Genomic DNA, 114088 nt, shown 5'->3' on the forward strand with positions numbered 1-114088 from the left:
CCGGCACCGGCACGCTCGAGCGCGGCGATGAGCGACCCGTGCTCGTCGCTCGCGTCCGCGGTGGCGACGTCGTCCTCGGCCTCGTGCCAGCGCTCGCCGATCCAGGAGCGCTCGGGCAGCCGCACCAGGTCGCTGCCGATCGCGAGCGCGACGATCGCGGGGACCCCGACCTCGAGCGCGGCGAAGGCCCCGACCACCAGGGCGTCCGGTCCGACGGCGGCCAGGCGCCCCGGCCCGACCGACCCCGAGGCGAGGCCCGCGACCAGGCCCGTGAGGACGCCGGCGACCAGTCCGGTCGCGACCCCGCCGAGCGCCCGGTACAGCGCCGAGTCGGCCGGCCCGAGCGTCCGGACGAGCCGGGGACGCAGGAGCCCACCGGCGACGAAGCCCGCGACGACGGGCACCAGGATCCAGACCAGGCCGAACGTGTGCCCCGACGTCGGCAGCGCTCCGAGCAGCGGCACGGCCGGGAGCGGCCCGAGCGTCGTGCCGATGGGCGAGACCGTCGACCCGGTGCCGATCGCGAAGCCCGGGCCGACGAGCCACGCCGTCGCCCACGCGACCAGGTCCGGGACGAACGCGAGCTGGCCGACGGTCAGGGCGATGCCGCCGACGACGCCGGCGTGCGAGCGTTCGTAGAGCGTGATGACCTCGGCGAAGGAGCCGAGGAGTGCGAACCCGACCAGGACGCCGGCGACCGCCACGACGCACGCGGTGGCGACGGTGCCGGCGCGCAGGCCGAAGCCGACGACGGCACGCCACACCGCAGGGACCCGACCGACCAGGTCCACCACCCGGAGCGTCAGCGGGTCGGCCGCCAGGCCGCGCCGACGTCGGCACACCTCGGCGGTGACGACGGCGGGGACGCCGAACCAGAGCGCGGGCAGCACGACGGCCTGCCAGACGGCGGGGTGGGTGGTGCTCGTGGTGGCGGTGAGGGCGACCAGCAGGCCGAGTGCGGCGACGGCCGCGGTGCCGACCAGGACCCCGGTGATGCGGTGCTCCGTCTCGGCGAACCGACGTCCGGCCCGGCCGCCGAGCCACGCGGTGACGACGGCGAACCCGAGGGCCGCGAGCGTGACGACGATCGGCGCGGACGCCCCGGAGAGCCCGGTGGCCTTCGCGGCCGCGGACCCCAGCGTGAACGTGACGTCGACGCCGTGGCCGATGAGCCAGACGTTCCCGGCAGCGGTCCAGAAGACACTCCAGTCGACCTGGAGGCCGTACTCGAACGCCCACAGCAGGGTGAGCGGCACCAGGGCGATGCCCACGCCGACGCCCACCGTCACGATCGCTTCGATCACGGCGAGGAGGGCGGTTCCGAGGCGGTTCATCGCAGCGAGGATACGTGCCCGACCCCGCGCACGACGGGAGGCTCGGCGCGGGTCCCGCACCGAGCCTCCCGTCCGACAGGTGCCGCCGTCAGCGCGCGGCGATGACCTCGCGCAGCAGCGCGGCCGTCTCGGACGGCGTCTTGCCGACCTTGACGCCGGCCGCTTCGAGCGCCTGCTTCTTCGCCTCGGCGGTGCCGGCGGAGCCGGACACGATCGCGCCGGCGTGGCCCATCGTCTTGCCCTCGGGGGCGGTGAAGCCCGCGACGTACCCGACGACCGGCTTCGTGACGTTGGCCTTGATGAAGTCGGCCGCGCGCTCCTCGGCGTCGCCGCCGATCTCGCCGATCATCACGATGGCCTCGGTCTCCGGGTCGGCCTCGAACGCGGCGAGCGCGTCGATGTGCGTCGTGCCGATGACCGGGTCGCCGCCGATGCCGATGGCGGTCGAGAAGCCGAGGTCCCGCAGCTCGTACATCATCTGGTAGGTCAGGGTGCCCGACTTCGACACGAGGCCGATCGGGCCCTTGCCGGTGATCGTCGCGGGGGTGATGCCGACGAGCGACTCGCCCGGGGTGATGATGCCCGGGCAGTTCGGCCCGATGATGCGGGTCTTCCCGCCCAGGGCCTTGGCGTGCGCCCAGAACGCGGCGGCGTCCTGCACCGGGATGCCTTCGGTGATGACGACGACGAGGGGGATCTCGGCGTCGATCGCCTCCATCACGGCGTCCTTCGCGAACGCCGGCGGGACGAAGACGATCGAGACGTCGGCACCGGTGGTGTCGATGGCCTCGCGCACCGATCCGAACACGGGGAGTTCGACGTCGCCGTGGGTGACGGTCGTGCCGGCCTTGCGGGCGTTGACGCCGCCGACGACGTTCGTGCCGGCCTTGAGCATGAGTGCGGTGTGCTTCGTGCCCTCACCGCCGGTGATGCCCTGGACGATGACCTTGGAGTCCTTGTTGAGGAAGATCGACATTGCTCTGGTGCTCCTTACGCCGCGGCCGCGGCGAGCTCGGCGGCCTTCTCGGCCGCATCGTCCATGGTCTCGGCGACGGTGACGAGCGGGTGCGCTGCCTCCGCCAGGATCCGGCGACCTTCTTCCACGTTGTTGCCGTCGAGGCGGACGACGAGCGGCTTGGTGGCCGCGTCGCCGAGGATGCCGAGCGCGGCGACGATGCCGTTCGCGACGGCGTCGCAGGCGGTGATGCCGCCGAAGACGTTGACGAAGACGCTCTTCACCTGCGGGTCGCCGAGGATGACGTCGAGGCCGTTGGCCATGACCTCGGCCGAGGCGCCGCCGCCGATGTCGAGGAAGTTCGCGGGCTTGACCCCGTCGTGGCGCTCACCGGCGTAGGCGACGACGTCGAGCGTCGACATGACCAGGCCCGCGCCGTTGCCGATGACGCCGACCTCGCCGTCGAGCTTCACGTAGTTCAGGCCGTGGGCCTTCGCCTTGGCCTCGAGCGGGTCCTCGCTGGCGGTGTCCTCGAGCGCCTGGTGGCCCTCGTGGCGGAAGTCGGCGTTCTCGTCGAGGGAGACCTTGCCGTCGAGGGCCAGGATCTGACCGTCGCCCGTACGCACGAGGGGGTTGACCTCGACCAGGGTGGCGTCCTCGCCCGCGAAGACGTCGTAGAGCTTCACGAAGACGCCGGCGACCTGCTCGACGAGCTCCTCCGGGAACCCGGCCTGGCGTGCGATGGCCTCGCCGGCCTCCTGGTTGATGCCGGTCAGCGGGTTCACCTCGACCCGGGCCAGCGCTTCGGGCTTCTCCACCGCGAGCTGCTCGATCTCCATGCCGCCCTCGACGCTGGTGAGCGACAGGTAGGAGCGGTTCGCCCGGTCGAGCAGCACCGAGAAGTAGAACTCCTCGGCGATGTCCGCACCCTGCGCCACCATCACGCGCTGCACGGTGTGGCCCTTGATGTCGAGCCCGAGGATCGCCTGCGCGTGCGTGAAGGCCTCGTCCGGGGTCTTCGCGACCTTGACGCCCCCGGCCTTGCCACGGCCACCGACCTTCACCTGCGCCTTGACGACCACGACACCGCCGATCTGCTCGGCCGCCGCCTTCGCCTGCTCGGGGGTGTCGGCGATGATCCCCTGGAGGACGGGGACGCCGTAGGACTCGAAGAGGTCCCTGGCCTGGTACTCGAAAAGATCCACGCTGTTCTTCTTCCCGCACGGTTCGTGCGATCGGCATCGGTGTCCGGTCGCGCCTCCACATCGAGGGTCGCTCGATGTCGAGACAACGGCCGCGACCGAGCCTAGCGCTGGCAGGTGGACGCGCGGTGCCCCGGTGGAGAACGCGGACCACCCGCTCGGCCACCACCCCCGTCCTGTCGTCCGGGGTACGCGATCTCCGGGCGACCGACCAGGCCGTTCCGTGCACCGTCGATCGGGTGCAGAACGAACTCCGTACCCGTGCCGTCGAGGTCTTCGGCTGGCACCTCCGCGACGCCCAGGAGACCGTGGTCGACGCCGTCCTCGAGGGCCGCGACGCGCTCGCCCTCATGCCGACCGGCTCCGGCAAGTCCGCGATCTACCAGGTCGCCGCCCTCGCGCTCGACGGACCCGTCGTCGTGGTCTCGCCCCTCGTGGCCCTGCAGGAGGACCAGGTCGTCGGCATCGAGGACCACCCGGACGCGCCCAGGGCCGTGACCATCAACGCCACCCGGGCGCACCGCGAGCTCGAGGACGCGTGGGAGGCCGTCGCCGCCGGCCAGGCCCGTTACGTCTTCCTCGCCCCGGAGCAGCTCGCGAAGGACGAGGTCGTCGACCGGCTCCGCGAGGCCGGGGTCGCCCTCGTCACGGTCGACGAGGCGCACTGCGTGTCGAGCTGGGGCCACGACTTCCGCCCGGACTACCTGGTGCTCGGCGAGGTGATCGAACGGCTCGGACGTCCTCCGGTCCTCGCGATGACGGCGACCGGGTCGACGCCCGTCCGCAACGAGATCGTCGAGCGGCTCGGGATGCGCGACCCGCTCGTCGTCGCGACGGGTTTCGACCGACCGAACCTGCGCTTCGAGGTCCAGCGGCACAGCGATGCCGACGAGAAGCGCGACGCCGTCATCGCCCAGGTGGTCGGGCTCGAGGGCGCGGGGATCGTCTACGTCGCCACCCGCGCCGAGACCATGCTCTACGCCGACGAGCTCACGGAGCACGGCCGCCGCGCGAAGGGGTACCACGCGGGGCTCCGGGTGCGGGACCGCGAACACGTGCACCACGAGTTCCTCGAGGGGGACCTCGACGTCGTCGTCGCGACCAGCGCCTTCGGGATGGGCATCGACAAGCCCGACGTGCGGTTCGTCGTGCACGCCGACGTGCCGGAGTCGGTCGACGCGTACTACCAGGAGGTCGGCCGTGCCGGACGTGACGGCGACGTCGGCCTCGCGACCCTGCACTACCGCTCCGAAGACCTCGGGCTCCGCCGGTTCTTCGCCTCCGGGTCCCCCCGGCCCGCGTCGCTGCGCGCCGTGTTCGACGCCGTCCCCGCCGACGGCGTCCTCCCCCGATCCGAGGTCGCCGAGCGCTCCGGGCTCGCCGCCCGCACCGCCGCCCGGGTCGCGAACGCCCTGGTCGACGCCGGAGCACTGACCGACGATGCCGACGGACTCCGCCGAGCAGCGGACGGACCGGTGGACGCCGACGCCGCTGTCGAGCTCGCCAAGGCCCACGCGAAGGAACGGGAGCGGGTGGAGGAGTCCCGCATCGAGATGATGCGCCGCTTCGCCGAGACGAACGGCTGCCGTCGGCAGTTCCTGCTCGGCTACTTCGGCGACGAACTGCCCGAGCCGTGCGGCAACTGCGACACCTGCTCGTCGGGCACGGCCACCGACGCCGACGCGCACGGAGCGGACGGGTCGCACGACGCCGAGTGGCCGCCGGACGCCCCGGTGGAGCACGCCGAGTGGGGCCGCGGCACCGTGATGAGCACCGAGGACGACCGACTGACGGTGTTCTTCGAGTCCGCCGGGTACCGCACACTGGCCCTCGCCGACGTGACGGAGCGGCACCTGCTCGAGCGCGTCTGACCCGGTGCCCCGGGGGAAGGCGCGGTCGCTCGACCACCCGTCGGCGACCGCGCTCCACTCCCCCGAGCACAGGCAGTAGACACCGCGGGGATGACCTGACGGTGACCCGCAGGTGAACGGCGTGCGAACCGGCACGTCCGACCGTCACCCGTCCGGCCGCGTCACGCCGTCCCCCGGGCACCACGGACGTTCCCACCGGCATCCGGGTAGCAAGGAACCGTGGGCCGGTCCGGGCACGTACGACGCGACGGGCACCACGCACGAGCACGCAACACGATCGACAGGAGCGACACATGTCCGACCCCGGCATCACCCCAGGCGACGAGTTCAGCGACGGCGTCAGCGACTCCGACGACGAAGGCCGCGCCGACGACGTGGACCGCGAGTACGTGGGCGCCTACGAGACCGACGCCGCCGAGGAGGCGCTCGAGACCGTGACGAACGACGCCGTCGCCGGCGAGACCGCCGAGCCGCAGCTCGGCGACGGCACCGACGACGGCCCCACCGGTGGCGCCCCGCGCGAGGGCTCGCCGGACCTGTGGGAGCAGGGCGACGACCGTCCCGACCTCGGCGGCGACCTGGGCACGAAGCCGCTCTGACCGTGACCGGTCGACGGACGGGAGGTCCGGTGCACGACGTGTGCCGGGCCTCCCTCCGGCCGCGTGGTCACGACCGTGATCCGGCGCTCCGTCGGTTCCTCGCCGACAGCACGCCCGTCGTGGCGGGTGGCCGCGCGATCCTGCTGCAGATCGCCGACCCGGTCGTGGCGGCGGGGGTCCGGCGGCACTCGGACTTCGCGCGACGGCCGCAGCAGCGCCTCGCGCACACCCTGATGTACGTGTACGCGGTGGTGGTCGGGACCCCGCACGACGCCGCCGTCGCCGCCGCGTTCGTCCACCACGCGCACCGGCCCGTCGCGGGCGCGGACGACGTCGACCGTCAGCTCTGGGTGGCCGCGACCCTGTACGACTCCGCGCTCCTGACCCACCGGCTGCTCGGCGATCCCGTCGACGCCGAGCGCGCGGAAGCGGTCCTCCGTGCCTACGCCCCGATCGCCACCGCCCTCCGCGTGCCGCCGGAGCGGTGGCCGGGCTCGGTGGCCGCGTTCGAGACGTACTGGACCGACACGCTCGCCCGGCTGCAGGTCACCGACGAGGCTCGCGGGGTGGTCCGTGACCTGCTGCACCCGGTCGCCGCCCCGTGGTGGGTGCGTGCCGCGATGCCCGTCGAGCGGATCGTCACCGTCGGGATGCTGCCGGAGCCGGTCCGGACCGCGTACGGCTTCGCCTGGGGCCCGCGCGAGGAGCGTCGCTACCGGCGGACCCTGTCGGCGCTCCGGGCGCTCCGCACCGTCCTGCCCGGGGCCCTGCTGCGCCTGCCGGGGCCGCTGCTGCTCCGGGCGATGCACCGCACCGCGGCCCGGCACGCGCGGGCCTGAGCCGTCCGTCCCGGCGGCGCCGCGTCCCCCGCGATCCTGGACGTCGGGACGCGGACCGCGGTTGAGTGGGGCCATGTCCTCCTCCCTGTCCGGTGACGACTCCCTGCTCCTGCCCGAGTTCGACGCGCCGCCCGCGGACCCGCTCGACCTCGCCCGCACGTGGCTCGACCAGGCCGGCGAGCACGAGGTTTCCGAGCCGCTCTCGATGACGCTGGCCACCGCGGGTGCGGACGGCCGCGTCGGTGCCCGGACGGTCGACGTCAAGCGGATCGACGACCGCGGCCTGGTGTTCGGCACCTCGACGCTCAGCCCGAAGGGACGGCAGCTCGCGGAGAACCCGCACGCCGCCCTGCAGGTGTACTGGCGCGAGACGATGCAGCAGCTCCGCTTCGAGGGCCGCGCCGTGCAGCTCTCCGACGCGGAGTCCGACGCGCTCTTCGCCGACCGGTCGCCGAAGTCGCGCGCCGCCACGGCCGTCGCCGACCAGTCCGCGGTGCTCGAGCCCCGGACGCTGCAGGACCTCATCGACGACGCGAACGTGCTGCTCGACGAGTCCGACGACGACGTCCCGCGCCCGGCCGGCTGGGTCGCGTGGCGCCTCGAGCCCGACCTCGTCGAGTTCTGGCACGGCAGCCGCGACCGGATGCACCGCCGCCTGCAGTACGCACGCGCCCACGGCGACTGGTCGGCCACCCGCCTCCAGCCCTAGCGCCGCGCCCGCCAGAGGCGCCCCGCCCCGGCACCGCCGATCGGTCGCGCGGCGACGCGGCGGGTCAGCCCCGTCCGATGGGGTTCGGCATCACCCCCGCCCGGATGAGCGAGGACGACTGGTCCGCCAGGTCGACCATCGTCAGCGTGTTCCGCAGCTGCAGCCGGTTGAGGCACGAGTGCTCGAACGTGGACACCCGCAGGTCGAGCGGACGCCGACGGTCCGGGTGCTCCGCCGCGTGCCGGTCGACGCACTCGCCGGCGAGCCGCCAGAAGAGGTCCCCGGGCAGGACCCCGTCGTCGTCGAGGACCGCCGCCAGGAAGCGCAGCACCCCGTCGAACACGTCGGTGAACACGGCGAGCGCCGCCTCGTCGTCGTCGACCGGGTGCACGATGCGGCGGATGTCCTCGGGCACCGGGCGGTCGTCGTGCTCCCCGAGGACCACGACCTCCTCGCCGATGTCCTTCATGAACGCCCCGGTCACGGCACCGTCGCGGACGACGAGCACCAGGTTCTCGCCGTGCGGCATGAACGCCAGGTCGTGCACGGTCAGGCAGTGCACGACCGGCCGCAGGTACGCGTCGAGGAAGCGCCGCACCCACGTCGCCGCGTCCAGCCCGGAGGCCCGCACGAGCTCGGTTGCGACCGCACGCCCGTCGGCGTCCCGGTGCAGCAGTGCCGCCATCGTCATGAGCCGCTCCCCGGGAGCCGTCCGTGGCACCGGGCTCTCCCGCCACAGCGCCGCGAGCATCTTCCGCTGCGGCGATGCGACGTCCACGCGGTGGTACGCGTCGCCGGTGTACCCGATCGCCGCGTGTTCGCGCAGCACCCGGAACCCGGCGTCCCACAGGGTGGTGTCGGCCGCCACGAGCGACGCGACCCAGTCGTTCACCGCGGGGGTCGAGCGCATGTACGCCGGTGACATGCCCCGCAGGAACCCCATGTTCTGCACCGCAAGTGCCGTCTTGACGTACGAGCGCTCGGGGTGGCTGCGGTCGAAGGCGGTGCGGATGGACTGCTGCGGCTGGAACAGGTCCGGACCCTCACCGAGGTCGACGAGGTCCTGCCGTCCGAGGTCGGGCGCGAACGTCACGGCGATGCGGTGCTGCCACTGCCAGGGGTGGACCGGCAGCCAGACGTAGTCGTCGGGGTCCAGGCCGCGGCGGGCGAGCGTCCGGCGGTGTTCGGCGACCGTGTCGGCCCCGAGTTCCGCGGCCCAGTGCTCCGCCTCGGTCCGGTCCGCGGCGAGCGCCAGGTGCGTGTGCGCCCGACGGGCGGCGAGCCACCGGATGCGGAACCGGCCGCCGGACTCCGGTGCGTACGCCCGGTACTCGTCGAGGCCGAACCCGATCCGCCCGTTCGCCGCGACGAATGCCGGGTGCCCCTCGGTCATCGCCGCCTCGATGTCCTGGAATCCGGCGACGACGTCCCCGTCCCGTCGGCCGCGGGCGAGCTGCCGCGCCGACGGTCCCCCGCGGCGGTGCTTGGCGGCGGCGCTGGCGAGCGTCGAGGCGACCTCCTCCAGGTACGTTCCGAGCAGGGTGTCCGGTATCCCGAGCACGTCGCGGAGTTCGAGGACCAGCTCCTGCGCGTCGAGCGGCAGCGGCACGGGGTCGTCCGAGGCGGACTCCCGCGTCAGGGTGCGCTCGTCGACGGACCAGTGCTCGAGCTGGTGCTGCCGTGCCCGGAAGCGGTAGCGCGAGCCGCCGGTGTCGAGCAGCCACCCGTCGCCGTCCGGCCGCGGTGTGACGAGTCGTTCGTGCGTGAACTCCGCGACGGCCTTCGCCACCAGGTGTCGTTGCGCGACCACCAGGTGCTCAGGCCGGAGGTGCGCGGCCGGGCCGTCGTCGTCGGGGATGCCGATCGATGCGGTGTCGAGCACCGAGAGCAGCGCGCGCTTGCCGTCCACGTCGACCTCGCGGAGCGCACGGAACCCGACCTCGGCGTTCTTCGTCTGCACCGCGGTGTTCCGCACGTCCGGTTCGACGACGACGCGCCGGGCCCCGAGGGCGTCCCGGCAGTGCTCGACCACGGCGCGCATCACGGCGCTGGTGAGTCCGTGGACCCGGCCACCGACGGGAGGCGGGGCGACGAGCAGGTGCATGCCGACGTCACCGGGACGGGCGTCCCAGACGTCGACGAGCAGGACCGCTGCCGGGTCGTACGTCTCGACGTAGGCGCACGGGGCACCGTCGCGCAGCACGAGCCAGCCGTCCTGCGCCGGGTCGCTCTGCACCGCGCCGAGGTAGGTCGTGACGCCGCCGAGGTCGACGTGCTGCATGCCCCACCACGACGACGGCGGTGCCGCGAGCCAGGACTGCACGCGGGCGGCGTCCCGCTCCGGGTCCACCGGCACCACGGACAGGAGGCCCGGCAGCGCCTCCGCCACAACGGTCCGGTCGTGCTGGACCGCGCTCATGCGCGCACCTCCGCGCGCTCCCCGCGCACCGCATGCTCGCCGTGCCCCGCGCGCTCGGCGCGGACCGAGGCGGGCAGACCGAACTCCTGGAAGGCGATCCGGGCCTCCAGGCCGTAGACCTCGCGCCCGGTGACGGACCGGATGATCGACGCGTTCCGCCACGCCCCCATGCCGAGGTCCGGTGCGGTCAGGCCGTGGGTGTGCTCCTCGGCGTTCTGCACCCAGATCCGGCCCCCGAGGGTGTCGACGTGGTGGTCCCGGGCGACCGAGAACCGGCCGCGGGAGTCACGCGTCACGAGGTGCGCGACGGGATCGAGGAACCGCGGTGGCCGGGGCGCGTAACCGGTCGCGAGGACCAGCCGCTCGACCTCGTGCTCGTACGTCTCGCCGAGCTGCTCGTGTCGGAGGGTCAGCCGGTACACCGCGCGGTCGGGGTCCCACCTGGCGGCGGTGACGCTCGTCTCGGTGCGCAGCGTCGTCGGGACCGGACCCCTGGCGCTGATCCGGTACAGCGCGTCGTAGACCTCGCTGACCAGGTCCGCGCTGATGCCCTTGTACAGCCCGCGCTGCTCGCGGCCGAGACGGTCCCGGACGTGCTCGGGCAGCGCGTGGAAGTGGTCGGTGTACTCCGGACTCGTCATCTCGAGGGTGAGCTTGGTGTCCTCCATCGGGAAGAACCGCGGCGACCGGGTGATCCAGTCCAGGCGGTACCCGCCGTCGCGGATGCCCTCGAGGAGGTCGCGGTAGACCTCGGCGGCGGACTGGCCGCTGCCGATCACCGCGACGGACCCGGCGCTGCGGAGGGCGTCCCGGTTCGGCAGGTAGTCGGCCGAGTGCAGCACCGGGCCGTCCAGGTCGCGGAGTGCGGCGGGCACCGACGGCTCGGTGCCGACGCCGACCACGACGTGCCGGGCCCGGTACGTCTCCGGGCCGTCCGCCGTCTCGGCGTGCACGGTGAACAGGTCCTGCTCGGCGTCGTGCTCGACCGCGACCACCCGGCGTCCCCAGCGGAGGGAGTCGAGCCGGTCGGCAGCCCAGCGGCAGTAGGCGTCGTACTCGCGGCGCAGGGGGTGGAAGTCCTCGCGGATGTAGAAGGGGTAGAGCCGACCGGTCTCCTTGAGCCAGGCCAGGAACGAGAACGGCGAGGTCGGGTCCGCCATCGTGACGAGGTCGGCGAGGAACGGCACCTGGATCGTCGCGTCGTCGAGCATCATGCCGTGGTGCCAGGCGAAGCCGTCGCGCGCGTCGAGGAACACGGCGTCGAGGTCGGCGACCGGGTTCGTCAGGCAGGCGAGCCCGAGGTTGAACGGGCCGATGCCGATCCCGACGACGTCGTGCACGGGGGTCGTGGCGGCGGCGTCGACGGCGCTCATCGTGCGGCTCCGCCGGTCACGGTCGGCTGGGACGACGCGGCACGCAGGCGCTCCGCCGTGGCCACAACGTGGTCGAGGGAGGCGCGCATCTGCTCGGCCGTCGTCGCCGGGTTGAGCAGGGTCAGCTTGTTGCACGGCCGCCCGTCGATCACGGTCTTCGCGATGAGCACCCGCCCCTCCGCCAGCAGTGCCGCGCGGAGCGGCGCCACCATCGCGTCCGACTCCTCGTCGGAGACCCCCGCCGGCTGCCAGCGGAACAGGACCGTGCTCAGCTGTGTCGGCGCCACGAGGACGAGGTCCCGGTCGGCCTGCACGATCGCGTGCGTCTCCGCGGCCAGGTCGACGACGGCGTCGAACGCCCGCCCGATCGCGTCCGCACCGGAGGCCCGCAGCGTCGCCCAGAGCTTCAGCGCGTCGAACCGGCGGGTGGTCTGCAGCGACTTGTCGACCTGGTTCGGCTCGGTCGCGTCCTCCGGGTTGAGGTAGTCCGCATGCCAGGAGGCCCGGCGCAGGTCCGCCGGGTGCCGCACCACGAGCACGCTCGACGACACCGGCTGGAAGAAGGACTTGTGCAGGTCGGTCGTGACGCTGCGGGCACGCTCGATGCCGTCGAGCAGGTGCCGTCGCGACGGGGACACGAGCAGACCGCACCCGTAGGCGGCGTCGACGTGCAGCCACACGCCCTCGAGGTCGCACACGTCCGCGATCGGCGCCAGCGGGTCGATGACCCCGCGGTCGGTCGTGCCGGCGGTCGCGACGACGGCCATCGGGGTGCGGCCGTCGGCACGGGCGTCGGCGATCGCCAGGGCCAGTGCGGACGGGAGCACCCGGCCGGCCGTGTCGGTCTCGACGTCGACGACCGCGGAGTCGGGCAGGCCGAGCAGGCGGACGGACTTGCGGACGCTGAAGTGTGTCTCGGCGGTGGCGAACACGGCCAGGTCGGTGAGCGCGGGAGCGAGCGTCGTGGTCGCGGCCGTCGCGGTCGGTGCCGCCGTCGCGGTCGGTGCCGCCGTCGCGGTGTCGGCCGTCGCGGCCTCCCGCGCCAGGAGGAGGGCCTGCAGGTTGGACTGCGAGCCGCCCGACGTGAAGACGCCGTCGCCCGCCCGGAAGCCGATCCGCCGGGCGAGCCAGTCGACCACGTGCCGCTCGATGTCGGTGCCGATACGGGACTGGTCCCAGGTGTCGACCGACGGGTTCACGGCGGCGAGCACGGCCTCCGCGGCGACCGCGGGCAGGGCGACCGGGCAGTTGAGGTGTGCGAGGTACCCGGGCGTGTGGAACCAGACGGCCTCGCGGACGAACAGTTCGTCGAGTTCGGCGAGCGCACGCTCCGTGCCGAGTGCCGGTCCGTCGAGGTCGACCGCGGCCACGCGCTCGTGCAGGTCCGCCGCGGGGGTGTCGGTCGTCGGGAGCGCAGCGACGGCGATGCGGTCCGCGAGCCGGTCGACGGTCGCGCCGACGGCCTCCCGGTAGTGCTGCGCGGTCTCGGGGCTGATCATGTCGAGCGGAGTCGTGTCGAGCGAGGTCATGTTAGGTGAGGCTAACCTCACCTGCCTTCACTGTCACCCGTCCGGGGTACCGGGCGTGGCGGACGCGAGCGACCCTCGAGGAGAGGTCGGGCAGACGCTCCCGGTACGGTCGGGGCATGGGGCTCGTACCACCGGTCACCGTCCGGCCCGCCGTCGACGCGGATGCGCCGGGGATCGCCGCCGTGCACGTACAGGCCTGGCGCGAGGCGTATGCCCACCTGCTGCCGGCCGCGTTCCTCGCGTCGCTCGACCCCGTCGCGCGCACCACCCGCTGGCGACGCATCATCGCGGACCCCGACGTGACGGTCGTCACCGCGGAACAGGACGGGTCCGTCGTGGGCTGGGCGACCGCAGGCCCCGGGCGCGACGAGCACCCCGTCCGCGATCGCGAGCTCGAGGGCATCTACGTCCTGGCGGCCGTGTACGGCTCCGGCGCGGGCCAGTTGCTCCTCGACGCCGCACTCGGGAACGCGCCCGCGTACCTCTGGGTCGCCGACGACAACCCCCGGGCGCAGGCCTTCTACCGCCGGAACGGGTTCCGCCGCGACGGCACGACGAAGACCGAACGGCTGGGCGACCATGCACTCCTCGCCGCCCGGATGGTGCGCTGAGCCGTCGGCTAGAGCTTCTCGATCGGCGCGATCTTGATGAGCAGCTTCTTCCGCCCGGCGCTGTCGAACGCGATCTCGGCGATCCGCTTGGCGCCCTGACCGGTCACCGCCGAGACGGTCCCCTGCCCGAAGTCGACGTGCGAGATCCGGTCCCCCGGAGCCAGCTCCATGTCGCCGTTGTCCCGGACCTGCCCGGACACCCGGTTCGCCCACTCCGTCTTCGGCTTGGTCTTGGCCGCGGCGGCTGCCCGGTCGTAGGACCCGCCGCCCCAGCCGCCACCACCGCGGTAGCCGCCGCCACCGGTGCCACCGCCGCCGAAGCCGCCCTCGCGCTTGGCGTTGAGCGCGCGGGGCTGTGTGCCGCCGCGACTGTTCGCCATCCCCGGTGACTGCTTCCACTCGATGAGTCCCTCGGGGATCTCCTGCAGGAAGCGCGAGGGCATCGCCACGTTGACGTCGCCGAACTGGGCTCGGGTCATCGCGAGCGACAGGAACAGGACCTTCTTCGCGCGGGTGATGCCCACGTAGAACAGCCGGCGTTCCTCGGACGGGCCGCCCGGCTCGTTCGCGGACATCCGGTGCGGGAGCAGGTCCTCCTCCACGCCGGTCAGGAACACGGCGTCGTACTCCAGGCCCTTCGCGGTGTGCAGGGTCATGAGCGACACGGTTCCCGAGGAGTCGTCGAGCTCGTCCGCCGCGGCCACCAGGGAGACCTCGGTCAGGAAGTCCGAGAGCGTCCCCTCGGGGTTGTTCTTCTGGAACTCACGCGTCACGGCGACGAGTTCGTCGATGTTGTCCGCGCGGGCGGCGTCCTGCGCGTCCGGCGACTTGCGGAGCTGTTCGAGCAGACCCGAGCCGTCGAGCAGCTGCGTCAACGTGTCGACCACCGGCTGCTCCCCGGCCTTGGCGGCGACCTCGTCGAGCAACCCGGCGAACGAGGTGATCGCGGTGCGCACCTTCGGCCCGAAGCCGAGTTCGTCGGCGTGCCGCAGGGCCTCGCGCATCGAGACCTCGTGCTCGTCGGCGTACCGCTGCAGCGCGGTCTCGGTGACCGCACCGATCCCGCGCTTCGGCACGTTGAGGATGCGACGGAGCGACAGCGGGTCAGCGGGGTTCGCGACGGTGATGAGGTACGCCATCGCGTCCTTGATCTCGGCGCGCTCGTAGAACTTCGTGCCGCCGAGCACCCGGTACGGGATGGCGGCGCGGATGAAGATCTCCTCGAGTGCACGCGTCTGCGAGTTCGTCCGGTAGAACACCGCCATGTCGCGGTAGTCCATGCCGTCCTCGTGCAGACGCTGGATCTCGTCGGCGACGAACTGCGCCTCGTCGTGGCCGGTGTACCCGGTGAAGCCGACGATCTTCTCGCCCGCTCCGACGTCCGTGAACAGGTTCTTCGCCTGCCGGTCGAAGTTGTTCGCGATCACGGCGTTCGCGGCGTCGAGGATGTTCTGCGTCGAGCGGTAGTTCTGCTCGAGCAGGATCACCTTCGAGTTCGGGAAGTCCCGCTCGAACTCGACGATGTTGCGGATGTCCGCCCCGCGGAAGGCGTAGATGGACTGGTCGGAGTCACCCACGACCGTGAGCGACGCCGGCGCGATCGACCCGTCGGTCTCCCGCATCCGCTCGACGTGCTGACCGGCGTCCTCGAGCTTGTCCACCTGATCCACGGGCACCGGACGGGTGAGCTCGCGGATGAGGGCGTACTGCGCGTGGTTCGTGTCCTGGTACTCGTCCACCAGGACGTACCGGAAGCGGCGCTGGTAGAGCGCGGCGATCTCCGGGAAGGCCCGGAACAGGAACACGGTCTGCCCGATGAGGTCGTCGAAGTCGAAGGCGTTGGCCCGGCGGAGCTCGCTCGTGTACCGCCGGAACACCTCGGTGAACATGACCTCTTGCGGGTCGTCCGTGTTGATGTTGCGCGCGTAGGTGTCGATGTCCTGCAGCTCGTTCTTGAGCTTCGAGATCTTCGACGCCGCGGCACCGACGGTCAGCCCGAGGGAGTCCGCTTCGAGGTCCTTGATGATCCGCTTGAGCAGCGCACGCGAGTCGGCGGAGTCGTAGATCGTGAACGACTGCGGGAACCCGAACCGCTCGGCCTCGCGCCGGAGGATCCGCACGCACGCCGAGTGGAACGTCGAGATCCACATGCCCTCGGCCGCCTGCCCGACCAGGGCCTGCACCCGCTCACGCATCTCGGCGGCGGCCTTGTTCGTGAACGTGATCGCGAGGATCTGCGACGGCCAGGCTTCACGGTTCGCCAGGAGCAGCGCGATGCGCCGGGTGAGCACGCTGGTCTTGCCCGAACCGGCGCCCGCCACGATCAGCAGCGACTCACCGCGGTACTCGACGGCTTCCTTCTGCTGCGGGTTCAGACCCGCGGTGAACGGGTCCTCGTACGCGCGGTCACCGGCGCCGGGACCGTCGGTGCGGCCGGGCGTCGAGTCGAAGGGGTCGAGCACGATCGTCATGTCCGGGACAGTCTAGGCGCGACCCCCGACAGGGATCAGGCTCCGGAGGCTCGTTCCGCGACGAGCGATCGGGCGCGCACCGCGAGGTCCGCGTGGTCCGCGAACACGCCGTCGACACCGGTCCGGACGACCGATGTGAACCACCGCTCCCAGTCGCCGTACGCCGCCAGGTCGCCACCACGTCGGAGCACCGCCGGCAGGAAGCGGTTCTCCGGGCGGAGCGTCCACGTGTACACCGCCAGGCCGACGGCGTGGGCCCGCTCGACGACGTCGCTCCGCACGGGGCCGGGGTCGTCGAGGGCACGGGAGTCGACACCGGCCATCAGCGTCGGCAGGTCCACGCTGACGCCGTCGAACTCGGTCGCGAGTCGGGCCAGCGCGGCGTCAGACCGCTCGGCGGCGTACGTCGGGGCGGCGGACCCGACGGAGGCGACCTCGTCGGCGGCCGCACCACGGGCCTCCTGGAGGTACACCAGCCGCCCGCCCGTGCCGAGCGCGGCGACCTCGCGCAGGACGCCCTTCTCGAACGACTCGACCGTCAGCCGGTCGTCCCCGCGCCACCCGGCGGCGCCGAGCACGCCGTCGAGGAGCGGGGCCATCGGGAACCCCGCCGCGGCGAAGGCACTGGCGTGCTTGACCTCGGCGACCAGGCCGACCCGGCGAGGGGCGGCGTCCAGGATCGCGAGCAGGTCCTCCAGGCGCAGGACGGTGTCCTCGCCGTCGTGCTGACGGGAGGCCCGGCGCAGCTCCGGCAGGCGCTCACGGGTCCGCAGGGTGCGCAGCTCCTCCCACGTGAAGTCCTCGGTGAACCAGCCGGTCAGTCGTCGACCCTCGATCGTCTTCGTCGTCCGGCGGTCCCGGAACTCCGGGCGGTCCGCGACGTCCGTGGTGCCGGACACCTCGTTCTCGTGACGGAGCACCAGGACGCCGTCCTTCGTCGGCACGAGGTCCGGCTCGACGGCGTCCGCGCCGAACTCGATCGCGAGTTCGTAGGCGCTGCGGGAGTGCTCGGGGCGGTACCCGGAGGCGCCGCGGTGGGCGATGACGAGCGGCTGCATGCAGGCGACGATACGGAGTGCTGATGAACACCGTGGACGTTCAGCGAGCCTGCGGAGATCCCTCGGTGGACCGACAGCGAGCGCCAATAGGCTCCCCGGTAGGAGGACCCGGAGACGTTCCGCTTCCCGCGAATCCACAGCCATCGGGCCCGATCGGCCCGTACGCTGTGAGGACACGAAGGAACGGCTCCGCCGCACTCCTTCCCGAGCCCACGAGCCGATGCCATCCGGGTACCGGCTCCACGACTCCACACCAGAGGAATCAGAGGACACCATGGCCTTCAAGCCCGGTTTCGACCAGTCCCCCGCCTTCAACGACGCGGGCCGGAACGCATGGGGCGCCGGCTCGAACGCACAGCAGGGCTACCCGCAGCAGGGGTACCCCCAGCAGGGCGGCTACCCGCAGGCGCCGTACGGCCAGACCGGCTGGGGACAGGCGCCGCAGCAGCCCGGGCTGTCACCCGACCAGCTGCGTGACATGTACGACCGCCCGTCGGCGAACAAGGTCGACACGGACCGCATGTCGTACGAGGACACCATCGTCAAGACGCTCCTGGCGTTCGGCGTGCTCATCGTCGGTGCCGTCGCCGGGTGGAACCTCCCGCCGGTGGTCTGGATCGTCGGGGCGCTCGTCGGGTTCGTCCTCGCACTGGTGAACACCTTCAAGAAGAAGCCGTCGCCCGGCCTCGTGCTGGCGTACTCCTTCTTCGAAGGCCTCTTCGTCGGTGGCATCTCGGGCATGTACAACACCATGTGGGACGGCATCGTCACGCAGGCGGTGTTCGGCACACTCGGTGTCTTCGCGGTGACGCTCCTGCTCTTCTCGTCCGGCAAGGTCCGTGCCACGCCGAAGCTGACCCGGTTCTTCCTGGTCGCGATGGTCGGCTACATGGCGTTCTCGCTCGTCAACATCGTGCTGATGTTCACCGGTGTGACGCAGAGCGCCTTCGGCCTCCTCGGCGTCACGGTGTTCGGCATCCCGCTCGGCGTCCTGATCGGCATCTTCGTGGTGCTGATGGCGGCGTACTCGCTCATCCTCGACTTCGACCAGATCAAGACCGGTGTCGAGCGCGGCGCTCCCCGCATCTACGCCTGGACGGCGGCGTTCGGCCTCATCGTCACGCTCGTCTGGCTGTACCTCGAGATCCTGCGCATCCTGGCGATCATCGCCAGCAGCTCGCGCAACTAGCTCGCAGCACTCGGAGGGCCCCGGCAGTCGCCGGGGCCCTCCGTCGTTTCCCCCCCCAGAGGTTCCGTGATGACGGAACTTCGCGCGCCGAGATGCCACGATCCTGGAACCGGGGCGACCGCACGCGGTACGCCCTGGAACCTCGACGGGCGGCAACGGGTAGCTGGGCGAGCCACCGGCCAGGAGGCACAGCGCGGCCCCGGCGGCACCGGTTCCGCGATCGCGGAACCTCGCTCGTCGAGATGCCGCCCTTTCGGAACCAGGACGACCGCGGGCGGCGAGTCGTGGAACCACGGCGCGCCGGGGAACGTGGGCCGGGAGACGCGGGCCGGGAGCCGCGAGCCGCGCCCGGCAGAACGAGCGAGGGCCCGGTACGCAGTGCGTACCGGGCCCTCGGGCGTTCAGGGGAGACTCACTCCCACTCGATCGTCCCCGGCGGCTTCGACGTGACATCGAGCACGACCCGGTTGACGTCGCGCACCTCGTTCGTGATGCGGTTCGAGATCTTCGCGAGGACGTCGTACGGCAGGCGCGTCCAGTCCGCCGTCATGGCGTCCTCGGACGAGACCGGCCGGAGCACGATCGGGTGCCCGTACGTGCGACCGTCGCCCTGGACCCCGACCGAGCGGACGTCGGCGAGGAGGACGACCGGGCACTGCCAGATCTCGTCGTCCAGGCCGGCTGCGGTGAGCTCGGCGCGGGCGATCGCGTCGGCCGCGCGCAGGATCTCGAGGCGCTCGGCCGTGACCTCACCGACGATGCGGATGCCGAGCCCCGGGCCGGGGAACGGCTGGCGACCGACGATGACCTCGGGCAGCCCGAGCTCGCGGCCGACGGCACGGACCTCGTCCTTGAACAGGGTGCGCAGCGGCTCGACGAGCTGGAACGTCATGTCGTCGGGCAGTCCGCCGACGTTGTGGTGCGACTTGATGTTCGCGGTGCCCGATCCACCGCCGGACTCGACCACGTCGGGGTAGAGCGTGCCCTGCACGAGGAACTTCACCTCGGCGTCGCCGTCGGACGCGCGGGCTTCGAGCACGAGCGCCTCGGCCGCGGCCTCGAACGTGCGGATGAACTCGCGCCCGATGATCTTGCGCTTCTGCTCCGGGTCGCTGACGCCGGCCAGGGCGTCGAGGAACTGCTCGCGGGCGTCGACCGTGACGAGCCGGACGCCGGTGGAGGCGACGTAGTCCTCCTCCACCTGCTTGCGCTCGTCGGAGCGGAGGAGCCCGTGGTCGACGAACACGCACGTCAGCTGGTCGCCGACGGCCTTGTGCACGAGCGCCGCGGCGACGGCGGAGTCGACGCCACCGGAGAGCCCGGCGATGACGCGGGAGGACCCGACCTGCGCGCGGATGCGTTCGACCTGCTCCTCGATCACGTTCGCGGAGTTCCAGTCCCCCGGCAGCCCGGCGGCACGGTGCAGGAAGTTCTCGAGCACGGCCTGGCCGAACGCGGAGTGCTTGACCTCGGGGTGCCACTGCACGCCGTAGAGCTTGCGCTCGTCGGAGGCGAAGGCCGCGACCGGGGTCGAGTCGCTGGAGGCGAGGACCTCGAAGCCCTCCGGGGCCTTCGACACGGCGTCACCGTGCGACATCCAGGTGGTCTGCGCAGCCGGCTGTCCGCCGAGCAGGACGCTGTCGGTCCCGCTGACGGTCACGTCGGTGGCGCCGTACTCCCGGAGGCCGGTGTTCGCGACCTCGCCGCCGAGCGACTTCGCCATGGCCTGGAAGCCGTAGCAGATGCCGAGCACGGGGACGCCGAGGTCGAGGATCTCGCTGTCCAGGGACGGTGCGCCGTCCTCGTAGACGGAGGACGGGCCTCCCGACAGGACGATCGCGGCCGGGTCCTTCGCGCGGATCTCGTCCGCCGTGGCGGAGTGCGGGACGATCTCGCTGTAGACGTTGGCCTCGCGGACCCGTCGTGCGATCAACTGCGCGTACTGCGCACCGAAGTCGACGACGAGGACGGGACGCTGTTCGGTCTCGCTCACCGAGCGCTCTCCTTCTCCCGCGACTGCTGCGCGGTCAGCTCGTGGTAGGTGGTCATGGCGGCCTGCTGCATGCGGTGCTCGACCACGAAGGACATGAACGGGATGATCCCGCCGAGGGCGATGAGCAGGAAACGCGTCGGCCGCCAGCGCATGATGCTCCAGAGGCGGAAGTCGGCGAAGAGGTAGACGACGTACAGCCAGCCGTGGGCGATGAGGATCGCGACCGACAGGTTGAACGTGCCGGGTGCTTCGCCGGCGGTGCCGTTCGGGACGAAGAACGCTCCCCCGCCGAGCTGCATTTCACGCTGGATGGGCGTGTACTTGATGACGACCTCGACGATCAGGGCCAGCAGCAGCACACCGGTGATGTACGCGGAGATGCGGTAGAACCGCACGGCCCCGGGGATCTTCGGGATGTCGCGGGTCCGGACGGTCAGAGCCATGCCGTCGATCCTACCGGCGACCCGGCTCGGCCCGGGCGTCGTCCACAGCAGCCTCGTCGGCGGGCGTCTCGTCCCCGACGGCGCCACCGGCGGCTGCTTCGGCGACCTCGCGCTCCTCGTCCTGCTCGCGCTCCCAGGCGTCCTTCACGAAGCGGTACCAAAGGAAGACGGCGAAGCCGGCGAAGACGACCCACTCGACCGCGTAGAACAGGTTGAGCCAGTCGAACTGGACCTCGCGCGTGGGGGCCCGGTCGGCGATGGTGCCGAGGTCGGCGGCATCCGCGACGGCCGCACCGGCGACGACGTACCCGCCGTACATCCGGTCGTCGAACGCCTTCCACGTGTTGACGAACCGCGCCGGCGCGACGGCCGAGTACTCCCCCTCCTCGAAGGAGTCCTGGTCGGGCGACTCCGCCGGGTAGTACCGGCCCTCGACCGTCATGCTCGCGCCGTCCGCCAGGCGGTCGCCCCCGGCGACCGCGGCCGACCGCCGGTCCGACCACCCGATCACGACCGGGAGGCTCGCCCCCGTCGCGTCGTCCACCAGGTGTCCGACGGACTGGTAGGTCCCGCCCCCGCTCCGGCCGGTGAGGACCGTGGTGTCACCGGGGACGAAGCGCCCGGAGACCGTGACCTTCTGCCCCGCGAGCGTCGAGCCCACGGGCTTCTCCGGCGTCGTGACCTCGTCGAGGGAGCGCCGCGTCTCGGTGCCGGCCGGCAGCGGCTTGCCGTTCTCGATGCTCCGCTCGAGCTGCCACTTGCCCAGGGCGGCGAAGACGCCCGCCAGGACCAGCGCCAACAGCAGCAGCGCGATCCACCTCGGACGTCGTGCAACGGCCCACATGCGTGTCAGTACTCCGGATCGCGTGGTCGGACCGGGCGTTCGGGACGCTCGGCGGGGATCTCGATCGACGACGTGCTCGCGCTCACGGGCTCCGGGGTGGCCGGCTGTTCGCGCGTCGGCGTCGTCTCCGGTTCCCCATTCTCGCGCTCTTCCCTGCCCGCGGCCTCCACGAGCGCGATCTCCTCGGCGAACCGGCGGTCGCGCTCGGCCTTGCGCTCGGCGGCGGCCTGCGCTGCCGCGAGCTCGCGGCCGCGGAGCTTCCGCACTCGGCCGGGCCGGAGCACGAGTCGCCCGATGCGGTCGGAGTTCACCGCGAGCAGCGGACCGAGCACCGCCATGATGAGGACGTAGAGACCGGCGAAGGCGGTGATGCGCTCCTCGAGTCCGGCCGCCGCGGACAGCGTCGCGAGGATGAGCGCGAACTCGCCCCGGTTGACGAGGATGACCGCGGTGTTGATGCCCTGCTGGACGCTGAAGCCGTTCATCCGGGCGACGAGCTGCCCCGCGACGGCGTTGAGCACGACGGTCATGCCGATGGCAGCGACGACGGGCCAGAGCACCTCGCCGAAGGTCGACACGTCGAGCCCGAGGCCGAAGTTCACGAAGAAGAACGCCGCGAACACGTCGCGCATCGGGAGCGCGAGCTGTTCGATGCGGTCGCGGTAGCGCGTGGCCCCGCAGAGCAGGCCGATCACGAACGCCCCGATGGCGTCGGTCACGCCGAGCAGGTCGCCGATGCCGCCGAACATCACCGCGAGCCCGAAGAACAGCACGGTGAACAGCTCGTCGTCACGGGTCGCGAAGATGCGTGACACCTGCTTGCCGCCCCAGCGCGCCAGGCTGAACATGACGATGAGGAACCCGAACGCGAGCGCGAGCTTCCCGATCACCGCCCAGATGTTCGTGTCGCCGGAGAGCACCACGGAGACGATCGCCAGGTAGACGGCGATGAAGACGTCCTCGATGACGGTGACGCCGAGGATCATCGGTGTCTCGTCGTTCGCCAGGCGCCGGAGCTCGATGAGGAGCTTCGTCACGATGGCGCTCGACGACGTCGCCGTCATCCCCGCGATGATCAGGGCTTCCCGCGTGCCCCATCCGAGTGAGAACCCGAACGCGAACCCGACGCCCATGTTGATGGCGACGTAGGTGCCGCCCGACACGAGGAGCTTGCCGGCGTTGCCGTAGAACTCCTCTTGGTCGAACTCCAACCCGAGGTTGAACAACAGCAGGATGAGCCCGAACGTCGCGATGAGCTCGATCGTGTGGGACTCGACGCTCAGCCCGATCCACGGGGTGTGCGGGCTCGCGATGAGCCCGACCACCATGTAGACCGGGATCGCCGGCAGGCCGATGGTCTTGCCGAGACGTCCGAGGACGTAGGCGATGAGGAACAGGCCGCCGATGGTCAGCAGCTCACCACCCAGGTGCATCCGCTAGCTCCCGGGCGGCGCCTCGGCAGCGGCTGCTGCCAGCTGACCGCTGCGGTAGAAGGAGAACGCCTTCGCGACCTTCTCGGGCGCCCCGGCGACGACGATGGTGTCCCCGGGGAACACGACGAAGTCGGACGAGGGCGCCGGGTTGGCGCTGTCGCCGCGGACCACCGCGACGACCGTCAGGCCGATGAAGCCGGAGTCGTGCAGGTCACCGAGGGGCTTGCCGGCGATGGCGTCGTCGTAGTCGACGCTGAACCAGTCGATGGAGAGGCCGGGGATCTCGTCGAGCTTGTCGAGGCCTTCGGTGATCCGGGTGCCGCCGAGCAGTTCGGCGAGGGTGTGCGCCTCGTCCTCGCTCAGGCGGAGCGAGACCTTCTCGGACTTGTCCGCGCCGTCGGCGACGTCCGCGAACGAGATGAGGTCGGAGTGACCCGACCGGTGCGTGATGACACCGCACTTGCCACCGTCGTCGGTGTAGAAGCTGTGCAGCACGCCGACGCCGGGGAGTTTGACGCGATGGACGTCGACCATGATGGCTCCCTTTCCCAGGACACCCATGCTAACCACCGGGAGGGCTCGGCCATTCCGTTCTCCACAGGTCATCCCGGCGGTGGACGCGGCGGTCCACCCCGCCTGACCAGGATGGCCGGATGACCGCCAGGACCGTCGTCGCCGTGACCGGTGCGCTCGTCGTCACCGCCTACGCCGCACTGCTCGCCGTGGACGCCCTCGTGCTCGACCCGCTCGCCGCCGTACCCGGGAAGTCGCTCGCGCAGGTCTACGCAGGCGTCGACGCGATCGGCATGGACTCCCGGCAGGACGTCGTCGGGGTGCTGGTGACGGCCGGCATCGGGGTCGCCCTCGCGGTGGCGGTCACGGTCATCGCCCTCTGGAAGCGCATGCCTGCACCGGTCGTCGCGGTGTGCCACCTCGCTCTGCTCGCACTCGGTGCCGTCGCGACCTTCCAGTCGGGTTTCTTCCTCGGCATGGACGTGGCCGACGCCTTCGGGGTGGCCGGCGGTGCACACGGCCCGTGGGCGGGCCTCCTGTACGGCACCAGCCTGGCGGCCCTGGTCGCGATCCCGGCGGTGCTCGTCGTGACGATGGTGCAGACCCTCCGCCGCGCCCGCGCCGCCGCCTAGCCAGTCGGACGCAGGGCCCGACACCAGCCGGTGCCGGCCCCGCGTCCGTGCCGTCTCAGCTGGGCTCGGTCGTCTTCTCGCCCACGACCTGCTCGTCGTCCGCCGTGGCACCCTCGGCACCGCTCGAGCGGCCACCGCCGACGACGACGTCGTCCTCCTCGAACCCGAACGCGATGTCCGGCGCCTCCAGCCGCACGCGGTCCGCGGACTCGTCGTCGGGCTGCAGCTGCGACTCCCGCTCGGCGGCGACCCGCTTGAGGTAGTTCGACACCTCGTTCTCGGTGGTCTCCTGGTCCCAGCCGAGCACGTCCGCCATGAGCCGCGCGGCCACCGGCGCCGCTGACTCGCCGCGGTCCCAGGCCTCGATGGAGATGCGGGTGCGGCGGGCGAGGACGTCCTCCAGGTGCAGGGCGCCCTCGTGCGAGGCCGCGTACACGACCTCGGCGCCGATGTAGTCGTCAGCACCGGGCAGCGGCTCGGCCAGCGACGGGTCGTCCTGCACGAGCTGGAGCACCTCGGTCGCCAGGGTGCCGTAGCGGTTGAGCAGGTGCTCGATCCGGACCTTGTGCACGCCGAACGTCTTCGCGGTGCGGGCCCGCTTGTTCCACGCAGCCGGGTACCCCTCGGCACCGAGCAGCGGGATGTCCTGCGTCGTCGACTCCGGGATCTTGCCGTCCATCGCGGCGGCGGCCTCGTCGATGGCGTCCTTGCCCATCACGCGGTAGGTGGTCCACTTGCCGCCCGCGACGACGACGAGGCCCGGAGCGGTGTGCGCGACGACGTGCTCGCGGCTGAGCTTCGACGTGGCCTCGGACTCCCCTGCCAGGAGGGGTCGGAGGCCGGCGTAGACGCCCTCGACGTCCTCGCGGGTGAGCGGCACCGCGAGCACCTTGTTGACGTGTTCGAGGATGTAGTCGATGTCCGCCGCGGTCGCCGCCGGGTGCGCCTTGTCGAGGTACCAGTCGGTGTCGGTCGTGCCGATCAGCCAGTGCCGACCCCACGGGATGACGAACAGGACGCTCTTCTCGGTGCGGAGGATCATGCCCGAGTTCGACTGGAACCGGTCGCGTGGGACGACGAGGTGGACACCCTTCGACGCCCGGACCTTGAACTGCCCGCGGGTGCCGACCATCGCCTGGGTGTCGTCGGTCCAGACACCCGTCGCGTTGACGACCTGCTTCGCCCGGATGTCGAAGTGCTCGCCGGTCTGGATGTCGTGCGCGTGCGCCCCGACGACCCGCTCGCCGACCTTGATGAAGCCCTCGATCCGGACCCGGGAGGCGGCGTGCGCGCCGTACGAGGCGGCGGTGCGCACGAGCGCGGCGACGTAGCGTGCGTCGTCGACCTGCGCGTCGTAGTACGTCATGCCGCCGACGAACGCGTCCTTCTTCAGGGACGGCATCGAGCGGAGCACCTGCGTGCGGGTGAGGTGGCGGTGGTGCGGCACGCCGGGCGGGCGTCCGCCGGACCAGCTGAACACGTCGTACATCGCCATGCCGATGCCGATGTAGAAGCGCTCCCAGACGCGGTGGTTGAGCGGGTACAGGAAGCGGACCGGCTTGACCAGGTGGGGTGCGATGCGCTGCAGCAGCAGGCCGCGTTCGATGAGGGCCTCGCGCACGAGCGTGAAGTTGAGCTGCTCGAGGTACCGGATGCCACCGTGCACGAGCTTCGACGACCGGCTGGACGTCCCCGAACCCCAGTCGCGGGCCTCCACGATGCCGACCGACAGGCCGCGCGTGACGGCGTCCAGCGCGGCACCACCGCCGACGATGCCGCCACCGACGACCAGGACGTCGAGCTCCCTGGTCTTCATGGTCTCGATCGCGGCCTCGCGTTCATCGGGACCGAGCTTCGTCGAGGGGTCGAACCCCGCTGTGCTGGCCGCACCGTTCGTGACCGTCGTTGTCATGCTCGCCTCCGTCGCCGTGCGGCGCCGGAGCGTCACCCGCGGAACGTCCGCGAGCGCACCGCCGTCAGCGGTGGTACGGCGCCACGACCACTTCTACTCGCTGGAACTCCTTGACGTCGGAGTATCCGGTCGTCGCCATCGAGCGACGCAGGGCGCCGATGAGGTTCGCGCGGCCGTCCCACGACGGGGTCGGGCCGTTCAGGATGCTCTCGAGCGAACCGATCGTGCCGACCTCGACACGGCGGCCACGGGGCAGCTCCGGGTGGTGCGCCTCGGCACCCCAGTGGAAGCCACCGCCGGGGGCTTCCTGGGCGCGCGCCAGCGCGGTGCCGAGCATGACGGCGTCGGCACCCATCGCGATCGCCTTGACGACGTCACCGGCGGTGTCGAGGCCGCCGTCGGCGATCACGTGCACGTACCGGCCGCCGGACTCGTCCATGTAGTCACGACGGGCACCGGCGACGTCCGCGACCGCGGTCGCCATCGGCGCGTGGATGCCGAGCGCGGCACGGGTGGTCGAGGCCGCGCCACCGCCGAAGCCGACGAGCACGCCCGCGGCACCGGTGCGCATGAGGTGCAGGGCCGCCGTGTAGGTGGAGGCACCGCCGACGATCACGGGGACGTCGAGCTCGTAGATGAACTTCTTGAGGTTGAGCGGCTCGGTGTTCTGCGACACGTGCTCGGCGCTCACCGTGGTGCCGCGGATGACGAACAGGTCGACGCCGGCGTCGACGACGGTCTGCGAGAACTCGGCCGTGCGCTGCGGGCTGAGCGACCCGGCGACGGGCACCCCGGCGGCGCGGATCTCGGCCAGGCGGCGGGTGATGAGCTCGGCCTTGACCGGCTCGGCGTAGATCTCCTGCATGCGCTTCGTGACGTTGCCGTCGGTCAGCGTGCGGATCTCGGCCAGGTACGGCTCCGGGTCCTCGTAGCGGGTCCAGAGGCCTTCGAGGTCGAGGACCCCGAGCACGCCGAGACGACCCATCTCGATGACGGTCGCGGGCGAGGCGACGGAGTCCATCGGTGCCGAGAGGATCGGCGACTCGAAGGTGAACGCGTCGATCGACCACTGGACGTTGACGTCACGCGGGTCACGCGTCCGTCGCGAGGGGACCACCGCGATGTCGTCGAACGCGTACGCCCGACGTCCGCGCTTGCCTGCACCGATCTCGACTTCGCTCACCCGCCAACCCTACCGGGCGGGGTGCGCGGGTGGCACGGCCGGACGGTCGGGAGCGGCAGCGGAGTCGATCGACCGGACCGGTCAGCGCGGGTCCCGGCGCCGGGGCGGACGAGCGCCACGGTTCGTGCGCGTCCGTCGGAGCACCCGGAGCGTCAGCCCCAGGAGCAGCGCCAGCACGACCAACACGACGAGCAGCGCGGCGGCGACCTTCACGAGCAGGGCCGCACCGATGAAGAGGACGACGAACACCACCCACACCAGGGCGTCCGTCGCGCGGTCGGCGAAGCGTTGCACGCTGGAACGGTACCCGACCGGCGAAGCCGGGGCGGGCCTCCCGGCCGGACGGGAGGCCCGGTCGCGGTCGCAGGGGACGCGCCTGTCCGCGGACGGCGCCGCGATGTGCGCGAGACGCCGCCGGATCCCTCGGCGTCTCGGTGACCGCGGGGCGTCGCGGACTGACGGAGGCGCCTCGACGGCTCTCCTCGTCCCTGCCGAGCACGAGAGCGGGGCCGTGCGGCGCGCAAGCGCAGCCAGCACGGCCCCGTCCGTCGCGGATGCTGCCCCCACAGCGGCACCCGCGGTGTCGACGCCCTATTTCGTGGCGTCGACGTCCTTCGCGAGCGTCCCGAGGTAGAGCTCGATGACCTTGGGGTCGTCGGCGAGCTCCTTCCCGGTGCCCGAGTAGGCGTTCCGTCCCTGGTCGAGGACGTACCCGCGGTCGCAGATCTGCAGGCACCGGCGCGCGTTCTGCTCCACCATGATCACCGAGACGCCGGCCTTGTTGATGCGGCGGGTGCGGATGAACGTCTCGTCCTGCCGCACCGGCGACAGCCCGGCGCTCGGCTCGTCGAGCAGCAGCACCTTCGGGTCCATCATGAGCGCGCGGGCCATCGCGACCGACTGCCGCTCACCACCGGAGAGCGACCCGGCCCGCTGGCCCTTGCGCTGCCCGAGGACGGGGAACAGGTCGTAGATGACCTCGAGCCGCTCGCTGAACTTCTTCGGCCGCAGGTACAGCCCCATCTGCAGGTTCTCCTCGATGGAGAGCGACGGGAAGACGTTGTTCGTCTGCGGGACGAAGCCGACGCCAGCCTGCACGAGCTTGTTCGCCTTGAGGTTCGTGATGTCCTCGCCCTGCAGCGTGACCGATCCCTCGCGGATGTTGACGAGGCCGAACAGCGCCTTGAGGAGCGTCGACTTGCCGGCGCCGTTCGGGCCGATGATGCCGATGAGTTCCCCCGGGTAGCAGACCAGGTCGCACCCGTTGAGGATGTTGACGCCCGGCAGGTACCCGGCGACGAGGTTGTCCGCGCGCATGACCGGCTCGCGGTCCTGCACCGCGGTGGCACCGCCGGTCGCGGCACGCGGGGTCGCCGCGGTCGCGCTGCCCGGAGCCGTGCTGCCCGGGGTCGTGCTGCCCGGGGTCGTGCTGCCCGGGGTGACGGCCACCGCTGCGGGCTCCGCACTGGAGGCCCGGTCCGCGCCGGTGCCGTTCGTCGCGTCCGTCATCGGGTCGCCTTCCCTTCGTCGGCGGCGTCCGCCGCGTCCTCTTCTGCGACCTCGTCGGCGAGCTCCTCGTAGGTCTCCTCGGTGAGGAGCGAGTCGTCACCGAGGTCGGTGTCGTGGTGGGCGCCGAGGTAGGCGTCGATGACGGCCTGGTCGTCCATGACGGTGGCAGCCGGGCCCTCGGCGACGACCTTGCCCTCGGCCATCACGACGACCCAGTCCGAGATGTGCCGGACCATGTGCATGTCGTGCTCGACGAAGAGCACGGTCATGCCGTCGTCGCGGAGGGACTGGATGTGCCCGAGCAGCGACTGGGTCAGCGCCGGGTTCACGCCGGCCATCGGCTCGTCGAGCATGATCATCGTCGGGTCGGACATCAGCGCGCGGGCCATCTCGAGGAGCTTCCGCTGCCCGCCCGAGAGCGACCCGGCGTAGTCGTCCTTCTTCTCGAGGAGCTTGAAGCGGGCGAGGAGGTCCTCGGCCTTCGCGGTGATCTCCTGCTCGCGCTTCTTCCACACCGGGCTGATCAGCGCGGCGAAGAAGTTCTCACCGGGCTGGTCCTTCGCGCCGAGCAGCATGTTCTGCATCACGGTCAAGCGGGACAGCGCCTTCGTCAGCTGGAAGGTACGGACCATGCCGGCCCGGGCGACCTTCGCGGCCCCGGTGTTGCCGAGCGTCTTCCCGTTGAACTGCCAACGCGCCTCCTTCCCGCTCGTCGGCTTGTCGAAGCCGGTGAGCAGGTTGAAGAACGTGGTCTTGCCGGCGCCGTTCGGGCCGATGAGGGCCGTGATGGCGCCGCGCTGCACCTCGAGGTGGTCGACGTCGACCGCCGTCATGCCGCCGAAGCGCCGGGTGATGTTGTCGACCGTGAGGATGGCGTCCGGCTTCGGCGAGCCGGGGGCGTGCTGCACCGCGGTGAGGGCGGTGGGGACGCCGGGCGTGGTTCCGGTGGTTTCAGACACTGAACGTCAGCTCCTTCTTGTTCCCCAGGAGTCCCTGTGGGCGGAAGACGATGAGGAGCATGAGCGCGACACCGACCAGCACGTAGGAGAACTGCTCGGCCTGCTGGGCGCTCATGATCGAGTTCGGGATGAAGTCACCCGCGAGCGTGCGGATGAAGAGACGGACGACGAAGAACAGGATCGCGCCGAGCACCGGCCCGAACACCGTCGCCGCACCACCGAGGATGAGTGCCGTCCAGATGAAGAAGGTCATCGAGCGGCCCATGGCGTCCGGTTGCACCGAACTCGGCAGGACGTAGATGACCCCGGCCAGGGCACCGAGCGCGCCACCGAAGACGAGCGCCTGCATCTTGTACGAGTAGACGTTCTTGCCGAGGGAGCGGACCGCGTCCTCGTCCTCGCGGATCGCCTTCACGACACGGCCCCACGGGCTGCGCATGAGGAGGAACAGCACGAGGGTGAACAGGGCGACGAGACCCCAGCCGACGATGCGGATCCACCATCCGTTGACGCCGTTGTTCGAGTACGTGAACCACAGGATGGTCGTGGTGCCGTCGGGCAGGAAGCTCAGCGCGTTGAACGGTTCGCGGTAGCTCGAGCCGGTGATGCCGTTCGAGCCACCGGTGGTGTCGGTGAGCAGGCTGGAGCGGCCGACCATGCGGATGATCTCGGCGCCGGAGATCGTCACGATCGCCAGGTAGTCACCGCGCAGCCGCAGGGTCGGGATGCCGAGGATGACCGCGAAGACGATCGCGATGGCCAGGGCGATGAGCACCGCGAGACCGACGGGCAGGCCGTTCGAGATCGAGATCGCGAAGCCGTAGGCGCCGAGCAGCAGGAACGCCGCCTGGCCCATGTTCACCAAGCCGGTGAGACCGAAGTGCACGTTGAGGCCGATCGCGGCGAGGGCGAACGCCGCGGTCGTCGGGGCGAGTGCTTCCTGCGTGAGGGAGCTGAGGAGTTGGAGGATGTAGTCCATGCGGGTGCTCCCTTAACCGATCCGCTCGGCACGGCCGAAGATGCCCTGCGGCCGGAACAGCAGGATGAGGATGAGGATGACGAGGGCGGTGGCGTACTTGAAGTCACCGGGCAGCACCAGGTTCGTGAGTTCCACGACGATGCCGATGATCATCGAGCCGACGAGCGCGCCGTACGCGGTCCCGAGACCACCGAGCGTCACCGAGGCGAACATGAGGAGCAGCAGCTGCAGACCGGTCTGCCAGTTGACGCCGTTCAGCACGAGGCCGAGCATCACACCGGACAGGCCCGCGAGGCCGGCGGCGAGGGTCCACACGAACCGGATCACCCGGTCGACGTCGATGCCCGAGGCCGCGGCGAGCGCCGGGTTGTCGGACACGGCGCGGGTCGCCCGACCGAAGCGGGTCTTCGCGAGGAACAGCCCGGTGCCGACGAGCACGACGAGCGCGATGCCCATGGCGACGTAGGACTGCACGGTGAGGGTGATGCCGGCGAAGGTCACGGTCTCGGGGTTGCCCTGCTGGATGCGGACGGTCGAGGCGCCGAAGAAGTACTGGAACGCGTACTGGGCGGCGATCGAGAGGCCGATGGTCACGATCATCAGCTGGGTCAGGCTGATCCGGCGCTTGCGGAGCGGCTTCCAGATGCCCGCGTCCTGCAGGTACCCGGTGGCCGCGCAGAGCAGCACCGTGACGATGCCGGCGAGCCAGATGTTCCACCCGAGCTGGTTCGCGAAGACGTAGGCGAGGAGCCCGCCGAGGGTGACCTGCTCGCCGTGCGAGAAGCTCGACAGGCCGGTCGTGCCGTAGATCAGCGACAGACCGATCGAGGCGAGGGCGATGAGGAGCCCGAGTCGGATGCCGGAGGCGAACTGCTGCCAGAACCGTGCGGCGGTGACGCTGGTGGCACCGGTGTCGGTGGTCGCGCCCTCCTGGTCGGAGAGCTGGAAGATCGTGCCGGCGTTGGCGTTCAGGTTGCCCTGCACCGTGCGCTCGGCGTCCTTCGCGTCGGTGAGGTACTGCCCCTTCGGCAGTGAGTCCTGGTCGACCTTGACCGTGTAGGACCCGGCTTCCGGGACGCTGACCGACCAGCGGCCGTCGGCGTTCGTCGTCGAGGAGCCGGCGAAGGAACCCGGTCCGGTGACGTACACGTCGACGCCGTCGGCCGGCTCCCGGTCGGAGTCGAGGATGGTGCCCTGGATGCAGCCGTTCGTCGGGCTGACCACGCAGGGCCCGGTGCTCGCGGGCGCGCTGCTGGCCGACGGGGAGCTGGTCGCCGCGTCGGCCGCGGGCGAGAGTGCCCAGTCGACCGCGAAGGTGGCGAGGAAGGCGAGGAAGAGCACGGCGGCGAGGACCAGGCGACGGCGGCCTGGTGCCCCGCGGCGGAGTCGGCGCGCCAGCGCTGACCCCGGCGGAGTGATGGAACCCACGGATGAGCCTCTCGTTCGGATAGTCGAGGACCCTAGGGATTTTTTGTGTCCCCCGTGTTTCCGGCACGTTCCCTGCACAAATCGTGCCGGAACCGTGATCTTCCTCAGGCGCGTCGATTTGCTTTCCAGCCGAGAGCCTCCCGTCCGGCCGGTACAGCAGCCGATCGGGACCGCCGGAATGGCGCGCGCGGGTCGCGCGTTACCATGTCCTATCCGGAGCCCACCGCAGCGTCCCGGTGTCTCGACCACTTCACCTCGCTCACGAAGGGGACCCATGGACCAGCCGGATCCGTTCGGATTCATCGGACTCACGTACGACGACGTCATGCTCCTGCCGGGGCACACCGACGTCATCCCGAGCGAGGCGTCCACGGCGTCTCGGCTCACGAAGCGGATCTCGGTCAACGTGCCGCTGCTCTCCGCGGCCATGGACACCGTCACCGAGTCGCGGATGGCGATCGCGATGGCGCGCCAGGGCGGCATCGGGATCCTGCACCGCAACATGTCCATCGAGGACCAGGCCGCCTACGTCGACAAGGTGAAGCGCTCGGAGTCGGGCATGATCACCAACCCGGTGACCACCACCCCGGACGCCACCGTCGCCGACGTCGATGCGCTCTGCGGGCAGTTCCGCGTCTCCGGGCTGCCGGTCGTCGAGGCTGACGGCACGCTCGTGGGCATCATCACCAACCGTGACATGCGCTTCGTCGCACCGTTCGAGATGTCCAGCACGCTCGTCCGTGACGTCATGACGAAGGCCCCGCTCATCACGGCACCCGAGGGCATCGACCCCGAAGAGGCGATCGCCATCTTCGCGCAGCACAAGATCGAGAAGCTGCCGCTGGTGGACGTCGACGGCAAGCTCCGCGGGCTCATCACCGTCAAGGACTTCGACAAGAGCGAGAAGTACCCGGACGCCACGAAGGACGAGGAGGGCCGGCTGCGCGTCGGTGCTGCCATCGGCTTCTTCGGGGACGCCTGGCAGCGCGCCGAGGCCCTCCGCGACGCCGGGGTCGACGTGCTCGTCGTCGACACCGCGAACGGCGAGAGCGAAGGCGTGCTCGACATGGTCCGCCGCATCAAGGCCGACTCGTCGTTCGACGGCATCGACGTCATCGGCGGCAACGTCGCGACCCGTGCCGGTGCGCAGGCGCTCATCGACGCCGGTGTGGACGCCGTCAAGGTCGGCGTCGGTCCGGGCTCGATCTGCACCACCCGCGTCGTCGCCGGTGTAGGCGTGCCGCAGGTGACCGCCGTGTACGAGGCCTCACTCGCCGCACGCGAAGCCGGTGTCCCGGTCATCGCCGACGGCGGCCTGCAGTACTCGGGTGACATCGCGAAGGCCCTGGTCGCCGGTGCGGACACCGTGATGCTCGGCTCCCTGCTGGCCGGCACGGACGAGTCCCCGGGCGACCTGGTGTTCGTCGGCGGCAAGCAGTTCAAGGCGTACCGCGGGATGGGCTCCCTCGGGGCGCTGCAGACCCGCGGCAAGAAGACCTCGTACTCGAAGGACCGCTACTTCCAGGCGGACGTCCCCTCGGACGAGAAGCTCATCCCCGAGGGCATCGAGGGCCAGGTGCCCTACCGCGGCTCGGTCGGCAACGTCGTGTACCAGCTCGTCGGCGGCCTCCGGCAGTCGATGTTCTACGTCGGCGGTCGGACGGTCCCGGAGCTCAAGGCCCGCGGCAAGTTCGTCCGCATCACCGCGGCCGGGCTGAAGGAGTCGCACCCGCACGACGTCCAGATGGTCGTCGAGGCGCCGAACTACCGCGGCTAGCGGGCTGGGCTTTCGAGACGCCGCCAGGTAGGCCACCCCTTCCCGTTCGCGGGACACCCCCGTCAACGCGGAACGCCGCCGACCGCTCGAGACGCCGCCGGGTCCGGCGCGTCTCGAGCGGTCGGCGGCGTCTCGGGGAGACGGGGGCGTCTCAGGCGACCGGCCAGCGCGAGGGCTACGCGCTCCGCCAGTCGTTCGAGGTGATGTGGCTGCCGCCGTGCGGGCCCATCTGGAGCATGCCGCCGTCGACGGGCAGTGAGACGCCCGTGATGTACGACGACGCGGGCGAGGCCAGGAAGGCCACCGCGGCGGCGATCTCCCACGCGTTGCCCGGACGGCCGAGCGGCACGCCGGGTCGGTCGATGGTGTGCGGGTCCTCGTCCTCGGCGCCGGTCATCCGCGTCGCGATCTCACCCGGTGCGACGGCGTTCGCGGTGATGCCGTGCTCGGCGAGCTCGATCGCGATGGTCTTCAGCAGTCCGCCGAGCCCGTGCTTCGCGGCGTCGTAGGCGCTCGAGCCGTAGCGGGGCTGGTGCTCGTGCACGCTCGTGATGCCGATGATCCGGCCACCGGTGCCCTGCGCGACCATGCGCCGGGCCGCGGCCTGGATCGTGACGAAGGCGCCGTCGAGGTCGGTCGCGACCGTGTGACGCCACTGGTCGAGCGTGATGTCGAGGAACGGTGCGTTGTCGCCCGTCCCGGCGTCGGCGACGATCACGTCCACGCCGCCGAGCTGCTCGGCGATCCGCTCGATGACGGCACCGGCCCCGGCGAGGTCGGTGACGTCGATCTGCTCGACGACGACCTTCCGCCCGAGGCCGCGGATCTCCTCCGCGGTCTCCTCGGCGCGCTCGGGCTCGGACAGGTAGGTGATGCCGACGTCCATGCCGGCGGTCGCGAGCGCGACGGCGGTGGCACGGCCGATGCCGGATTCTGCGCCGGTGACGATGGCCCTGGTGGGCTGGAACACGGTGGTCGAGGATGTGTCGCTCATGCCTGCGGAACGTACGCCGGACCTCCAGGGCGCCCGTCCGGAACCGCGGAGACCGTCCAGACGGACTCCTGATCAGGGCTTCCCGTACGTCCGTTCAGAAGTGTCACGGGTATGTAACGAAACACCCAGGTGTGTCCTTCCGTCACACGGGCGAAACACATCGACCCTAGTTTTCTCTCCAATCCCACGCGGAGACGCCGCGCTCGACCCGATGCGGTAGGGCCTCCGCGCAGAGAAAGGGTTCCACGGATGATCAGAACCACCCGCGCCACCACGGCGCTGGCACTGGCGGGAGCGGCCGCGGTGCTCCTCGTCGGCTGCTCCACCTCGAGCAACGCCGGTGACGGCGGATCCGAGTCGGCCAAGGCCGGCGGCGCGAAGAAGGACCCGGCCGCGAGCTGCGAGGCCCCCTCGTCGCCCAGCACCGACCCGCTGAAGATCGGTACGATCCTGCCGCTGACCGGATCGCTCGCCTACCTCAACCCGCCGGCCGAGTCCGGCGTCGGCCTCGCCGTCGAGGACATCAACGCGGCGGGCGGTGTGCTCGACGAGGACGTCACCATCGACCCCGCCACCGACTCCGGTGACAGCAACGACATGACCGTGTCGAGCTCGGCGGCCACCAAGCTCGTCGACGCGAAGGTCCCGGTCGTCATCGGCGCCGAGTCGTCCTCCGTCACGCTCAACGTGATCGACCAGCTCACGAGCAACTGCATGGTGCAGATCTCACCGGCGAACACGGCGACCGACCTGTCCGGCTACTCGTCGCACTACTACCGCACCGCACCGCCGGACTCGGTCCAGGGTTCCGCGCTGGGCCAGCTCGTCACGGGCGACGGCAACGCCAAGGTGGCGTTCCTCGTCTTCAACGACACGTACGGCACGGGCCTGCGCAACTCCGTCCAGGACGCCGTCGAGTCCGCCGGTGGCCAGGTCGTCTACGGCGCCAAGGGCAAGGGCCAGGAGTTCCCGCCCGGACAGACCACGTTCTCGTCCGAGGTGACCGCGGCGCTCGCCACCGAGCCCGACGCGATCGTCGTGCTCGCGTTCGACGAGACGAAGTCGATCATCCCCGAGCTCGTCTCGCAGGGGAACAAGGCGAAGATCTACATGTCCGACGGCAACACGGCGGACTACTCGAAGGACTTCGACAAGGGCACCCTCGAGGGCGCACAGGGGACCATCCCCGGTGCCAGCCCGAAGGACGACCTGAAGAAGCGCCTCGTCGACTTCTACAAGGAGTCGTCGGGCGACGACCTCGCCGACTTCTCGTACGCGGCTGAGTCCTACGACGCCACCACCCTCGCCGCCCTCGCCGCGGTGAAGGGCAAGGGCACCGACTCCGGCACGATCCAGGCCAACATGGCTGCGGTCTCCGGGGCGGACGGCGGCACCGAGTGCTCGACGTTCAAGGACTGCAAGGACCTCCTCGACGAGGGTGAGGACATCCACTACACCGGCCCGTCCGGCATCGGTCCGTTCGACAGCAAGAACGACCCGTCGAGCGCCTACATCGGCATCTACAAGTTCGACGGCGACAACAAGCCCGTCTACCAGAGCGCCATCCAGGGCTCGGTCTCGAAGTAACACCCCGCACGATTGACGGCCCCCGGGAGCAGCTGCTCCCGGGGGCCGTTCGCGTGGGCGGACGCCGACGGCCTGTGCGGCGGCCGTCGGGGCGGCGCAACGTGCCGTCGGGGCGGCGCAGCCCGCGGCCGGGCGGTGGCGGACGGCCGGGTGATGGCGGCGGGGGGGGGCGAGACACCGGTGTCAACGGGAGACGCCGCGAAGCGACCGAGACGCCGCCGATGGTGGCGGCGTCTCGCGCAGACGGGCGTGTCTCACGCGCGTGGGGCATCGAGGAGACCGCGGCGCCCCATGCAGACGGGTGCGTCTCGCCCACACCCGGCGGGCACCGGCCGGGAGGCCCGCCCCGCCCCCGTCAGCTCAGGCCGGCTCGGGGACGACGTCACGTCGCGCACCTCGCCGCGCTGCGGTGAACGAGTCGACCGTGAGCACCACGAGCGCCAGCCAGACGATCCCGAAGCCGATCCACCGCGAGGCCGACATCGGCTCGTGCTGGACGAGCACGCCCACGAGCAGCTGCATGACCGGTGCGAGGTACTGCGTCAGCCCGAGCGTCGACAGGCTCACGCGCCGCGCCGAGGACGCGAAGAGCAGCAGCGGCACCGCCGTCGCCGGCCCGGTCAGCACCGTGACGAGGGCGTGCGGCCAGCCCTCGCTCGTGAAGGTCACCCCACCGCCGAGCCCGGTGACCCCGAGCACCACGAGGGTGCCGACGGCGAGCGGCAGCAGCCACACCGTCTCGATCGTCAGCCCGCTGAGGGCGTCGACCGTGCCCCCGACGCGCTTCTTCACCAGGCCGTACGAGCCGAACGAGAACGCCAGCACGAGCGCGATCCACGGCATCTGCCCGTAGCCGACCGCGATGACGACGACGGCCAGGACGCTGATCCCCACCGCGGTCCACTGCAGCGGACGCAGGCGTTCGCGGAGGACCAGGACGCCGAGCGCGATCGTGACGAGCGGGTTGATGAAGTACCCGAGGGCTGCCTCGACCGTGTGGCCCGTCGTCGTCGCGAGCACGTACACGGTCCAGTTCACCAGGATGAGCCCGGCAGCGACCCCCATCACGCCCATCACCCGGGGCTGCACGAGCAGGGACCGGGTACGGAGCCACGACCGGGTCGCCAGGATCGCCACGGCGCAGAACACCAGGCCGAAGACGATGCGCCACGACACGATCTCGAACGCGGCAGCGGGGGCCATGGCCGCGAAGAGCAACGGCATGAGCCCCCAGAGCCCGTACGCCACGAGCGCCTGCACCACACCGACGGACGCCTCGCTCCGCGCTGGGCGCGGGGGAATCGGTTCACTCACGGAACCATCCTAGGAAGGCGGGCCGACGGACGCGCCCGAACCCGGGCCTCCCGGCGGTCTGCGGTGTTCCCGGAACGACGAACGCCCCGCCGGCCAGGCCGACGGGGCGTTCGTGGAGCGGGTGTCAGTGCTCGATGACCGCGAGGACGTCGCGGGCCGAGAGGACGAGGAGGTCCTCACCGGAGTACTTGACCTCGGTGCCGCCGTACTTGGAGTAGATGACCTTGTCGCCGACGGCGACGTCGAGCGGCACGCGGTTGCCGTTGTCGTCGATGCGACCCGGGCCCACGGCGACGACCTCGCCCTCCTGGGGCTTCTCCTTCGCGGTGTCCGGGATGACCAGACCCGACGCGGTGGTCTGCTCCGCCTCGACCTGGCGGATGACGATGCGATCTTCGAGCGGCTTGATGCTGACGGCCACGGTGACCTCTTCTTTCTCGGTACGTGTTCGGTACTGACGAAAACCGGGTTGGCACTTCCCTCGGGAGAGTGCCAACCCCAACTGTAGGACGTCACTGGCACTCGGTCAATCCGAGTGCCAGCGCGCCTCGCGCTGCCCCGCACCTGGGAGGATCGGGGCATGGACGCCGCCGAACTGACCCAGCTGCTGACCCCGGCGGGGATGGACCTGCTCGACCGTACGCCGTCCGTCTCGGACGGCGGCGAGATCGTCCGGGTGGTCTCACGTCTGCGGGCCGAGGGCCACGACCCGGCGCTCGTCGCGGCGGTCCTCACCCAGGCGAAGCTCCGGCAGAAGGCCCGCGGCAAGTTCGGTGACTTCGCCGCGCGCATGCTCTTCACCGCCGCCGGGCTCGAGCAGGCGACCCGACTGCAGGTCGCCGCGCAGCACGCCGGACGGTTCGCCGCCGCCGGCCTGACCCGTGTCGCCGACCTCGGCTGCGGGATCGGCGGGGACGCGCTCGCGATGGCGGCGCTCGACCTCGACGTCACCGCCGTCGACCGGGACGAGGTGACGGCGGCCGTCGCGACGCACAACCTCGCGCCGTGGCCGAACGCCCGCGTCGAGCTCGGCGATGCCGCCACGTTCGACATCACCTCCGTGGACGGGGTCTGGATGGACCCGGCCCGCCGGACCAGCGGGCACTCGGACACCCGACGACTCGCCGACCCGGACGACTGGTCGCCCTCGCTCGACACGGTGTTCGCGGCGGCGACGACCACCCCCACCGGCGTCAAGCTCGGCCCGGGCATCGACCGCGACCTGATCCCCGACACCGCTGAAGCGCAGTGGACGTCGGTCGACCGGGAGGTCGTCGAACTCGCCCTGTGGTTCGGCCCGCTCGCCCGTCCGGGCGTCCGGCGCGCGGCGACCGTCATCGGCACCCACGGCATCGCCGAACTGACGGGGGCCGCCGACGCCGAGGACGTCGAGGTCGGGTCGCTCGGGGCGTACCTCTACGAGCCCGACGGGGCCGTCATCCGCGCCCGGTTGATCGGGGACCTGGCGCGGTCGATCGACGGGCGCATGCTCTCCGAGGGCATCGCCTACGTGACGAGCGACCGGGCGTTCGTGACGCCGTTCGCGCAGGGGTTCCGCGTCCTCGACACGATGCCGCTCGACGTGAAGCGCCTCGCCGCCCGGCTGGCGGCCGACGACATCGGCACGGTCGAGATCAAGAAGCGCGGCGTCGACGTGGACCCGGCCGAGTTCCGCAAGCGCCTGCGCCTGCGGGGCCGCGGTCGCGTCACGCTCGTGCTCACCAGAGTGGAGGGTCGCCACACGGCCGTCCTGTGCGAGCGGCTGGACGACGTGACCGGCTGAGACGACGAACGGGCACCGCCGTCCTGGCGGTGCCCGTTCGTCGAGGCGGAACCGCCCCGGTGCTGCCGGTCAGGCGATGAGCGCGCTGGCGCCGGAGGTGTCGTACCCGTCGTAGCCGTCGTAGCCGTAGCCGCCCGACCCCGGGTTCTGTGAGGCGAACACGACGAACGAGATGAACAGGATGACGCCGAGCAGGGAGATCGCCGTCAGGATCCAGCCGCCGATGACACCGGCCAGCGCGAGACCGCGGCCCTGCTCCCCGGTCTGTCGGATGCGGCCGAGGGCGATGTGGCCCATGATCGCGCCGGCCGGGCTGGTGAGGACCGTGAGCGGTCCGAAGACGAGTCCACCGAAGGCGAAGACGATCGACAGGATCGCGAGGGCGCTCGTCCTGCGCGGCTGCCCGTAGGGGTTCTGGCTCGTGGCGGCGTACGGGTTGTACGCGGCTGCGCCCTGTTGGCCGTACTGCTGCTGGCCGTACTGCTGCTGGTTCGAGGAGGGCTTCTGCGACCCGTACTGGCCCTGCTGGGCGTAGGCCCCGGGCTGCGGGTAGGCGCTCTGCCCGGACTGCTGCCCGTACGGGTCCTGCGAGCCCCACGAAGTCGGTGTCCCGTACTGACCCGATCGGCCGGAGGTCGCCTGGCCGTACTGACCGGCGGCACCGTACTGCCCCGCCGACCCGTACTGGCCGGGCGTCGCGTACGGGCTCTGCTGTCCGGGCGAGGAGGCCCCTCCGCTGCGGTCCCCCACGGGGTCCGTGACGCCCTGCGCCGCCGAACCCTGCCCGGAGGACGCGAACGGGTCGCGCGTCACCGGCTGGTGCGCGCGGTCCGGATCGGCAGGCGTCGCAGCCGACGCCTGACCCGACGTCTGGTCGGACACCTGGTCCGGCGTCTCGTCCGGCGTCGATCGGTCGTTCTGGTCGGACACGTTGCACCCCTCCCGGCGACCGGGCGGCCACCGGCACCGATCCTCCCACACGGTTCCCGGGACCGTTCAGGAGCGGGACCGGCCGGGGTCGTGCCCGGTCACACCTGGACGGTCGTCACCGGCAGGGTCGAGTCGGCCGCGATGCCGAGGTCGCTCGAGGCGTGCCCCTCGGCGACGAGCCGGGCCCCGACCGCCGCGATCATCGCCCCGTTGTCGGTGCAGAGGTCGAACGGCGGGATCCGCAACGCCACCCCGGCTTCCGCGCATCGCTCCTCGGCCACCTGCCGCAGCCGGGCGTTCGCGACGACCCCGCCGCCGAGCAGCAGCCGGTCGACGCCGGTGTCCCGGCACGCGGCCAACGCCTTGGTCAGCAGGACGTCGACCACGGCCTCGCGGAAGCTCGCGGCGACGTCGGCGACGGGCACCTCGCGCCCCTCGTCCCGGCAGCGTTCGACCCAGCGGGCCACGGCGGTCTTCAGCCCGGAGAACGAGAAGTCGTACCGGTGTGCCGCCATGTCCTTCGGCAGGGTCAGGCCCCGGGGGAACCGGATGGCCGTCGGATCGCCCTCGGCTGCCACACGGTCGATCTGGGGCCCGCCGGGGTACGGCAGGCCGAGGAGCCGCGCCACCTTGTCGAACGCCTCACCCGCGGCGTCGTCGATGGTCTCGCCGAGCAGCTCGACGTCGCCGACCAGGTCGCGCACGAGGAGCAACGACGTGTGCCCGCCGGAGACGAGCAACGCCACGGTCGGGAGTTCGATCTCGGAGCCGTCGGTGCGCAGGACGTCCGCACCGACGTGTCCGACCAGGTGGTTCACGCCGTACAGGGGCTTGCCCGTCACCACGGCGAGCGCCTTCGCCGCGCCGACGCCGACCATGAGCGCGCCGGCGAGCCCCGGGCCCGCGGTCACCGCGACGGCGTCGAGCTCGTCGAGCGTCACCCCGGCCTGCTCGAGCGCCTGGTGCAGGGTCGGTGTCATCGCCTCGAGGTGTGCCCGCGCGGCGACCTCGGGCACGACGCCGCCGTAGCGGGCGTGCTCGTCCATGCTCGACGCGATGACGTTGGCGAGCAGGGTGGTCCCGCGCACGATGCCGACGCCGGTCTCGTCGCAGCTCGTCTCGATGCCGAGCACCAGTGGTTCAGCCGCGGTCATCGAGCGCCTCCTGTCCGATCGGGCCGGGTCCGGGTCCGGGCTCCGCGTCGGCCCCGAGCTCGGCTCGCATCACCCACGCGTCGACCCCGTCCGGCTGGTAGTACCGCGGCCGGGTGGCGATGTGCTCGAACCCGAACCCGGTGTACATCGTCTGCGCCACCGGGTTGTCCGCGCGGACCTCGAGGAACACCTCGTGCACCCCGCGGCGACGCGCCTCGTCGAGGAGCTCCGCGAACAGCACCCGGCCGAGGCCCTTGCCACGTTGGTCGGCCGCGACCGCGATGGTCTGCACGTCCGCGACCGGGTTGCCGGGCAGCGAGGACAGCCCCGCGTACCCGACCACCGTCGGCGCCGTACCCTCGTCCGTGGTCTCGATGACGACGTAGTACCCGTGCGGGGAGTGCAGCTCGCCGGACATCTGCGAGGCCGACCAGGCATCGGTCGGGAACGACACGTGCTCGAGCCACATGACGTCGTCGAGATCCTGCGGGTGCGCGCGTCGGAGCCGCAGCCCGTCGGGCAGCGCGGCCGTCACCGGGCCACCCGCTTCGGCGCTCCCGGCACCGTCACGTCGGGTTCGCGCAGGTACACCGGGGTGTCGGCGGCCAGGGGCGTGCCGGAGGCGAGCCGGTCCGCGGCGAGCACCCCGAGCCTCCCGGCCGGGAGGCTCGCGGCCGTCACGCGCCGCCAGCCGACGGCCTCCGGACGGGAGGCCCGCAGCACGTCGTCCAGGTCAGCCGGCTTCGCGAGTCCCGGACCTGCGACACGCGTACCGGAGGCGTCGTAGGCGCTCCAGGCGACCTCCCGACGGCGGGCGTCGGTGAGGACGACGAGCGGCCCGGGCTCCCCCGCGGCGACCGCGTCGTGGCTGACGAGCGGGAGGAACGGGACGGCGCGGGCGGCGGCGAAGGTGCGGGCGGCGGCGATGCCGACCCGGAGGCCGGTGAAGGGGCCGGGACCCATGCCGGCGACGACGCCCGTGACGTCCGACGGGGTGGCCTCGGCTGCACGCAGGACCTCGTCGAGGAACGGGCCGATCACCTCGGCGTGGCGACGGGTGTCGTCGGTCGCGCGCTCGGCGAGGACCTGCCGGGTCGTCGGGTCGACGACGGCGACCGAGGTCCCGGCGGAGGTGTCGATCGCGAGCAGCACTCGTCCATCGTAGGCGCGGACGGCCACCCGCCCTACGCTGACGAGGTGGACCGCGATGCCCTGCTCGAGCACGTCCGGACGCTCCGTGCCTCGGCACGGTCACCGATCGTCGTCGGGGTGTCCGGCCACTGCGGGTCCGGCAAGTCGACGCTCGCCAGGGCCCTCGTCGACCACATGCCGGGGGCGGTCCGGATCCGCGGTGACGACTTCCTCGACCCGACCCGGTCGCACCGACGATCGACTGACTGGGACGGCGTCGAACGCCTGCGTCTCGGCTCGGAGGTCCTCGAACCGCACCGCGCTGGCCGGACGGGATCGTTCCGCCGCTTCGACTGGTCGACCCGGGCGCTCGGTCGACCGGAACCGCTGCCGGTGACCGACGTGCTCGTCGTCGACCTGATCGGGCTCTTCCACCCGGAGGTCCGGTCATTCCTCGACCTGACGGTCTGGTGTGACGTGGACCTCGATGAAGCGGCCCGACGCGGGATGGCCCGTGATCACGAGCTCGGACGGGCGCACGACGACCTGTGGCGCGACGTGTGGATCCCGAACGACCGGGCGTTCGCCGAGCGGTTCGGCCCGCGGGACTCTGCGGACGTGCGGTACCGCTCGCGCGGCCGCCCATCGACGCCCGGGAACGGGTGAAGCCGCCGTGACCCGAGGGACTACGACGGCTTCCAGAACCCGAGCAGCCTTCCGACTGCGGGACTATCCATCGATAGTAGCGTGCCGTGGGTGATCCCGGCTCCCACGTACGACGAACAGCGAGCGCTGATCGCGAGCCTCGCGCCCGCTCGGCTGCGCCGCTTCCGTGCGGCGGTCGGCGGCGCTGACCGCGCCGCGGTCGAACTGGCTCTCGTCGACGCATCGTTGGCCTCGCATCTGCACGCGGTCTTGCGCTTCGTCGAGGTCGCGTTGCGCGAGCACCTGCACAGGGCTCTCACGGCGCATTTCGGGCCCCGCTGGTTCGAGACGCAGCGGGACTCGTTCGACGAGGACCTCCTCCGACAGGTGGAGACGGCGATCACGCGCGTGGGCGTCGGGGCGCAACCGGGCCAGGTCGTCGCGCAGCTCATGCTGGGGGCTTGGGTCGCCGTGTTGGGCCGCGGTGGCCGCAGACCCGACGGAACGAAGGCGTCCTACACCGAAACGCTCTGGGAACCAGCGCTCAGCCCCGCGTTCCCGGGTCGGACGCGTCGGGACGTCCACCGGATCGCCCTGCGCCTCAACTGGGCCCGCAACCGCATCAACCACTGTGAGCCCGTCGTCTTCGGGTTCCCCCAGCCGGGGATCGGATCGGAGGGACGCCAGCTCCGCCGTTCTCCGGGACGCATCCTCGAGGATGCGCGCATGCTCACCGCCGCGCTGAGTCCCGAACTCGGAGCGTGGACGAGGCGGTGGGACGCGGTGGACGCCCTGGTCCAGGACGAGCGCGCGCTGTCCGCCCTCGACCACATCGCGACGGATCGGCGCGTGTCGCTGGAGCGGTGAGCAAGAGGCGGCACGACTGGGGCATCGGGCGGGCGGTCGGCGGACGAGCCGCGTGCGCTCGTCCGCCGATCGCTCACAACCGCGGGTCGACCGCCTCCGACTCGAGCGCCAGCACGCCGAACACCGGCTGGTGCACCCGCCACAACGGCTCCCGCTCGACGAAGCGCGCGAGCGACTCGAGCCCGAGTGCGTACTCCCGCAGCGCCATCGACCGCTTGTGCCCGAGGTCCCGGTCCTTCAGGCGCGTGAGGTTCGCCGGTGCCGTGTACTCCGGCCCGTAGATGATCCGCAGGTACTCGCGGCCGCGGACCTTCACGCCCGGCTGCACGAGCCCCTTCGGCCCGAGGGTCAGGTTCGACTCCGGCTTCACGACGGCGCCCTCACCCCCGGCACCGGTCAGCTCCTGCCACCAGTCGACCCCGGCGGCGCGGGACACGTCGTCGTGTACGTCCACGAGCAGCGACCGCGTGGCACGGACGACACCGGGCGCGGCGGCGGCGAGGCGTCCCGCCACCTCCATGTGCCAGCCGTGCGGCCGGTCCGCGAACGTCCGCCCCTCGGCCGCGAGGACCTGGAAGGGCGCGAACCGCACGTCGTCGATGCCCGTCGCGGGTGCCGCGTAGCGCCGGTAGGACTCGGTGTACGCGGCGGCGTCGACCGCTCGCTGCTCCGTCCGGGCCAGCAGGTCCGTGACGTCCACGCCGGCGTCACGGGCCGCGGCGAGCGCCGTCAGTGTCGCGGGGAACGCCCCGGCCGCTGCCGCACCGACCTCGGCGTACCAGTCGCGGATCATGCCCTCGGCCTTGACCGCCCACGGCAGCACCTCGCCGTCGAGGAGCACCCAGTCGGAGTCGAGCTCCGCCCAGAGGCCGGCCGCCTCGAGCGCGGTGTCGAGCCGGGACAGGAACGTCGCGGTGTCGGCCTCGTCGAAGAACGCACGACCGGTGCGCGTGGTCACGACCCCGCGCCAGCCCGCCGGGGCGTCGAAGCGCGCCGGGTCTCGGGTGAGGAGCACGGTGGCCCGGGAGCCCATGTGCTTCTCCTCCATCCGCACCGTGTCGACGCCCTGACCCCGGTAGTACGCGAACGCCTCGTCCGGGTGCTCGAGGTGGTCGGGGCGTGCGGACGTCGCCACCGGACTCATCGTCGGCGGCAGGTACGGGAGCCACCGCGGGTCGACCGCGAAGCGGCTCATCACCTCGAGCGCGCCGGCGGCGTTCTCGGCGCGGACGCCGACCCGGCCGTGGTGCCGGGTCTCGACGACCTGCTTGCCGGTGACGTCCTCGATCGGGAGCAGCCCGGGGACGCGACGGGGCGAGGCGGGGGTGACGGCGGGCCTCCCGGCCGGACTGGGGGCTCGTCCGCCGTCCGTCTCGTCGGCACGCGTTTCCGACGTGCCCGGCGCGCGCAACGGCTCGAGGGGCTTGGCGGCCTCGTAGTGGACGCGCTCGGCGTCCACCTGCACGACCTCGCGCTCCGGGTAGCGGAGCGCCGAGAGCTTCCCGCCGAACACGCACCCGGTGTCGAGGCACATCGTGCCGTTGATCCACTCGGCGTCCACGGTCGGCGTGTGGCCGTAGAGGACCATCGCCCGACCGCGGTAGTCGTCCGCCCACGGCAGCCGCACCGGCAGTCCGTACTCGTCGCTCTCACCGGTCGTGTCGCCGTACAGCGCGAAGGAGCGGACCCGTCCGGAGGCCCGGCCCTGGTACTGCTCCTTGAGGCCGGCGTGCGCGACGACCAGCTGGCCGTCATCGAGCACGAGGTGCCCCACGAGGGCGCGACAGAACTCGCGCACCTCGGTGCGGAACACGTCCGGCTCGGCGGCGAGTTGCGCGAGCGTCTCGGCGAGGCCGTGGCCGGTCTGCACCTTCCGGCCGTCGAGCGCGCGGACGAGCTTGTCCTCGTGGTTGCCCGGGACGGCGAGCGCGTGACCGTTCCGCACCATGCCCATCACGAGCCGGAGGACGCCCGGGCTGTCCGGGCCACGGTCGACGAGGTCGCCGAGGAACACCGCGCGGCGTCCCTCGGGGTGGACGGCGTCGACGGGCCGCCCGGTGTCGTCACGGAGGAGCGTCCAGCCGAGTCGTCCGAGCAGTGACTCGAGCTCGGACCGGCAGCCGTGCACGTCGCCGATGACGTCGAACGGGCCGTGCTCGTCCGTCCGGTCGTTGAGCAGCGGCTCGCGGACGATCGTCGCGGCGGCGATCTCGTCCTCGCCGTGCAGGACGTGGACGCGGCGGAAGCCCTCCTTGCCGAGGCCCTTCAGCCCGCGGCGGAGCTGCCCCTGCTGGCGCCGGACCACGTCGGCGCCGAACTCCCGGCCGGTGCGGGCCGCGTTGCGGGCGAGGCACAGGGCCGCCGGGACGTCGAGGACGATGGCGACCGGCAGGACGTCGTGCTCACGGGCGAGCCGGACGAAGTCCCGGCGGGCCTCGGCCTGGACGTTCGTCGCGTCGATGACGGTGAGCAGTCCGGCGCGCAGACGCCGGGCGGCGACGTGCTTCAGGGCCTCGAACGCGGCGGGGGTCGCAGCCTGGTCGTCCTCGTCGTTCGAGACGAGCCCGCGGAAGAAGTCGCTCGACAGGGTCTCGAAGCGACCGAAGTGCTGCGCGGCGAACGTCGACTTGCCGGAGCCGCTCGTGCCGACGAGCAGCACGAGGGACATGGTCGGGATCGGCAGGGCGGTCATGCGTCGGTGCCTCCGGTCGGGCTGGTGCTGCGGGTCGTCGTCGTACGGCGGAACAGGGCGAGCTGCGTGGGCGGGCCCACCTCGGGGTCGTCCTCGCCCACGGGGCGGAACTCGACGGTGTACCCGTGCCGGTCGCCGGCGGCCTGCGCCCACGCCCGGAACTCGGCACGGGTCCACTCGAACCGGTGGTCGGGGTGCCGGAAGCGCCCGGCCGCCAGGTGCTCGTAGCGCACGTTGTGCTCCGCGTTCGGTGTCGTGAGGACGACGGCACCCGGCCGTGCGGCCTGGAACACCGAGGCCTCGAGGGCCGACAGCCGCGCGGGGTCGACGTGTTCGACGACCTCCATGAGGACGACCGCGTCGAGTCCCGCGATCCGGTCGTCGGAGTACGTCACCGAGGACTGCAGCAACCGCACGCGGGCACGCTGCTCGTCGCTGACGTCGTCCAGCCGCAGTCGACGTTCGGCGCGGGCGAGCTCCCGAGGTGCCACGTCGGTGCCGATGACCGTCGTGAAGGAGCGGTCCGCGAAGAGGTGCCGGAGCAGAGCGCCCTCGCCGCAGCCGACGTCAGCGACCGTGCGGGCCTGGACATCGGCGAGCGCCGCGAGCACCGCCTCGGCGCGCCGGTGGTACAGCGGCGTCTCGGTGTGCAGGTCGTCGATGAGAGGTGACGCGTCGACCGTTGCCGTGCCTCCCGGCTCGGTGGCCCGGCGCACACCGTCCTCGGCCCCGGCGTCGATCCTCCCGCCGTCCGCGACACCGGCGTCGAGACCGGCGTCCACGCCGAGGAGGCGCGAGGTCGCGTCGTCCACGAGCCCGCGCTGGTGGGCGAGCGAGCGGGTCGTGATGAGTTCGCGGAGCGGGTGCTCGGCGAGCCACCCCTCGCCGCGGCGGAGCAGCATGCCGACCTCGTCGTCGCCGACCCAGTAGTGCTTCGCGTCGTCGAGGACCGGCAGCAGCACGGTGAGCTGTCGCAGTGCGTCGGCGAGTCGGACCTGCCCCTGGAGCCGGAGCCCGACGGTGGCGGCGTCACCCCACTCGGGCCGGGTCTCGTCGAGCGGCGGTCGGGTCTCCTCGACGGTCCAGCCGAGCGGCGCGAACAACCGCGTCGCGAGCCCCGTCCCGTGCTCGTCGACCTCGCTCGGCACGCTGGTGAGGGCGAGTTCGAGGTCCATCGGTGCCGCGGCCCGCTCCGGACGGGAGGTGCTCCGGCCGCCCATGGCGCTCCGGAACACCTGCCCGATCGCGAGCGCGAGCATCGACGTCGATGCGTAGGGCCGGTCGTTCACGTACCGCGAGAGGGCCTGCGCGTCGGCGCCGTACCGCTTGCTCCGGGCGAGGGCGATCGCGTCGACCTCGAGGAGCAGTGCCGCGGTGCACGTGGTCGTCGTGTCGGCGGGGTAGAAGACGTGCGCCGTGCCGACGCTGAGGTCGAACGACTGCGCGCGCCCGGGGTGCTTGTGGAGCAGGTGCGAGAGGTCCGGCGCAGCCTCGCCGCGAGTGGTGATGGTCACGAGCATCCGTGGCCTCCGATCGTCGTCGTCCGGCGTCCTGCCGTCCGGCGGGTCGAGGCCGGAGAGTGAGCCTAGTACGACGACGTGGCGGACCGGGAGCACAGGCGGCCCCAGCAGACTGGGACGTCGACCGAGCAGCCACCTCCGGCGCCGGTCGACCCGGACAGGAGGCCCGTGATGGTCGTGTACGACAGCCGACCGGTCCGACGTGCCCGCCAGGTCGTCACCGACCTCCTCGTCCTCGTCGGTCTGGTCCTCTCCGTGGTGGTGGGCAGGGAGGTCGCCGGCTCGATCGAACGGCTCGCGTCCATCGGCACCCGCGTGCAGGACGAGGGCTCGGCGTTTCAGCGGCAACTGTCGGCGACGGCACGGGCCCTGGCGGACATCCCCCTCGCCGGCGACGCCGTGAGCGCGCCGCTGCGGAAGGCGAGCGAGCACGCGGGCGCCGTCGCGGCCGCGGGAGCGCAGCAGCACGACACCGCCGTCCACCTGGCGCACCTCGTCGGCGGCGGCCTCACCGTCGTGTTCGTCGTGGTCCTGCTCCTCGTCTGGACGCGCACCCGTGGCCGGTTCGTCCGCGCCGCGACCGCTACCCGCGAGGTCGACCGTGGGACGGACGGGACCGAGGTCCTGGCGCTCCGGGCACTCGTCGGACGCGACGCCGTGACCGCGCTCGGCCCCGGGGTCGTCGACCGGTGGCGGGAGCGGGACCCGGCGACCATCGCGGCCCTCGCCGACCTCGAGCGCCGCAGCTGCGGGCTGCGGAGCCGTCCCGGTCGGCCCTGACCCGGACTGCCGGTGTCTTGTCGGGCGGGCAGCCCGGCGGTACCGTCACGGCATCGACGAAGGAGTCCCGATGCCCGCGCGCTTCGTGTACTGGATGAACGTCTCGCTCGACCTGCTCATCGAGCGGGACCACGGCGACCACAGCGGCCTCGAGGGGCCCGACTGGCTCCGCATCGACGGCCCACTGCACCGGGAGTTCAACGCCCGTGCCCGCGCGATGACGATGTTCGTCGAGGGGCGGGTCGTCCGCGACATGATGGACCCGTTCTGGCCGGACGCCCGAGCGGACGAGTCGCTGCCGGAGTGGTTCCGCGAGTTCGGGCACATCTGGACCGACATCCCGAAGGTCCTGGTGTCGCGGACCCGGACGGCCGCCGACCACCACACCCGGGTCATCGGCGGTGACGACGCGATCGCTCAGCTCGCGGCCCTGCGGCAGGAGTCCGAGGGGGACATCGCGGTCGGCGGGGCGACCCTCGCCACGCAGCTGCTCGCCGCGGGGCTCGTCGACGAGCTCCTGCTGTACACGCACCCCGCGGTCCTCGGCGCCGGTCGACCGCTCTTCGACGAACCGGTCCCGGAGCCCCTGCTGCTCGACCTCCTCGAACAGCGCGCGTTCCCCGACGGTGTCACCCTGCACCGGTACGCGGTGCGGGGAGCGACGGCGTGAACGCGCCGGAGCGGCAGTGCCCGGTCGGGGCGAGGGTCGAGGGCGCTCGTTGCGGGTTCGGGTCTCCGCGACGAGCGCCCTCGCGCTACGACGCCGTCGGGTACGACGCGTGGTCACGACGAGGCCAGCCCGGGAACAGGGATCGGGCATCCGCGGCAGGGTCCGCGGTGTAGCGCGGGCGACGCTACGCCGTTCGCGCTCGATACCCAAGCGTTTCGAGCATGTTGGCCGATCTCCGCGGTCTCGGACGGGAGGCCCACACCCTGTCAGGGACGCCCGTGCGGTGGTCCGGGCCTCCCGTCCGGCCCGGGAACCGGCCCGGGACGGCGGGTCAGAGCGTGACGCCCTGCCAGCGCGGTCCAATACCGGTGACGACGACCCGGCGGGGCTCGTCCGGGACGTCGTCCGGGTCGACGTCCTCGCCGGTCTCGGCGGCACCACCGGTCGCGCGGCCGATCTCGACGTCCAGGACGCTGTCGCTGACTCCGTCGACCATGCCGCGGCCCCACTCGACGACGACGATCGAGCCGTCCCAGTCGAGGTCCAGGTCGTCGAGCTCCACCGGGTCGCTCAGCCGGTAGGCATCCACGTGGACGAGGTCCGGGCCGGCGGTGGTCGGGTGGGTGCGAGCGAGCACGAAGGTGGGGCTGGAGACCTGGCCGCGGGCGCCGAGCGCGGACCCGAGGCCGCGCGTCATGGTGGTCTTGCCGGCACCGAGCGGTCCGGTGAGCACCACGAGGTCCCCGGCGCGCAGCACCCGGGCCAGGCGCGCGCCCAGCGCCCCCATCTGCTCCGTCGTGTCGACCGTGGTGTCGAGCAGGACGGTCACGTCCGCTCCCCGCGCAGGTACTCGCCGACCCGGCCCGCACCGGAGTGGCCCTCGTGCACGCGCTGGACCCGCCTGCCGATCCGGCAGACGACCTCCTCGCCGATGGTGTCGATCGCGGCCGCCCACTCGAGCACGGTCATCTCGCCGTCCTCGCCGGTCCCGAACAGGGTCACCGGGTCACCGACGCGGACGTCGTCGTCACCGACGTCGACCAGGAACTGGTCCATCGCGACCCGACCGGCGATCGGGTACCTGGTGCCGTTGATCGCGACCTCGACCCGGCCCTGCGCCGCCCGTGAGACGCCGTCCGCGTACCCGACGGGCACGAGCGCCAGGGTCGTCTCGGCGTCGGTGCGGTACGTGTAGTCGTAGGAGACACCGGTGCCGACCGGCACGCGCTTGGTCTTCGCGACCGAGGCGGTCAGGGTCATCACGGGCCGCAGGCCGAGATCCGCGGCGGAGACCCCGTCGGCGCCGGGGATGCCGAACAGGTTCGCCCCCATCCGGACCATGTCCTTCCGGAACTCCTTGCGTTCGAGACCGGCGAGCGAGGCGGCGACGTGCTCCCACCGGATGTCGAGACCGAGGTCCTCGGCCTGCTCGACCATGGCGTCGAAGTGCGCAACGGCCGCGGCGTCGTCGGCGTCGGAGGTCTCCGCCAGGTGGGTGTACGCGGCGACGACCTCGATCCGGCCGGCGCGCTGCGCGTCACGGGCGAGCTCGACGAGGGCCGGCCACTCCCGGGCGCTCGCACCGTCGCGGTGCAGCCCGCTGTCGACGCCGAGGTGCACGCGGGCCGGACGCTGGTCGACGGCGTCCAGGACGCGTCGCAGCTCGGCGACGTTCGAGACGCCCAGGTCGACGGCGGAGTCGATCGCGTCGCGGAAGTCCAGGCCGGGGTCGTGCTGCCACGTGAACAGCCGGACGTCCTCACCGACGCCGATCGACCGCAGCCGGAGGGCGGCCGGGACCGTGAGGACCCCGATCCACCGGGTGCCGGCATCCACCGCGGTCAGGGCGATCGCCTCGAGACCGTGCCCGTAGGCGTCGGCCTTCATGATCGCCATGAGCTCGACGGGGTCCATCCACGACCGGACGAGGTCGAGGTTCGCGCGGTAGGCGTCCAGGTCGATGACCGCCCGGCGGAGCGGTGCGCTCACGTCGTCCTCCGTTCCACGCTGCGGCCGACCCTGGCGACCACCTCGTAGTTGATCGTGCCGATCGCGTCGGCCCACTCCTCCACCGCGGGGTCGCCGTTCGCCGGGTCGCCCCAGAGCACGACCTCGTCCCCGATCGAGACGTCGGCGTCACCGATGTCGATGTGCATGGCGTTCATCGCCACCCGTCCGACCACCGGGAAGCGGCGGTCGCCGATGCGGACGGACACGGCGTTGCCGGACCCGCGGTCGAAGCCGTCCGCGTAGCCGAGGCCGATCACCGCGAGCCTCGTGTCACGCTCCGCCCGCCACGTGTACCCGTACGAGACACCGTCGCCGGCGGGCACCGCGATGGTCCGGAGCACGGCGGCGGTCACCCGCATCGCGGGCCGGAGCCCGAGGTCGGCCGAGGTCCGGTCCGGGAACGGGCTCAGCCCGTACAGCGCGAGCCCCACCCGTGCCAGGTCCCGGCGGGTCTCCGGGAGCGCCAGACTGCCGGCGCTGGCGGCGAGGTGCACCACGTCCGGCTGGATGCCGACCGCGGCCAGGCCGTCCAGCGCCCGCTGGAGCGCGGCGTCCTGGTCGAGGTCGTCGGCGCGCGACGCGTTCGACAGGTGGGACATCACACCCTCGATCCGGGTGCGGTCCCCGCCGCGGGACAGCGCCGCCGCCGTCGCGAAGAGCTCGGGCCACTCGGACTCGACCGCGCCGTTGCGGCTCAGGCCGGTGTCCACGACCAGGTGGACCGCGGGCACGTCGGCGTCGGCAGCGGTCGCGAGCTGCTCGACGCTGGAGACCGCCGGGGTGATGCCGTACCGGGCCGCGCGCCGGAAGTCCTCGTCCGGGGCGTGCAGCCACGCGAGGACACGGACGCCCTCGTCGATCCCGGCCCGCCGGAGCGCGACCGCCTCGTCGAGGTCGGCGACGCCGAGCCAGTCCGCGCCGGCGTCCACGAGCGCACGGGCCACCTCGACGGCGCCGTGCCCGTACGCGTCGGCCTTCACCACCGCGACGACGCCCGCCGGGGCCACCTGTCCGGCGATCGTCGCGTAGTTGGCGATCAGCGCCTCCCGGTCGACGGTCACCCCCGTGAACGCGCTCACGCGATCGGTCCTTCCGTTGCAGGCCGCTCCCGGCCCTCGATGACGACGAACGCCGTCGCGATCCCGCCGTCGTGCGACAGCGAGAGGTGCACGTGCGAGACCCCGCGGTCGTCCGCCACCCGCTGCGCCCCCTCGTGCAGGGTGAGCGACGGGTTCCGCTGGTCGTCCGCGACGACCTCGAGCTCCCGCCAGCGCAGGCCGGCGCTCGACCCGAAGGCCTTGATCAGGGCCTCCTTCGCGGCGAACCGGGCGGCGAGCGACGCCACCGGGCGCGGCTCGCCGTCCCGCAGTTGCTCGGCGTCGGTGAACAGCCGCGACCGCAGCGCGGGGGTCCGGGTCAGGACCCGCTCGAACCGTTCCAGGTCGACCACGTCGACCCCGATGCCGATGATCACGTTGCGACTACTCGACGGTGACCGACTTCGCGAGGTTGCGCGGCTGGTCGACGTCGAGGCCCTTGGCCGCGGCGAGCTCCATGCCGAACATGTGCAGCGGGGCCACGGCGAGCAGCGGCTCGAACAGCGGCGTCGCGAGCGGGATCCGCAGGACCTCGTCCGCGAAGGGCAGCACGGCGGCGTCGCCCTCTTCGGCGATCGCGATCACCCGGGCGCCGCGGGCGCGGATCTCCTGGATGTTCGAGACGACCTTCGGGTGCAGCGACCGGGCGTCACGCGGCGACGGGACGATGACGAAGACGATCTGGCCGGGCTCGATGAGCGCGATCGGACCGTGCTTGAGCTCACCGGCGGCGAAGCCCTCGGCGTGGATGTACGCGAGCTCCTTGAGCTTGAGCGCGCCTTCGAGCGCGATCGGGTACCCGACGTGGCGGCCGAGGAACAGCACGCTCCGGGTGTCCGCCATCCACTTCGCCAGCTCGGCGACACCGGAGGCGTCCTCGATCGTCTGCTGCAGCTTCTCGGGGAGCCCCTCGAGCTCGGCGACCTGCTCGGCGACCTGCTCGGCGGTCAGCGTGCCACGCAGCGTGGCGAGGTGCAGCCCGAGCAGGTACAGCGCGACACCCTGCGCCAGGAAGGCCTTCGTCGAGGCCACCGCGACCTCGGGCCCGGCGTGCGTGTAGATCACGGCGTCGGACTCACGCGGGATCGTCGCGCCCTGCGTGTTGCAGATCGAGAGGACCTGGGCGCCCTGCTCGCGGGCGTACTTGACGGCCATGAGGGTGTCCATGGTCTCGCCGGACTGACTGATCGAGACGACCAGGGTGCGGTCGTTCAACACCGGGTCGCGGTAGCGGAACTCGTGGGCGAGCTCGACCTCCACCGGGACGCGTGCCCACTGCTCGATGGCGTACTTGCCGAGCATGCCGGCGTAGGCCGCGGTGCCGCAGGCGATGACGATGACGCGGTCCACCTGCTGCAGGCGTTCGGCGATCGGATCGAGGTCGGTCAGCGTGACCGCGCCCTCGTGCACGCGGCCGAGGACCGTGTTGCGCACGGCCTCGGGCTCCTCACTGATCTCCTTCGCCATGAACGAGGACCAGCCGCCCTTGTCGGCGGCCGAGGCGTCCCAGTTCACCTCGAACTCGCTCGGCTCGGCCGGGGTGCCGTCGAAGTGGATGACGTCGACGCCGTCGGGACGGATCGTGGCGATCTCGTCCTGCCCGATCGAGAGCGCTCGCTGCGTGTAGGCCACGAACGCGGCGACGTCCGAGCCCATGAAGTTCTCGCCGTCCCCGAGCCCCACCACGAGGGGCGAGTTGCGCCGGGCGCCGACGACGACGCCGGGCTGGTCGGCGTGCACGACGAGGAGCGTGAACGCCCCTTCGAGCCGTGCCACGGTGCGACGCATCGCCTCGGTCAGGTCGTGCGTCTCGTGGAACTCCCGCGCCACGAGGTGTGCGGCGACCTCGGAGTCGGTCTCGCTCGTGAACGAGACGCCCTCGGCCAGGAGTTCGTCCTTCAGCGGGGCGAAGTTCTCGATGATGCCGTTGTGGATGAGGGCGAGCTTGCCGCCGTCGGCCAGGTGCGGGTGCGCGTTCTCGTCGGTCGGGCCGCCGTGCGTCGCCCAGCGGGTGTGCCCGATGCCGGTGCCGCCGTCCGCGATGGGGTTGGCGTCCAGCTCGTCGACGAGCATCTGGAGCTTGCCGGCCTTCTTGGCCGAGGTCATGTCACCGGAGGGGTCGACCACGGCGATGCCCGCCGAGTCGTACCCGCGGTACTCGAGACGGCGGAGGCCCCCGAGGAGGACGTCCGTGCTGCTGTTGCTGCCGACGTAGCCGACGATTCCACACATGGGATCGATCCTACGGGCACTGCCGGGAGCACCCTGCGAGCCGCCCCGGAGGTGGGGATAGCCTCCGGACATGGGACGCTTCGACGACATCGCGATCACCACCCTCACGGGTGAGACCACCACCTTCGGCAGCTTCGGTGACAAGGCGGTGCTCGTGGTGAACGTCGCCTCGCGGTGCGGGCTCGCGCCGCAGTACGAACAGCTCGAGGAGCTGCAGCGCACGTACGGCCCGCGGGGCTTCACCGTGCTCGGTTTCCCGAGCAACCAGTTCCTGCAGGAGCTCGGCTCGTCCGAGGCCATCGAGGAGTACTGCTCCACCACGTGGGGCGTCAGCTTCCCGATGTCCGAGAAGGTCAAGGTGAACGGCCGGTCCGCGCACCCGCTCTACCGGGAACTCACGCAGGCTCCGGACGCGTCGGGCAAGGCCGGTCGCGTGATCTGGAACTTCGAGAAGTTCCTCGTGGCACCGGACGGCACCGTCACCCGCTTCCGCCCGACGGTCACGCCGGACGCCCCCGAGGTCGTCGCCGCCATCGAGGCGGCCCTCCCCGCCTGACCCGGAGCCCGGCCGGGAGGCCCACCCACCGTCGGCGACGTCGCTGACCGGGGGCGGGCCTCCCGGCTGGGTACGCTCGACCCCATGCCGATCCCGGAGACGACCGTCGCGCACCCCACTCCCTTCGTGGAGATCCCCCGCGACGAGTGGTCGCAGCTCGCACCGAAGGAGCACCTCTCCCTCACCGAGACCGAGATCGTGCAGCTGCGCGGCCTCGGCGACCGCCTCGACATCACCGAGGTGCAGGACGTCTACCTGCCGCTCTCGCGCCTGTTGACGTTGTACGCGGCCGGTGCGCGGGACCTCCACGCCGAGACCAGCCGGTTCCTCGGCGAACGTGCGGGTCGGACCCCCTTCGTCATCGGCGTCGCCGGATCGGTGGCGGTCGGCAAGAGCACCGTGGCGCGCCTGCTCCGCGAACTCACCAAGCGCTGGCCGGACACGCCCCGCGTCGAACTCGTGACGACCGACGGCTTCCTGTACCCGAACGCCGAGCTCGAGCGGCGCGGGATCATGGACCGCAAGGGCTTCCCCGAGTCGTACGACCGCCGGTCCCTGCTGCGGTTCGTCAGCAACGTGAAGAGCGGCGCTGCCGAGGTCCGCGCGCCGTACTACTCGCACCTGGTCTACGACATCGTGCCCGACGCCGAGATCGTCGTGCGACAGCCGGACATCCTCATCGTCGAGGGGCTCAACGTGCTCGCACCGCCGGTGCACGGGCGCCTGGCGCTGTCCGACCTCTTCGACTTCACCATCTACGTCGACGCGAAGACGAAGGACATCGAGTCCTGGTACGTGGACCGGTTCCTGGCGCTGCAGGAGCAGGCGTTCTCGAGCCCCGACTCGTTCTTCCACCGCTTCGCCGACCTGTCCCGCGAGGACGCCGTCCGCACCGCCACCGAGGTCTGGCGGGCGATCAACGAGCCGAACCTGCTCGAGAACGTCCTGCCGACCCGCTCCCGCGCAACGCTGGTGCTCAAGAAGGCGGCGGACCACAAGGTGACGAGCGTCCTGCTCCGCAAGATCTGACCCGGAGCGGGTCGCGACGCGCACGGCCCGACCGGGGTCCCGCCCCGCGACGACGAACGCGCCCCGTCGGAACGGGGCGCGTCGTCTGCGACCGGGCGCGATCGGCGCCGAGGGCCGCGGGCGACTCAGCGAGCTGCGGGCGACACCGCGAGGCGCGAGCGCGCCGCTACGCGGCCTCGAGCGTCAGGCGCGCACGGACGACGTCCGCGAGTTCCTCGGCGACGCGCTGGGCGTCCTCCTGGCTGGCGGCCTCGACCATGACGCGGACGACCGGCTCCGTGCCCGACGGACGCAGGAGCACCCGGCCGGTGTCGCCGAGCGCGTCGGTGGCGGCGGCGATCGCGTCCTGCACACCCTGGTCCTGCAGCCCGTGCCGGTCGACGCCCTTCACGTTGAGGAGCACCTGCGGGAACACGGTCATGCACGCGGCGAGTTCGCCGAGCGTCTTGCCGGTGCGCGCCATCTCGGCGACGAGGTGGAGGCCCGTCAGGACCCCGTCGCCCGTCGTCGCGTAGTCGTTGAAGATGATGTGGCCGGACTGCTCGCCACCGAGCGAGAAGCCGCCCTCGTTCATCCTCTCGAGCACGTAGCGGTCACCGACGCCGGTCTCGAGCACCGTGATGCCCGCGGCCGCCATGGCCCGCTTGAGACCGAGGTTCGACATGACGGTGGCGACGAGGGTGTCGTCCACCAGGCGGCCGCGCTCCTTGAGCGACAGCGCCAGGATCGCCATGATCTGGTCGCCGTCCACCGCGTTGCCGTCGGCGTCCACGGCGAGGCACCGGTCCGCGTCGCCGTCGTGCGCGATGCCGACGTCGGCGCCGGCCTCGAGCACCGCGCGGGCCAGGTTGTCGATGTGGGTCGAGCCGACGCCGTCGTTGATGTTGATGCCGTTCGGGTCGGCACCGATGAGCGTCACCTTCGCACCCGCGTTGACGAAGACCTCGGGCGAGACGCCGGAGGCTGCCCCGTTGGCGCAGTCGAGCACGACGTGGAGCCCGTCGAGCCGGTGCGGCAGCGTGCCGAGCAGGTGCACGACGTAGCGGTCCTCGGCGTCGGCGAAGCGCGTGATGCGTCCGACCTCGGCACCCGTGGGGGTCGGCGCGGACTGGTCGTGCATGGCCGCTTCGATGCGGTCCTCGACCTCGTCCGGCAGCTTGCGACCACCTGCGGCGAAGAACTTGATCCCGTTGTCCGGCGCGGGGTTGTGCGACGCGGAGATCATCACGCCGAAGTCGGCGTCGATGTCGGCGACGAGGTACGCCGCTGCGGGAGTGGGGATGACTCCGGCGTCGAGGACGTCGACGCCGGCGGAGGCGAGTCCGGCTGCCACGGCGGCGCCCAGGAACTCGCCGGAGACGCGCGGGTCGCGCGCCAGCACGGCCCGCGGGCGCGTGCGACCGGACGCTCGACGAGCGTCCGCATGGTGTCCGTGCGTGAGCACGGCCGCGCTCGCCTGGGCAAGGCCCAGTGCGAGCGCGGCCGTCAACTCGCCGTTGGCGAGGCCACGAACGCCGTCGGTACCGAACAGACGCGGCATGCGATCTCCCGCCGTCAGGCGATCAGCGCTTCGAGAACTGCGACGCCTTGCGGGCCTTCTTGAGACCGGCCTTCTTGCGCTCGATGACGCGGGCGTCACGGGTGAGGAAGCCGGCCTTCTTGAGGGTCGCGCGGTTGTTCTCGCGGTCGATCTCGTTCAGGGTGCGGGCGATGGCGAGGCGGAGCGCGCCGGCCTGACCCGAGGGGCCGCCACCCGTGATGCGGGCGGTGACGTCGTACGAGCCGAGGAGCTCGAGCACCTTGAACGGGTCGTTGATGAGCTGCTGGTGGAGCTTGTTCGGGAAGTAGTCCTCGAGCGTGCGGCCGTTCACCGAGAAGGTGCCGGAGCCGGGGACCAGGCGGACGCGCGCGATGGCCTCCTTGCGGCGACCGACGGCACCGCCCGAGACGTTGAGGATCTGACGGGGAGCGGCCTCGGACGCGACGGGCGCGCTCTCGGTGGTGAAGCTCTCCGGGGTCTGGTCGATGGAGTCAGCGATCTGAGCCATGAGTGTTTTCTCGTTCCTGGAAGTCGTCGTGGCCGCTGTTACTGCGAGACCTGGTCGAAGGTGTACGGCTTGGGCTGCTGCGCCGCGTGGGGGTGCTCAGCGCCTGCGTAGACCTTGAGCTTCTTGAGCTGCTCGCGACCGAGGGTGTTCTTCGGCAGCATGCCGCGGATCGCCTTCTCGACGGCGCGGGTCGGGTGCTTCTCGAGCATCTCCGGGTAGCTGGTGGCGGTGAGGCCGCCCGGGTAACCGGAGTGGCGGTAGTACACCTTCTTGGCGAGCTTCGACCCGGTCAGGGCGACCTTGTCGGCGTTCACGATGATGACGTAGTCACCCATGTCCATGTGCTGGGCGAAGGTGGCCTTGTGCTTGCCGCGGAGGAGGGCGGCGACGTGCGAAGCGAGGCGGCCGAGCACGACGTCGGTCGCGTCGATGACGATCCAGTCGTGCTGGACGTCTGCCGGCTTCGGGGAGAACGTACGAGTCACAGGAGTGCTGCTTTCGTGTCGAGGTGAGGAGTCCGTGAATCCCGCTCCGGTGGGCGTTCCCGCGGGCAGATGCCCGGTGAACGACCCGGTGGAGGGCCCATCTGACTGCCTGGCGCAACAGAGCGCGCAGGCCAAGGTGAGAGCCTAGCGGACGCGGATCACGTCGGTCAACCGCGGGCAGACCCGCATGCACCACGGACGGGAGGCGCGCTGCGGGTCGGACCCGCAGCGCGCCTCCCGGCGGTGGTCGTGTTCAGGGCAGGCTCACTCGGCGCTGCCACCCGTCGTCCGGCGGCGACGGAGGGCGAGGAGCCCACCGCCGGCGGCCAGGAGGGCGAGTGTCGCCGCCAGTCCCGCACCCAGCTCCGCACCGGTGAAGGCGAGGTCGCCGTCGGTGCTCGGCGTACCGCCCGCACCCGGGGTCACGCCGACGCCACCGGCGACCGGGGCCGGGGTCGGTGTCGCGTCGTCCGCCTCGGGTGCCGGCGTGGGCTCCGGCGTCGGGTCGCCCGGCACCTCGGCCGCGCTCAGGTCGAACCCGACCAGGATCGGGTCGTGGTCGCTGGCGCGGTAGACGTCGTCCTCGTACAGGTCGGAGACGTTCACGTTGTACCGGCTGTACTCCAGGCCCACCGACTCGGTCGAGTTGATGTTCCAGATGTCCACGCCGGTGACCGACTCGAGCGCGGCCTGCGATGCCAGCACGTGGTCGAGGGACCCACTCAGACCGCTGAACACGTAGGAGTACTCGTCCTCGTCCTGCGCCGGAGCGAGGTCGGTGTACCCGGCGTCACGGAGCACCACCATCGGGTCCTCCTCGCTGTACGCGTTGAAGTCACCGATGAGGAAGGTCTTGTCGGTGCCGTACTGCTCCTGCATGGCGGTGGAGAAGGTCGCGAGGGCTCGCGCCTGTCGTACGCGGTCGGCGTTGGAAGCGCCCTGGCCGTCACCCTGGTCGGCGTTCTCGCCGGTGCCCGAGCCCTTCGACTTGAAGTGGTTCGCGATGACGAGGAAGTCGTCCTCCGCGGTGCCGCCGACCGGTCGGAAGGCGTCGGCGACGGGCTGGCGTGCGTTCGTGAACGCCGGGTCGATGAGGATCGTCGACTCGCCCGTGGGTGCGACCCGGTCCTTCTTGTAGATCAGGGCCAGGCGGATGACGTCCTCGCTGGTCGGTACGACGGACGGCGACTCCGCGTACGCCCAGGTGTCGGTCCCAGTCGCGGCGTTCAGCGCGGCCACGAGCGTGGCGACCGCGGCGTCCCGGTCCTGCCCGAAGGCCGCCGAGTTCTCGATCTCCTCGAGCGAGACCACGTCGGCGCCGAGGGCGTTGATCGCCTTCACGATCTTCACCTGCTGGCGGTCGAGGTCCTCCTGCTCGGCGGCACCGCGGGCGTCACAGCCGGAGTTCACCGTGATCGGGTCCCCCGCGCGGTCCCGGTAGTACGTGCACCCGGTCAGCTCGTCACCGGTCGTCGGGAAGTAGTTCAGCACGTTGAACCCGGCGAGCGTGAGGTCCCCGCCGACCGCGGCGGGCGCCGGGGTACGGACGTCCGAGAACGACGCGGGCAGGTCGGCCGCCGGGGTGGCGCCGGTGACCGGCGTCGTCGGCTGGAACTTCCAGGCGTTGTTCCGGTAGTCGAGGACCACGGGATCGGTGAACGTCGTGGTGGCCCCGACCGTGATCGGACCCGCGTTCGTCAACCACGGGACCGGGATCCCGCGGGCGGCCTGGTCCTGGTCGTCGCGGGGCAGGAAGTTCGTGCCCGCGCCGTCGTCCAGCGTGACCTTGCGGACCGCGTTGTCCGCGGCGACCGCAGCGGCCTCAGCGCTGCCCGGACGCGCGACCTCGGTCGGCTGCAGGAGCCGGCCGGCGCCCGTGGCCAGCGCGATCTCGCCGTACTGGTTCGTCGTGTAGTTGTCCGCGACCGTGTAGTCGCCCTGCGGCAGGACGAGCATGCTCTCGAGCGCTTCGCGCTCGGCGTCCGAGCGGGGGAACGCGACGGCTGCCGGCTGCGGCGCGACGGCGGGCGTGGTGAGCACCCGGAGTCCGGCGGCACTCGGGACGGTGAGCTCGGTCAGCCCGTTGAACTCCGAGACCGCGCCGGTGACCTCGACGTGGTCACCGATCGCGACCCGGCCGACGGTGGCCGCAGAGTAGACGAAGAGCCCGTCGGACGCGGTCCGCGTGGCCGCGGCGCCCACGCCGGGCGTGCCCGGCGTCTGGATCGTGTAGCCGTTGAGGCCGCCGCTCGCGTACACCGCAGTCACGACGCCGCTCGTGGTGACCGTCCTGCCGACGAGCGGCGAGGTGTCGGTCGTGCCCTGGACCTCGGGGATGGTCGCGGCGACCGCAGGGGTGGCGGGCGGTGTGGTGCCGCCGTCGCCCGGCGTCGGTGCGGACCCGCCGGTCGCGGTCTCGCCCTTCGCGTTGCGCGGGGTGATCGTGGTGGACAGCGTGAAGTCCGTTCGGTTGACGTCCGAGTCGGCGCCGCTCGTCGCGCGTGCCAGGGCGTCCGGTGTGGAGTTCGCTCCCGCCGGGTTCGTCGCCGCGGCCGTCTCGAACGTGTTCGACGTCCCGTAGCCGAGCAGGTCCACCACACCGGGGGTCCCGGCGGGCACGGTGCCGGCGGGCAGCGTGAGGGCGGTGGCCCGGTCGGACAGCACGAGGGTGCCGGCGCTGCCGGACGCGTTGAGGGTCGACACCACGTCCGGCGTGGGCAGAGCCGCACCGGCCGTGCCGTTCGAACCACCCTGGACGAGGAAGGTCCCCTTCGCCGGGACGGTGCCCGTCAGGGGCACCACCGTGCTCGCGGCACCGGTGCTGGTCGCCGAGCGGTACTGCAGCGACCACCCGTCGACCGACACGGCGGTGTCGGTCGGGTTGGCGATCTCGACGAACCGGTTCGCGAACGGCTGGTTCGTGCTGCCGCCCTTGAGGTACGCCTCGGAGATGACGAGTCCGGTGCCCGCGGGGTTCGCGGTCGCGGCGGTGACGGTGACGAGCGGTGCGGCGATCAGGGTCGCGGCAGCCGTGGCGCACAGCAGGGTGCGTCCGACGGTTCGTTGCATGAGGACCTTCGGTTCGTGGTCGGGAGGGATCCCGACGACCGTACGGTCCTGCACGGGCGCACAGGTTACGAGCGGGTGAACCTTCCCCCCGGACGAGGGTCGACCACCCGTTCCGCACGGCCGCACACACGCCGGTCACCCCTGGATCGGAACCCACTCCGACCCGACCCGGTGCACCGCCGGACCGTGCCCCGGCAGCACGATCGCCGGGTACGGCAACACCCGCGCGGACTCCACGGCGAGCGCCTGGTCCGCCGTGAAGAACGGCGTGATCATCCGCGGCCGGGGCGCCCACGAGGCCGGTTGGGTGTCGTGGTGGGTGACGACGGCGTCGCCCGTGACGATCGCGTCGGCGGCCGGCAGCAGGTACGCGGTGGACCCGGCGGTGTGTCCGGGCGCGGGCAGCGGGGTCATCGCGCGACCGTCGAAGTCCCGCGCGGTGAACGCCCGGGCGGACGGCACGGTGGTCGGCCGGAGCGCGTCCGAGGCGATCGCCCGCCCGAGCCACCGCAGCACCCGGGGAGCGGCGAGCCGTCCGCCGATCTCCGCGGGGGTGACCTGCTGGCGCCCCGGTCCACGGACGTTGGCGAGTTCGTCGGCGTGTGCGAGGACCTCGACGTGCGGGTGGCGCTCGAGGATCCCGGGCAGGCCCCCGACGTGGTCGACGTGTCCGTGGGTCACGTAGACGCGGCGGAGGTCGTCGAGGTCGTGCCCGGCGAGCAGCACGCTGTCGAGCACGAGGTCGGTGTCGGCCGGGTACCCGGCGTCGATCAGGGCGACGCCGTCCTCCTCCGCCAGGACGACCCAGTTCGAGACCGGCCCCTCGACGAAGACCACACCGGGTGCGACGGAGACGACGGAGCGGGGAGTGCGAGGAGCCATCCCCCGACGCTACCGCCCGAGGTCGGCCTGGAGGTCGCCGGGCCGGTGCCCCTCGGCGTCGCGACGCGCGCGCGTCTGCTCGGCACGGGCCTCCAGGGCGTCGTCGTCCGGGTACCCTACCTCGGTGAGGGTGAGTCCGCGCGCCGGTGCCACCGTGAACGCGCTGGTCCGCTCCTCCGCGATCCGCAGGTCGTCGAGCTGGTCCGGCGTCAGGCGGCCCTCGCCGACGGCGAGCGTGCCGCCCACCATCGCACGCACCATCGAGTGGCAGAACGCGTCGGCCTGGAGGCTCGCCACCAGCACGCCGTCCGGCTCGCGGTCCCAGCGGAACTCCTGCAGGGTCCGGATGGTGGTCGCGCCATCGCGCGGCTTGCAGAACGCCGCGAAGTCGTGCAGCCCGAGCAGCCGCAGCGCCCCGCGCTCCATGGCCGCCTGGTCGAGACGCCCCGGGTACCAGGTCGTGTGCCCTCGTCGGAGTGGGTCGCGGGGGGCGTCGAGGTCGGCCACCCGGTACCGGTACCGCCGCCACACCGGGGAGAACCGCGCGTCGAACCCGGCTGGCGCGACGGAGGCGCGGGAGACCACGACATCGCCGTCGGGGCCGGCGAGTCCGTTGAGTCGTCGGACGAGGCCGGCGAAGGGGTCACGGACGGTGCCGTCGGCGCTGGGGCGCTTCGGCCTCGTCAGGGCGGCCCACTGATCCGGGCTGAGGTCGAGGTGTGCGACCTGCCCGGTGGCGTGCACGCCGGCATCGGTGCGGCCGGCGACCGTCAGCTGCGGCGGTTCGCCCCACCGGCCGAAGACGGTGGCGAGGGCGGCCTCGAGCGCGCCCTGCACGGTGCGGAGGCCCGGCTGTCGGGCCCACCCGGAGAACGCGGCTCCGTCGTAGGCGATGTCGAGCCGCAGCCGCACGCCGGCCTCGCCCTCGGTCCGGCCGGTCTCGCTCACACCTCCACGGTACCGATGTCCGCGCCCTCGGCCGGTCCGCGCCCTCGGCCGGTCCACGCCCCGCGGACGGCGGGCCCTCGGCGCGGACGATCAGTCCGACGGGCCGCCGCGCCCGGGTCGGTGCCCTCGCCGTCGGGCGAGCCGGTCGTGGAGGCTCGTGGGCCGCGGCGGCTCCGCCGGGCCGGTCTCGGTGTCGGCGTCATGGGTCGCCCGCCGCTCCGACTCCACGATCCCGCGGAGCGCCACCAGGGCCGTCGACGTCACCGCGACGTCCGACGGCTTCTCGCGGGAGGCGTCCAGCGCGTGTTCGAGTTCGGAGATCGCCCGGTCCCCCTCGTCCGGCGGGTGGTCACCGCGGACCATCGCGGCGACCTGCCGGATCGCCCGCACGAGCGGTGTCGTGAACGCCTCGTCCGGCCGGCCGAGGTTCGACGAGACCGGACCGGACCGGGCCACGAGCTCGGTGAGGTCCGTCGTGTACCACGCGACCCGCTCCAGTGCGCGGAAGCGGGCTCCGTCGCGCTGGAGTCGAGCACGGGATCCCCGCAGCGCTCCCCTGGGGTTGATGCGCCGGCTCTCCTGCGCGATCGAGACCCGGCTCCGGACGTCGGCGATCGCCCGGTCCAGGCGGTCCTGCGCCTGGTCCCACGCCCGCTCGTCCCGCCCGCCCTGCTCGAGCACGTCCGCGAGGCCGTCCAGGTGCACGGCCAGCACGCTGTTCACCTGGTCGATGCGCCGCTCGGCATCCCAGAAGTGCAGGGGCGGGAACACGAGGAAGTTCACGAGCAGCCCGACCACCACGCCGACGGCCATCTGCACGAGGTACCCGAGTGAGTAGCCCTCGGCGTGGGCGCCGCCGACGAGCAGGACGAAGAGCGCCGCGGTCGAGACCCAGGAACTGCCCTCGCCGAGGATGCGGAACCCGCCGACCAGCACGCCCACGCCGACCGTGATCGCCACCGCCAGGACCCCGGGGTCGCCGACCCACATCGTGAAGGCGGCGACGGCGATGCCGAGGGCGATCCCGACGAGGGTCTGCAGCCCACTCCGGAGCCCGGCGAACACCGTCGTCTGCATCGCGACCACGGCACCGAGGGGAGCGTAGTAGGGGTACTCGGCGGCCACGCCCGGCACGTTCTGCGCGACGACCCACGCGAGCGTCGCCGCCGCTGCTGCCTTCGCGGCGTGCAGCAGTCGGGGCTGCGTGCCGGAGTTCCGGCTCCACCGCCACAGGCGGGTGCCGACACCGGCGACGTGCTGGAACTGCATCGTGCTCTCGTCTCGTCGGCCGTCACGATCCGTGACGGGCGCGTACCGGGCCTCCCAGGCCTCCCGGGCCTCCCGGGCACCTCGCGTCCGGTGGACGGTGTCCGGCCCGAAGCAGGAGGGCCCCCGCAGCGAACGCTGCGGGGGCCCTCCTGACCTGCGGTGTGACTACTTGGACTCGTCCGCGGCGTCGTCCGACTTCGCGGCGGCGTCGGCCTCGACCTCTGCGGCAGCGTCGGTCGTGGTCTCGTCGGCGACCGGGGTCGACTCCTCGGTGGTCTCGGTCTCCTCGACCGGGGCGGCCGTGGTCTCGTCGGACGTGGTGTCCTCGGCGACCGGCGCAGCCGCGGCCGGGGCCGCATTGCGCGTGACGGGGGCCGGCGTGCTCGAGACGGGCTCGAGGACGAGCTCGATCGAGGCGAGCGGCGCGTTGTCGCCCTTGCGGAAGCCGAGCTTCGTGATGCGGGTGTAACCGCCCTGGCGGTCCGCCACCTGCGGCGCGATCTCCGTGAACAGCGTGTGCACGACGGTCTTGTCGCGCAGGGCCGCGATCACGCGACGACGCGCGTGCAGGTCGCCGCGCTTCGCGAACGTGATGAGGCGCTCGGCGACCGGACGGAGGCGCTTGGCCTTCGTCTCGGTCGTCGTGATGCGACCGTGCGTGAAGAGGGCGTTGGCGAGGTTGCTCAGGAGCAGGCGCTCGTGTGCGGGACCGCCACCGAGGCGGGGGCCCTTGGTGGGCTTCGGCATGTCAGTTCTCCAGTGGTGATGGTGGTGCGCCCCGTGTCAGGAGCGCGTGCGCGTCAGCGCGAGGTCAGTTGCTGGACTCGTCCTCGTCGTACCCGCTGTAGAAGTGGGCACCGTCGAATCCGGGGACGGTGTCCTTGAGGGACAGGCCGAGCTCGGTGAGCTTGTCCTTGACCTCGTCCACCGACTTCTGACCGAAGTTGCGGATGTTCATGAGCTGCGTCTCCGACAGGGCGACGAGCTCGGACACCGTGTTGATGCCCTCCCGCTTGAGGCAGTTGTAGCTGCGCACCGACAGGTCGAGGTCCTCGATCGGGGTCTGCAGCTCGTTCGAGAGCACGGCGTCGACCGGCGCGGGGCCGATCTCGATGCCCTCGGCCGCCGTGTTGAGCTCGCGGGCGAGCCCGAACAGCTCGACCAGCGTGCGACCGGCCGACGCGATGGCGTCGCGCGGCGTGATCGCGGGCTTCGACTCGACGTCGACGACCAGGCGGTCGAAGTCCGTGCGCTCACCGGCACGCGTCGCCTCGACGCGGTAGGTGACCTTGAGCACGGGCGAGTAGATCGAGTCGATCGGGATCTGACCGGCCTCGCTGAACTCCGAGCGGTTCTGGGTCGCCGAGACGTAGCCGCGGCCACGCTCGATCGTCAGCTCCAGCTCGAAGCGCGCGGAGTCGTTCAGGGTCGCGATGACGAGGTCCGGGTTGTGGATCTCGACACCGGCCGGGGCGGAGATGTCCGCCGCGGTGACCTGCCCGGCACCCTGCTTGCGCAGGTACGCGGTGATCGGCTCGTCGTGCTCGCTCGAGACGACCAGGCTCTTGATGTTCAGGATGATCTCGGTGACGTCCTCCTTGACACCGGGAACGGTGCTGAACTCGTGGAGGACACCGTCGATGCGGATGCTCGTGACGGCAGCACCGGGGATGGACGAGAGGAGCGTGCGGCGCAGCGAGTTGCCGAGGGTGTAGCCGAAGCCCGGCTCGAGCGGTTCGATGACGAAGCGCGAGCGGAACTCGGAGATCGACTCCTCGTTCAGGGTGGGGCGCTGTGCAATGAGCACTGTGGAATTCCTTTCGGCGAAGTGTCCGCTATATGACACTTGGCGGTACGACGGAGCCGGCCGGGCCCCGACGGGTCTGTTTCAGTTGTGATCACGCGCACAGGAGTGCGCGATCGAACGACCAGGAATGGCCGACCCCGCTCGTCCCGGTCAGGGAACGAGCGGGGAACGGCCGGTTGCTCCTCGCGTCAGACGCGGCGGCGCTTCGGCGGGCGGCACCCGTTGTGCGCCTGCGGCGTGACGTCGTTGATCGAGCCGACCTCGAGGCCAGCGGCCTGGAGGGAGCGGATCGCCGTCTCGCGACCCGAGCCCGGGCCCTTGACGAAGACGTCGACCTTCTTGACGCCGTGCTCGGCGGCCTGACGGGCAGCCGACTCGGCAGCGAGCTGCGCCGCGAACGGCGTCGACTTGCGCGAGCCCTTGAAGCCGACGGCGCCCGAGGACGCCCAGCTCAGGACGGCACCCGACGGGTCGGTGATGCTGACGATGGTGTTGTTGAACGTGCTCTTGATGTGGGCCTGGCCCACGGCGACGTTCTTCTTCTCCTTGCGGCGCGGCTTGCGCGCGGCGGTCTTGGGGGTAGCCATCGTGATCTCCTATCGAGCCTTCTTCTTGCCTGCCACGGTGCGCTTCGGGCCCTTGCGGGTACGAGCGTTGGTCTTGGTGCGCTGACCGCGCACCGGGAGACCACGACGGTGGCGGAGACCCTCGTAGCTACCGATCTCGACCTTGCGGCGGATGTCGGCGGCGACCTCACGGCGGAGGTCACCCTCCACCTTGAAGGTGCCCTCGATGTAGTCGCGGAGGGCGACGAGCTGGTCGTCGGTGAGGTCCTTGACGCGGATGTCGCCGGAGATGCCGGTCTCCGCGAGCGTCTGGACGGCGCGGGTACGGCCGACCCCGTAGATGTAGGTGAGTGCGATCTCCACGCGCTTCTCGCGCGGGATGTCGACGCCTGCTAGACGTGCCATTGTGCTGGCTGCTCCTGTTGTCGATGGAGGTGTGGCGCAGTACCGGTGCCCGGGCCTCCGTCCCGAGGTGTCCCCCGCCCGCCGGAGCGGATGGGTTCTGGTACTGCGTTGTCGATCTTCAGTTGTGGGTCGTGCTCGAGCCGCTGGCAGTCTCCGACTGGCGGCCCCGGTCACGCGGGAGGGACTAGCCCTGACGCTGCTTGTGACGCGGGTTGCTCTTGCAGATCACCATGACGCGGCCCTTCCGGCGGATCACTCGGCAGTGCTCGCAGATGGGCTTGACGCTGGGGTTGACCTTCATTGTTCGTTCCTCGTGCTCGCTGGCTTCGTGCTCGGCGGGTTCGCCGGGCCGTTCCTTTCCAGCTCGCGGATCACTTGTAGCGGTAGACGATCCGGCCGCGGGTCAGGTCGTACGGGCTCAGCTCCACGATCACGCGGTCCTCGGGGAGGATGCGGATGTAGTGCTGGCGCATCTTCCCGGAGATGTGCGCGAGGACCTTGTGTCCGTTGGTCAGCTCAACGCGGAACATCGCGTTGGGCAGAGCTTCGAGCACCGAGCCCTCGATCTCGATGACGCCGTCTTTCTTGGCCATAGCCTCACTGTCGCTTGGTTGGATTACCGGTGTGATCCCCGAGCCGGTCTGCGGGTCGGGCGCCACGCCAGAGGGCATGGCACACCAAAGATCGATCTTATGTGGTAGACCGCGGATTGCCAAGTGCGGGCTCCATTCGGAGCGGCGCGGCCACCCCAGTGCAGGGGACGGGCGTCCCGGACCGGTGCGCAGATGCGCTGTTCGACAGCGATCCCACGGCCGCAGCGGTGCCGCAGCAGAGCCCGGAGCCGTACGGTGACGGGAGCAGTCACCGAAGGAGGACCACCGTGCCCGACGCCACCGGCCGCGAGCGCCCCGTCGCACGCCACGGCCGACTCCCCCGCCGCCGCGGCTGGACGACCCTGTTGTCCGTCGTCGCCTCCGCCGCCGCGGTGCTCCTCGTCAGCGGCACGAGCGTGGCCGCGATCGCCGGCGCGCAGCTGGCCGCGGCGCCCCGGACGGTGCAGCTCAGCACCGATGACCAGAGCACGGCGGAGACCGCCGACGTCACCGCCATCGAGGGCGGCGCGAACATCCTGCTCATCGGCAGCGACACCCGCGTCGGCCAGTTCGACTCCGACGAGGACGTCGAGGGCGCCCGCAACGACGTCACGATGCTCGTGCACGTGTCGGAGGACCACCAGCAGCTCACCGCGGTCAGCCTCCCCCGTGACCTCATGGTGCCCATCCCGGCGTGCACGAACCCCGAGACCGGCACCACCTACCCCGCCGCCGAGTCCGCGCAGTTCAACACCGCGCTCGGCAACGGCGGGGTGTCCTGCGTGGTCGACACCGTCGAGAACCTCACCGGCCTCACCGTCCCGTACGCCGGACTCATCACCTTCGACGGGGTCATCGAGATGTCGAACGCACTCGGAGGTGTCGACGTGTGCGTCGCGACCCCGATCGACGACACGTTCACCGGCCTCCACCTGACCGCGGGCGCACACTCCCTGCAGGGTTCGGACGCCCTCGCGTTCCTGCGCTCGCGCCACGGCGTCGGCGACGGCAGCGACCTCGCGCGCATCAGCTCGCAGCAGGTGTTCCTCTCGGCCCTCCTCCGCCAGGTGACCGCGGACGGCACACTCTCGAACCCGATCACGCTCTACAAGCTCGCCGGCGCCGCGCTCTCCAACATGGCGCTCTCGGACGGGCTCGCCCAGACGCGCACCCTGGTCGGACTCGCGTCGACCCTGCGCGGCATGAGCACCTCGAGCATGCTGTTCGTGCAGTACCCCGTCATCGACGACCCGGCCGACACCGCGCGGGTCATCGTCGACGAGGCGAACGCCCACACGTTGAACGTGGCCCTGCAGACCGACGAGCGGACGACCCTCAGCGACTCGTCGACGGGGCGGGCGTCCCAGGAGTCGTCGGACGCCGAGAGCACCGCTCCGTCCGCGACGCCGGCGCCGTCCGACACCACGCCCCCGGCGGACACCGTGGGTCCGTCGACGAGCCCCTCGCAGACACCGGGCGGGCAGACGACCACCACGAGCAGCCCGTCAGCGACACCGCTGCCCTCCTCGATCACGGGGCAGAGCGCGGCGGAGGAGACCTGCTCCGTCGGCAACTGACGACACCGACCGCGCGCCGGATGCGACGTCCACCGGCACGGACCTGCCGGTCTTCGGCGGGAGCCGGCCGAGGCGAGCCTGCGCCACGAGACGCACGGCACACTGCGACCTGCTGAGGGGCCTCCCGTCACCGACTCCGACCGGGACCGGGACCGCGAACGGGCCAGGGGACCGAGGACCGGAACCGGGACCGGCAGCTGGAGCGGACCGGGCGGACTGGAGGCCCGGCGCACCGGACCGGCACCGGTGCCACCCCGCACGGCACGAGCACTGATCCCCGCCGGTGGCGGTGGTGCTCGCCCTACGGCACCGGGACCGGGACCGGGGTCACTCCCAGGGGCGCGAGCGCCGCTGCGCCACCGTCGGCGGCCGTCAGCACCCAGATCCCGTCGGCGTGCACCGCGACGCTGTGCTCCCAGTGGGCTGCGTCGGACCCGTCGAGCGTCCGCACCGTCCACTCGTCGGCGTCCGTCGAACTGTCGATCGTGCCGGCCGTGACCATCGGCTCGATGGCGACCGCGAGACCGGGCTGCACGGCGGGGCCGGCGCCACGGACGCGGTGGTTGAACACGGGCGGCTCCTCGTGCATCGAGCGCCCGATGCCGTGACCCGTGTAGTCCTCGACGATGCCCCACGCACCGGTCTCGTCGATGGCGTCCTCGACGGCCGCCCCGACCTCGTGCAGGTTCTTCGCGTGCGCGAGCGCCGCGACGCCGTGCCACAGCGCACGCTCGGTGGTGTCACAGAGCTTCTGCCGGGCGTCCGTCACCGCGGGGTCGCCACCGGGCACGACGACCGTGAACGCGCTGTCGCCGTTCCACCCGTCGACCTCGGCTCCCGCGTCGACCGACACGATGTCCCCGGCCTGCAGCACCCGCTCCCCGGGGATCCCGTGCACGATCTCGTCGTTCACCGAGACGCAGAGCGTGTGGCGGTAACCGGGCACGAGCTGGAAGTTCGGGACGCCCCCGCCGTCACGGATGGTGCGCTCCGCGATGGCGTCGAGCTCGCCGGTGGTCACCCCGGGACGGATCGCCGCGCGGACGGCGTCGAGGGCCTGCGCCGTGAGGAGGCCCGGGCGCACCATGGCGCTCAGTTCCTCCGGCGTCTTGTAGATCGAGGGCTTCCGCCGTCGCACCGGGTCGACCTCGGTCAGACGGCGGCGGGGAGGCCGCGCGACGTCAGGGCGTCGGCGATGCGATCGCCGACCTCGTCCACGCCGCCGAGCGCGTCCACGTCGACCACGAGGCCACGCTCCTGGTACACGGCGACGATCGGCGCGGTCTGCTCCTGGTAGACCTGCTGCCGACGACGGATCGTCTCCTCGGTGTCGTCTGCACGGCCCTGCTCCTGCGCCCGCTGCAGCAGCCGGTCGACGAGGGCGTCCTGGTCGGCGACGAGCTGGACGACGACGTCGAGGGCGTCTCCCTGCTCAGCCAGGAGGCCGTCCAGGTACTCCACCTGGGCCACGGTCCGGGGGTACCCGTCGAGCAGGAAGCCGTGCTCCGCGTCGGACTCGGCCAGGCGGTCCCGGACGAGTTCGTTCGTCAGGTCGTCCGGCACGTACTCGCCGGCGTCCATGAGCGCCTTGGCACGCTGTCCGAGCGGCGTCCCCTCGGCCACGTTCTTCCGGAAGATGTCGCCGGTGGAGATCGCGGGGATCGAGAAGGTGGACGCGATCCGTCCGGCCTGCGTGCCCTTCCCGGCTCCGGGAGGTCCGACGATGATGAGGCGTGCGCTCAACGGAGAAGCCCTTCGTAGTGACGTTGCTGCAGCTGCGAGTCGATCTGCTTCACCGTCTCGAGGCCGACACCCACGATGATCAGGATGCTGGCACCGCCGAACGGGAAGTTCTGGTTCGCCCCGAACAGCGCCAGTGCTGCGAGCGGGATGAGCGCGATGAGACCGAGGTAGAGCGCACCGGGCAACGTCACCCGGGTGAGGACGTAGTCGAGGTACTCGGCGGTCGGACGTCCGGCACGGATGCCCGGGATGAACCCGCCGTACTTCTTCATGTTGTCGGCGACCTCTTCGGGGTTGAAGGTGATCGCGACGTAGAAGTACGTGAAGCCGACGATGAGCAGGAAGTACAGGACCATGTAGAACCAGTTGTCGCCCGAGGTCAGGTTGCTCTGGATCCAGGTCACCCACGGGGCCGGCGCGCTGCCGTCCGAGGGCTGGTTGAACTGGGCGATCAGCGCCGGCAGGTACAGCAGCGACGACGCGAAGATGACGGGCACGACGCCGGCCATGTTCACCTTGATCGGGATGTACGTGTTGTTGCCGCCGTACGTGCGGCGCCCGACCATGCGCTTGGCGTACTGGACCGGGATCCGCCGCTGCGACTGCTCGACGAACACGACGGCCATCATGATGACCAGGCCGACCAGGATGACGAAGAGGAAGAGCTCGAAGGACTGCGACTGCTCGATGGCCCAGAGCGCCGACGGGAACTGGGCGGCGATCGACGTGAAGATGAGCAGCGACATGCCGTTGCCGATGCCGCGCTCGGTCACGAGCTCGCCCATCCACATGATGAGGCCGGTGCCGGCGGTCAGCGTGATGACCATCAGGAGGATGGCGTACCAGCTGTCGTTCGAGATGATCGACGTGCAGGACGCCGACGCGCTCGTGCCGAAGAGGGCACCAGAGCGGGCGACCGTGATCAGGGTGGTGGACTGCAGCACGCCCAGCGCGATGGTGAGGTAGCGCGTGTACTGCGTCAGCTTCGCCTGACCGGACTGACCCTCCTTGTAGAGGGAGTCGAAGTGCGGGATCACCACGCGCAGGAGCTGCACGATGATCGACGACGTGATGTACGGCATGATCCCGAGCGCGAAGACCGAGAGCTTCAGGAGCGCGCCGCCGGAGAACAGGTTGATCAGGTCGTACAGGCCGCCGGAGGACGACGCGGACGCCAGGCAGGCCTGCACGCTGGCGTAGTCCACGAACGGTGCCGGGATGTACGAGCCGAGGCGGAACAGCGCGATGATCGCGAGGGTGAAGCCGATCTTCTTCCGAAGATCTGGGGTGCGCATGATGCGCGCGACCGCTCTGAACACGAGTTACTCCGAACTTCTGTGACCGGTTGACCGGTCGAGCCGGGCGAGGTCGCCCGTGGCCGGAAGCGCCGACCCCGTGGCCCGGCACGCACGTCGAACGACGCCGTGTTCCGGACCTGCCATCAAGGAAACCGTAACGGCGGCCCGCGCGCAATGCGCGGGCCGCCGCCGACGGGGACTACTTGGTGACGGTGCCGCCCGCCGCCACGATCTTCTCCTCGGCCGAAGCCGAGACCTTGTCGACCGTGACCGTGATCGCCACGCTGATGTCACCCTGACCGAGAACCTTGACCTTCTCGTTCTTGCGGACGGCGCCCTTGGCGACCAGGTCCGCGACGGTGACGTCGCCACCGTTCGGGTAGAGCTCCGCGATCTTGTCCAGGTTCACGGGCTGGTACTCGACGCGGAACGGGTTCTTGAACCCGCGGAGCTTCGGGGTGCGCATGTGCAGCGGCATCTGCCCACCCTCGAAGCCGACCTTGACCTGGTACCGGGCCTTCTGACCCTTGGTGCCACGGCCGGCGGTCTTGCCCTTCGAACCCTCACCACGACCGACACGGGTGCGGTCCTTCTTGGACCCCGCTGCCGGACGAAGGTGGTGGACCTTCAGGATCTGGACGCGCTCGTTCTTCTCGTCGCTCATGCGTCGACCTCCTCGACCTTCACGAGGTGCGCAACCGTCGCGATGTACCCGCGGTTCTGGGAGTTGTCCTCACGCAGGACCGTACGGCCGATGCGCTTGAGACCCAGGCTGCGGAGCGTGTCGCGCTGGTACTGCTTCTCGCTGATGACGGACTTCGTCTGCGTGATCTTCAGCATCGCCATCACGCACCTGCCTTCTCGTTCGCAGCCGTACGTGCGGCCGCCTCGGCGTGCAGCAGACGGGCCGGGACGACGTGGTCGACGGGCAGACCACGACGGCTGGCGACGGCACGCGGCTCTTCGAGCTGCTTGAGCGCCGTCACGGTCGCGTGCACGATGTTGATGGTGTTCGACGAACCGAGCGACTTGCTCAGGACGTCGTGGATGCCGGCGCACTCGAGCACGGCGCGGACCGGACCACCGGCGATGACACCGGTACCGGCAGCGGCCGGACGCAGGAGGACGACGCCAGCGGCGGCCTCACCCTGCACCGGGTGCGGGATCGTGTTGCCGACGCGGGGGACGCGGAAGAAGTTCTTCTTCGCCTCCTCGACGCCCTTCGAGATGGCGGTCGGGACCTCGCGGGCCTTGCCGTAGCCGACGCCCACCAGACCGTTGCCGTCACCGACGACGACGAGGGCGGTGAAGCTGAAGCGACGACCACCCTTGACGACCTTGGAGACGCGGTTGATGGTGACGACGCGCTCGAGGAACTGGCTGTCGCCGCCGCGACCGTTGCGGTCGTTGCCGCCACGGCCACCCTGCTGACGGTCACGCCCGCCACCGCTGCCGCCACCACGACGGCCACGGTTGTCGACGGAGTCGCGGTTGTTCGATGCCGAACCCGCAGCGGTCTCGACGGGACGCTCGACGACCGGGACGTCGGGCTCCTTGGCCGCGGGGGCCTTCGCCTCGGTGGTCTCGGCGTCGGTCGTCTCGACCTCGGTCGTGGCCTCGGCGTCGTCGTTGGTGTTCGCGATGTCGCTCACAGGTTCAGCCCTCCTTCACGGGCACCATCGGCGATCGCGGCGACGCGACCGGCGTACTTGCTACCGCCGCGGTCGAAGACCACGGCCTCGACGCCAGCCGACTTCGCACGCTCGGCGACGAGCTCGCCGACGCGACGGGCCTTGGCGGTCTTGTCGCCGTCGAACGAGCGGAGGTCGGCCTCCATCGTCGATGCGCTGGCGAGGGTGTGACCCTTGGCGTCGTCGATGACCTGCACGAACACGTGACGTGACGAACGGGTGACGGCGAGACGGGGACGGGTCTCGGTCCCGGTGATCTTCTTCCGGAGACGGTTGTGGCGACGCGCCTTGGCAGCCGCCTTGCTCTTGCCTCGAGTACGAGTTCCGATGGCCATGATCACTTACCTGACTTTCCGGCCTTGCGGCGCACGATCTCGCCGGCGTAGCGGACACCCTTGCCCTTGTAGGGCTCGGGCTTGCGCAGCTTGCGGATGTTGGCCGCGACCTCACCGACGAGCTGCTTGTCGATGCCGTTCACGGTGACCTTGTTGTTGCCCTCGACGGCGAAGCTGATGCCGGCCGGCGGGTTGACCGTGATCGGGTGGGAGTACCCGAGCGCGAACTCGAGGTCGCTGCCCTTGGCCGCCACGCGGTAACCGGTGCCGACGACCTCGAGGCCCTTGGAGTAGCCCTGGGTGACGCCGATGATCTGGTTCGCGATGAGCGAGCGCGTCAGGCCGTGCAGCGCGCGGGAGGAACGCTCGTCGTCCGGGCGGCTGACGAGGACCTGGTTGTCCTCGACCTTGGCCTGGATGGGCTCAGCGATGACGAGCGTGAGCTCGCCCTTCGGGCCCTTGACGGCGACGTTCTGGCCGTCGACCGAGACGGTCGCTCCGGCCGGGATGTCGATGGGGAGACGTCCGATACGAGACATGATCGATCACCAAACGTAGGCGAGGACTTCCCCACCCACGCCCTTCTGCTCGGCTTCGCGGTCGGTCAGGAGCCCCGAGGAGGTCGACAGGATCGCCACGCCGAGGCCACCGAGGACCCGGGGGATCTCGGTCGACTTCGCGTAGACGCGGAGGCCCGGCTTCGAGACGCGCTTGATGCCGGCGATCGAACGCTCGCGATCGGGGCCGTACTTGAGGTCGATGGTCAGGGTCTGCCCGACGCGGGCGTCCTCGACCTTCCACTCGCTGATGTAACCCTCGCGCTTGAGGATGTCAGCGATGGTCTGCTTGAGCTTGGAGCTCGGAAGCGAGACGGCGTCGTGGTGCGCCGAGTTCGCGTTCCGCAATCTGGTCAGCATGTCTGCGACCGGATCGGTCATCGTCATGATGCGTTTTCCGTCCTTCGTCCGGTTTCGACACCCGTTCCACGAGTGCCGACCTCGACGATCGATGTGATCCCAGGGCGGTTCCCCGGGATCGGTGTGACTTCGTGCGAGCGGGCCGGAGGAGAGAACTCCTCCGGCCCGCACCGCCCGGAGTAGCTTAGACCGTCTGCTCGGCAGAACGGAACGGGAAGCCGAGCTGGCGGAGCAGCGCGCGGCCTTCGTCGTCCGTCTTCGCGGTGGTCACGACGGTGATGTCGAACCCACGCACGCGGTCGATGCGGTCCTGGTCGATCTCGTGGAACACGCTCTGCTCCGAGAGACCGAAGGTGTAGTTGCCGTTGCCGTCGAACTGGCGGTCGCTCAGGCCGCGGAAGTCGCGGATGCGCGGGAGTGCCAGCGACAGCAGGCGGTCCAGGAACTCCCACGCGCGGTCACCGCGGAGGGTGACGTGCGCGCCGATGGCCTGGCCCTCACGCAGCTTGAACTGCGCGATGGACTTGCGGGCCAGCGTGACCTGCGGCTTCTGACCGGTGATCGCCGTGAGGTCCTTGATGGCGCCCTCGATGATCTTCGAGTCGCGCGCGGCCTCACCGACACCGGTGTTGACGACGACCTTGACCAGGCCGGGGACCTGGTTGACGTTCGCGTAACCGAACTGCTCGGTCAGCGCCGCCTTGATCTCGTTGCGGTACTTCTGCTTGAGGCGCGGCTGAACTTTCTCAGCAGTCGCGGCAGTCGTGTCGGTCATCAGAGCTTCTCACCAGACTTCTTGGCGTAGCGGACGCGGACGGTCTTGGTGACGCCGTCCTTCTCCACCTCTTCGTTGCGGAAACCGACGCGGGTCGGCTTCTTGGTCTTCGGGTCGACGATCGCGACGTTCGACACGTGGATCGGGGCTTCGTGCTGCTCGATGCCGCCGGTCTTCGAACCGCGCTGGGTCTGACCGACGCGGACGTGCTTGGTCACGAAGTTGATGCCCTCGACGACCAGGCGGTCGCCGCGGACCTCGATGACCTTGCCCTGCTTGCCGCGGTCGCCGCCACGCTCCTGCGTGGCACCCGTGATGACCTGGACCAGGTCACCCTTCTTGATGTTCGCCATGGCTTACAGCACCTCCGGCGCGAGCGAGATGATCTTCATGAACTTCTTGTCACGGAGCTCGCGACCGATCGGACCGAAGATGCGCGTGCCGCGCGGGTCGCCGTCAGCCTTGAGGATCACTGCCGCGTTCTCGTCGAACTTGATGTAGGAGCCGTCCGGACGACGGGTCTCCTTCTTGGTGCGAACGATGACCGCCTTGACGACGTCACCCTTCTTCACGTTGCCGCCGGGGATGGCGTCCTTCACCGTGGCGACGATGACGTCACCGAGGCCGGCGTAGCGACGACCCGAGCCACCGAGAACGCGGATGGTCAAGATCTCCTTGGCACCCGTGTTGTCGGCGACCTTCAGGCGGGATTCCTGCTGAATCACTGCTGTCTCCTATTCCGAAGCGGGCCGAGGCCTACTTGGCCTTCTCGAGGATCTCGACCAGGCGCCAGCGCTTCGTGGCGCTGAGGGGACGGGTCTCGCTGATGACGACCAGGTCGCCGATGCCGGCGGTCCCGAGCTCGTCGTGGGCCTTGACCTTCGACGTGCGACGGATGACCTTGCCGTAGAGGGGGTGCTTCACGCGGTCCTCGACCTCGACGACGATCGTCTTGTCCATCTTGTCGCTCGTGACGTAGCCACGACGGGTCTTCCGGTAGCCGCGGGTGACGGCTGCGGAGTCCTTCTCTTCGGTCGCCATCAGTTCTCCTCGGCGGTCTCGGCCTCGGTCGACTCAGCCGGCTTCTCGGCCTTCTTCGACGACTTCTTGGCCTTCGGGGCGGTCTCGACGGGGGCGGGCGTGGCACGGATGCCGAGCTCGCGCTCGCGGAGCACGGTGTAGATGCGCGCGATGTCGCGCTTGACGGCACGGAGACGGCCGTGGCTCTCCAGCTGGCCGGTGGCCGACTGGAAGCGGAGGTTGAACAGCTCCTCCTTGGCCTTCTTCAGCTCGTCAGCGAGACGCTCGTTCTCGAAGGTGTCGAGCTCAGTGGGACGGAGCTCCTTGGAACCGATCGCCATTATGCGTCGCCCTCCTCGCGCTTGATGATGCGTGCCTTGAGGGGCAGCTTGTGGATTGCACGGGTCAGTGCCTCGCGGGCGATCTCGTCGCTCACGCCGGAGAGCTCGAAGAGCACACGACCCGGCTTGACGTTCGCGATCCACCACTCGGGGGAACCCTTACCGGAACCCATTCGGGTCTCAGCCGGCTTCTTGGTGAGCGGGCGGTCCGGGTAGATGTTGATCCACACCTTGCCGCCACGCTTGATGTGACGCGTCATGGCGATACGAGCGGACTCGATCTGACGGTTGGTCACGTAGGCCGGGGTGAGCGCCTGGATTCCGTAGTCACCGAAGGAGACCTTGGTGCCACCGGTCGCCTGGCCCGAACGCTTCGGGTGGTGCTGCTTGCGGTGCTTGACTCGACGGGGGATAAGCATGGTTACGCCTCAACTCCTGCGCCGGCCGGCGCGTCCTGCGGGGCCTGCTGCTCGCGACGGTCGCCACCGCGCTCGTTGCGGTCGCCACGGGGGCCGCCGCCACGACGGTCGCCGCCACGACGCTCCGGGCGGGACGAACGCTGGTTCGCCTGCTCGCGAGCGAGCTCCTTGTTCGTGATGTCGCCCTTGTAGATCCAGACCTTCACGCCGATGCGGCCGAACGTGGTCCGGGCCTCGTAGAAGCCGTAGTCGATGTTCGCGCGGAGGGTGTGCAGGGGCACACGGCCCTCGCGGTAGAACTCCGAGCGCGACATCTCGGCGCCACCGAGGCGGCCCGACACCTGGATGCGGACACCCTTGGCGCCGGCGCGCTGTGCACCCTGCAGGCCCTTGCGCATGGCGCGACGGAACGCGACACGAGCGGAGAGCTGCTCGGCGATGCCCTGCGCGACGAGCTGGGCCTCGGTCTCGGGGTTCTTGACCTCGAGGATGTTGAGCTGGATCTGCTTCTTGGTGAGCTTCTCCAGCTCGCTCCGGATGCGCTCCGCCTCGGCGCCGCGGCGACCGATGACGATGCCCGGGCGTGCCGTGTGGATGTCCACGCGGACGCGGTCACGGGTGCGCTCGAGCTCGATGCGGGCGACGCCCGCGCGGTCGAGGGTCTTCGTCAGGAACTGACGGATCTTGACGTCCTCGGCCACGAAGTCGGCGTAGCGCTGACCCTTCTTCGTGCTGTCGGCGAACCAGTGGGAGATGTGGTCCGTCGTGATCCCGAGACGGAAGCCGTACGGGTTGACCTTCTGGCCCATTACTTGCTCGCCTTCTTGCTCGTCGCGGCGGCCTCGGCCTCATCCGGCGTCGCGAGGACGACCGTGATGTGGCTGGTGCGCTTGTTGATGCGGAAGGCGCGGCCCTGGGCGCGCGGCTGGAACCGCTTCAGGGTCGTGCCCTCGTCGACGTAGACGCTGCTCACGTAGAGGTCGCGCTCGTCGAGGAAGCTGTTCGTCGAGTCCGCCTTGACACGTGCGTTGGCGATCGCCGAGGCGACCAGCTTGTACACGGGCTCCGAAGCGCCCTGGGGGGCGAACTTCAGGATGGCGAGCGCCTCGTGGGCCTGCTTGCCGCGGATCAGCTGGATGACGCGACGGGCCTTCTGAGGCGTGACGCGGATGTGTCGCACGCGTGCGATCGACTCCACCATTTCGTTCCTCCTCTTCGTCGCCGCCTTAGCGGCGACGGCCCTTCTTGTCGTCCTTCACGTGGCCGCGGAAGGTGCGGGTCGGCGCGAACTCGCCGAGCTTGTGACCGACCATCGACTCGGTGACGAACACCGGGATGTGCTTGCGGCCGTCGTGCACCGCGATGGTGTGACCGAGCATGTTCGGGACGATCATCGACCGACGCGACCAGGTACGGATCACGTTCTTGGTGTTGGCCTCGTTCTGCGTGACGACCTTGCGGAGCAGGTGCTCGTCGACGAAGGGGCCCTTCTTCAGACTGCGTGGCATCTTCGGAACTCCTACTTGCGCTTCTTGCCGGCGTTACGGCGACGGACGATGAGCTTGTCGCTCGGCTTGTTGGGCTTGCGCGTGCGGCCCTCGGCCTGGCCCCAGGGGCTGACCGGGTGACGACCACCGGACGTCTTGCCCTCACCACCACCGTGCGGGTGGTCGACCGGGTTCATCGCGACACCACGCACGGTCGGGCGGACGCCCTTCCAACGCATGCGGCCGGCCTTGCCCCAGTTGATGTTCGACTGCTCGGCGTTGCCGACCTCGCCGATCGTCGCGCGGCAGCGGGCGTCGACGTTGCGGACTTCGCCCGACGGCAGACGGAGCTGCGCGTAGGGGCCGTCCTTGGCGACGAGGCGCACCGAGGCACCGGCGGACCGGGCCATCTTCGCGCCGCCGCCCGGGCGGAGCTCGATCGCGTGGATCACGGTACCGACGGGGATGTTGCGCAGCGGCAGGTTGTTGCCCGGCTTGATGTCCGCGCCGGGGCCCGTCTCGACGACGTCGCCCTGCTTGAGCTTGTTCGGCGCGATGATGTAGCGCTTGGTGCCGTCCACGAAGTGCAGGAGCGCGATGCGCGCCGTGCGGTTCGGGTCGTACTCGATGTGCGCGACCTTGGCGTCGACGCCGTCCTTGTCGGCACGACGGAAGTCGATCACGCGGTACTGGCGCTTGTGGCCACCACCGATGTGACGCGTCGTGATGCGACCCGAGCTGTTCCGGCCACCGGTCTTCGGCAGCGGACGGAGCAGGGACTTCTCCGGGGTCGAACGGGTGATCTCGGCGAAGTCGGCGACCGAGGAGCCGCGACGACCGGGGGTCGTGGGCTTGTAGTTACGAATAGCCATGATTTATCCCTCTGGTCCTCAGCCGACAGCCGTGAAGATGTCGATCGAACCGGACTTGAGCGTCACGATGGCGCGCTTGGTGTCCTTGCGCTTGCCGATCCCGAACTTGGTCCGGCGGGTCTTGCCCGGACGGTTCAGCGTGTTGATGCCGGCGACCTTGACGTCGAAGATCTTCTCGATGGCGAGCTTGATCTCGGTCTTGTTCGCACGGGGGTCCACGAGGAACGTGTACTTGCCCTGGTCGATGAGGCCGTAGCTCTTCTCCGACACGACCGGCGAGATGATGATGTCGCGCGGGTCCTTGTTGAAGCCGCTCATGCGGTGATCTCCTTCGCGGTCTTCGACGCGATGAAAGCGTCGAGGGCGCTCTTGCTGAAGACGACGGCGTCCGCACGGAGGACGTCGTAGGCGTTCAGCTGGCCGTACGAGAGCGCGTGGACGTTCGGCAGGTTGCGGACGCTCTTGAGCGTGAGCTCGTCGCCCGACTCGAGCACGACGAGCACGTGCTTGACGGGCGCGACCTTCTCGAGCAGCGTGCGGGCGGTCTTGGTCGACGGCAGCTCGGCCGCGACGAAGCCCTCCACAGCGGCGATGCGGCCACCGCGGGCACGGTCCGAGAGCGAGCCGAGCAGGGCTGCGGCGATCATCTTCTTCGGGGTGCGCTGCGAGTAGTCACGCGGGGTCGGTCCGTGGACGACGCCACCGCCGGTGTGCTCCGGAGCGCGGACCGAACCCTGACGGGAGCGGCCGGTGCCCTTCTGCTTGAACGGCTTGCGACCGGCACCGCGGACTTCGCCACGGTTCTTGGTCTTGTGGGTGCCCTGACGCGCGGCGGCGAGCTGCGCGGTGACGACCTGGTGGATCAGCGGGACGTTCGTCTCGACGTCGAAGAGCTCGGCGGGGAGCTCGATGCTCCCGGCGACGGCTCCGGTCGCGTCGAGGACGTCGATCGTGGTTGCGGTCGTGGTGGCCATGATCACTTACCCTTCACGGCGGTGCGGACGAAGACGGAACGGCCACGAGCACCGGGGACGGCGCCCTTGACGAGCAGCAGACCCTTCTCGGCGTCGACGGCGTGGACCGTGAGGTTGAGGACGGTCACGCGGTCGCCACCCATCCGACCGGCCATGCGCATGCCCTTGAAGACACGCGACGGGGTCGAGGAGGCGCCGATCGAACCGGGCTTGCGGTGGTTGCGGTGCGAACCGTGCGAGGCGGAGACACCGGCGAAGCCGTGACGCTTCATGACACCGGCGAAGCCCTTGCCCTTGCTGGTGCCGACGACGTCGACCTTCTGGCCCGCTTCGAACAGGTCGACCGTGAGCTCCTGGCCGAGCGTGTACTCGGCGGAGTCGTTCGTCCGGATCTCGGTGAGCGTGCGGCGCGGGGTGACCCCGGCGGCCTCGAAGTGGCCAGCGGCCGGCTTGTTCACCTTGCGGGGGTCGATCTGGCCCGCGGCGATCTGGATCGCCTCGTAGCCGTCGCGCTCGACGTTGCGGATCTGGGTGACCACGTTCGGGCCGACCTCGATCACGGTGACGGGGATGAACTTGTTGTTCTCGTCCCACACCTGGGTCATCCCGAGCTTCTTGCCGAGGAGGCCCTTGACGGTCTTGGTTGAGTTCGCCATGAGTTCCAGCCCCCTTACAGCTTGATCTCGATGTTGACGTCCGCCGGGAGGTCGAGTCGCATGAGCGAGTCGACGGCCTTCGGCGTCGGGTCGACGATGTCGATGACCCGCTTGTGCGTGCGCTTCTCGAAGTGCTCGCGCGAGTCCTTGTACTTGTGAGGGGAACGGATCACGGGGATCACGTTCTTCTCGGTGGGGAGCGGCACCGGGCCGACCACGGTCGCACCGGCACGGGTCACCGTGTCGACGATCTTCCGGGCCGACGTGTCGATGACCTCGTGGTCGTACGACTTGAGCCGGATGCGGATCTTCTGTCCCGCCATGTGTTTTCCTGTCCTCTCTGCGCCGCGCACCCTCAGGCCGCCTGACGCCGCCGGGGCTCCGCTGTCGCGTGCCCGGCTGTTTGCGTGAACCACCGGCTCCATCCGCAGGGGATGACCGCTGTTCTCCTGTCAACCGCGCGAGTACCAGGGGCACCCGCGTGGGCATGTCGTCACCCGCGCACCGGATCGCGCTGCACTGTCGTGCCGCACGGTGGTGCTGGAGGATGTCGATCGTGTTCTGCTGCCTGCGGCCCAACCCAGCCCTGCTGAACAAGGGGGTTGTGCACTGCCAGAGCAGTGACCCCGCGGGCGCGTGCGCCTCGGGATTTCGGAACCGGACAAGTCTCGCATAGGCCCCGCATCCGTGCAACCCGGGCGTGTCGCGCTCTGCGCGGCGTGTCGGGAGGCCCGCCACGGGCCTCCCGGGTCGGCCTGACCGGGCCTGGAGGCCTGCCCTCCGCGCGGCGGTCGACGCACGTCCTGCGCGGGGCGGTGACGCAGCCCCCGGCCGGCGTCCGACGCGCTGCTAGCCTTCGCCCATGCCGGAACACGAAGTGCTCACCGACCCGTCCGACCCAGCGGTGCAGCGGCTCGCCGACCTCGCCAAGCCGGCTCGCGGAACCGTCCGCACCGCGATCGTCGAGGACCCCGAGCCCCTCGTGCAGGCACTCCGCGCCGGCGTCCGGTTCGTCGAGGTGTACGGCGAATCGACCCGCGAGTTCCCCGCCGACCTCACCGCCCTGTGCCGTGAGCACGAAGTCCCGGTCCGACTGGTGGACCCGGGTGTGCTCACCAAGGTGTTCCGCTCCGAGAAGCGCCCGAAGGTGTTCGGTGTCGCGTCCGTCCCCGCCCCCGCCCGTTTCTCCGCCCTCGCCGAGGGCACCGGGGACGTGCTCGTCCTCGACGGCGTGAAGATCGTCGGCAACATCGGCGCGATCGTCCGGACCGCGGTCGGTCTCGGCGCGCGCGGCGTCGTCCTGGTCGACAGCGACCTCGCGACCATCGCCGACCGCCGTGTCGTCCGCGCCAGCCGCGGGCACGTGTTCTCGGTGCCGGTCCTGCTCGAGACCCGGGAGCGCGTCGCACGGTGGCTCGGCGAGTCCGGCCTCCGTGTCGTCGACGTCGACATGGACGGCTCACTCTCGCCGGAGTCCCTCGGCGCCCTCGACGAGGACGTCGCACTGCTGCTCGGTGCGGAGAAGACGGGTGCCTCGGACGTCCTGCAGGACCTCGCCACGCAGACGGTCTCGGTCCCGATCGACGACCGTGTGGAGTCGCTCAACGTGTCGGTCGTCGCCGGCATCGTCCTGTACGCCCGCTCGCGCCGGCACGGCTGAGCCGCCCGCCGGGACGACGACGCCCCGGGTCCCTCGTGGGGATCCGGGGCGTTCGCACGTCCTGGCGGTCCGGCGTCAGTCCTCGGGCAGCGGCGGGACGAACCACGGCGGGAAGACCGCCACGCGGGGCGCGGGCCCACCCTGCTCGGCGAAGACGGCCTTCACCTGCTGGCGGACCTTGTCGTTCGGGACACCCACCAGGGCGACCGAGGACAGCGGCACCCGCGGGCCGGCGAGCAGCTCGACGCCGTGCATCGACGGGTCCGTGATGTCGGTCCGGCGCAGCAGGTTGGTCGCTGCCTCCGGCCCGACGGCGAACCGCACGTCCGGGTCGTCGGCGTCGGTGTCCGCCAGGATCACGGAGGCACCGAACGCGGTCGTCGGGACCACGAGGACGACGTACTCGGTCGCGCGGGTGCGCCGGGCGGCGTCCGACCAGCGGTCCTCCTCGGCACCGGAACGGAGCTCGTCCCAGCGGCGGGCGTCGGGCGAGAGGGTGAACGGGACGTGGCCGGCCACGCTGGAACCGTCGGGTGCGGTGGCCGCACCACGGGCCTCCCGGGTGGCGGCGGAGCTGACGTCGACGGACGGTGCCGCCTGGTCGGCGGCGAGGATCGCGCCCTCGGCGACGATGGACGCGAGGTTGTCCACGTGTGTGACGTGGTGGGCCCGGAGTGCCGCGAAGTCGCGGGTGGCGGGGAGCGTCGGCTCGACGGGCTTCCCGTTCGCGTTCGTCGGGGCGGACCGCAGGGACGTCGTCACACGGGTCCGCCGCGGCGTCGGGGTCTTCGTGATGGTCTCCGGATCACGCTGCCGGGGGGAGCAGATGTCGCAGAGTTCGATGGGGAAACCGTGGATGCACTCGTCGGTCACGACTGATGGGTCCTTCCGTGCCTCGTGGGGTGGGCGGGCACGACCACCAACGCTACGTCATCCGGGAACCGCGGGCGACCGATCACGTCACTGGCGGTACAGGAGTGCCCGGACCTCGGCCTCGGCCGCGTGCAACCGGGTCGGGTCGATGGTCTCGCCGTGCTCGTACGCATCGAGGAGCCGCGGGTCGATGTAGCTCTGACGGGCGACGGTCGGGGTGTTGCCCAGGACCTCGCTGGCGGCCTTCACCGCGTGCGAGATCGCCTTCTTGCGCTTGGCCTGACTGGACAGGACGCCCGTCTGGGCCAGGTCGACCGCGGCCGCGACCGTGCCGTGCAGCGTGCGGAAGTCCTTGGCGGTGAAGTCCTCCCCCGCGCGCTCCTTGACGTACGCGTTGATGTCCTCGGCCGTCACCGGTTGCCAGTCGTCGCCGCGCCGTTCACGGAACGACAGCAGGCGCGCGGTCGGCCCGCGGCGCTTCATCCCCACCAGGACACGGGCGAGGTCGGCGTCGTGGATCGTCGAGGACCACGCCTGGTGGCTCTTGCCGGGGAACTCCAGCTCGATGTCGTCGCCGGAGATGTGGGCGTGCGTGCAGAGCAGGGTGGACAGGCCGTGGCTGCCGTGCTCGGTGGCGTAGCGCTCGGAGCCGACGCGCAGTGACCCCTGGTCGAGCATGCGGAACGCGGCAGCCAGCGCGCGTCGGCGGTCCGGCTCCGGGCGACGGAGGTCCTGCGTGACCATGCGTCGGGCGGCCGGGAGGGACTCGGCCAGCGCCAACGCACGGTCGTACTTGATCTTGTCCATCCGGTCGCGCCAGGAGGGGTGGTACATGTACTGCCGGCGCCCGGCGCCGTCGATCCCGGTGGCCAGGATGTGGCCGTTGTCGTACGGCGAGATCCAGACGTCGTCCCATGCCGGCGGGATGACGAGGTCCTCGAGGCGTTGGCGTACCTCGGGGTCCGTCACCGTCGTGCCGTGCGGGTCGCGGTAGGAGAAGCCCTTGCCACTGCGGACGCGGTGGTACCCGCGACCCTTGGTCGAGGAGCGGCGAAGACGTGTCACGTCCTCGATGCAACACCATCGGCACTGCCGTCGACGGCAGGAACGTACCCCGGACGGCGGTCCGCGAACACGGAAGCGGGGCCGGGCCCGAAGGCCCGACCCCGCTGACGCAGCAACCGGAGTTACTTGATGATCTTCTCGACCGTACCGGCACCGACCGTACGACCACCCTCACGGATGGCGAAACGGAGGCCCTCTTCCATGGCGATCGGCTGGATCAGCTCGACGGTCATGGCGACGGTGTCACCGGGCATGACCATCTCGGTGCCCTCGGGCAGCGTGATGACGCCGGTGACGTCCGTGGTGCGGAAGTAGAACTGCGGACGGTAGTTCGCGTAGAACGGGTTGTGACGACCGCCCTCTTCCTTGTTCAGGATGTACGCGTTCGCGGTGAACTCGGTGTGCGGCGTGACCGAACCCGGCTTCACGACGACCTGGCCGCGCTCGACGTCCTCGCGCTTGAGGCCACGGATGAGCAGACCGGTGTTGTCACCGGCGACTGCCTTGTCCAGCAGCTTGCGGAACATCTCGATGCCGGTGACCGTGGTCTTCTGGGTCGCCTTGATGCCGACGATCTCGACCTCGGAGTTGATGTCGAGCTCACCGCGCTCGACACGACCGGTGACGACGGTGCCACGACCGGTGATCGTGAAGACGTCCTCGATCGGCATGAGGAACGGCTGGTCGGTGGCGCGCACCGGGTCCGGGACGTTCTCGTCGACGGCAGCCATCAGGTCCTGGACGGACTTGACCCACTTCTCGTCGCCCTCGAGCGCCTTGAGCGCCGAGACCTGCACGACGGGGGCGTCCTCGTCGAACTCCTGCGAGCCGAGCAGCTCGCGGACCTCGAGCTCGACGAGCTCCAGGATCTCCTCGTCGTCCACCATGTCGGCCTTGTTCAGCGCGACGACGATGTACGGGACGCCGACCTGGCGGGCGAGCAGCACGTGCTCACGCGTCTGGGGCATCGGGCCGTCGGTGGCGGCGACCACGAGGATCGCGCCGTCCATCTGGGCCGCACCGGTGATCATGTTCTTCACGTAGTCGGCGTGACCAGGAGCGTCGACGTGCGCGTAGTGGCGCTTGTCGGTCTGGTACTCGACGTGCGAGATGTTGATCGTGATGCCGCGCTGACGCTCTTCGGGAGCGTTGTCGATCTGCGCGAAGTCACGGGCCTCGTTGAGGTCCGGGTACTGGTCGTGCAGAACCTTGGTGATCGCCGCCGTGAGCGTGGTCTTGCCGTGGTCGACGTGACCGATGGTTCCGATGTTGACGTGCGGCTTGGTCCGCTCGAACTTGGCCTTGGCCACTGTGGGTCCTCCTCAGGACTCGGATGCGTCGCCCCCGGCAGGACCTTGGTCGGCCCTGCACTGTTGGCGCGCGGTGTGTGTGTCTCTACTTTACTTGGTGACGAGGGGCCCGTCGCCGGGCACCCTCGCCTGGGGATGACGCGGGAGCGTCAGGCCCCGGTGCTCTTCTGGATGATCTCGTCCGCCACGTTGCGCGGGACCTCGTTGTAGGTCTCGAACACCATGGAGAAGACAGCACGACCAGAGGTCTTGGAGCGCAGGTCGCCCACGTACCCGAACATCTCGGACAGCGGGACGCTCGCGCGGACCACCTTGACGCCCGACGCATCGGTCATCTCGGAGATCTGACCACGACGCGAGTTCAGGTCGCCGATGACGTCGCCCATGTACTCCTCGGGCGTACGGACCTCGACGGCCATGATCGGCTCGAGCAGCACGGGACCGGCCTTGCGCGCCGCTTCCTTGTACGCGATCGAGCCGGCGATCTTGAACGCCATCTCGGACGAGTCGACGTCGTGCGCCGCGCCGTCCTTGAGGATGGCCTTGACACCCACGGTCGGGAAGCCGGCGAGCACGCCCACCTGCATCGCGTCCTGGATACCAGCGTCGACCGAGGGGATGTACTCGCGCGGGACGCGGCCACCGGTGACGGCGTTCTCGAACTCGTACACCTTCTCAGCGGTGACGGGCATCGGCTCGAGCGCGATCTGCACCTTCGCGAACTGACCGGAACCACCGGTCTGCTTCTTGTGGGTGTAGTCGTAGCGCTCGACGACCTTGGTCAGGGTCTCGCGGTAGGCCACCTGCGGCTTGCCGACGTTCGCCTCGACCTTGAACTCGCGCTTCATGCGGTCGACGAGGATGTCGAGGTGGAGCTCGCCCATGCCCTTGATCGTCGTCTGACCGGTCTCGGCGTTGAGCTCGACGCGGAACGTCGGGTCCTCTTCGGCGAGCTTCTGGATCGCGGTGGAGAGCTTCTCCTGGTCGGCCTTGGTGTTCGGCTCGATCGCGACCTCGATGACCGGCTCCGGGAACGTCATCGACTCGAGGACGACCTGGTTCGACGGGTCGCACAGGGTGTCACCCGTGGTCGTGTCCTTGAGACCGATGACCGCGTAGATGTGGCCGGCGGTGACCGAGTCGACCGGGTTCTCCTTGTTGGAGTGCATCTGGAAGATCTTGCCGATGCGCTCCTTGCGGCCCTTGGTCGAGTTGATGACCTGGGCGCCGGAGTCGATGTGACCGGAGTACACGCGGACGTAGGTGAGGCGACCGAAGAACGGGTGCACCGCGACCTTGAACGCGAGCGCCGAGAAGGGCTCGGTGGCATCCGGCTTGCGGATGATCTCGACCTCTTCGTCCTTGACGTCGTGGCCGATCATCGGCGGGACGTCGAGCGGCGACGGCAGGTAGTCGATGACCGCGTCGAGCATCGGCTGCACGCCACGGTTCTTGAAGGCCGAGCCGCAGAGGATCGGGTAGACCTCGGAGTTGATCGTCAGCTTGCGGATCGCAGCCTTGATCTCTTCCTTGGTGAGCTCCTCGCCGCCGAAGTACTTCTCGAGCAGCGCGTCGTCGGTCTCCGCGACACGCTCGACGAGCTTGGCGCGGTACTCCTCGGCGCGGTCCTTGAGGTCCGCGGGGATCTCCTGGACCTCGTACTGGGCGCCCATGGTGACGTCACCCTTGGCATCGCCCGGCCAGACCTTGGCGTGCATCTCGATCAGGTCGATGACGCCGACGAAGTCGTTCTCGGCACCGATCGGGAGCTGGAGCACGAGCGGCTCCGCACCGAGGCGGTTGATGATCGTGTCGACGGTGAAGTAGAAGTCCGCACCGAGCTTGTCCATCTTGTTGACGAAGCAGATACGGGGGACGTTGTACTTGTCCGCCTGACGCCACACGGTCTCGGACTGGGGCTCGACGCCCTCCTTGCCGTCGAAGACGGCGACCGCACCGTCGAGGACGCGGAGCGAACGCTCCACCTCGACCGTGAAGTCCACGTGACCCGGGGTGTCGATGATGTTGATCTGGTTGTTGTCCCAGAAGCACGTCGTCGCGGCCGACGTGATCGTGATGCCGCGCTCCTGCTCCTGCGCCATCCAGTCCATGGTGGCTGCGCCATCGTGGACTTCACCGATCTTGTGCGTGATGCCCGTGTAGAACAGGATGCGCTCGGTGGTCGTGGTCTTGCCGGCGTCGATGTGCGCCATGATGCCGATGTTGCGGACCTTGTTCAGGTCGGTGAGCACGTCCTGTGCCACAGGGTTCCTCCGAGAGAGTTGTAGGAGAGGGTGGCGGCCGTCCGGGTGCCTCGGCTGTTGACCGAAGCACCCGGACGGTGCCGGATGACTACCAGCGGTAGTGCGCGAAGGCCTTGTTCGACTCGGCCATCTTGTGGGTGTCCTCACGGCGCTTGACCGCGGCACCGAGACCGTTCGACGCGTCGAGGATCTCGTTCATGAGACGCTCGGTCATCGTCTTCTCGCGACGGGCCTTGGCGTACGAGGTCAGCCAGCGCAGCGCGAGCGTGTTCGCACGGTGCGGCTTGACCTCGACCGGGACCTGGTAGGTCGAGCCACCGACGCGGCGGCTGCGGACCTCGAGGGTCGGACGGACGTTGTCGAGCGCCTTCTTGAGCGTCGTGACGGCGTCCTGGCCGTTCTTGGAGGAGACCCCTTCGAGTGCGTCGTAGACGATGCGCTCGGCGAGGCCCTTCTTGCCGTCGAGGAGGATCTTGTTGACGAGCTGGCTGACGACGGGAGCGCCGTAGACCGGATCGGCGACGACGGGGCGCTTCGGGGCGGGACCCTTACGAGGCATCTAACTCAACCCTTCTTCGCACCGTAGCGGCTACGAGCCTGCTTACGGTTCTTGACGGCCTGGGTGTCCAGGGCACCACGGATGATCTTGTAGCGGACACCCGGGAGGTCCTTCACACGACCGCCGCGGACGAGCACCATCGAGTGCTCCTGCAGGTTGTGGCCCTCACCGGGGATGTAGGCCGTGACCTCGGTGCCGTTCGAGAGCTTGACACGAGCGACCTTGCGCAGTGCCGAGTTCGGCTTCTTCGGGGTGGTGGTGTAGACGCGGGTGCACACGCCACGCTGCTGGGGGTTCGCCTTCAGGGCGGGCGCCTTGGTCTTGACGACCTTCGGCGTACGACCCTTGCGAACGAGCTGCTGGATGGTAGGCAACTGTTCTCCTGGTTCTTCGCTCGTGCTCTCTGGCCGACGCGGTCCGTCGGCTTCCTCATCCCACACGGACCACCGCCTGACGGCGGGGAAGACGGGGGATGGAGTGATCAGGAGGCCGGAGGCCTGCAGGATCTGGGCGCGCCCGAAGGCGCACACCCAGAAGAGCCTAGCCGTCGGACCCGCTGAAATCAATCCGCGGCAGCCCCGGCACCACGACGTCCGCCCAGGGCGAGAACGGCGTCGCTGCGGGGAACGGGGTGCTCAGGAGCCGGAGTCGCTGCTGCCGTTGGCGACGGCGGGAACGAAGGTGGCGCCGTCGTCGTCGAAGCCCGTGATCCACCCCGAAGCGTTGACGTCGATCGGACCGGCCGTCGCCCTCCCGCGCCCGGCCGGGCCGGTGAAGTCCGCCGTGAAGCTCGCGGAGCCCGGGGAGCGCGTCTCGACCAGCCATCCCTTCGACGACCACGCGCCGACCCCGACGGCCGGACGGGCGTCGAGTGTCCACTTCTGGTTCGTGTAGGTGTTCGCCGGGTTCTCGCCGTACGCGTAGAAGCTGCACCCGTCGGGCGTGGCCGTGGGCGATGCCACACAGCCGTCCACCCACGAGTCGACCGCCTTGCTCGCCGCCTGCTGGCCCGCGTCCGTCAGGGTCGTGGCGAGCACGACGGGGGTCCCTGGGGTCCCGAACCCCCGGACGGCAGCCGTCGACGCATCCGCCGTGAACCACTTCCCACCGTCGGCCGAGACCTCGTAGGAGCCGGGGAACGCCCGCAGCGCGACCGCACCCAGGTCACCGGTCGCCACCTGGGCCCCGGCGACCTGCACCCCGCTGCGGGTCGGCCCCTGCACGACGACCTCGACCGAACCGAGGGACGGCGGCTGCAGCTCCCAGACGGGGAACACACCCCAGTCGGTGCCGGTGCGCTCGAGTTCGAAGGTGGCCGGCACGCTCCGGCCGGCCTGGGTCAGCAGCGCTCGCACGGTCGCCCGGTCGTCACCTTCGTCGACGGAGGTGATCCGGTGCGCCGTGATCTTGTCGCCCGCCTCGGCGTACGCGGCATCGGTGAGGAGCACGTCGTCGGTGTCGCGGTCGATGCCCGCGGACTCGAGCGCGTCCGACAACCGACCGTCCTCGACGTCCTGCAGGAACGCCTGCACCGGCCGTTCCGCCGAGTGGCTGTCCGATCCGACCGACCAACCGATCCCGCTGGCGACCACGAGGAGCACGAGCGCTGCCGCCCCTGCGACGATGCCGATCACCGCACCCTTGCGCAGCCCCCGCCGGGGTCGGCCGGGGCCGTACCCCGGGCCACCGGCGGACGCATCCGGCTGCCCCGACGGGGGGCCGCCCGGTGCGGGCGCGGTCATCACGGCGGGGAGCACGGCGTCCCCGCGCAGGGTGTCCGCCCCCGGCACCGATCCCCAGCCCGGTGCGTGGTCAGGTCCGTCGGTCATGAGTCCCCCAAGGTGCGATCGGTCAGCCCGTCTCGGAATCGTACCGGGCGGGACGGAGGTGGGGCGGGCCTCCCGTCAGTCCTGTGGACGGACCGGTGCCGCTTGCTGCCCGTGTGGACGAGGCGCCTGCCACCGCACCGCCGAGATGCCGCCGACGACCGTGACGAGCGCGACCACGACGCCGCCGACGACGAACGGACTGAGCGCGTACCCGGCCGGGAAGACGAGCAGTTCGGCGGCGTCCGACCGGACGAGTGCGTAGCCGACCGCCCCCACGCCGAGCATCACGAGGTACGTCGTCGCAGCGGCGACGAGCCCGGTGACGACCGGGTTGCCCTCGCGCGCGCCCGTCACGGTCGCCAGGAAGACGACGACCGCGGCCCCGACGACCATGCCGGGTCCGAGGTACGGGGTGGCGTCCGGCTGGCGGATCGCCTCGACGTCCGCGAGCAACGCTTCGAAGCCCGTCACGGCGATGACGAGCGCGATGAAGAGGACGGACGCCATCGTCGCCACCAACCACCGGGACATGCGCCGATCGTAGCGCCCTGTGGAGGGTCCGGGTCCGGCCGCTACGGGGCGTCCGCGGGTTCGGGCTGCGCCGTGTCCCGCTGCGCGGCCCCCTGCTGTTGAGCGTGCTGCTGGTGGGCCGCCTGGACGAGCGCCAGCGCGATGGTCGCCGTGATGACCGGGACCGTCTCGGTCATCGGCGCGGGAGCATCGTGGCCGACGGCCGGGCCGGTGCGGTCACCGTCAGCGGACGGGAGGCCCGGGGTCGGGGCGACGTCGGTGGTCGCGTCCGCCACGTGGGACGTCGGCGCCTGCTGCGGCGCCGGTTCGCGACCGGTCTCGACCAGGTCGTGGTCGCGCAGCGCCGGACCGATCACCGGGAGGACCGCGGTCGTGGTGGGCGGCTCCGCGTGCAGCTCGGGCGTCGGCTGCACACCGGCCGCACCCCGACGTCGACGCACGACCATCCGGACGAGCACCACGGCGGCGACGGCGGCCCAGATGCTGTTCACGATCGTGGACGGCACGGCGTGGTGCGCGGCCACGTTGACGGCGATCGCGACACCGCCGACCAGGTTGAACAGCTGGTAGACCGGCCCGTTCGCGATCTTCCCGAGGGAGAACAGGATGTAACCGACGAGGACGGTCACGGCTCCGAACCAGCCGAGGAACTCCACGACACCGACCAACACGAGCGACTCCGGGCACGACGAGGGACGCCCGTTCCGAGGGGGCGTCCGAGAGGGAGATGGGCAGCCGCGAGCGCGGGCCCGAGCAGCATCGTAGAGGCACCGAACGCCCCGGCGGAAGCGGGTCCGGCGTGGCGGCGGGACCCCTTCCGGGGGGCGTTCTGCGGGGGTGGGGGTCAGCCGGCCGGTCAGCCGTCGCTCGGCGCGTCCGAAGGCGTGGCGCTCGCCGCGACCGCCGATGGGTCGAGGACGTACACGGATCCCCCGAACGTCCAGGTCGACGTACCGGAAGCAGTTCCGTCGTCGCCGCTCTGCTGGGTGGAGGACACGGCGGTGATCAGGAAGAGCCGCTTCCCCGACTGCAATCCGCTCACGAACCGGAGGGCCTCGTCGAAGGTCCCGTTCACGGCGACCGTGACCGGCACGACCGAGAAGTTGCCCGAGGTGATCGTCGGGTCGGTGGTGACGCTCGGGGCAGCGGGTGCGGTGGCGGCGGCAGTGGCCGACGGTGTCGACGCAGCGGTGCTCGTGTCCGCGGCGGTCGGAGCGGGCTCCGCTGCGGCAGGCGGGGCGTACGGGACCGCGTCACTCGTCGTGTACGACGCCACGACGACGCCAGCCTGCGACGCGACGCGGTCGATCTCATCGATGAAGCCCGCCACGTCGGATCCTTCGGGAACGGAGGCTCGCAACTGCTTCAGGCGTGCCTCCATCTCCGGGAGCTTCTCGGCCTGCGCGCGGAGCCGGTCGAGCTCCGTCCGGCTGACGGCGTTGTTCGCCTCGACCGTGCTGCGCTGCTCATGCGCGTCCGAGGCCTGCGCGAGCTGTGGTTGAACTGCGAGGAAGAAGCCGCCGACGACGACGACGACCATCGCCACGATCGCGGCGACCAGGTTCAGCCGGTTCCGGGACATCCCGTTCAGCCCTTCTTCGCGGCGTAGCGATGGTCGTACGCCTTCTCGTCGAGGTGGATGGTGAGGTTGACGATGTACGCGCCGGCATCGTCACGTGTCACCGTGTTCGTGGTGGCGTCGACGAAACCGGGCACGCCGCGGACCGCGGTGAGCCAGTCAGGGACCGACGGGAGCGTGGCGCTCTTCGCGTCGATGGTCATCGTCGCGACCCGGCGGCCCTGGAGCGGGTCGTCCGACTGCGCGTACGCCTGGGTGGCGGTGGCGGAGTCGATCGCGACACCCGAGATGACAACGTCCGTCGGAAGCGCACCCTGGACGGCACCGAGGGTCGCAGACCAGTCGATCTCGGTGCTGCCACCGACCTGCTGGGCGGATTCGAGCAGTGTCGAGTCACGCTCGGTCGTTCGGACGTCCTTGAACTGGAGCTGCTGTTGCAGCAGCGTGGACGTCTCTGCTTCAGCCGCCGCCAGGTCGTCCTCAGCGCTCATGCGCGTGATTCCGGCAGCGCCGGCAGCGAGCCCGACGGCGATCGCCACGGCGACGACGCCAGCCCATGCTCTGCGGCCCGCGGCGCGCTGCCGCCGGTCGACGTGCACCTCGCTGGGGAGCAGGTCGGCACGCGGGGCGGCACCGACCACGAGCGGTTGGTGCCCACGAGTCGTCCGGACCACGCGATCCGGCGTCCGCGGAGAGGACGTCGACGGAGTTGACCCGGCGCGGGAAGGGCGGCGCAGCGTGTGTTTGCGTGCCGTGCCGGTCACGGCTGACGTTCCGCTCATGCTGCCCTGCTCCCGACTGCCAGACTCCAGGCGACCGAGATCGCCGACCCTCGCTGCTGGAGGACCTCCGACGAGATGCCCCGGCCGACACGTGACGCGGCGAACGGATCACCGTTCGTGACCGGCAACCCGGTCAGGTCGTGCAGCGCTTCGTGGAAGCCGGGGAGCGCCGTGCCGCCGCCCGTCAGGACGAGTCCGCGGACGCGTTCGCCCTCGTGGGTGTTCGTGAAGTAGTTCACGGTGTTGCGGATGCTCTGCGTCAGCTCGCCCACGGATTCCCGCGTCGCAGCGATCGCACGGAGGTCGTCCGGCGTCCGAGGCTGTCCAGCGAGACCGAAGTGTCGTTTCACCGCTTCCGCTTCCTCCGTTCCGATCTCGAGACGTGCTGCGATCGCCCTCGTGATGTCGGCCCCTCCTGTCGGGATGATGCGGACGAACTTCGGCACCCCGTCGGTCGCCAACACCACCGAGGTGGTGTTCGCTCCGCAGTCCACGATGGCGACGGTCCCGGAGCCGGTGACACGCGGAGCGAGGACGCGGGTGAGTGCGAAGGGGATCAGGTCCACCCCGACCGGATTGAGACTTGCCAACTGGACCGCGCGCACGTTCGCCAGGACAGCGTCCTTGACCGCGGCGATGAGGAGCCCGCGTACGACCGGGCCGTGCTCGCTCTCCGCTTCGTCGGTCGGGTAGAAGTCGAGGATGGCGTCACCCACCGGAACCGGGAGCATGTCCTGGACCTGGAACGGCAGGGACTCCCTGATCTGGGAGAGCGGCGCCTTCGGGACCGTCAGGTCGCGCGACAGAACGCGTTGGTTCCCCATGCCGAGGACCACGTCCTTGCTGCGGAACTTCCCGAGCGCCCAGAGTCCCCGGAGGGCGCCGGCCACCGTGTTCGCCTCGAGGACCTCCCCATGCTTGGTGGCCCCGTCCGGCACTCCCACCTCGGCGAACCGCAGGATCGTCGGCTCCGGCTTGTCGACGTCGACGACCTCCACCGCGCGGATAGCGTCCGCGCCGATGTCGATGCCGACGATGCTCTTCGCCATGTCGTTGTTCCTTCCGAGGCCTAGGCCAAGCCGATGAGACGGAGGTAGGCGTCCCAGATGGTCGCGCCGGAGAAGACGCCGGTCCACGCCCCGGCGAGCATCCACGGCCCGAACGGGATCCCGCTCGAGCGGCTCGCACGGCGCAGGAGCAGCAGTCCGATCCCGAAGCTACCGCCGAGGAGGAAGGCCGCGAAAGCACCCACTGCGAGGGGGCCCCATCCGAGGTACGCGAGTACGAGACCGAGGACACCGGCGAGCTTGACGTCCCCGAGACCCATCCCACGCGGGACCGCGAGGGCGAGGGCGAGGTACCCGCCACCGAGCAGGACCGCGCCGACGGCTCCACGGACGAGTGCACCCCAGTCCCCGGTGGCGATGGTCACGCCGACGAGGAGGAGCGCCACGATCGGGTACATCGGGAGGACGATCCGGTTGGGCAGGGTGTGCGTCTCCAGGTCGATGAGCGCCAGGGCGACGCTGCACGCCATCAGGTACAGGAGCACGACGAGCAGACCGATCTGACCGATCTGCCCGGTCAGTGTCGACGGGGCGCCCGCAGTCGTCGGGAGGAAGCGGAACGCGACGAGCACGAACAGGACGGCGGTCACCGCCTCGACGACCGGGTAGCGGATCGGTATGGGCGCGTCGCAGTCCCGGCAGCGACCGCGGAGGACGAACCACGAGAGCACCGGGACGTTGTCGAAGCCGCGGATCGAGCGGCCGCATCGAGGGCATGCCGACGCGGGCGTGATGACTGACCGTCCCGCGGGCACGCGGTGCACGACGACGTTGAGGAAGGAACCGATCGCGGAGCCGAGGACCGCGCCGAAGATCGCGATCAGCACGCTGAGTGGCGTGAGCGCGGCCGTCACGGGATCGGCGCTCCGTTCGCGGTGTAGGCGGTCTTCGACTCCACCTGCGTCGCGACGCGGTACGTCGTGACGGTCGGCCGTGGGAACTTGGGAGGCGTGTAGGTCGCCAGACTCGGGTCGAATTTGTAGGCCTTGTCGTACCCCTGACCGTTCGCCAAACCGACGGCTCCACGGAAGTTCTGTCCGATCGATCCGTAGAGCGTCAACGTTCCGCGACCGCTCGTCGGTCCCTTGGTCCAGTTCTGCACCACGAACGTGCCCTGGTTCGAGAGCACTGCGGCATCGATCTCGCGGTTCGTCGGCCGGAACGTGGTGCCGTCTGCGTTGATCGGGTTCCACACCCAGACGGCGCGCTGCCCGATCAGCCCCAGCACTGTGGACGGGCTCCGCGTCGCCGGGTAGGCGATGTCCCCGGTGATGTACAGGTAGTTCTCTGCTGCGATCGTCACGGCCTTGTCGACCGTCCCCTGGACGAAGACGTCGCCGCGGTCGCAGCCGTAGGGCGTCCCCACGGTTGCACCTTCACCGGCTGTCGGAGCCACTTCCGACGTCGAGCGCACGCCGGTGGACTGCGGGAAACCGACGCCGTTTGACTTCATGTTGGTCCACTCGTTCGCTCGGTTGGTCGAGTCACAAGCGTTCGGGAGGTTCTTGTAGGGGGACGCATCCCAGTAGTTGGGATCCTGGACGTTCCCGGCGCGGGCAGCGGGTTCGTTCTGCACGAAGACCATGTTGTTCTTCGGCACCGCCACACGAGCACCAGCGACGCTGTGCAGATCGTCGATCGCGCCGCACTTGCTCGACACCTGTCCGTCCGTGATGGACGCACCCGGGACGGCGCTGGCGCCCTTGACCACCGTCTTGACGGTGAGCGGGGACACCACTGTCATCGTGCCGTCCCCGTTGAACCTGATCTTCGTCGGCCCCGTGTAGAGGCACCCCGTCCCCTCGATCGTGTTCGTCGTCGACGGAAGGTCGTACCGCATCGAATCGCGGAGGTCCCCGATCGTCGACGGCGGAGTGAGCGTCGAGACCGTCGTCGGGTTCGAGGCGAACGTCGCCGCCCGGGTACCGCAGTTCGCGCTTGTCCAGCTGTACACACTCTGCACGGTGCTACCGAAGGTCGATCCGCAGATCTTGATTTGATCGTTGGAGCGGACCGGGCCTGCCAGGTTGTCGTCAGGGCCGAACTGGATCGCACGACACGTGCTTGCCGTGGCGACCGGACGGTAGGCGCTCGTACAGCGCCCCGACCCGTTCTCCTCGTTCGTCACTGTCGGGTCACCCGATTCGTAGTTCGTGAAGTACAGGTAGTTGGAGAAGCCGTCAGGTCGGACGTTCGCGACGACGGAGCGGGTCGTCCCTGCGGACCTCCCGGTCGACTGCAGTCGGATGACGCCCTGTGAGGAGAGCTTGCTGTTGTCGACGGCGTACCGGAACGCCGCGTCGCTCGCGGTGCCGTCGGAGCCCGGCACGCTCACCCATCCGGCACCCGCCTGGTAGTTGAACGCCGGATTTCCTCCAGGACCGTTCGGGAACGTACTCCCGGACTCGCGACTGAAGGGGGCCGAAGCCTGCCCGTAGTTCCCGTAGCTGTTGTCCGCGTTGAGCCGGGACTGGTAATCGGCGATACCCGCGTAGGCGGCTGCGACCGCTCGGTTCCACGCCGTGTCCGTCGTCGTCACGCGTGCACCGCTCGTCGCGATCGTCACCATCGTCGCAACGAGGAGCATCACGACAGCACCGATGCCGACGACCGCGACGAGCGCCACGCCGCGTTCGTCGTCCCGCGAGCGGAGCATGCGGAGGAGACGGATCATCACGGGGCTCCCATCACGATGTTCGGCAGACTGGCTGAGTTGACGAGCGTCACTGCGCTCGGGTCGGAAACCGCCGTCCCGACGGTGACGGTGACGGTGACGGTGCGGATGTTCGGGAGGTCCGCGGGCGCAACCGGCGCCCCCGGCGAGCCGAGGACCCGCCCGGAGCCGTCCTTGAAGACGAACATCGATCCGTTGACGACCGAGGAAGCGAGGGTTCGTGTCGTCGTCGGGACGGCGGACAAGGCGGGGCCCGACCCGAGCGGGAACGAGAAGTAGGAACTGTTGCCAGCCACGGCGACCCCGCTCCACTTCGTCTCTGTCAGCGTCTTCCGAGCGGGATCGAGGGTGAGCTGCACCTCGACCGCCTGCGACAGGGTCGACTCGAGGTTGACGTAGGCGAAGAACCGGACGGAGTTCGCACTCGCGTACTGGAACGCGAACTGCGAGTCGTCGCCGGTCGGGACGGGGTTGTCGGTCGCCGCACGGAGCAGGCGACCGACGGCGTTCATCGCGTTCGCTGCGGTACGGGTGTTCGCGCTCACCGAACTCGCCGTGTTCGTGGCCCGCTGCGACGAGACCAGGAAGGACCCCGCGACCGTCAGGACGATGAGGCTGAGGGTCATCGCAACGAGCAGTTCGACGAGTGTCAGGCCCCGCTCATCAGAGCGGAGGCGCGCCCGCAGCTGCCGCTTCGGAGCCTTCATGAGCCACCCACCGTTCGCGGATCCAGCGAGACGACGTCCCCCGTCACCGCGACGTTGACGTTGCTCGCCCTGGGGTTGGCAGCGACGGTGGGGGTGTTCTTCCCCGAGCTGCCGACGGAAGTGGTGCTCCGGATCGTCCAGGTGCCGTACGGGAGCGCGACCGTGGTCGCGGAACTCGAGTTGATCCCGGTGAACCAGTACGTGGTCGACGGCGCGCAGCCAGGGTCTCCACCCGCCACCGCGCTGGTGTTCTTGACCGTCGCCGAGACGACGGTGTCCGACCCCGTCGTCTTCACGTCGAAGATCCCCATCGGTGCTCGTGCCGTCGCCGTGCCGTCGCCCGTCGCGAGGAAACCGGGTTGCCCGGTCTTCTCATTGAAGACGTCGGGCGACACGACCAGGCCGTTCAGCGGGGCCGTCCACGAGGTCGGGTCGACGTTCGTGCATCTGCTCGTGTAGGAACCCGCCACCGTCGTCCAACCGTCGGTGTACGGGAAGAGCGTCGTCGACGTCGTCGAGACGGTCTTCAGGAGGTCATCGTGGCGGAAACTGGTCTGGATGGACGTCGGGAGCCTCGGGGCAGCTCCCACGATGTTGACGGGGGTCCCGACGTTGACACGCAAACCGCGGTCGTACAGGAACGACTTGTTGCCCACGCCACCCTGCGAGGTGGTGATGTCGTACGTCGGCGACGTCACGTCCTGCGGGTCGATGTTGCCGGCCTTGTTGATGGTGATCCTGTAGGTCCCCGGCTTGACACCGAGTGCGTAGCTGCACCCGTTGCTGTCCGTCGGGGCGGGCTGCGCGGCGAGGCTGGTGGCGCCTCCGGAGATCGGCGTGATGGTGACGGTCACGCCTTCGTTCGGTCCGCCGTTCGCCGTCTTGACACCGACCACGATCGTGGACGCAGTGGCGCTCGAGACCGCCGATGCAGGAGAGATGAGGGTGTCGAGCGCGACTTCCTTCTGACGGGGGGACGTACCGCTCGTCCACGAGACCGAGATCGAGACACGCTTGTACGCGAGCACTCCGGACCCTGCTCCGCACGAGTTGTCCGTGCCGTCCGAGTTGATCCAGTTGGTCGTGCGGTTGATCGTGTAGCTCTGGTTTCCCACCGTCTGAGAGCTCGTGTCGTTGTCGAGCGTGAAGACGTCCTTGGTGCTCCGCGCGGCATCGAGCGCCTGGTTGGCGAGGTTGAGAGCAGCCTCACGGGAGCGGTTGTCCTGCGTCAAGTAGAGCGTCGAAGCGATACCAGCGGCGACACCGGCGGCGATGATCGCGAAGACCGTCATCGCGACCATGACCTCGATGATCGTGAAACCGCTCTGGTTGTCGCGGGCCGCGCGGAGACGGTCGGCGATGCGCAACAGCATGTTGGACCTCTCTAGCGGGGGACATGGATCGGTGCGACGACGGGCCGTGACACACGTCACGGCCCGTCGTCAGCGGCTTCAGATCAGGCGGGGCAGGCGCCGTCCGTCACACCCTGGCTGTCCGACGCGTGGAAGGTGTGTTCCGTGCCACCGACGATGCTCTCCGCCTGGATGCAGAACGTCTTGTCGGCCTTCAACGTGTAGCTCAGCGTCTTGGTGTTCGAGCTGATGCTGCCGCCCTGTGCCTTGATCGCCGGCGGCACGTTGGCGCTGCTCGTGATGGCCGTGGCGGTTGCCGGGAGCGACCCGTCATTCGTCTGCACCGCGATGACCGCGGTCTTCCAGTTGGTGATGTCGGACTTCGCCGCGCTGTCCTTCGCGTTGTTCGTGATGCCGAGGTACACCGGGATCGCGATTGCAGCGAGGATGCCGATGATGATGACGACGACGAGGAGCTCGATGAGCGTGAAGCCCTTCTGCTTGTCCTCGAGGAGACCCTTACGGCGAGCGTCGAGCTTGCCCATGAGAGCGAAGTACATGGTGATTTCCGTTCTTGGGAATGCAATGGGAATTGTGCCGGGGACTGCTCCGCCGCCATGACAAAACTAATGACCCAGGGCTCGGCGCATAATCCCGAGAACGGGGGCCAGATCCAAATGAAATGCCCCCATTACCGGGGACAGGGTTGACCCGTTCTGCCCCCGATGAGGGGGCACGAGGGCGCTACTTGACCAGCGAGGAGATCTGGAAGATCGGGAGGTACAGCGCGACGATCATCCCGCCGACGACGACACCCAGGAAGCCGATGAGCAGCGGCTCGATCAATGAGGTCAGTGCCTCTGTCGTCGTTTCGACCTCGTTGTCGTAGAAGACCGCGATCTTCTCGAGCATGATCTCCATCGAACCCGCGTCTTCGCCGACCGCGATCATCTGCGAGACCATCGACGGGAAGACCTTTTCCTTCTCCAACGGAGCGGCGATCGAATCACCTTTGCGCACGGCTTCGGAAACTCGACCGAGTGCATGCTGAACGACGTGGTTACCGGAGACTTCTCCGGCGATCTGCAATGCCTGGAGAATCGGGACGCCAGCACCGATCATGCTCGACAGGTTCCGCGAGAAACGCGCCATCACGATCTTCTTGTTGAGATCGCCGAAGACGGGCAAGCGCAACTTCACCGGGTCGACGAAACCTCGCACACGGTCCGTGTTCTTGTTCGCGCGCCACCAGAAGGCCCCGACGATGAGGACGACCGCGAGGACCGGCCCGACGTAGACCATCGCGTGCGACAGGTACACCAGCATCAGGGTCGGCAGCGGGAGTTGCCCGCCGAGTGACTCGAACATGCCCTGGAAGATCGGCACGATGAAGACGAGCATGATCACCACCGCGGCGAGCGACATGAACAGCACCACCACCGGGTACGTCATCGCGGACTTGATCGTCGACCGGAGCTTGTGCTCCTTCTCGAAGTTCGTCGCGATGGAGTCCATCGCCTGGTCGAGGAACCCGCCGGTCTCTCCCGCTCGGATCATGTTGATCATCAGTGGCGGGAAGTCCACCGGGTACTTGCCCACGGCGTCGGAGAACGAGACGCCCTGCTCGACCTCGTCGCGCACCTTCCCGAGGATGTCCTTGAGCTTCTTGCTCTCGGTCTGGTCGGCGAGGATCGTCAGTGCCCGGAGCAGCGAGAGCCCGGACGACAGCATGGTGGACGCCTGCCGGGACATGATGGCGAGGTCCTTGAGCCCGACGCCCTTCTCGAACCCGGGGATCTTGATCTCGGTCTGCAGTCCGGTGCCGGCCTTGGCCTCGGTGATCGCGATCGGTGAGACACCCATGCCTCGGAGCCGCTGGACGACGGCGCCTTCGGAGGCGGCGTCGAGCCGCCCCTTGACGAGCTTGCCCGAGCCGTCACGGCCGCGGTAGTCGAATGCGAGGGACATCAGTAGCCTCCGGAGAACTTGTCGCCGAAGTCGATCCCGCTGGCGGCGATGGCGTCGGCGGACGCGTCCGACGGTGACTCGACGCGCTGCACGAGCCGGTCGAAGCCCTCGAGGTCATGGACCTTCTCGAGCGCGGCCTTGCGGGTGATGGTGCCGACGTTGACCAGTTCGGCGAGGTCCTGGTCCATGGTGTGCATGCCGGCGTCACGTCCGGCCTGCATGGCCGAGGTGATCTGGTAGGTCTTGCCCTCGCGGATGAGGTTGCCGATGGCGGGGGTGGTCTTCATGATCTCGGTCGACACGATGCGGCCGGTGCCGTTCGCCTTCGGGACGAGGGTCTGACAGACGACGCCCTCGAGGGTCGCGGCGAGCTGCGTGCGGATCTGCCCCTGCTGGTGCGGCGGGAAGACGTCGATGACGCGGTCGATGGTGCCGGGCGCGCTCTGCGTGTGCAGCGTGGCGAAGACGAGGTGGCCGGTCTCGGCGGCGGTGAGTGCGACCGAGATCGTCTCGAGGTCGCGGAGCTCGCCGATGAGGATGACGTCCGGGTCCTGGCGGAGGACGTGCTTCAGGGCGCGGGCGAACGAGTGCGTGTCCGCCCCGACCTCACGCTGGTTGATGATCGCCTTCTTGTGCTCGTGCATGAACTCGATCGGGTCCTCGACCGTGACGATGTGGTCGGCACGGGTCTCGTTGACGAGGTCGATGAGCGCGGCGAGCGTCGTGGACTTGCCGGAGCCGGTCGGGCCGGTGACGAGGACGAGTCCGCGGGACAGCTTGGCGAACTCGCCGACGTGCTCGGGGATGCCGAGCTGCTTGAGCGTCTTGATCTTGGTGGGGATGATGCGGAAGGCCGCACCCCAGTTGCCGCGCTGCTGGTAGTAGTTCACGCGGAAGCGGTACTCCGGCGACAGCGAGTACGCGAAGTCGAGTTCCTGCTCCTGGTCGAACTGCGCCGCCTGGTCGCCGGACAGCAGCGTCTTGAGCGCCGCGATGACCTTGTTGCGGGCCCAGGGGCCTCCCGGCACGGCGGGTCGGAGCGACCCGTCGACCCGCACGGTCGGCGGTGCGTCCGCGGTCACGTGCAGGTCCGAGGCACCCTGGTACACGACCTGCGCGAGCGCGGTGACGAGGTCGGAGTCGGCGACCTCGCGCGCGTGCCGGGTGAAGTTGATCTCGGGGCTGCCGCTGGGCGCCACCATCGCGACCGGCGTGCGGGCGGCGACGGTCTGGAGGTTCGTGGTGACGGCGGCGGGCGCCACCGGCAACCGCTCGGTGGCCTGGTACGAGTCGTACCCGTAGCTCGCCGTCGACGGCGGGACGGCGGCCGGCGGCGTCGCCGGCACGGCCTGCGGCTGGGCCACCGGCACCGCGACGGGCTGCCCGACCGGCGCGGACCACGCGGCCAGGTCGTCGCCGAGGTCGTAGACGGGCGCGGACGACACGGGCGCGGGGTGCGCCGCGGCCGGCGGGTACGAGGTCGGCGGCTGCTGTCCGGCCTGTGCGAGGCGTGCGGCACGCCGTCCGCCGAGCTCGGTGCCGGGCACGCCGGGCGTTCCGGGGTGCCAGCCGGCCACGGGCTCGTCGCTCGCGGGCGTCACGTCGTAGACGGAGTCGGTCATCTGGTCGTCCTCCAGGGCTACGCGACCACGCGCAGGATCTCGTCGACGCTCGTGAGACCGAGCTTGACCTTCTCCCACCCGTCCATCCGGAGGGTGAGCATGCCCTGCTGCTGGGCGACGCGGCTGATCTCGGCGCTCGAGGCACGGGCGACGGCGAGTCGCTCGATCTCCTCGGTGACCGTCATCACCTCGTGCAGGGCGATGCGCCCGCGGTACCCGGTGTTCGAGCAGACGGAGCAGCCGAGCGGGGCGAAGAACTCCGGCATCACCGCCTCAGGTGCGTCGAGGAACCCGAGGGCGTGCAGCTGCTCGGCCTCGTACACGGCGGGCACCTTGCAGCGATCGCAGAGCTTGCGTGCGAGTCGCTGGGCGACGACGCAGTCGAGCGCCGACCCGACGAGGAACGGCTCGATGTCCATCTCGGTGAGGCGGGTGACGGCCGAGGGGGCGTCGTTGGTGTGCAGGGTGGAGAGCACGAGGTGACCCGTGAGTGACGCCTCGATCGCGATCTGGGCGGTCTCGTGGTCGCGGATCTCACCGAGCAGCACGACGTCGGGGTCCGAGCGGAGGATGCTCCGCAGGGCGGACGCGAACGTCAGGCCGGCCTTCGGGTTCACCTGGACCTGGTTGACGCCGGCCATCCGGTACTCGACCGGGTCCTCGACCGTGATGACGTTGATCTCCGGCTTCGCCACGGCGTTGAGCGTCGTGTACAGCGTCGTCGACTTGCCGGAACCGGTCGGGCCGGTGACGAGGATCATGCCGTACGGCTTCGAGTAGGACTTCTGGTAGGCCGCGGCGTTGCGGTCGAGCAGGTTGAGGTCCTTGAGGGTCAGCGACGTGTTCGTGTTGTCGAGGATCCGCATGACGACCTTCTCGCCCCACACGGTCGGCAGCGTGGCGACGCGGAGGTCGATCTGCCGTCCACCGTGACGGACGGACATGCGGCCGTCCTGCGGCTTCCGTCGCTCGGCGATGTCGATGTCGCTCATGATCTTGAGCCGGCTGATGACGCCGTTCTGGATGTTCTTCGGCGCCGGGGACATCTCGTGCAGCACGCCGTCGATGCGGTAGCGGACGCGGACCTCGTGCTCGCCCGGCTCGATGTGGATGTCGGACGCGTGGTCCTGGATCGCCTGCGAGACGAGCAGGTTGACGAAGCGGACGATCGGTACGTCGTCGAGCGCCCCGTCGCCGATGTCGACCTGCTGCTCGGTGGTGCGCCCGGCTTCTTCCTCGAGCGAGGACGTGAGGTCGTTCAGCTCGTCATCGGCGCGCAGGTAGCGGTCGAAGGCGGCGAGCAGGTCGCGCTCGTCGACCTGCAGCGGCTTGATGGGTCGACCGGAGGCGGCGCGGGCGTCGTCGATCGCCAGGACGTTGGCGGGGTTCACCATCGCGAGCACGAGGGTCTCCCCCTCGAAGCCGATGCCGAGCACCGAGTGCCGTCGACAGAGCGGAGCGGGCAGCACCGAGACCGCGGTGCCGTCGACCGGGTAGTCGGTCAGCGGGACCGTCTTGGAGTTGTGCGAGGCGGCACGGGCGGTGATGTACTGCGCCTCGCTCACGACGCCCTGCTCGACGAGGGAACGGATCGCTTGCTCGTCGACGTCCTCGTGGCCGGTCATCGCGTCGAGGTACTCGATCGGGAGGGCGCCGTTGAGGATGAGGATCTCGGACAGGGTTGCCATGTGCCCCGTACCTCCTTGCTGCCGGGCGCGCCGAAGCCGCGTGGTTCGATGGGCGCCGCCAGGGGTACGACGCTCGACCACGGTACGTCCGGGCGCGCGTCCGGAGCAGTCCCAGAAGGAGGGGGCGGAGCATTCGTGACTGCACCCAGAACAGGGGTACCCGCGGGTATCGAGCGCGCGGCGGCCGGTGCTAGAGCGCTGTGGACGTCGTGACGCTGACCGCACCCGCGACGAACCCGAGGCGCTCGTACAGCCGGACCGCCCCGCTCGGGTTCTCCGAGTCGACGTCCAGCGCGGCCGCCGAGAGTCCGCCGTCGGCGACGGCGTCGAGCGTCGCCGCGAGCACCAGGGGGGCGAGTCCGCGGCCGCGTGCGCGCCGGACGACACCGACCCAGTGCAGGGAGGCGAAGCTCCGACCACGAGCGGAGAACGCGCCCGGATCGGACTCCACCACGGTGAACGCGAGGACGTCCCCGTGTTCGTCGACGACCACGCGGGAGAGGTCGAGCCGGGTCTTCCTGGCCGTGAGGTACCCGTGCCAGTCCGGTGCGAGCATCGGCTGTGATCCCCAGTGGTCGCGGAAGGCGTCGTTCTTGGCGATCCGCATGCGTTCGACGTCGTCGAGCGTCGCGGGGCGCAGCACCAGGCCGTCGGGCAGGGCCGGCAGGGCGTCCCGCGCCGGAGCCGGGTCGAACACGACCTGCATGTCGACCCAGTACCGCACCGGCTCCAGGCCGAAGCGTGCGGCCAACGCGAGCGCCGACGAGCCCTGCGGCGCGGTGAGGTCGATCGCGCCCGGCAGGTCCACGTCCAGTGCAGCGAGGTGCTGCCGTGCCCGACCGGTCTGCCACGCGAGCAACCGCCGCCCCACGCCCTGTCCGCGGTACGCGGGACGCACCGACCCGGCGAGGAGCACACGGGCGGCGGTGTCCCGGCTCGGGACCGCGATGACGATGGCGTACGCGTGGACATGCCCATCAGCATCGGTGCCGACCACCGTGTCGCGGGCTGGGTCGAGTCCTGCTGTGGACAGCCGGTGGGCGAAGTCCTCTGGGGAGGGGTGCGTCTGCGGGTCGTCCACGGCGGCCGACTCCACGGCCACGTCGTGCACGGCCGGCAGGTCGGCCTCGGTGGCCGGTCGGAAGGTCAGCCCGCCGACCGCGGTCGGGAGGTCGAGGTGGGCCGGAGCCGTGACCCGTTCACGCAGCGTCGCCATGCCCCCAGCATGCCGTACCCCTCGACGCGCCCGGTGCGGAGAGACCATGATGAGGCATGGACATCACGAGCGTGACCGTGGGGTTGCCCGTCACCGACCTCGAGGCGTCGTGCCTCTGGTACGGCGCGGTGTTCGAACGGCTCGAGCCCGACCTCGAGCCCACCGAGGGCGTCGCCGAGTACGAGGTCGGCGGCATCTGGATCCAGCTCCTCGAGGACCCGGACGCCGACGAGAACCCGGTCACCGTCCGCTTCGGCGTCGACGACGTGCTCGCCCAGCACGCACGCATCGCCGCCCTCGGGATCGACGTCGGTCCGATCGAGTGCGTCGACGGTGCCGTCGACTGGTTCGACGCCCGCGACCCCGACGGCAACGTCCTCAGCCTGTACTCGCTCGCCGACGAGAGCGGTCGGGATCCCGGCGGTCGCGGCAGCGACGCGGGCCGCTCGGTCTGACGACCGGCACGCGCCGGACGCGAGGCCCGTGCGGACCCGCCCCGCGCCTCCTGGCCGGCGCACGCCCGCGACGCGAGAAGGCCCCCCGCATCCGAGGATGCGGGGGGCCTTCTGCTGTCAACTCACGCTCAGTTGTACGTACCCGGCGTGAAGTCGTCCGACGAGAAGCTGTCGAAGTCGACGAAGCTCAGGTCGGCGTCCGAGAACGACGAGTCGTCCGCGAAGATGCGGTTCGGGTACCGCTCCGCCTTCGCCTCTTCCGTCGCGTTCACGTCCACGTCGCGGTACCGGCTGAGGCCCGTCCCGGCGGGGATGAGCTTACCGATGATGACGTTCTCCTTGAGGCCGACGAGCTGGTCCTGCTTGCCCTCCATGGCCGCCTGCGTCAGGACGCGGGTGGTCTCCTGGAAGGACGCGGCGGACAGCCACGACTCGGTCGCGAGGGACGCCTTCGTGATGCCCATGACCTCCTGGCGAGCCGAGGCGGTCTTGCGACCCTCCTGCAGCGCCGCCCGGTTGATCGCGTTGTAGCGCGACCGGTCGACGAGCTCACCCGGCAGCAGGTCGGTGTCGGCGTGGTCGACGACGGTGACCTTGCGGAGCATCTGGCGGACGATGACCTCGATGTGCTTGTCGTGGATCGGCACACCCTGCGAGCCGTACACGTCCTGCACACCGTTGACCAGGTGCTTCTGGACCTCACGGACACCCTTGACCCGGAGGACTTCCTTCGGGTCGACGGTGCCGGCGATGAACTGCTCGCCGAGCTCGACGTGCTGGCCGTCCTCGATGAGGAGGGTCGCACGCTTGAGCACCGGGTAGATGAACGGCTCGTCGCCGTTGTCCGGCGTGAGGATGATCCGACGGCCCTTGTCCGTGTCCTCGATCGTGGCGCGGCCGGGGGCCTCGGCGATCGGGGACGCGCCCTTCGGGGTGCGGGCCTCGAAGAGCTCGGTCACGCGGGGCAGACCCTGCGTGATGTCGTCGGCCGAGGCCGAACCACCCGTGTGGAAGGTACGCATCGTCAGCTGGGTACCGGGCTCACCGATGGACTGGGCGGCGATGATGCCGACCGCCTCACCGATGTCGACCAGGTTGCCCGTGGCGAGCGACCGGCCGTAGCACTGCGCGCAGACACCGACGGCCGACTCGCAGGTCAGGACCGAGCGCACCTTGATGCTCTCGACACCCGCTGCGAGCAGCTTGTCGAGGAGGACGTCACCGACGTCCTCGCCGCCCTCGGCCACCACGGTGCCCGAGGCGTCGACGGCCTCGGTCGCGAGGGTGCGCGAGTAGACGGTGTTCTCGACGCGCGGGTCGCGGACGAGCTTGCCGTCTGCGCCCATCGTCGCGATCGGCAGCTCGAGGCCACGGGTCGTCCCGCAGTCGTCCTCACGGATGATGACGTCCTGCGACACGTCCACGAGACGACGGGTCAGGTAGCCCGAGTCGGCGGTACGGAGAGCCGTGTCCGCCAGACCCTTGCGAGCACCGTGCGTGGCGATGAAGTACTCCGCCACGGTCAGGCCCTCGCGGTACGAGTTGATGATCGGGCGGGCGATGATCTCACCCTTCGGGTTGTTCACCAGACCACGCATACCGGCGATGTTGCGCACCTGCAGCCAGTTACCACGAGCACCCGACGACACCATGCGGTTGATGGTGTTGTCGACGGGGAAGTTGTCGCGCATCTCCTGCGCGATCTCGTTCGTGGCCTCGGTCCAGATCTTGATCAGGTCGGCGCGACGCTCGGAGTCGGTGATCAGACCCTTGTCGAACTCGCCCTGGACCTTGGCGGCCTGGACTTCGTAGCCCGCGATGATCTCCTTCTTGCGAGGAGGCGTCACGACGTCCGACAGCGCGACGGTCACACCGGAGCGGGTGCCCCAGTAGAAACCGGCGTCCTTGATCCGGTCCAGCGCAGCGGCTGTCTCGGTCTTGGAGTAGCGCTCGGCGAGGTCGTTGACGATCGCGGAGAGCGTGCCCTTGTCGGTGACCTTCTGGACGAACGGGTAGTCCGCCGGGAGGGTCTCGTTGAAGAGCGCGCGACCGAGGGTGGTCTCGAGGAGGATCGGCTGACCGACCTCGTAGCCCTCCGGCGCCTCACCCTCGGCGAAGTGGACACCCGACATGCGGATCTTCACCATCGCGTTGAGGTGCAGCGTGTTCTGGTCCTTCGCGAGGATCGCCTCGGCGACCGAGGAGAACGCCCGGCCCTCACCCACGGCGCCCTCGCGGACGGTCGTCAGGTGGTGCAGACCGATGATCATGTCCTGCGCGGGCAGGGTCACCGGACGGCCGTCGGACGGCTTGAGGATGTTGTTCGAGGCGAGCATCAGGATGCGGGCCTCGGCCTGCGCCTCGACCGACAGCGGCAGGTGCACGGCCATCTGGTCACCGTCGAAGTCCGCGTTGAACGCAGCACAGACCAGCGGGTGGAGCTGGATGGCCTTGCCCTCGACGAGCTGCGGCTCGAACGCCTGGATGCCGAGACGGTGCAGCGTGGGCGCACGGTTCAGCAGCACGGGGCGCTCGCGGATGATCTCCTCGAGCACGTCCCACACCTGGGCACGCGAACGCTCGACCATGCGCTTGGCCGACTTGATGTTCTGCGCGTGCGACAGGTCGATGAGGCGCTTGATGACGAACGGCTTGAACAGCTCGAGCGCCATCTGCTTGGGCAGACCGCACTGGTGCAGCTTGAGCTGCGGGCCGACGATGATGACCGAACGGCCCGAGTAGTCGACGCGCTTGCCGAGCAGGTTCTGGCGGAAACGACCCTGCTTGCCCTTGAGCATGTCGCTCAGGGACTTCAGGGCGCGGTTGCCGGTACCCGTGACCGGACGTCCACGACGACCGTTGTCGAACAGCGCGTCGACCGCTTCCTGCAGCATGCGCTTCTCGTTGTTCACGATGATCTCGGGGGCACCGAGGTCGAGCAGGCGGCGGAGACGGTTGTTGCGGTTGATCACACGACGGTAGAGGTCGTTGAGGTCACTCGTGGCGAAGCGGCCACCGTCGAGCTGCACCATCGGGCGCAGCTCCGGCGGGATGACCGGCACGACGTCGAGCACCATCGCGGCCGGCGAGTTGCCGGTGGCGAGGAAGGAGCTGACGACGCGCAGACGCTTGATCGCACGGATCTTCTTCTGGCCCTTGCCCTCGGCGATCTGCAGACGCAGTGCCTCGGCCTCGGCGGCCAGGTCGAAGGCCTCGAGCCGCAGCTTGATCGCCTCGGCGCCCATGTAGGCGTCGAAGTAGATCCCGAAGCGGTCCTGGAGCTCGTGGAAGACGGCGTCCTCGGGCTTGAGGTCGCCCACCTTGAGGTTGCGGAAGTCCTCCCACACGCGCTCGAGACGGGTGATGTCCTCGTCGAAGGACTTGCGGACCTGGGACATCTCCTTCTCGGCGGTGTCCTTGGTCCGACGCTTCACGTCGGCCTTCGCGCCCTCCTCTTCAAGGGCTGCGAGGTCGTCCTCGAGCTTCTTGAGGCGGTCGGCGATGATCGAGTCGCGCTGGTTCTCGAGGTTCTTGATCTCGAGGCGCATCTCGTTCTCGAGGCCGGGCATGTCGGCGTGACGGCCCTCCTCGTCGATGCTGATGATCATGTACGCCGCGAAGTAGATGACCTTCTCGAGGTCCTTCGGGGCCATGTCCAGCAGGTAGCCCAGGCGCGACGGGACGCCCTTGAAGTACCAGATGTGCGTGACGGGCGCGGCGAGCTCGATGTGGCCCATGCGCTCACGGCGGACCGAGGACTTGGTGACCTCGACGCCGCAGCGCTCGCAGACGATGCCCTTGAAGCGGACACGCTTGTACTTGCCACAGGCGCACTCCCAGTCGCGGGAGGGACCGAAGATCTGCTCGCCGAACAGACCGTCCTTCTCGGGCTTCAGGGTGCGGTAGTTGATGGTCTCCGGCTTCTTGACCTCGCCGTACGACCACTGGCGGATGTCCTCGGCGGTCGCGAGACCGATCCGAATGGCATCAAAGGAAGTTGCTTCGAGCAATGTTCTTCTCTCTTGCTGAGTTCGAAACGTGTTCGGTACGGGAGGGATCAGATGTCGTCGACGGACGACGACTCGAACCGCGAGGAGATGTTGATGCCGAGCTCTTCAGCGGCACGGAAGACCTCGTCGTCCGTGTCGCGGAGGCTGACCGCCTGGCCGTCGGCCGAGAGGACCTCGACGTTCAGGCAGAGCGACTGCATCTCCTTCATGAGGACCTTGAAGGACTCCGGGATGCCGGGCTCCTGGATGTTCTCGCCCTTGACGATCGCCTCGTAGACCTTCACGCGGCCGAGGATGTCGTCGGACTTGATCGTCAGGAGTTCCTGGAGGGCGTACGCGGCACCGTATGCCTCGAGCGCCCACACCTCCATCTCACCGAAGCGCTGTCCACCGAACTGCGCCTTCCCACCCAGCGGCTGCTGCGTGATCATCGAGTACGGGCCGGTCGAACGGGCGTGGATCTTGTCGTCGACCAGGTGGTGCAGCTTCAGGATGTACATGTAGCCGACCGAGACGGGCTCCGGGAACGGCTCGCCGGAGCGACCGTCGAAGAGCTGCGCCTTGCCCGAGGAACCGATCAGGCGCTCGCCGTCACGGTTCGGGAGCGTGGAGTCGAGGAGCCCCTCGATCTCGCGCTCGTACGCACCGTCGAACACCGGGGTGGCGACCTTCGTGCCGGGGGCTGCGCTGTGCGCGGCTTCCGGCAGGGCGGAGGCCCACTCCTGGATGCCCTCGACGTTCCAGCCCTGCTTCGCGAGCCACCCGAGGTGGATCTCGAGGACCTGGCCGAAGTTCATGCGGCCGGGGACGCCGAGCGGGTTGAGGACGATGTCCACCGGGGTGCCGTCCGCGAGGAACGGCATGTCCTCGACCGGCAGGATCGTCGAGATGACGCCCTTGTTGCCGTGGCGGCCGGCGAGCTTGTCACCCGCGGTGATCTTGCGCTTCTGGGCGATGTAGACGACCACGCGCTGGTTGACGCCCGAGCCGAGCTCGTCGTCGCCGTCCTGCGAGTCGAACACCTTGACGCCGATGATCGTGCCCTCTTCACCGTGGGGCACCTTGAGCGAGGTGTCGCGGACTTCGCGCGACTTCTCGTTGAAGATGGCACGGAGCAGGCGCTCCTCGGCGCTCAGCTCGGTCTCGCCCTTCGGCGTGACCTTGCCGACCAGGATGTCGCCGGGGCGGACCTCGGCACCGATCCGGATGATGCCGCGCTCGTCGAGGTCGGCCAGGAGGTCCGGGCTGACGTTCGGGAGGTCGCGGGTGATCTCCTCCTTGCCGAGCTTCGTGTCGCGGGCGTCGACCTCGTACTCCTCGATGTGGATCGAGGAGAGCGTGTCGTCCTTCACGAGGTTCTGCGACAGGATCATCGCGTCCTCGTAGTTGTAGCCCTCCCACGGCATGAACGCGACGAGGAGGTTCTTGCCGAGCGCGAGCTCGCCGTTCTCCGTCGCGGGGCCGTCGGCGATGACCTCGCCCTGCTCCACACGCTCACCGGCGCTGACGATCACGCGGTGGTTGTAGCTGGTGCCCTGGTTCGAGCGGTCGAACTTGCGCAGGTAGTAGGTCTGCGTGCCGCCCTCGTCGAGCTGCAGGGTCACGGCGTCGGCCGAGACCTCGGAGACGACGCCCGCCTTGTCGGCGGTGACGACGTCACCGGCGTCGATGGCGGTGTAGCCCTCCATGCCGGTGCCGACGAGCGGCGACTCGGAACGGAGGAGCGGCACGGCCTGGCGCTGCATGTTCGCACCCATGAGGGCGCGGTTCGCGTCGTCGTGCTCGAGGAACGGGATGAGCGAGGTCGCGACCGACACCATCTGGCGCGGCGAGACGTCCATGTAGTCGACCTCGTCCTTGCCGACGAGCTCGACCTCCCCGCCCTTCTTGCGGACGAGCACCTTGTCGTCCTGGAAGTGGAAGTCGTCGGTCAGCGGGGCGTTGG

At 70.4% G+C, this 114088-nt stretch carries 112 protein-coding genes (2 of these 112 cut by a window edge); 19 read left to right on the plus strand and 93 right to left on the minus strand.

Going from position 1 to position 114088, the window contains the following annotated elements; translation table 11 throughout:
* From DEI83_RS00805 to sucC, 3 genes are all read right to left on the minus strand, one after another.
* Positions 1-1334 carry the 5' portion of a DUF6350 family protein gene (locus DEI83_RS00805; protein WP_111079932.1) on the minus strand. The gene continues 799 nt to the left of window position 1, outside the view, so the window shows 1334 of its 2133 coding nt (coding positions 1-1334); the start codon lies at positions 1332-1334; its stop codon lies beyond the left edge, outside the window.
* 88 nt (positions 1335-1422) lie between these two features.
* Complete coding sequence (gene sucD / locus DEI83_RS00810; protein WP_111079933.1) at positions 1423-2310, minus strand: succinate--CoA ligase subunit alpha; 888 nt, start codon at positions 2308-2310, stop codon at positions 1423-1425.
* Between the two features lie 14 nt (positions 2311-2324).
* Complete coding sequence (sucC, locus tag DEI83_RS00815) at positions 2325-3494, minus strand: ADP-forming succinate--CoA ligase subunit beta (RefSeq protein WP_111079934.1); 1170 nt, start codon at positions 3492-3494, stop codon at positions 2325-2327.
* A gap of 236 nt (positions 3495-3730) precedes the next feature.
* Here sucC and DEI83_RS00820 point away from each other — a divergent pair, with 236 nt between their 5' ends.
* From DEI83_RS00820 to DEI83_RS00835, 4 genes are all read left to right on the plus strand, one after another.
* Positions 3731-5362, plus strand: a complete 1632-nt coding sequence (locus DEI83_RS00820) for a RecQ family ATP-dependent DNA helicase (protein ID WP_111079935.1) — start codon at positions 3731-3733, stop codon at positions 5360-5362.
* Between the two features lie 293 nt (positions 5363-5655).
* Positions 5656-5961, plus strand: coding sequence for a hypothetical protein (locus DEI83_RS00825; protein ID WP_111079936.1), 306 nt, complete (start codon positions 5656-5658; stop codon positions 5959-5961).
* A gap of 29 nt (positions 5962-5990) precedes the next feature.
* Complete coding sequence (locus tag DEI83_RS00830) at positions 5991-6800, plus strand: oxygenase MpaB family protein (protein WP_181431017.1); 810 nt, start codon at positions 5991-5993, stop codon at positions 6798-6800.
* 73 nt (positions 6801-6873) lie between these two features.
* Positions 6874-7509 (plus strand): pyridoxal 5'-phosphate synthase, encoded by a 636-nt coding sequence (locus DEI83_RS00835; protein WP_111079938.1) that lies wholly within the window; start codon positions 6874-6876, stop codon positions 7507-7509.
* 64 nt (positions 7510-7573) lie between these two features.
* Here DEI83_RS00835 and DEI83_RS00840 read toward each other — a convergent pair whose 3' ends face one another.
* From DEI83_RS00840 to DEI83_RS00850, 3 genes are read right to left on the minus strand one after another with little or no spacing between them, the layout of a single operon-like run.
* A complete protein-coding gene (locus tag DEI83_RS00840; protein ID WP_111079939.1) occupies positions 7574-9928 on the minus strand; it encodes a GNAT family N-acetyltransferase in 2355 nt (784 codons plus the stop codon).
* The gene (locus tag DEI83_RS00845; protein ID WP_111079940.1) at positions 9925-11301 is read right to left on the minus strand and encodes a lysine N(6)-hydroxylase/L-ornithine N(5)-oxygenase family protein; all 1377 of its coding nucleotides are present in this window, start codon (positions 11299-11301) and stop codon (positions 9925-9927) included. The genes DEI83_RS00840 and DEI83_RS00845 overlap by 4 nt, the downstream gene beginning before the upstream one ends.
* Positions 11298-12830 carry a pyridoxal-dependent decarboxylase gene (locus DEI83_RS00850; RefSeq protein WP_111079941.1) on the minus strand — a complete coding sequence of 511 codons (1533 nt, stop codon included), beginning with the start codon at positions 12828-12830 and terminating at the stop codon, positions 11298-11300. Before DEI83_RS00850 ends, DEI83_RS00845 begins: the two co-directional genes overlap by 4 nt.
* 116 nt (positions 12831-12946) lie before the next feature.
* On the opposite strand from DEI83_RS00850, the gene DEI83_RS00855 reads away from it, so the two are divergent.
* Positions 12947-13441: a GNAT family N-acetyltransferase gene (locus tag DEI83_RS00855; protein WP_111079942.1), complete on the plus strand. Its 495-nt coding sequence runs from the start codon at positions 12947-12949 to the stop codon at positions 13439-13441.
* 8 nt (positions 13442-13449) lie between these two features.
* On the opposite strand, the gene DEI83_RS00860 is transcribed toward DEI83_RS00855, so the two are convergent.
* Both DEI83_RS00860 and DEI83_RS00865 read right to left on the minus strand, forming a co-directional pair.
* Entirely contained in the window at positions 13450-15912 is a 2463-nt protein-coding gene (locus DEI83_RS00860) for an ATP-dependent helicase (RefSeq protein ID WP_111079943.1), read from the minus strand.
* 35 nt (positions 15913-15947) lie between these two features.
* Positions 15948-16970, minus strand: a complete 1023-nt coding sequence (locus DEI83_RS00865) for a glycerophosphodiester phosphodiesterase family protein (protein WP_111079944.1) — start codon at positions 16968-16970, stop codon at positions 15948-15950.
* 274 nt (positions 16971-17244) lie between these two features.
* Between DEI83_RS00865 and DEI83_RS00870 the strand changes: the two genes are divergently transcribed.
* Positions 17245-18159: a Bax inhibitor-1/YccA family protein gene (locus DEI83_RS00870; protein WP_111079945.1), complete on the plus strand. Its 915-nt coding sequence runs from the start codon at positions 17245-17247 to the stop codon at positions 18157-18159.
* A gap of 412 nt (positions 18160-18571) precedes the next feature.
* On the opposite strand, the gene guaA is transcribed toward DEI83_RS00870, so the two are convergent.
* Genes guaA through DEI83_RS00895 form a run of 5 tightly spaced genes read right to left on the minus strand, consistent with a single transcriptional unit; the run spans position 18572 to position 23406 of the window.
* Positions 18572-20152 carry a glutamine-hydrolyzing GMP synthase gene (guaA, locus tag DEI83_RS00875; RefSeq protein ID WP_111079946.1) on the minus strand — a complete coding sequence of 527 codons (1581 nt, stop codon included), beginning with the start codon at positions 20150-20152 and terminating at the stop codon, positions 18572-18574.
* A complete protein-coding gene (locus DEI83_RS00880) occupies positions 20149-20595 on the minus strand; it encodes a DUF3817 domain-containing protein (RefSeq protein ID WP_111079947.1) in 447 nt (148 codons plus the stop codon). Before DEI83_RS00880 ends, guaA begins: the two co-directional genes overlap by 4 nt.
* Before the next feature lie 10 nt (positions 20596-20605).
* Positions 20606-21439, minus strand: coding sequence for an SURF1 family cytochrome oxidase biogenesis protein (locus DEI83_RS00885; RefSeq protein ID WP_111079948.1), 834 nt, complete (start codon positions 21437-21439; stop codon positions 20606-20608).
* 5 nt (positions 21440-21444) lie between these two features.
* Positions 21445-22872, minus strand: coding sequence for a cation:proton antiporter (locus tag DEI83_RS00890; RefSeq protein ID WP_111079949.1), 1428 nt, complete (start codon positions 22870-22872; stop codon positions 21445-21447).
* Between the two features lie 3 nt (positions 22873-22875).
* Positions 22876-23406, minus strand: a complete 531-nt coding sequence (locus DEI83_RS00895) for a cation:proton antiporter regulatory subunit (RefSeq protein ID WP_110824193.1) — start codon at positions 23404-23406, stop codon at positions 22876-22878.
* Between the two features lie 119 nt (positions 23407-23525).
* Between DEI83_RS00895 and DEI83_RS00900 the strand changes: the two genes are divergently transcribed.
* The gene (locus tag DEI83_RS00900; protein ID WP_111079950.1) at positions 23526-24017 is read left to right on the plus strand and encodes a hypothetical protein; all 492 of its coding nucleotides are present in this window, start codon (positions 23526-23528) and stop codon (positions 24015-24017) included.
* 55 nt (positions 24018-24072) lie between these two features.
* Here the strand turns inward: DEI83_RS00900 and DEI83_RS00905 are convergent, their stop codons facing one another.
* The 7 genes from DEI83_RS00905 to DEI83_RS00935 all read right to left on the minus strand — a co-directional run bounded on the left by DEI83_RS00905 (position 24073) and on the right by DEI83_RS00935 (position 31900).
* Entirely contained in the window at positions 24073-25929 is a 1857-nt protein-coding gene (locus DEI83_RS00905; RefSeq protein WP_111080111.1) for a glycerol-3-phosphate dehydrogenase/oxidase, read from the minus strand.
* Between the two features lie 64 nt (positions 25930-25993).
* Positions 25994-27112, minus strand: coding sequence for a GuaB3 family IMP dehydrogenase-related protein (locus DEI83_RS00910; protein ID WP_111079951.1), 1119 nt, complete (start codon positions 27110-27112; stop codon positions 25994-25996).
* A gap of 81 nt (positions 27113-27193) precedes the next feature.
* Positions 27194-27406 (minus strand): hypothetical protein, encoded by a 213-nt coding sequence (locus tag DEI83_RS00915; RefSeq protein WP_111079952.1) that lies wholly within the window; start codon positions 27404-27406, stop codon positions 27194-27196.
* Between the two features lie 297 nt (positions 27407-27703).
* Positions 27704-28429: an ABC transporter ATP-binding protein gene (locus DEI83_RS00920; RefSeq protein ID WP_111080112.1), complete on the minus strand. Its 726-nt coding sequence runs from the start codon at positions 28427-28429 to the stop codon at positions 27704-27706.
* Between the two features lie 188 nt (positions 28430-28617).
* Positions 28618-29580 carry an ABC transporter ATP-binding protein gene (locus DEI83_RS00925; RefSeq protein ID WP_111079953.1) on the minus strand — a complete coding sequence of 321 codons (963 nt, stop codon included), beginning with the start codon at positions 29578-29580 and terminating at the stop codon, positions 28618-28620.
* Positions 29573-30559 carry a branched-chain amino acid ABC transporter permease gene (locus DEI83_RS00930; RefSeq protein ID WP_111079954.1) on the minus strand — a complete coding sequence of 329 codons (987 nt, stop codon included), beginning with the start codon at positions 30557-30559 and terminating at the stop codon, positions 29573-29575. Before DEI83_RS00930 ends, DEI83_RS00925 begins: the two co-directional genes overlap by 8 nt.
* A gap of 12 nt (positions 30560-30571) precedes the next feature.
* Positions 30572-31900 (minus strand): branched-chain amino acid ABC transporter permease, encoded by a 1329-nt coding sequence (locus DEI83_RS00935; protein ID WP_111079955.1) that lies wholly within the window; start codon positions 31898-31900, stop codon positions 30572-30574.
* Between the two features lie 361 nt (positions 31901-32261).
* On the opposite strand from DEI83_RS00935, the gene guaB reads away from it, so the two are divergent.
* A complete protein-coding gene (gene guaB, locus DEI83_RS00940) occupies positions 32262-33764 on the plus strand; it encodes an IMP dehydrogenase (RefSeq protein WP_111079956.1) in 1503 nt (500 codons plus the stop codon).
* 175 nt (positions 33765-33939) lie between these two features.
* Here the strand turns inward: guaB and DEI83_RS00945 are convergent, their stop codons facing one another.
* A complete protein-coding gene (locus DEI83_RS00945) occupies positions 33940-34758 on the minus strand; it encodes an SDR family oxidoreductase (protein ID WP_111079957.1) in 819 nt (272 codons plus the stop codon).
* A 249-nt stretch (positions 34759-35007) separates the two neighbouring features.
* Between DEI83_RS00945 and DEI83_RS00950 the strand changes: the two genes are divergently transcribed.
* Complete coding sequence (locus DEI83_RS00950) at positions 35008-36345, plus strand: ABC transporter substrate-binding protein (RefSeq protein ID WP_111079958.1); 1338 nt, start codon at positions 35008-35010, stop codon at positions 36343-36345.
* A 360-nt stretch (positions 36346-36705) separates the two neighbouring features.
* On the opposite strand, the gene rarD is transcribed toward DEI83_RS00950, so the two are convergent.
* Together rarD and groES are read right to left on the minus strand one after the other, a co-directional pair.
* Positions 36706-37659 carry an EamA family transporter RarD gene (gene rarD, locus DEI83_RS00955; RefSeq protein ID WP_111079959.1) on the minus strand — a complete coding sequence of 318 codons (954 nt, stop codon included), beginning with the start codon at positions 37657-37659 and terminating at the stop codon, positions 36706-36708.
* Between the two features lie 124 nt (positions 37660-37783).
* The gene (groES, locus tag DEI83_RS00960; protein ID WP_071292506.1) at positions 37784-38080 is read right to left on the minus strand and encodes a co-chaperone GroES; all 297 of its coding nucleotides are present in this window, start codon (positions 38078-38080) and stop codon (positions 37784-37786) included.
* Positions 38081-38239: 159 nt separating this feature from the next.
* On the opposite strand from groES, the gene DEI83_RS00965 reads away from it, so the two are divergent.
* Complete coding sequence (locus tag DEI83_RS00965) at positions 38240-39442, plus strand: class I SAM-dependent methyltransferase (protein WP_111079960.1); 1203 nt, start codon at positions 38240-38242, stop codon at positions 39440-39442.
* 69 nt (positions 39443-39511) lie between these two features.
* On the opposite strand, the gene DEI83_RS16310 is transcribed toward DEI83_RS00965, so the two are convergent.
* The 4 genes from DEI83_RS16310 to tsaB all read right to left on the minus strand — a co-directional run bounded on the left by DEI83_RS16310 (position 39512) and on the right by tsaB (position 42678).
* Positions 39512-40372 carry a DUF4190 domain-containing protein gene (locus tag DEI83_RS16310; RefSeq protein WP_181431018.1) on the minus strand — a complete coding sequence of 287 codons (861 nt, stop codon included), beginning with the start codon at positions 40370-40372 and terminating at the stop codon, positions 39512-39514.
* A 98-nt stretch (positions 40373-40470) separates the two neighbouring features.
* Complete coding sequence (tsaD, locus tag DEI83_RS00975; RefSeq protein WP_111079962.1) at positions 40471-41526, minus strand: tRNA (adenosine(37)-N6)-threonylcarbamoyltransferase complex transferase subunit TsaD; 1056 nt, start codon at positions 41524-41526, stop codon at positions 40471-40473.
* Positions 41513-42061, minus strand: coding sequence for a ribosomal protein S18-alanine N-acetyltransferase (rimI, locus tag DEI83_RS00980; protein ID WP_258371000.1), 549 nt, complete (start codon positions 42059-42061; stop codon positions 41513-41515). The genes tsaD and rimI overlap by 14 nt, the downstream gene beginning before the upstream one ends.
* Complete coding sequence (tsaB, locus tag DEI83_RS00985) at positions 42058-42678, minus strand: tRNA (adenosine(37)-N6)-threonylcarbamoyltransferase complex dimerization subunit type 1 TsaB (RefSeq protein ID WP_111079963.1); 621 nt, start codon at positions 42676-42678, stop codon at positions 42058-42060. The genes rimI and tsaB overlap by 4 nt, the downstream gene beginning before the upstream one ends.
* A 45-nt stretch (positions 42679-42723) precedes the next feature.
* On the opposite strand from tsaB, the gene DEI83_RS00990 reads away from it, so the two are divergent.
* Positions 42724-43323 (plus strand): uridine kinase, encoded by a 600-nt coding sequence (locus tag DEI83_RS00990; RefSeq protein ID WP_111080114.1) that lies wholly within the window; start codon positions 42724-42726, stop codon positions 43321-43323.
* Between the two features lie 90 nt (positions 43324-43413).
* Positions 43414-44169 carry a hypothetical protein gene (locus DEI83_RS00995; protein WP_146243203.1) on the plus strand — a complete coding sequence of 252 codons (756 nt, stop codon included), beginning with the start codon at positions 43414-43416 and terminating at the stop codon, positions 44167-44169.
* Positions 44170-44242: 73 nt separating this feature from the next.
* On the opposite strand, the gene DEI83_RS01000 is transcribed toward DEI83_RS00995, so the two are convergent.
* Positions 44243-46861, minus strand: a complete 2619-nt coding sequence (locus tag DEI83_RS01000; protein WP_111079965.1) for a polynucleotide kinase-phosphatase — start codon at positions 46859-46861, stop codon at positions 44243-44245.
* The gene (locus tag DEI83_RS01005; protein ID WP_111079966.1) at positions 46858-48381 is read right to left on the minus strand and encodes a 3' terminal RNA ribose 2'-O-methyltransferase Hen1; all 1524 of its coding nucleotides are present in this window, start codon (positions 48379-48381) and stop codon (positions 46858-46860) included. Before DEI83_RS01005 ends, DEI83_RS01000 begins: the two co-directional genes overlap by 4 nt.
* A 171-nt stretch (positions 48382-48552) precedes the next feature.
* Here DEI83_RS01005 and DEI83_RS01010 point away from each other — a divergent pair, with 171 nt between their 5' ends.
* Positions 48553-49161 carry a hypothetical protein gene (locus tag DEI83_RS01010; RefSeq protein ID WP_111079967.1) on the plus strand — a complete coding sequence of 203 codons (609 nt, stop codon included), beginning with the start codon at positions 48553-48555 and terminating at the stop codon, positions 49159-49161.
* Between the two features lie 70 nt (positions 49162-49231).
* Positions 49232-49831 carry a dihydrofolate reductase family protein gene (locus tag DEI83_RS01015; RefSeq protein WP_111079968.1) on the plus strand — a complete coding sequence of 200 codons (600 nt, stop codon included), beginning with the start codon at positions 49232-49234 and terminating at the stop codon, positions 49829-49831.
* Between the two features lie 331 nt (positions 49832-50162).
* Here the strand turns inward: DEI83_RS01015 and tsaE are convergent, their stop codons facing one another.
* Genes tsaE through glmS form a run of 5 tightly spaced genes read right to left on the minus strand, consistent with a single transcriptional unit; the run spans position 50163 to position 55170 of the window.
* On the minus strand, positions 50163-50618 hold the full coding sequence (gene tsaE, locus DEI83_RS01020; protein WP_111080115.1) for a tRNA (adenosine(37)-N6)-threonylcarbamoyltransferase complex ATPase subunit type 1 TsaE: 456 nt from the start codon (positions 50616-50618) through the stop codon (positions 50163-50165).
* A gap of 38 nt (positions 50619-50656) precedes the next feature.
* Positions 50657-51820 carry an alanine racemase gene (alr, locus tag DEI83_RS01025; protein ID WP_181431019.1) on the minus strand — a complete coding sequence of 388 codons (1164 nt, stop codon included), beginning with the start codon at positions 51818-51820 and terminating at the stop codon, positions 50657-50659.
* Entirely contained in the window at positions 51817-52920 is a 1104-nt protein-coding gene (alr, locus tag DEI83_RS01030) for an alanine racemase (RefSeq protein WP_111079970.1), read from the minus strand. Before alr (DEI83_RS01030) ends, alr (DEI83_RS01025) begins: the two co-directional genes overlap by 4 nt.
* Positions 52917-53315 (minus strand): holo-ACP synthase, encoded by a 399-nt coding sequence (locus DEI83_RS01035; RefSeq protein ID WP_111079971.1) that lies wholly within the window; start codon positions 53313-53315, stop codon positions 52917-52919. Before DEI83_RS01035 ends, alr (DEI83_RS01030) begins: the two co-directional genes overlap by 4 nt.
* Before the next feature lie 7 nt (positions 53316-53322).
* Complete coding sequence (gene glmS / locus DEI83_RS01040; protein ID WP_111079972.1) at positions 53323-55170, minus strand: glutamine--fructose-6-phosphate transaminase (isomerizing); 1848 nt, start codon at positions 55168-55170, stop codon at positions 53323-53325.
* Between the two features lie 70 nt (positions 55171-55240).
* Here glmS and DEI83_RS01045 point away from each other — a divergent pair, with 70 nt between their 5' ends.
* Positions 55241-55726 carry a glutathione peroxidase gene (locus DEI83_RS01045; protein ID WP_111079973.1) on the plus strand — a complete coding sequence of 162 codons (486 nt, stop codon included), beginning with the start codon at positions 55241-55243 and terminating at the stop codon, positions 55724-55726.
* A gap of 84 nt (positions 55727-55810) precedes the next feature.
* Positions 55811-56755, plus strand: a complete 945-nt coding sequence (gene coaA / locus DEI83_RS01050) for a type I pantothenate kinase (RefSeq protein ID WP_111079974.1) — start codon at positions 55811-55813, stop codon at positions 56753-56755.
* Positions 56756-56921: 166 nt separating this feature from the next.
* On the opposite strand, the gene glmM is transcribed toward coaA, so the two are convergent.
* From glmM to infA, 13 genes are all read right to left on the minus strand, one after another.
* Positions 56922-58295, minus strand: a complete 1374-nt coding sequence (gene glmM, locus DEI83_RS01055) for a phosphoglucosamine mutase (protein WP_111079975.1) — start codon at positions 58293-58295, stop codon at positions 56922-56924.
* 22 nt (positions 58296-58317) lie between these two features.
* Complete coding sequence (gene rpsI / locus DEI83_RS01060; RefSeq protein WP_111079976.1) at positions 58318-58803, minus strand: 30S ribosomal protein S9; 486 nt, start codon at positions 58801-58803, stop codon at positions 58318-58320.
* 38 nt (positions 58804-58841) lie between these two features.
* The gene (rplM, locus tag DEI83_RS01065) at positions 58842-59288 is read right to left on the minus strand and encodes a 50S ribosomal protein L13 (protein WP_111073916.1); all 447 of its coding nucleotides are present in this window, start codon (positions 59286-59288) and stop codon (positions 58842-58844) included.
* Between the two features lie 264 nt (positions 59289-59552).
* A complete protein-coding gene (locus DEI83_RS01070) occupies positions 59553-62357 on the minus strand; it encodes an ExeM/NucH family extracellular endonuclease (RefSeq protein WP_111080116.1) in 2805 nt (934 codons plus the stop codon).
* 135 nt (positions 62358-62492) lie between these two features.
* The gene (locus DEI83_RS01075; RefSeq protein ID WP_111079977.1) at positions 62493-63239 is read right to left on the minus strand and encodes an MBL fold metallo-hydrolase; all 747 of its coding nucleotides are present in this window, start codon (positions 63237-63239) and stop codon (positions 62493-62495) included.
* A gap of 9 nt (positions 63240-63248) precedes the next feature.
* Positions 63249-64187: a tRNA pseudouridine(38-40) synthase TruA gene (locus tag DEI83_RS01080; RefSeq protein ID WP_258371001.1), complete on the minus strand. Its 939-nt coding sequence runs from the start codon at positions 64185-64187 to the stop codon at positions 63249-63251.
* A 90-nt stretch (positions 64188-64277) separates the two neighbouring features.
* Positions 64278-65456: an aromatic acid exporter family protein gene (locus DEI83_RS01085; RefSeq protein WP_111079978.1), complete on the minus strand. Its 1179-nt coding sequence runs from the start codon at positions 65454-65456 to the stop codon at positions 64278-64280.
* A 165-nt stretch (positions 65457-65621) separates the two neighbouring features.
* The gene (rplQ, locus tag DEI83_RS01090; RefSeq protein WP_111079979.1) at positions 65622-66203 is read right to left on the minus strand and encodes a 50S ribosomal protein L17; all 582 of its coding nucleotides are present in this window, start codon (positions 66201-66203) and stop codon (positions 65622-65624) included.
* A gap of 64 nt (positions 66204-66267) precedes the next feature.
* On the minus strand, positions 66268-67263 hold the full coding sequence (locus tag DEI83_RS01095) for a DNA-directed RNA polymerase subunit alpha (protein WP_110824226.1): 996 nt from the start codon (positions 67261-67263) through the stop codon (positions 66268-66270).
* Between the two features lie 188 nt (positions 67264-67451).
* Positions 67452-67850, minus strand: coding sequence for a 30S ribosomal protein S11 (rpsK, locus tag DEI83_RS01100; RefSeq protein ID WP_110824227.1), 399 nt, complete (start codon positions 67848-67850; stop codon positions 67452-67454).
* 9 nt (positions 67851-67859) lie between these two features.
* Positions 67860-68234 (minus strand): 30S ribosomal protein S13, encoded by a 375-nt coding sequence (rpsM, locus tag DEI83_RS01105; RefSeq protein WP_110824228.1) that lies wholly within the window; start codon positions 68232-68234, stop codon positions 67860-67862.
* Positions 68235-68418: 184 nt separating this feature from the next.
* Complete coding sequence (gene rpmJ / locus DEI83_RS01110) at positions 68419-68535, minus strand: 50S ribosomal protein L36 (protein WP_022903266.1); 117 nt, start codon at positions 68533-68535, stop codon at positions 68419-68421.
* A 70-nt stretch (positions 68536-68605) separates the two neighbouring features.
* Complete coding sequence (gene infA, locus DEI83_RS01115; RefSeq protein ID WP_017885509.1) at positions 68606-68827, minus strand: translation initiation factor IF-1; 222 nt, start codon at positions 68825-68827, stop codon at positions 68606-68608.
* A 287-nt stretch (positions 68828-69114) separates the two neighbouring features.
* Between infA and DEI83_RS01120 the strand changes: the two genes are divergently transcribed.
* Positions 69115-70404: an LCP family protein gene (locus tag DEI83_RS01120; RefSeq protein ID WP_111079980.1), complete on the plus strand. Its 1290-nt coding sequence runs from the start codon at positions 69115-69117 to the stop codon at positions 70402-70404.
* A gap of 301 nt (positions 70405-70705) precedes the next feature.
* On the opposite strand, the gene map is transcribed toward DEI83_RS01120, so the two are convergent.
* The 23 genes from map to rpsJ all read right to left on the minus strand — a co-directional run bounded on the left by map (position 70706) and on the right by rpsJ (position 83255).
* On the minus strand, positions 70706-71491 hold the full coding sequence (gene map / locus DEI83_RS01125; protein ID WP_111080118.1) for a type I methionyl aminopeptidase: 786 nt from the start codon (positions 71489-71491) through the stop codon (positions 70706-70708).
* A gap of 65 nt (positions 71492-71556) precedes the next feature.
* Positions 71557-72147, minus strand: coding sequence for an adenylate kinase (locus DEI83_RS01130; protein WP_111079981.1), 591 nt, complete (start codon positions 72145-72147; stop codon positions 71557-71559).
* Positions 72144-73466, minus strand: coding sequence for a preprotein translocase subunit SecY (gene secY, locus DEI83_RS01135; protein ID WP_110824231.1), 1323 nt, complete (start codon positions 73464-73466; stop codon positions 72144-72146). Before secY ends, DEI83_RS01130 begins: the two co-directional genes overlap by 4 nt.
* A 178-nt stretch (positions 73467-73644) precedes the next feature.
* A complete protein-coding gene (rplO, locus tag DEI83_RS01140) occupies positions 73645-74109 on the minus strand; it encodes a 50S ribosomal protein L15 (RefSeq protein WP_110824232.1) in 465 nt (154 codons plus the stop codon).
* On the minus strand, positions 74106-74291 hold the full coding sequence (gene rpmD / locus DEI83_RS01145) for a 50S ribosomal protein L30 (protein ID WP_082517835.1): 186 nt from the start codon (positions 74289-74291) through the stop codon (positions 74106-74108). Before rpmD ends, rplO begins: the two co-directional genes overlap by 4 nt.
* Complete coding sequence (gene rpsE, locus DEI83_RS01150; RefSeq protein WP_111079982.1) at positions 74291-75097, minus strand: 30S ribosomal protein S5; 807 nt, start codon at positions 75095-75097, stop codon at positions 74291-74293. Before rpsE ends, rpmD begins: the two co-directional genes overlap by 1 nt.
* Positions 75094-75471, minus strand: coding sequence for a 50S ribosomal protein L18 (gene rplR / locus DEI83_RS01155; protein ID WP_110824233.1), 378 nt, complete (start codon positions 75469-75471; stop codon positions 75094-75096). Before rplR ends, rpsE begins: the two co-directional genes overlap by 4 nt.
* Before the next feature lie 2 nt (positions 75472-75473).
* A complete protein-coding gene (rplF, locus tag DEI83_RS01160) occupies positions 75474-76010 on the minus strand; it encodes a 50S ribosomal protein L6 (RefSeq protein ID WP_111050814.1) in 537 nt (178 codons plus the stop codon).
* A 6-nt stretch (positions 76011-76016) separates the two neighbouring features.
* Positions 76017-76415 (minus strand): 30S ribosomal protein S8, encoded by a 399-nt coding sequence (rpsH, locus tag DEI83_RS01165; protein ID WP_110824235.1) that lies wholly within the window; start codon positions 76413-76415, stop codon positions 76017-76019.
* Positions 76416-76572: 157 nt separating this feature from the next.
* On the minus strand, positions 76573-77163 hold the full coding sequence (gene rplE, locus DEI83_RS01170) for a 50S ribosomal protein L5 (protein ID WP_110824236.1): 591 nt from the start codon (positions 77161-77163) through the stop codon (positions 76573-76575).
* Positions 77163-77516, minus strand: a complete 354-nt coding sequence (gene rplX / locus DEI83_RS01175) for a 50S ribosomal protein L24 (protein ID WP_111073933.1) — start codon at positions 77514-77516, stop codon at positions 77163-77165. Before rplX ends, rplE begins: the two co-directional genes overlap by 1 nt.
* A gap of 3 nt (positions 77517-77519) precedes the next feature.
* On the minus strand, positions 77520-77888 hold the full coding sequence (gene rplN / locus DEI83_RS01180) for a 50S ribosomal protein L14 (protein WP_110824238.1): 369 nt from the start codon (positions 77886-77888) through the stop codon (positions 77520-77522).
* Positions 77889-77919: 31 nt separating this feature from the next.
* Entirely contained in the window at positions 77920-78204 is a 285-nt protein-coding gene (rpsQ, locus tag DEI83_RS01185) for a 30S ribosomal protein S17 (protein WP_111079983.1), read from the minus strand.
* The gene (gene rpmC / locus DEI83_RS01190) at positions 78204-78524 is read right to left on the minus strand and encodes a 50S ribosomal protein L29 (RefSeq protein WP_110824240.1); all 321 of its coding nucleotides are present in this window, start codon (positions 78522-78524) and stop codon (positions 78204-78206) included. The genes rpsQ and rpmC overlap by 1 nt, the downstream gene beginning before the upstream one ends.
* Positions 78524-78943: a 50S ribosomal protein L16 gene (gene rplP, locus DEI83_RS01195; RefSeq protein ID WP_110824241.1), complete on the minus strand. Its 420-nt coding sequence runs from the start codon at positions 78941-78943 to the stop codon at positions 78524-78526. Before rplP ends, rpmC begins: the two co-directional genes overlap by 1 nt.
* Positions 78944-78945: 2 nt before the next feature.
* A complete protein-coding gene (gene rpsC / locus DEI83_RS01200; RefSeq protein WP_110824242.1) occupies positions 78946-79752 on the minus strand; it encodes a 30S ribosomal protein S3 in 807 nt (268 codons plus the stop codon).
* Complete coding sequence (rplV, locus tag DEI83_RS01205; RefSeq protein ID WP_110824243.1) at positions 79752-80144, minus strand: 50S ribosomal protein L22; 393 nt, start codon at positions 80142-80144, stop codon at positions 79752-79754. Before rplV ends, rpsC begins: the two co-directional genes overlap by 1 nt.
* A gap of 25 nt (positions 80145-80169) precedes the next feature.
* Positions 80170-80451, minus strand: coding sequence for a 30S ribosomal protein S19 (gene rpsS / locus DEI83_RS01210; protein WP_017885529.1), 282 nt, complete (start codon positions 80449-80451; stop codon positions 80170-80172).
* 11 nt (positions 80452-80462) lie between these two features.
* Positions 80463-81302 (minus strand): 50S ribosomal protein L2, encoded by an 840-nt coding sequence (gene rplB / locus DEI83_RS01215; protein ID WP_110824244.1) that lies wholly within the window; start codon positions 81300-81302, stop codon positions 80463-80465.
* 18 nt (positions 81303-81320) lie between these two features.
* A complete protein-coding gene (gene rplW / locus DEI83_RS01220; protein ID WP_110824245.1) occupies positions 81321-81620 on the minus strand; it encodes a 50S ribosomal protein L23 in 300 nt (99 codons plus the stop codon).
* A complete protein-coding gene (gene rplD / locus DEI83_RS01225) occupies positions 81617-82276 on the minus strand; it encodes a 50S ribosomal protein L4 (protein WP_111080119.1) in 660 nt (219 codons plus the stop codon). Before rplD ends, rplW begins: the two co-directional genes overlap by 4 nt.
* 2 nt (positions 82277-82278) lie before the next feature.
* Positions 82279-82932 carry a 50S ribosomal protein L3 gene (gene rplC / locus DEI83_RS01230; protein WP_111079984.1) on the minus strand — a complete coding sequence of 218 codons (654 nt, stop codon included), beginning with the start codon at positions 82930-82932 and terminating at the stop codon, positions 82279-82281.
* Between the two features lie 14 nt (positions 82933-82946).
* On the minus strand, positions 82947-83255 hold the full coding sequence (gene rpsJ, locus DEI83_RS01235) for a 30S ribosomal protein S10 (RefSeq protein ID WP_110824248.1): 309 nt from the start codon (positions 83253-83255) through the stop codon (positions 82947-82949).
* 539 nt (positions 83256-83794) lie between these two features.
* Between rpsJ and DEI83_RS01240 the strand changes: the two genes are divergently transcribed.
* Positions 83795-84592: a TrmH family RNA methyltransferase gene (locus DEI83_RS01240; protein ID WP_111079985.1), complete on the plus strand. Its 798-nt coding sequence runs from the start codon at positions 83795-83797 to the stop codon at positions 84590-84592.
* Positions 84593-84667: 75 nt separating this feature from the next.
* Here the strand turns inward: DEI83_RS01240 and DEI83_RS01245 are convergent, their stop codons facing one another.
* From DEI83_RS01245 to DEI83_RS01345, 21 genes are all read right to left on the minus strand, one after another.
* Complete coding sequence (locus DEI83_RS01245; protein ID WP_111079986.1) at positions 84668-85465, minus strand: DarT ssDNA thymidine ADP-ribosyltransferase family protein; 798 nt, start codon at positions 85463-85465, stop codon at positions 84668-84670.
* Positions 85466-85552: 87 nt separating this feature from the next.
* Entirely contained in the window at positions 85553-86530 is a 978-nt protein-coding gene (locus DEI83_RS01250; protein WP_111079987.1) for a DNA topoisomerase IB, read from the minus strand.
* Positions 86531-86652: 122 nt separating this feature from the next.
* Positions 86653-87840, minus strand: coding sequence for an elongation factor Tu (gene tuf, locus DEI83_RS01255; protein WP_111079988.1), 1188 nt, complete (start codon positions 87838-87840; stop codon positions 86653-86655).
* Between the two features lie 149 nt (positions 87841-87989).
* On the minus strand, positions 87990-90104 hold the full coding sequence (fusA, locus tag DEI83_RS01260) for an elongation factor G (protein ID WP_111079989.1): 2115 nt from the start codon (positions 90102-90104) through the stop codon (positions 87990-87992).
* Positions 90105-90192: 88 nt separating this feature from the next.
* On the minus strand, positions 90193-90663 hold the full coding sequence (gene rpsG, locus DEI83_RS01265) for a 30S ribosomal protein S7 (RefSeq protein WP_110824254.1): 471 nt from the start codon (positions 90661-90663) through the stop codon (positions 90193-90195).
* Positions 90664-90668: 5 nt separating this feature from the next.
* The gene (gene rpsL / locus DEI83_RS01270) at positions 90669-91037 is read right to left on the minus strand and encodes a 30S ribosomal protein S12 (protein ID WP_058728453.1); all 369 of its coding nucleotides are present in this window, start codon (positions 91035-91037) and stop codon (positions 90669-90671) included.
* Positions 91038-91298: 261 nt separating this feature from the next.
* Positions 91299-92492, minus strand: a complete 1194-nt coding sequence (locus DEI83_RS01275; RefSeq protein WP_111079990.1) for a hypothetical protein — start codon at positions 92490-92492, stop codon at positions 91299-91301.
* Positions 92493-92567: 75 nt separating this feature from the next.
* The gene (locus DEI83_RS01280; protein ID WP_111079991.1) at positions 92568-93023 is read right to left on the minus strand and encodes a DUF6121 family protein; all 456 of its coding nucleotides are present in this window, start codon (positions 93021-93023) and stop codon (positions 92568-92570) included.
* A gap of 41 nt (positions 93024-93064) precedes the next feature.
* Entirely contained in the window at positions 93065-93694 is a 630-nt protein-coding gene (locus DEI83_RS01285) for a hypothetical protein (protein ID WP_111079992.1), read from the minus strand.
* A 185-nt stretch (positions 93695-93879) separates the two neighbouring features.
* Positions 93880-94605, minus strand: coding sequence for a hypothetical protein (locus DEI83_RS01290; RefSeq protein WP_111079993.1), 726 nt, complete (start codon positions 94603-94605; stop codon positions 93880-93882).
* Between the two features lie 5 nt (positions 94606-94610).
* Entirely contained in the window at positions 94611-95243 is a 633-nt protein-coding gene (locus DEI83_RS01295) for a hypothetical protein (RefSeq protein ID WP_111079994.1), read from the minus strand.
* A gap of 137 nt (positions 95244-95380) precedes the next feature.
* Positions 95381-96433: a type IV pilus assembly protein PilM gene (gene pilM / locus DEI83_RS01300; RefSeq protein ID WP_111079995.1), complete on the minus strand. Its 1053-nt coding sequence runs from the start codon at positions 96431-96433 to the stop codon at positions 95381-95383.
* A 20-nt stretch (positions 96434-96453) separates the two neighbouring features.
* Positions 96454-97305 carry an A24 family peptidase gene (locus DEI83_RS01305; RefSeq protein WP_111079996.1) on the minus strand — a complete coding sequence of 284 codons (852 nt, stop codon included), beginning with the start codon at positions 97303-97305 and terminating at the stop codon, positions 96454-96456.
* Complete coding sequence (locus tag DEI83_RS01310) at positions 97302-99125, minus strand: hypothetical protein (RefSeq protein ID WP_111079997.1); 1824 nt, start codon at positions 99123-99125, stop codon at positions 97302-97304. The genes DEI83_RS01305 and DEI83_RS01310 overlap by 4 nt, the downstream gene beginning before the upstream one ends.
* A complete protein-coding gene (locus DEI83_RS01315) occupies positions 99125-99832 on the minus strand; it encodes a prepilin-type N-terminal cleavage/methylation domain-containing protein (protein ID WP_111079998.1) in 708 nt (235 codons plus the stop codon). Before DEI83_RS01315 ends, DEI83_RS01310 begins: the two co-directional genes overlap by 1 nt.
* Positions 99829-101205 (minus strand): prepilin-type N-terminal cleavage/methylation domain-containing protein, encoded by a 1377-nt coding sequence (locus DEI83_RS01320; RefSeq protein ID WP_111079999.1) that lies wholly within the window; start codon positions 101203-101205, stop codon positions 99829-99831. The genes DEI83_RS01315 and DEI83_RS01320 overlap by 4 nt, the downstream gene beginning before the upstream one ends.
* Before the next feature lie 83 nt (positions 101206-101288).
* Complete coding sequence (locus tag DEI83_RS16315) at positions 101289-101744, minus strand: type II secretion system protein (protein ID WP_111080000.1); 456 nt, start codon at positions 101742-101744, stop codon at positions 101289-101291.
* A gap of 184 nt (positions 101745-101928) precedes the next feature.
* Complete coding sequence (locus DEI83_RS01330) at positions 101929-103152, minus strand: type II secretion system F family protein (protein ID WP_111080001.1); 1224 nt, start codon at positions 103150-103152, stop codon at positions 101929-101931.
* The gene (locus tag DEI83_RS01335; RefSeq protein WP_181431020.1) at positions 103152-104774 is read right to left on the minus strand and encodes a type IV pilus twitching motility protein PilT; all 1623 of its coding nucleotides are present in this window, start codon (positions 104772-104774) and stop codon (positions 103152-103154) included. Before DEI83_RS01335 ends, DEI83_RS01330 begins: the two co-directional genes overlap by 1 nt.
* A 17-nt stretch (positions 104775-104791) precedes the next feature.
* Entirely contained in the window at positions 104792-106462 is a 1671-nt protein-coding gene (locus tag DEI83_RS01340; RefSeq protein WP_111080002.1) for a GspE/PulE family protein, read from the minus strand.
* 190 nt (positions 106463-106652) lie between these two features.
* Entirely contained in the window at positions 106653-107678 is a 1026-nt protein-coding gene (locus DEI83_RS01345; RefSeq protein WP_111080003.1) for a GNAT family N-acetyltransferase, read from the minus strand.
* Positions 107679-107734: 56 nt separating this feature from the next.
* On the opposite strand from DEI83_RS01345, the gene DEI83_RS01350 reads away from it, so the two are divergent.
* Positions 107735-108133: a VOC family protein gene (locus DEI83_RS01350; protein ID WP_111080004.1), complete on the plus strand. Its 399-nt coding sequence runs from the start codon at positions 107735-107737 to the stop codon at positions 108131-108133.
* Between the two features lie 128 nt (positions 108134-108261).
* Here the strand turns inward: DEI83_RS01350 and DEI83_RS01355 are convergent, their stop codons facing one another.
* Positions 108262-112143: a DNA-directed RNA polymerase subunit beta' gene (locus tag DEI83_RS01355; RefSeq protein ID WP_111080005.1), complete on the minus strand. Its 3882-nt coding sequence runs from the start codon at positions 112141-112143 to the stop codon at positions 108262-108264.
* Between the two features lie 47 nt (positions 112144-112190).
* Positions 112191-114088, minus strand: partial view of a DNA-directed RNA polymerase subunit beta gene (gene rpoB / locus DEI83_RS01360; protein WP_110824269.1) — the 3' portion only. It continues 1591 nt past the right edge of the window; 1898 of the gene's 3489 nt are visible here — the last part of the coding sequence; its start codon lies off the right edge, out of view; the stop codon is at positions 112191-112193.

This window comes from Curtobacterium sp. MCBD17_021 (assembly GCF_003234525.1).
In the GTDB taxonomy this organism is placed as follows: Bacteria; Actinomycetota; Actinomycetes; order Actinomycetales; family Microbacteriaceae; genus Curtobacterium.

Bases quoted from the DNA above. Each gene is read 5' to 3' on its own strand.
- sucD (WP_111079933.1), bottom strand. From the start codon at position 2,310: ATGTCGATCTTCCTCAACAAGGACTCCAAGGTCATCGTCCAGGGCATC.
- DEI83_RS00825 (WP_111079936.1), top strand. From the start codon at position 5,656: ATGTCCGACCCCGGCATCACCCCAGGCGACGAGTTCAGCGACGGCGTC.
- DEI83_RS00835 (WP_111079938.1), top strand. From the start codon at position 6,874: ATGTCCTCCTCCCTGTCCGGTGACGACTCCCTGCTCCTGCCCGAGTTC.
- DEI83_RS00840 (WP_111079939.1), bottom strand. From the start codon at position 9,928: ATGAGCGCGGTCCAGCACGACCGGACCGTTGTGGCGGAGGCGCTGCCG.
- DEI83_RS00845 (WP_111079940.1), bottom strand. From the start codon at position 11,301: ATGAGCGCCGTCGACGCCGCCGCCACGACCCCCGTGCACGACGTCGTC.
- DEI83_RS00850 (WP_111079941.1), bottom strand. From the start codon at position 12,830: ATGACCTCGCTCGACACGACTCCGCTCGACATGATCAGCCCCGAGACC.
- DEI83_RS00855 (WP_111079942.1), top strand. From the start codon at position 12,947: ATGGGGCTCGTACCACCGGTCACCGTCCGGCCCGCCGTCGACGCGGAT.
- DEI83_RS00860 (WP_111079943.1), bottom strand. From the start codon at position 15,912: ATGACGATCGTGCTCGACCCCTTCGACTCGACGCCCGGCCGCACCGAC.
- DEI83_RS00865 (WP_111079944.1), bottom strand. From the start codon at position 16,970: ATGCAGCCGCTCGTCATCGCCCACCGCGGCGCCTCCGGGTACCGCCCC.
- DEI83_RS00870 (WP_111079945.1), top strand. From the start codon at position 17,245: ATGGCCTTCAAGCCCGGTTTCGACCAGTCCCCCGCCTTCAACGACGCG.
- DEI83_RS00880 (WP_111079947.1), bottom strand. From the start codon at position 20,595: ATGGCTCTGACCGTCCGGACCCGCGACATCCCGAAGATCCCCGGGGCC.
- DEI83_RS00885 (WP_111079948.1), bottom strand. From the start codon at position 21,439: ATGTGGGCCGTTGCACGACGTCCGAGGTGGATCGCGCTGCTGCTGTTG.
- DEI83_RS00890 (WP_111079949.1), bottom strand. From the start codon at position 22,872: ATGCACCTGGGTGGTGAGCTGCTGACCATCGGCGGCCTGTTCCTCATC.
- DEI83_RS00895 (WP_110824193.1), bottom strand. From the start codon at position 23,406: ATGGTCGACGTCCATCGCGTCAAACTCCCCGGCGTCGGCGTGCTGCAC.
- DEI83_RS00900 (WP_111079950.1), top strand. From the start codon at position 23,526: ATGACCGCCAGGACCGTCGTCGCCGTGACCGGTGCGCTCGTCGTCACC.
- DEI83_RS00905 (WP_111080111.1), bottom strand. From the start codon at position 25,929: ATGACAACGACGGTCACGAACGGTGCGGCCAGCACAGCGGGGTTCGAC.
- DEI83_RS00920 (WP_111080112.1), bottom strand. From the start codon at position 28,429: ATGCGCGCGGACAACCTCGTCGCCGGGTACCTGCCGGGCGTCAACATC.
- DEI83_RS00930 (WP_111079954.1), bottom strand. From the start codon at position 30,559: ATGGACTACATCCTCCAACTCCTCAGCTCCCTCACGCAGGAAGCACTC.
- guaB (WP_111079956.1), top strand. From the start codon at position 32,262: ATGGACCAGCCGGATCCGTTCGGATTCATCGGACTCACGTACGACGAC.
- DEI83_RS00945 (WP_111079957.1), bottom strand. From the start codon at position 34,758: ATGAGCGACACATCCTCGACCACCGTGTTCCAGCCCACCAGGGCCATC.
- DEI83_RS00950 (WP_111079958.1), top strand. From the start codon at position 35,008: ATGATCAGAACCACCCGCGCCACCACGGCGCTGGCACTGGCGGGAGCG.
- DEI83_RS00965 (WP_111079960.1), top strand. From the start codon at position 38,240: ATGGACGCCGCCGAACTGACCCAGCTGCTGACCCCGGCGGGGATGGAC.
- tsaD (WP_111079962.1), bottom strand. From the start codon at position 41,526: ATGACCGCGGCTGAACCACTGGTGCTCGGCATCGAGACGAGCTGCGAC.
- DEI83_RS01000 (WP_111079965.1), bottom strand. From the start codon at position 46,861: ATGACCGCCCTGCCGATCCCGACCATGTCCCTCGTGCTGCTCGTCGGC.
- DEI83_RS01005 (WP_111079966.1), bottom strand. From the start codon at position 48,381: ATGCTCGTGACCATCACCACTCGCGGCGAGGCTGCGCCGGACCTCTCG.
- DEI83_RS01010 (WP_111079967.1), top strand. From the start codon at position 48,553: ATGGTCGTGTACGACAGCCGACCGGTCCGACGTGCCCGCCAGGTCGTC.
- DEI83_RS01015 (WP_111079968.1), top strand. From the start codon at position 49,232: ATGCCCGCGCGCTTCGTGTACTGGATGAACGTCTCGCTCGACCTGCTC.
- tsaE (WP_111080115.1), bottom strand. From the start codon at position 50,618: ATGGGGGCGCTGGGCGCGCGCCTGGCCCGGGTGCTGCGCGCCGGGGAC.
- glmS (WP_111079972.1), bottom strand. From the start codon at position 55,170: ATGTGTGGAATCGTCGGCTACGTCGGCAGCAACAGCAGCACGGACGTC.
- DEI83_RS01045 (WP_111079973.1), top strand. From the start codon at position 55,241: ATGGGACGCTTCGACGACATCGCGATCACCACCCTCACGGGTGAGACC.
- coaA (WP_111079974.1), top strand. From the start codon at position 55,811: ATGCCGATCCCGGAGACGACCGTCGCGCACCCCACTCCCTTCGTGGAG.
- glmM (WP_111079975.1), bottom strand. From the start codon at position 58,295: ATGCCGCGTCTGTTCGGTACCGACGGCGTTCGTGGCCTCGCCAACGGC.
- rpsI (WP_111079976.1), bottom strand. From the start codon at position 58,803: ATGGCTCAGATCGCTGACTCCATCGACCAGACCCCGGAGAGCTTCACC.
- DEI83_RS01070 (WP_111080116.1), bottom strand. From the start codon at position 62,357: ATGCAACGAACCGTCGGACGCACCCTGCTGTGCGCCACGGCTGCCGCG.
- DEI83_RS01075 (WP_111079977.1), bottom strand. From the start codon at position 63,239: ATGGCTCCTCGCACTCCCCGCTCCGTCGTCTCCGTCGCACCCGGTGTG.
- DEI83_RS01085 (WP_111079978.1), bottom strand. From the start codon at position 65,456: ATGCAGTTCCAGCACGTCGCCGGTGTCGGCACCCGCCTGTGGCGGTGG.
- rplQ (WP_111079979.1), bottom strand. From the start codon at position 66,203: ATGCCGAAGCCCACCAAGGGCCCCCGCCTCGGTGGCGGTCCCGCACAC.
- rpsK (WP_110824227.1), bottom strand. From the start codon at position 67,850: ATGGCTACCCCCAAGACCGCCGCGCGCAAGCCGCGCCGCAAGGAGAAG.
- rpsM (WP_110824228.1), bottom strand. From the start codon at position 68,234: ATGGCACGTCTAGCAGGCGTCGACATCCCGCGCGAGAAGCGCGTGGAG.
- rpmJ (WP_022903266.1), bottom strand. From the start codon at position 68,535: ATGAAGGTCAACCCCAGCGTCAAGCCCATCTGCGAGCACTGCCGAGTG.
- infA (WP_017885509.1), bottom strand. From the start codon at position 68,827: ATGGCCAAGAAAGACGGCGTCATCGAGATCGAGGGCTCGGTGCTCGAA.
- map (WP_111080118.1), bottom strand. From the start codon at position 71,491: ATGGTGCGCCCGGGCCTCCTCACGGCGCAGGCCCTCGACGCCGTCCGC.
- rplO (WP_110824232.1), bottom strand. From the start codon at position 74,109: ATGAGCGACGAGAAGAACGAGCGCGTCCAGATCCTGAAGGTCCACCAC.
- rpmD (WP_082517835.1), bottom strand. From the start codon at position 74,291: ATGGCGATGCTGAAGATCACGCAGACGAAGTCCGTCATCAGCGAGAAG.
- rplR (WP_110824233.1), bottom strand. From the start codon at position 75,471: ATGGCCATCGGAACTCGTACTCGAGGCAAGAGCAAGGCGGCTGCCAAG.
- rplF (WP_111050814.1), bottom strand. From the start codon at position 76,010: ATGTCTCGTATCGGACGTCTCCCCATCGACATCCCGGCCGGAGCGACC.
- rpsH (WP_110824235.1), bottom strand. From the start codon at position 76,415: ATGACGATGACCGATCCGGTCGCAGACATGCTGACCAGATTGCGGAAC.
- rplE (WP_110824236.1), bottom strand. From the start codon at position 77,163: ATGACCGACACGACTGCCGCGACTGCTGAGAAAGTTCAGCCGCGCCTC.
- rplX (WP_111073933.1), bottom strand. From the start codon at position 77,516: ATGGCGAACATCAAGAAGGGTGACCTGGTCCAGGTCATCACGGGTGCC.
- rpsQ (WP_111079983.1), bottom strand. From the start codon at position 78,204: ATGGCGACCGAAGAGAAGGACTCCGCAGCCGTCACCCGCGGCTACCGG.
- rpmC (WP_110824240.1), bottom strand. From the start codon at position 78,524: ATGGCGATCGGTTCCAAGGAGCTCCGTCCCACTGAGCTCGACACCTTC.
- rplP (WP_110824241.1), bottom strand. From the start codon at position 78,943: ATGCTTATCCCCCGTCGAGTCAAGCACCGCAAGCAGCACCACCCGAAG.
- rpsC (WP_110824242.1), bottom strand. From the start codon at position 79,752: ATGGGCCAGAAGGTCAACCCGTACGGCTTCCGTCTCGGGATCACGACG.
- rplV (WP_110824243.1), bottom strand. From the start codon at position 80,144: ATGGTGGAGTCGATCGCACGCGTGCGACACATCCGCGTCACGCCTCAG.
- rpsS (WP_017885529.1), bottom strand. From the start codon at position 80,451: ATGCCACGCAGTCTGAAGAAGGGCCCCTTCGTCGACGAGCACCTGCTC.
- rplB (WP_110824244.1), bottom strand. From the start codon at position 81,302: ATGGCTATTCGTAACTACAAGCCCACGACCCCCGGTCGTCGCGGCTCC.
- rplW (WP_110824245.1), bottom strand. From the start codon at position 81,620: ATGAGCGGCTTCAACAAGGACCCGCGCGACATCATCATCTCGCCGGTC.
- rplD (WP_111080119.1), bottom strand. From the start codon at position 82,276: ATGGCCACCACGACCGCAACCACGATCGACGTCCTCGACGCGACCGGA.
- rplC (WP_111079984.1), bottom strand. From the start codon at position 82,932: ATGGCGAACTCAACCAAGACCGTCAAGGGCCTCCTCGGCAAGAAGCTC.
- rpsJ (WP_110824248.1), bottom strand. From the start codon at position 83,255: ATGGCGGGACAGAAGATCCGCATCCGGCTCAAGTCGTACGACCACGAG.
- DEI83_RS01240 (WP_111079985.1), top strand. From the start codon at position 83,795: ATGCCGGAACACGAAGTGCTCACCGACCCGTCCGACCCAGCGGTGCAG.
- rpsG (WP_110824254.1), bottom strand. From the start codon at position 90,663: ATGCCTCGTAAGGGTCCCGCCCCGAAGCGCCCCGTCGTCGCCGATCCG.
- DEI83_RS01275 (WP_111079990.1), bottom strand. From the start codon at position 92,492: ATGACCGACGGACCTGACCACGCACCGGGCTGGGGATCGGTGCCGGGG.
- DEI83_RS01280 (WP_111079991.1), bottom strand. From the start codon at position 93,023: ATGTCCCGGTGGTTGGTGGCGACGATGGCGTCCGTCCTCTTCATCGCG.
- DEI83_RS01290 (WP_111079993.1), bottom strand. From the start codon at position 94,605: ATGTCCCGGAACCGGCTGAACCTGGTCGCCGCGATCGTGGCGATGGTC.
- pilM (WP_111079995.1), bottom strand. From the start codon at position 96,433: ATGGCGAAGAGCATCGTCGGCATCGACATCGGCGCGGACGCTATCCGC.
- DEI83_RS01310 (WP_111079997.1), bottom strand. From the start codon at position 99,125: ATGATCCGTCTCCTCCGCATGCTCCGCTCGCGGGACGACGAACGCGGC.
- DEI83_RS01315 (WP_111079998.1), bottom strand. From the start codon at position 99,832: ATGAAGGCTCCGAAGCGGCAGCTGCGGGCGCGCCTCCGCTCTGATGAG.
- DEI83_RS01320 (WP_111079999.1), bottom strand. From the start codon at position 101,205: ATGCTGTTGCGCATCGCCGACCGTCTCCGCGCGGCCCGCGACAACCAG.
- DEI83_RS16315 (WP_111080000.1), bottom strand. From the start codon at position 101,744: ATGTACTTCGCTCTCATGGGCAAGCTCGACGCTCGCCGTAAGGGTCTC.
- DEI83_RS01330 (WP_111080001.1), bottom strand. From the start codon at position 103,152: ATGTCCCTCGCATTCGACTACCGCGGCCGTGACGGCTCGGGCAAGCTC.
- DEI83_RS01335 (WP_181431020.1), bottom strand. From the start codon at position 104,774: ATGACCGACTCCGTCTACGACGTGACGCCCGCGAGCGACGAGCCCGTG.
- DEI83_RS01340 (WP_111080002.1), bottom strand. From the start codon at position 106,462: ATGGCAACCCTGTCCGAGATCCTCATCCTCAACGGCGCCCTCCCGATC.
- DEI83_RS01345 (WP_111080003.1), bottom strand. From the start codon at position 107,678: ATGGCGACGCTGCGTGAACGGGTCACGGCTCCGGCCCACCTCGACCTC.
- DEI83_RS01350 (WP_111080004.1), top strand. From the start codon at position 107,735: ATGGACATCACGAGCGTGACCGTGGGGTTGCCCGTCACCGACCTCGAG.